Origin of the sequence: Geodermatophilus tzadiensis (genome assembly GCF_003002915.1) — a bacterium.
In the GTDB taxonomy this organism is placed as follows: Bacteria; Actinomycetota; Actinomycetes; order Mycobacteriales; family Geodermatophilaceae; genus Geodermatophilus; species Geodermatophilus tzadiensis.
The window spans coordinates 57413-167527 of record NZ_PVTG01000012.1 but is presented as its reverse complement, the minus strand read 5'-3'; the positions used below and the strand labels follow the sequence as shown (position 1 = coordinate 167527).

At 76.5% G+C, this 110115-nt stretch carries 113 protein-coding genes, 1 rRNA gene and 3 riboswitches (1 of these 117 running past the window's edge); of the genes, 67 read left to right on the top strand and 47 right to left on the bottom strand.

All coding sequences use genetic code 11. From position 1 onward, the window contains the following. The 3 genes from LY71_RS16150 to LY71_RS16140 all read right to left on the bottom strand — a co-directional run. Window positions 1-92, bottom strand: a 16S ribosomal RNA gene (locus LY71_RS16150); the annotation flags it as partial. A 368-nt stretch (window positions 93-460) separates the two neighbouring features. Next, a complete protein-coding gene (locus LY71_RS16145) occupies window positions 461-1090 on the bottom strand; it encodes an alpha-ketoglutarate-dependent dioxygenase AlkB (protein WP_106279462.1) in 630 nt (209 codons plus the stop codon). 38 nt (window positions 1091-1128) lie between these two features. Beyond that, window positions 1129-3348: a RecQ family ATP-dependent DNA helicase gene (locus LY71_RS16140; RefSeq protein ID WP_106279460.1), complete on the bottom strand. Its 2220-nt coding sequence runs from the start codon at window positions 3346-3348 to the stop codon at window positions 1129-1131. Between the two features lie 78 nt (window positions 3349-3426). Between LY71_RS16140 and LY71_RS16135 the strand changes: the two genes are divergently transcribed. Together LY71_RS16135 and LY71_RS16130 are read left to right on the top strand one after the other, a co-directional pair. After that, complete coding sequence (locus LY71_RS16135; RefSeq protein ID WP_106279457.1) at window positions 3427-4245, top strand: PHP domain-containing protein; 819 nt, start codon at window positions 3427-3429, stop codon at window positions 4243-4245. A 1-nt stretch (window position 4246) separates the two neighbouring features. Next, window positions 4247-4771 carry a GNAT family N-acetyltransferase gene (locus tag LY71_RS16130; RefSeq protein ID WP_106279455.1) on the top strand — a complete coding sequence of 175 codons (525 nt, stop codon included), beginning with the start codon at window positions 4247-4249 and terminating at the stop codon, window positions 4769-4771. Window position 4772: 1 nt separating this feature from the next. Here LY71_RS16130 and LY71_RS16125 read toward each other — a convergent pair whose 3' ends face one another. Then, window positions 4773-5213 carry an SRPBCC family protein gene (locus LY71_RS16125; protein WP_106279453.1) on the bottom strand — a complete coding sequence of 147 codons (441 nt, stop codon included), beginning with the start codon at window positions 5211-5213 and terminating at the stop codon, window positions 4773-4775. Between the two features lie 121 nt (window positions 5214-5334). On the opposite strand from LY71_RS16125, the gene LY71_RS16120 reads away from it, so the two are divergent. Both LY71_RS16120 and bar read left to right on the top strand, forming a co-directional pair. Then, a complete protein-coding gene (locus LY71_RS16120) occupies window positions 5335-6291 on the top strand; it encodes a carbamate kinase (protein WP_106279451.1) in 957 nt (318 codons plus the stop codon). 13 nt (window positions 6292-6304) lie between these two features. Further along, on the top strand, window positions 6305-7408 hold the full coding sequence (bar, locus tag LY71_RS16115) for a barbiturase (RefSeq protein ID WP_106279448.1): 1104 nt from the start codon (window positions 6305-6307) through the stop codon (window positions 7406-7408). Window positions 7409-7415: 7 nt separating this feature from the next. Here bar and LY71_RS16110 read toward each other — a convergent pair whose 3' ends face one another. After that, complete coding sequence (locus tag LY71_RS16110) at window positions 7416-7649, bottom strand: antibiotic biosynthesis monooxygenase family protein (protein WP_106279446.1); 234 nt, start codon at window positions 7647-7649, stop codon at window positions 7416-7418. Between the two features lie 84 nt (window positions 7650-7733). Here LY71_RS16110 and LY71_RS16105 point away from each other — a divergent pair, with 84 nt between their 5' ends. Continuing rightward, entirely contained in the window at window positions 7734-8813 is a 1080-nt protein-coding gene (locus LY71_RS16105) for a PP2C family protein-serine/threonine phosphatase (protein WP_106279444.1), read from the top strand. Here the strand turns inward: LY71_RS16105 and LY71_RS16100 are convergent, their stop codons facing one another. Next, window positions 8814-9410: an RNA 2'-phosphotransferase gene (locus LY71_RS16100; protein ID WP_245887939.1), complete on the bottom strand. Its 597-nt coding sequence runs from the start codon at window positions 9408-9410 to the stop codon at window positions 8814-8816. A gap of 43 nt (window positions 9411-9453) precedes the next feature. On the opposite strand from LY71_RS16100, the gene LY71_RS16095 reads away from it, so the two are divergent. Both LY71_RS16095 and LY71_RS16090 read left to right on the top strand, forming a co-directional pair. Continuing rightward, window positions 9454-10122: a 3-oxoacid CoA-transferase subunit A gene (locus tag LY71_RS16095; RefSeq protein WP_106279442.1), complete on the top strand. Its 669-nt coding sequence runs from the start codon at window positions 9454-9456 to the stop codon at window positions 10120-10122. Beyond that, a complete protein-coding gene (locus LY71_RS16090; RefSeq protein ID WP_245887938.1) occupies window positions 10119-10793 on the top strand; it encodes a 3-oxoacid CoA-transferase subunit B in 675 nt (224 codons plus the stop codon). The genes LY71_RS16095 and LY71_RS16090 overlap by 4 nt, the downstream gene beginning before the upstream one ends. A 79-nt stretch (window positions 10794-10872) precedes the next feature. Here LY71_RS16090 and LY71_RS16085 read toward each other — a convergent pair whose 3' ends face one another. Next, the gene (locus LY71_RS16085; RefSeq protein WP_106279440.1) at window positions 10873-12279 is read right to left on the bottom strand and encodes a YlbE family protein; all 1407 of its coding nucleotides are present in this window, start codon (window positions 12277-12279) and stop codon (window positions 10873-10875) included. Next, window positions 12276-13772 carry an AllF/FdrA family protein gene (locus LY71_RS24510; protein WP_281261616.1) on the bottom strand — a complete coding sequence of 499 codons (1497 nt, stop codon included), beginning with the start codon at window positions 13770-13772 and terminating at the stop codon, window positions 12276-12278. The genes LY71_RS16085 and LY71_RS24510 overlap by 4 nt, the downstream gene beginning before the upstream one ends. A gap of 170 nt (window positions 13773-13942) precedes the next feature. Here LY71_RS24510 and LY71_RS16075 point away from each other — a divergent pair, with 170 nt between their 5' ends. From LY71_RS16075 to LY71_RS16055, 5 genes are read left to right on the top strand one after another with little or no spacing between them, the layout of a single operon-like run. After that, the gene (locus tag LY71_RS16075; RefSeq protein ID WP_106279438.1) at window positions 13943-15445 is read left to right on the top strand and encodes a uracil-xanthine permease family protein; all 1503 of its coding nucleotides are present in this window, start codon (window positions 13943-13945) and stop codon (window positions 15443-15445) included. Beyond that, window positions 15442-16320: an FAD binding domain-containing protein gene (locus LY71_RS16070; protein WP_106279436.1), complete on the top strand. Its 879-nt coding sequence runs from the start codon at window positions 15442-15444 to the stop codon at window positions 16318-16320. The genes LY71_RS16075 and LY71_RS16070 overlap by 4 nt, the downstream gene beginning before the upstream one ends. Continuing rightward, window positions 16317-16835: a (2Fe-2S)-binding protein gene (locus LY71_RS16065; protein WP_106279434.1), complete on the top strand. Its 519-nt coding sequence runs from the start codon at window positions 16317-16319 to the stop codon at window positions 16833-16835. Before LY71_RS16070 ends, LY71_RS16065 begins: the two co-directional genes overlap by 4 nt. Then, window positions 16832-19246 (top strand): aerobic carbon-monoxide dehydrogenase large subunit, encoded by a 2415-nt coding sequence (cutA, locus tag LY71_RS16060; RefSeq protein WP_106279432.1) that lies wholly within the window; start codon window positions 16832-16834, stop codon window positions 19244-19246. Before LY71_RS16065 ends, cutA begins: the two co-directional genes overlap by 4 nt. Further along, window positions 19243-19899, top strand: coding sequence for an SRPBCC family protein (locus LY71_RS16055; RefSeq protein ID WP_106279430.1), 657 nt, complete (start codon window positions 19243-19245; stop codon window positions 19897-19899). The genes cutA and LY71_RS16055 overlap by 4 nt, the downstream gene beginning before the upstream one ends. A 66-nt stretch (window positions 19900-19965) precedes the next feature. Here LY71_RS16055 and LY71_RS16050 read toward each other — a convergent pair whose 3' ends face one another. Beyond that, a complete protein-coding gene (locus LY71_RS16050; RefSeq protein WP_106279428.1) occupies window positions 19966-20739 on the bottom strand; it encodes a hypothetical protein in 774 nt (257 codons plus the stop codon). Between the two features lie 68 nt (window positions 20740-20807). Beyond that, complete coding sequence (locus LY71_RS16045) at window positions 20808-21683, bottom strand: ATP-binding cassette domain-containing protein (protein ID WP_106279426.1); 876 nt, start codon at window positions 21681-21683, stop codon at window positions 20808-20810. 189 nt (window positions 21684-21872) lie between these two features. On the opposite strand from LY71_RS16045, the gene LY71_RS16040 reads away from it, so the two are divergent. Then, window positions 21873-23015 carry a sensor histidine kinase gene (locus LY71_RS16040; RefSeq protein ID WP_106279424.1) on the top strand — a complete coding sequence of 381 codons (1143 nt, stop codon included), beginning with the start codon at window positions 21873-21875 and terminating at the stop codon, window positions 23013-23015. Then, the gene (locus LY71_RS16035) at window positions 23012-23671 is read left to right on the top strand and encodes a response regulator transcription factor (RefSeq protein WP_211297373.1); all 660 of its coding nucleotides are present in this window, start codon (window positions 23012-23014) and stop codon (window positions 23669-23671) included. Before LY71_RS16040 ends, LY71_RS16035 begins: the two co-directional genes overlap by 4 nt. A 9-nt stretch (window positions 23672-23680) precedes the next feature. Here the strand turns inward: LY71_RS16035 and LY71_RS16030 are convergent, their stop codons facing one another. Next, window positions 23681-24613, bottom strand: coding sequence for an oxidoreductase (locus LY71_RS16030; RefSeq protein ID WP_106279422.1), 933 nt, complete (start codon window positions 24611-24613; stop codon window positions 23681-23683). A 9-nt stretch (window positions 24614-24622) separates the two neighbouring features. Further along, window positions 24623-25180 carry a hypothetical protein gene (locus LY71_RS16025; protein WP_106279420.1) on the bottom strand — a complete coding sequence of 186 codons (558 nt, stop codon included), beginning with the start codon at window positions 25178-25180 and terminating at the stop codon, window positions 24623-24625. Between the two features lie 302 nt (window positions 25181-25482). Here LY71_RS16025 and LY71_RS16020 point away from each other — a divergent pair, with 302 nt between their 5' ends. Then, window positions 25483-26685, top strand: a complete 1203-nt coding sequence (locus tag LY71_RS16020; protein ID WP_106279418.1) for an EAL domain-containing protein — start codon at window positions 25483-25485, stop codon at window positions 26683-26685. A 36-nt stretch (window positions 26686-26721) separates the two neighbouring features. Here LY71_RS16020 and LY71_RS16015 read toward each other — a convergent pair whose 3' ends face one another. Further along, complete coding sequence (locus tag LY71_RS16015; RefSeq protein WP_106279416.1) at window positions 26722-27798, bottom strand: alkene reductase; 1077 nt, start codon at window positions 27796-27798, stop codon at window positions 26722-26724. Window positions 27799-27870: 72 nt separating this feature from the next. Here LY71_RS16015 and LY71_RS16010 point away from each other — a divergent pair, with 72 nt between their 5' ends. Both LY71_RS16010 and LY71_RS16005 read left to right on the top strand, forming a co-directional pair. Next, window positions 27871-28737: an HTD2 family dehydratase gene (locus LY71_RS16010; RefSeq protein ID WP_106279414.1), complete on the top strand. Its 867-nt coding sequence runs from the start codon at window positions 27871-27873 to the stop codon at window positions 28735-28737. Then, window positions 28734-29888, top strand: coding sequence for an acyl-CoA dehydrogenase family protein (locus tag LY71_RS16005; protein ID WP_106279412.1), 1155 nt, complete (start codon window positions 28734-28736; stop codon window positions 29886-29888). Before LY71_RS16010 ends, LY71_RS16005 begins: the two co-directional genes overlap by 4 nt. Window positions 29889-29906: 18 nt before the next feature. Here LY71_RS16005 and LY71_RS16000 read toward each other — a convergent pair whose 3' ends face one another. From LY71_RS16000 to LY71_RS15990, 3 genes are all read right to left on the bottom strand, one after another. Further along, on the bottom strand, window positions 29907-30668 hold the full coding sequence (locus LY71_RS16000) for a thioesterase family protein (RefSeq protein WP_170121388.1): 762 nt from the start codon (window positions 30666-30668) through the stop codon (window positions 29907-29909). Between the two features lie 157 nt (window positions 30669-30825). Beyond that, complete coding sequence (locus LY71_RS15995; protein ID WP_245887937.1) at window positions 30826-31467, bottom strand: LuxR C-terminal-related transcriptional regulator; 642 nt, start codon at window positions 31465-31467, stop codon at window positions 30826-30828. 367 nt (window positions 31468-31834) lie between these two features. Further along, the gene (locus tag LY71_RS15990; RefSeq protein WP_106279405.1) at window positions 31835-32569 is read right to left on the bottom strand and encodes a LuxR C-terminal-related transcriptional regulator; all 735 of its coding nucleotides are present in this window, start codon (window positions 32567-32569) and stop codon (window positions 31835-31837) included. A 380-nt stretch (window positions 32570-32949) separates the two neighbouring features. On the opposite strand from LY71_RS15990, the gene LY71_RS15985 reads away from it, so the two are divergent. The 17 genes from LY71_RS15985 to LY71_RS15905 all read left to right on the top strand — a co-directional run bounded on the left by LY71_RS15985 (window position 32950) and on the right by LY71_RS15905 (window position 50053). Then, entirely contained in the window at window positions 32950-33276 is a 327-nt protein-coding gene (locus LY71_RS15985) for a TcmI family type II polyketide cyclase (protein ID WP_106279402.1), read from the top strand. Window positions 33277-33302: 26 nt separating this feature from the next. Beyond that, on the top strand, window positions 33303-35051 hold the full coding sequence (gene accA / locus LY71_RS15980; protein ID WP_106279400.1) for an acetyl-CoA carboxylase carboxyl transferase subunit alpha: 1749 nt from the start codon (window positions 33303-33305) through the stop codon (window positions 35049-35051). 3 nt (window positions 35052-35054) lie between these two features. Beyond that, entirely contained in the window at window positions 35055-35561 is a 507-nt protein-coding gene (gene accB, locus LY71_RS15975) for an acetyl-CoA carboxylase biotin carboxyl carrier protein (protein ID WP_106279398.1), read from the top strand. After that, window positions 35558-37066, top strand: a complete 1509-nt coding sequence (locus tag LY71_RS15970) for an acetyl-CoA carboxylase biotin carboxylase subunit (RefSeq protein WP_170121387.1) — start codon at window positions 35558-35560, stop codon at window positions 37064-37066. The genes accB and LY71_RS15970 overlap by 4 nt, the downstream gene beginning before the upstream one ends. After that, complete coding sequence (locus LY71_RS15965) at window positions 37033-37296, top strand: acyl carrier protein (protein ID WP_106279396.1); 264 nt, start codon at window positions 37033-37035, stop codon at window positions 37294-37296. Before LY71_RS15970 ends, LY71_RS15965 begins: the two co-directional genes overlap by 34 nt. Window positions 37297-37325: 29 nt before the next feature. Next, the gene (locus tag LY71_RS15960) at window positions 37326-37826 is read left to right on the top strand and encodes an SRPBCC family protein (RefSeq protein WP_106279394.1); all 501 of its coding nucleotides are present in this window, start codon (window positions 37326-37328) and stop codon (window positions 37824-37826) included. Then, window positions 37823-38782: an ACP S-malonyltransferase gene (locus tag LY71_RS15955; RefSeq protein ID WP_106279392.1), complete on the top strand. Its 960-nt coding sequence runs from the start codon at window positions 37823-37825 to the stop codon at window positions 38780-38782. Before LY71_RS15960 ends, LY71_RS15955 begins: the two co-directional genes overlap by 4 nt. Continuing rightward, window positions 38779-39201, top strand: a complete 423-nt coding sequence (locus LY71_RS15950; RefSeq protein WP_106279390.1) for a cupin domain-containing protein — start codon at window positions 38779-38781, stop codon at window positions 39199-39201. The genes LY71_RS15955 and LY71_RS15950 overlap by 4 nt, the downstream gene beginning before the upstream one ends. Then, window positions 39198-40493, top strand: a complete 1296-nt coding sequence (locus tag LY71_RS15945; protein ID WP_106279388.1) for a beta-ketoacyl-[acyl-carrier-protein] synthase family protein — start codon at window positions 39198-39200, stop codon at window positions 40491-40493. Before LY71_RS15950 ends, LY71_RS15945 begins: the two co-directional genes overlap by 4 nt. After that, complete coding sequence (locus LY71_RS15940) at window positions 40490-41728, top strand: beta-ketoacyl synthase N-terminal-like domain-containing protein (RefSeq protein ID WP_106279385.1); 1239 nt, start codon at window positions 40490-40492, stop codon at window positions 41726-41728. Before LY71_RS15945 ends, LY71_RS15940 begins: the two co-directional genes overlap by 4 nt. After that, on the top strand, window positions 41725-42072 hold the full coding sequence (locus LY71_RS15935) for a putative quinol monooxygenase (protein WP_245887936.1): 348 nt from the start codon (window positions 41725-41727) through the stop codon (window positions 42070-42072). Before LY71_RS15940 ends, LY71_RS15935 begins: the two co-directional genes overlap by 4 nt. Further along, window positions 42069-44903, top strand: a complete 2835-nt coding sequence (locus LY71_RS15930) for an FAD-dependent monooxygenase (protein WP_106279383.1) — start codon at window positions 42069-42071, stop codon at window positions 44901-44903. The genes LY71_RS15935 and LY71_RS15930 overlap by 4 nt, the downstream gene beginning before the upstream one ends. Window positions 44904-44926: 23 nt before the next feature. Next, a complete protein-coding gene (locus LY71_RS15925) occupies window positions 44927-46210 on the top strand; it encodes a cytochrome P450 family protein (RefSeq protein ID WP_106279381.1) in 1284 nt (427 codons plus the stop codon). Continuing rightward, window positions 46207-47094, top strand: a complete 888-nt coding sequence (locus LY71_RS15920) for a TcmI family type II polyketide cyclase (protein WP_106279379.1) — start codon at window positions 46207-46209, stop codon at window positions 47092-47094. The genes LY71_RS15925 and LY71_RS15920 overlap by 4 nt, the downstream gene beginning before the upstream one ends. Then, on the top strand, window positions 47085-47516 hold the full coding sequence (locus tag LY71_RS15915; protein WP_106279377.1) for a VOC family protein: 432 nt from the start codon (window positions 47085-47087) through the stop codon (window positions 47514-47516). Before LY71_RS15920 ends, LY71_RS15915 begins: the two co-directional genes overlap by 10 nt. 243 nt (window positions 47517-47759) lie before the next feature. Beyond that, window positions 47760-47913, top strand: a riboswitch (cyclic di-AMP (ydaO/yuaA leader). 224 nt (window positions 47914-48137) lie between these two features. Then, on the top strand, window positions 48138-48719 hold the full coding sequence (locus tag LY71_RS15910) for an aggregation-promoting factor C-terminal-like domain-containing protein (RefSeq protein WP_106279375.1): 582 nt from the start codon (window positions 48138-48140) through the stop codon (window positions 48717-48719). A 128-nt stretch (window positions 48720-48847) separates the two neighbouring features. Then, complete coding sequence (locus LY71_RS15905) at window positions 48848-50053, top strand: EAL domain-containing protein (protein ID WP_106279373.1); 1206 nt, start codon at window positions 48848-48850, stop codon at window positions 50051-50053. Window positions 50054-50056: 3 nt separating this feature from the next. On the opposite strand, the gene LY71_RS15900 is transcribed toward LY71_RS15905, so the two are convergent. Continuing rightward, window positions 50057-50611 (bottom strand): GNAT family N-acetyltransferase, encoded by a 555-nt coding sequence (locus tag LY71_RS15900; RefSeq protein ID WP_211297372.1) that lies wholly within the window; start codon window positions 50609-50611, stop codon window positions 50057-50059. A gap of 144 nt (window positions 50612-50755) precedes the next feature. On the opposite strand from LY71_RS15900, the gene LY71_RS15895 reads away from it, so the two are divergent. Continuing rightward, window positions 50756-51844: a winged helix DNA-binding domain-containing protein gene (locus LY71_RS15895; protein WP_106279371.1), complete on the top strand. Its 1089-nt coding sequence runs from the start codon at window positions 50756-50758 to the stop codon at window positions 51842-51844. 66 nt (window positions 51845-51910) lie between these two features. After that, window positions 51911-52348: a DUF1707 SHOCT-like domain-containing protein gene (locus LY71_RS15890; RefSeq protein ID WP_170121386.1), complete on the top strand. Its 438-nt coding sequence runs from the start codon at window positions 51911-51913 to the stop codon at window positions 52346-52348. 13 nt (window positions 52349-52361) lie between these two features. Here the strand turns inward: LY71_RS15890 and LY71_RS15885 are convergent, their stop codons facing one another. Next, window positions 52362-53222, bottom strand: a complete 861-nt coding sequence (locus LY71_RS15885; RefSeq protein ID WP_106279367.1) for a GGDEF domain-containing protein — start codon at window positions 53220-53222, stop codon at window positions 52362-52364. A 240-nt stretch (window positions 53223-53462) separates the two neighbouring features. Between LY71_RS15885 and LY71_RS15880 the strand changes: the two genes are divergently transcribed. From LY71_RS15880 to LY71_RS15870, 3 genes are read left to right on the top strand one after another with little or no spacing between them, the layout of a single operon-like run. Further along, a complete protein-coding gene (locus LY71_RS15880) occupies window positions 53463-53663 on the top strand; it encodes a hypothetical protein (protein WP_106279365.1) in 201 nt (66 codons plus the stop codon). A gap of 48 nt (window positions 53664-53711) precedes the next feature. Continuing rightward, window positions 53712-55787 carry a hydantoinase/oxoprolinase family protein gene (locus tag LY71_RS15875; protein ID WP_106279362.1) on the top strand — a complete coding sequence of 692 codons (2076 nt, stop codon included), beginning with the start codon at window positions 53712-53714 and terminating at the stop codon, window positions 55785-55787. Next, window positions 55784-57652 (top strand): hydantoinase B/oxoprolinase family protein, encoded by a 1869-nt coding sequence (locus LY71_RS15870; RefSeq protein WP_106279360.1) that lies wholly within the window; start codon window positions 55784-55786, stop codon window positions 57650-57652. The genes LY71_RS15875 and LY71_RS15870 overlap by 4 nt, the downstream gene beginning before the upstream one ends. A gap of 4 nt (window positions 57653-57656) precedes the next feature. Here LY71_RS15870 and LY71_RS15865 read toward each other — a convergent pair whose 3' ends face one another. Continuing rightward, window positions 57657-58310: a response regulator transcription factor gene (locus tag LY71_RS15865; RefSeq protein ID WP_106279357.1), complete on the bottom strand. Its 654-nt coding sequence runs from the start codon at window positions 58308-58310 to the stop codon at window positions 57657-57659. Next, window positions 58307-59443 (bottom strand): sensor histidine kinase, encoded by a 1137-nt coding sequence (locus LY71_RS15860; RefSeq protein ID WP_146146160.1) that lies wholly within the window; start codon window positions 59441-59443, stop codon window positions 58307-58309. Before LY71_RS15860 ends, LY71_RS15865 begins: the two co-directional genes overlap by 4 nt. Before the next feature lie 262 nt (window positions 59444-59705). Here LY71_RS15860 and LY71_RS15855 point away from each other — a divergent pair, with 262 nt between their 5' ends. Beyond that, window positions 59706-60098, top strand: coding sequence for a hypothetical protein (locus LY71_RS15855; RefSeq protein ID WP_106279353.1), 393 nt, complete (start codon window positions 59706-59708; stop codon window positions 60096-60098). Here LY71_RS15855 and LY71_RS23540 read toward each other — a convergent pair. The 3 genes from LY71_RS23540 to LY71_RS15850 all read right to left on the bottom strand — a co-directional run bounded on the left by LY71_RS23540 (window position 60091) and on the right by LY71_RS15850 (window position 61343). After that, window positions 60091-60258 (bottom strand): hypothetical protein, encoded by a 168-nt coding sequence (locus LY71_RS23540; RefSeq protein WP_170121385.1) that lies wholly within the window; start codon window positions 60256-60258, stop codon window positions 60091-60093. The two genes, LY71_RS15855 and LY71_RS23540, sit on opposite strands and share 8 nt — an antisense overlap. A gap of 84 nt (window positions 60259-60342) precedes the next feature. Then, on the bottom strand, window positions 60343-60510 hold the full coding sequence (locus LY71_RS23535) for a hypothetical protein (RefSeq protein WP_170121384.1): 168 nt from the start codon (window positions 60508-60510) through the stop codon (window positions 60343-60345). Beyond that, window positions 60507-61343, bottom strand: coding sequence for a helix-turn-helix domain-containing protein (locus LY71_RS15850; RefSeq protein ID WP_106279351.1), 837 nt, complete (start codon window positions 61341-61343; stop codon window positions 60507-60509). Before LY71_RS15850 ends, LY71_RS23535 begins: the two co-directional genes overlap by 4 nt. An 87-nt stretch (window positions 61344-61430) precedes the next feature. Here LY71_RS15850 and LY71_RS15845 point away from each other — a divergent pair, with 87 nt between their 5' ends. Then, window positions 61431-61829: a hypothetical protein gene (locus LY71_RS15845; protein ID WP_106279349.1), complete on the top strand. Its 399-nt coding sequence runs from the start codon at window positions 61431-61433 to the stop codon at window positions 61827-61829. 169 nt (window positions 61830-61998) lie between these two features. After that, window positions 61999-62127 carry a hypothetical protein gene (locus LY71_RS24505; protein ID WP_281261615.1) on the top strand — a complete coding sequence of 43 codons (129 nt, stop codon included), beginning with the start codon at window positions 61999-62001 and terminating at the stop codon, window positions 62125-62127. 17 nt (window positions 62128-62144) lie between these two features. Here LY71_RS24505 and LY71_RS15835 read toward each other — a convergent pair whose 3' ends face one another. Further along, window positions 62145-62633 carry a DnaJ family domain-containing protein gene (locus LY71_RS15835; RefSeq protein ID WP_170121383.1) on the bottom strand — a complete coding sequence of 163 codons (489 nt, stop codon included), beginning with the start codon at window positions 62631-62633 and terminating at the stop codon, window positions 62145-62147. A gap of 34 nt (window positions 62634-62667) precedes the next feature. On the opposite strand from LY71_RS15835, the gene LY71_RS15830 reads away from it, so the two are divergent. Next, a complete protein-coding gene (locus tag LY71_RS15830) occupies window positions 62668-63195 on the top strand; it encodes an NUDIX domain-containing protein (protein WP_106279345.1) in 528 nt (175 codons plus the stop codon). A 16-nt stretch (window positions 63196-63211) separates the two neighbouring features. On the opposite strand, the gene LY71_RS15825 is transcribed toward LY71_RS15830, so the two are convergent. Beyond that, window positions 63212-63787, bottom strand: coding sequence for an NADPH-dependent FMN reductase (locus tag LY71_RS15825; protein WP_106279343.1), 576 nt, complete (start codon window positions 63785-63787; stop codon window positions 63212-63214). A 234-nt stretch (window positions 63788-64021) separates the two neighbouring features. Between LY71_RS15825 and LY71_RS15820 the strand changes: the two genes are divergently transcribed. Continuing rightward, window positions 64022-65035, top strand: a complete 1014-nt coding sequence (locus LY71_RS15820; RefSeq protein ID WP_106279341.1) for an ATP-dependent DNA ligase — start codon at window positions 64022-64024, stop codon at window positions 65033-65035. Here LY71_RS15820 and LY71_RS15815 read toward each other — a convergent pair. The 4 genes from LY71_RS15815 to LY71_RS15800 form a co-directional block, all read right to left on the bottom strand. Beyond that, on the bottom strand, window positions 65032-65535 hold the full coding sequence (locus LY71_RS15815) for a MarR family winged helix-turn-helix transcriptional regulator (protein WP_106279339.1): 504 nt from the start codon (window positions 65533-65535) through the stop codon (window positions 65032-65034). The two genes, LY71_RS15820 and LY71_RS15815, sit on opposite strands and share 4 nt — an antisense overlap. 32 nt (window positions 65536-65567) lie before the next feature. After that, window positions 65568-66530 (bottom strand): sensor histidine kinase, encoded by a 963-nt coding sequence (locus tag LY71_RS15810; protein ID WP_170121382.1) that lies wholly within the window; start codon window positions 66528-66530, stop codon window positions 65568-65570. Between the two features lie 156 nt (window positions 66531-66686). Beyond that, window positions 66687-71789, bottom strand: coding sequence for a SpoIIE family protein phosphatase (locus LY71_RS15805; RefSeq protein ID WP_106279335.1), 5103 nt, complete (start codon window positions 71787-71789; stop codon window positions 66687-66689). Window positions 71790-71846: 57 nt separating this feature from the next. Further along, entirely contained in the window at window positions 71847-73046 is a 1200-nt protein-coding gene (locus tag LY71_RS15800) for a DUF6986 family protein (protein ID WP_106279333.1), read from the bottom strand. Window positions 73047-73086: 40 nt separating this feature from the next. Here LY71_RS15800 and uraD point away from each other — a divergent pair, with 40 nt between their 5' ends. The 3 genes from uraD to pucL are packed head-to-tail and all read left to right on the top strand — an operon-like array spanning window position 73087 to window position 74851. Next, window positions 73087-73584, top strand: a complete 498-nt coding sequence (gene uraD / locus LY71_RS15795) for a 2-oxo-4-hydroxy-4-carboxy-5-ureidoimidazoline decarboxylase (RefSeq protein WP_106279331.1) — start codon at window positions 73087-73089, stop codon at window positions 73582-73584. Next, entirely contained in the window at window positions 73581-73898 is a 318-nt protein-coding gene (gene uraH, locus LY71_RS15790) for a hydroxyisourate hydrolase (RefSeq protein ID WP_106279328.1), read from the top strand. The genes uraD and uraH overlap by 4 nt, the downstream gene beginning before the upstream one ends. Window positions 73899-73945: 47 nt before the next feature. Beyond that, window positions 73946-74851: a factor-independent urate hydroxylase gene (pucL, locus tag LY71_RS15785; RefSeq protein ID WP_106279325.1), complete on the top strand. Its 906-nt coding sequence runs from the start codon at window positions 73946-73948 to the stop codon at window positions 74849-74851. Window positions 74852-74863: 12 nt separating this feature from the next. Here pucL and LY71_RS15780 read toward each other — a convergent pair whose 3' ends face one another. From LY71_RS15780 to LY71_RS15760, 5 genes are all read right to left on the bottom strand, one after another. After that, window positions 74864-75343, bottom strand: coding sequence for a hypothetical protein (locus tag LY71_RS15780; RefSeq protein WP_106279323.1), 480 nt, complete (start codon window positions 75341-75343; stop codon window positions 74864-74866). 53 nt (window positions 75344-75396) lie between these two features. Beyond that, on the bottom strand, window positions 75397-76989 hold the full coding sequence (locus tag LY71_RS15775) for a methyl-accepting chemotaxis protein (protein WP_106279321.1): 1593 nt from the start codon (window positions 76987-76989) through the stop codon (window positions 75397-75399). Between the two features lie 211 nt (window positions 76990-77200). Continuing rightward, on the bottom strand, window positions 77201-78304 hold the full coding sequence (locus tag LY71_RS15770) for a class I SAM-dependent methyltransferase (protein ID WP_106279319.1): 1104 nt from the start codon (window positions 78302-78304) through the stop codon (window positions 77201-77203). Window positions 78305-78417: 113 nt separating this feature from the next. Beyond that, the gene (locus LY71_RS15765) at window positions 78418-79530 is read right to left on the bottom strand and encodes a class I SAM-dependent methyltransferase (protein ID WP_106279316.1); all 1113 of its coding nucleotides are present in this window, start codon (window positions 79528-79530) and stop codon (window positions 78418-78420) included. Beyond that, window positions 79527-80441 (bottom strand): haloalkane dehalogenase, encoded by a 915-nt coding sequence (locus tag LY71_RS15760; protein WP_106279314.1) that lies wholly within the window; start codon window positions 80439-80441, stop codon window positions 79527-79529. The genes LY71_RS15765 and LY71_RS15760 overlap by 4 nt, the downstream gene beginning before the upstream one ends. Window positions 80442-80723: 282 nt before the next feature. Here LY71_RS15760 and LY71_RS15755 point away from each other — a divergent pair, with 282 nt between their 5' ends. Further along, on the top strand, window positions 80724-82541 hold the full coding sequence (locus tag LY71_RS15755; protein ID WP_106279312.1) for a S8 family serine peptidase: 1818 nt from the start codon (window positions 80724-80726) through the stop codon (window positions 82539-82541). 4 nt (window positions 82542-82545) lie between these two features. After that, entirely contained in the window at window positions 82546-85164 is a 2619-nt protein-coding gene (locus tag LY71_RS15750; RefSeq protein WP_106279310.1) for a putative bifunctional diguanylate cyclase/phosphodiesterase, read from the top strand. 51 nt (window positions 85165-85215) lie between these two features. Here the strand turns inward: LY71_RS15750 and msrA are convergent, their stop codons facing one another. Further along, a complete protein-coding gene (gene msrA / locus LY71_RS15745) occupies window positions 85216-85869 on the bottom strand; it encodes a peptide-methionine (S)-S-oxide reductase MsrA (RefSeq protein ID WP_106279489.1) in 654 nt (217 codons plus the stop codon). A gap of 101 nt (window positions 85870-85970) precedes the next feature. Between msrA and LY71_RS15740 the strand changes: the two genes are divergently transcribed. From LY71_RS15740 to LY71_RS15720, 5 genes are read left to right on the top strand one after another with little or no spacing between them, the layout of a single operon-like run. Further along, the gene (locus LY71_RS15740) at window positions 85971-86993 is read left to right on the top strand and encodes an NADP-dependent oxidoreductase (RefSeq protein WP_106279308.1); all 1023 of its coding nucleotides are present in this window, start codon (window positions 85971-85973) and stop codon (window positions 86991-86993) included. A gap of 43 nt (window positions 86994-87036) precedes the next feature. Then, window positions 87037-87231: a hypothetical protein gene (locus LY71_RS15735; RefSeq protein ID WP_106279306.1), complete on the top strand. Its 195-nt coding sequence runs from the start codon at window positions 87037-87039 to the stop codon at window positions 87229-87231. Beyond that, window positions 87228-87926 carry an alpha/beta fold hydrolase gene (locus LY71_RS15730; protein WP_106279304.1) on the top strand — a complete coding sequence of 233 codons (699 nt, stop codon included), beginning with the start codon at window positions 87228-87230 and terminating at the stop codon, window positions 87924-87926. Before LY71_RS15735 ends, LY71_RS15730 begins: the two co-directional genes overlap by 4 nt. A 29-nt stretch (window positions 87927-87955) precedes the next feature. Further along, window positions 87956-88354, top strand: a complete 399-nt coding sequence (locus LY71_RS15725; RefSeq protein WP_106279302.1) for a DUF1622 domain-containing protein — start codon at window positions 87956-87958, stop codon at window positions 88352-88354. Beyond that, window positions 88351-88635, top strand: a complete 285-nt coding sequence (locus LY71_RS15720) for a DUF1622 domain-containing protein (protein ID WP_211297371.1) — start codon at window positions 88351-88353, stop codon at window positions 88633-88635. The genes LY71_RS15725 and LY71_RS15720 overlap by 4 nt, the downstream gene beginning before the upstream one ends. Before the next feature lie 25 nt (window positions 88636-88660). Here the strand turns inward: LY71_RS15720 and LY71_RS15715 are convergent, their stop codons facing one another. Continuing rightward, complete coding sequence (locus LY71_RS15715; RefSeq protein WP_106279300.1) at window positions 88661-89464, bottom strand: SDR family NAD(P)-dependent oxidoreductase; 804 nt, start codon at window positions 89462-89464, stop codon at window positions 88661-88663. Window positions 89465-89557: 93 nt separating this feature from the next. Between LY71_RS15715 and LY71_RS15710 the strand changes: the two genes are divergently transcribed. From LY71_RS15710 to LY71_RS15700, 3 genes are all read left to right on the top strand, one after another. Continuing rightward, window positions 89558-90304 carry a Mut7-C RNAse domain-containing protein gene (locus LY71_RS15710; RefSeq protein WP_106279298.1) on the top strand — a complete coding sequence of 249 codons (747 nt, stop codon included), beginning with the start codon at window positions 89558-89560 and terminating at the stop codon, window positions 90302-90304. Between the two features lie 94 nt (window positions 90305-90398). Beyond that, a complete protein-coding gene (locus tag LY71_RS15705; RefSeq protein WP_106279296.1) occupies window positions 90399-91028 on the top strand; it encodes a superoxide dismutase in 630 nt (209 codons plus the stop codon). 163 nt (window positions 91029-91191) lie between these two features. Further along, the gene (locus LY71_RS15700; RefSeq protein ID WP_106279293.1) at window positions 91192-92484 is read left to right on the top strand and encodes an Nramp family divalent metal transporter; all 1293 of its coding nucleotides are present in this window, start codon (window positions 91192-91194) and stop codon (window positions 92482-92484) included. 90 nt (window positions 92485-92574) lie between these two features. Here the strand turns inward: LY71_RS15700 and LY71_RS23530 are convergent, their stop codons facing one another. Then, the gene (locus tag LY71_RS23530) at window positions 92575-92745 is read right to left on the bottom strand and encodes a hypothetical protein (protein ID WP_170121381.1); all 171 of its coding nucleotides are present in this window, start codon (window positions 92743-92745) and stop codon (window positions 92575-92577) included. A gap of 25 nt (window positions 92746-92770) precedes the next feature. Beyond that, the gene (locus tag LY71_RS15695) at window positions 92771-93679 is read right to left on the bottom strand and encodes an alpha/beta fold hydrolase (protein ID WP_211297370.1); all 909 of its coding nucleotides are present in this window, start codon (window positions 93677-93679) and stop codon (window positions 92771-92773) included. A gap of 75 nt (window positions 93680-93754) precedes the next feature. On the opposite strand from LY71_RS15695, the gene LY71_RS15690 reads away from it, so the two are divergent. Further along, window positions 93755-94363: a TetR/AcrR family transcriptional regulator gene (locus LY71_RS15690; protein ID WP_106279291.1), complete on the top strand. Its 609-nt coding sequence runs from the start codon at window positions 93755-93757 to the stop codon at window positions 94361-94363. Between the two features lie 54 nt (window positions 94364-94417). On the opposite strand, the gene LY71_RS15685 is transcribed toward LY71_RS15690, so the two are convergent. Beyond that, the gene (locus LY71_RS15685) at window positions 94418-95047 is read right to left on the bottom strand and encodes a class I SAM-dependent methyltransferase (RefSeq protein ID WP_106279289.1); all 630 of its coding nucleotides are present in this window, start codon (window positions 95045-95047) and stop codon (window positions 94418-94420) included. Between the two features lie 43 nt (window positions 95048-95090). On the opposite strand from LY71_RS15685, the gene LY71_RS15680 reads away from it, so the two are divergent. Together LY71_RS15680 and LY71_RS15675 are read left to right on the top strand one after the other, a co-directional pair. Continuing rightward, window positions 95091-95366 (top strand): type II toxin-antitoxin system Phd/YefM family antitoxin, encoded by a 276-nt coding sequence (locus LY71_RS15680; protein ID WP_211297369.1) that lies wholly within the window; start codon window positions 95091-95093, stop codon window positions 95364-95366. Further along, the gene (locus LY71_RS15675) at window positions 95363-95761 is read left to right on the top strand and encodes a PIN domain-containing protein (RefSeq protein WP_106279287.1); all 399 of its coding nucleotides are present in this window, start codon (window positions 95363-95365) and stop codon (window positions 95759-95761) included. The genes LY71_RS15680 and LY71_RS15675 overlap by 4 nt, the downstream gene beginning before the upstream one ends. A 21-nt stretch (window positions 95762-95782) precedes the next feature. Here the strand turns inward: LY71_RS15675 and thiD are convergent, their stop codons facing one another. The 5 genes from thiD to LY71_RS15650 all read right to left on the bottom strand — a co-directional run bounded on the left by thiD (window position 95783) and on the right by LY71_RS15650 (window position 99332). After that, window positions 95783-96613, bottom strand: coding sequence for a bifunctional hydroxymethylpyrimidine kinase/phosphomethylpyrimidine kinase (thiD, locus tag LY71_RS15670; protein ID WP_106279285.1), 831 nt, complete (start codon window positions 96611-96613; stop codon window positions 95783-95785). Continuing rightward, on the bottom strand, window positions 96610-97251 hold the full coding sequence (gene thiE / locus LY71_RS15665) for a thiamine phosphate synthase (protein WP_106279283.1): 642 nt from the start codon (window positions 97249-97251) through the stop codon (window positions 96610-96612). The genes thiD and thiE overlap by 4 nt, the downstream gene beginning before the upstream one ends. Next, window positions 97248-98033: a hydroxyethylthiazole kinase gene (thiM, locus tag LY71_RS15660; RefSeq protein ID WP_106279281.1), complete on the bottom strand. Its 786-nt coding sequence runs from the start codon at window positions 98031-98033 to the stop codon at window positions 97248-97250. The genes thiE and thiM overlap by 4 nt, the downstream gene beginning before the upstream one ends. Continuing rightward, a riboswitch (TPP riboswitch) is annotated at window positions 98027-98123 on the bottom strand. (Overlaps the previous gene by 7 nt.) After that, a complete protein-coding gene (locus tag LY71_RS15655) occupies window positions 98116-98751 on the bottom strand; it encodes a TenA family protein (RefSeq protein WP_106279279.1) in 636 nt (211 codons plus the stop codon). It overlaps the preceding riboswitch by 8 nt. Next, window positions 98748-99332: a TenA family protein gene (locus LY71_RS15650; protein WP_106279277.1), complete on the bottom strand. Its 585-nt coding sequence runs from the start codon at window positions 99330-99332 to the stop codon at window positions 98748-98750. Before LY71_RS15650 ends, LY71_RS15655 begins: the two co-directional genes overlap by 4 nt. 33 nt (window positions 99333-99365) lie before the next feature. Next, a riboswitch (TPP riboswitch) is annotated at window positions 99366-99478 on the top strand. Between LY71_RS15650 and LY71_RS15645 the strand changes: the two genes are divergently transcribed. From LY71_RS15645 to LY71_RS15615, 6 genes are all read left to right on the top strand, one after another. After that, window positions 99468-100781, top strand: a complete 1314-nt coding sequence (locus LY71_RS15645; RefSeq protein ID WP_106279275.1) for a purine-cytosine permease family protein — start codon at window positions 99468-99470, stop codon at window positions 100779-100781. Its footprint overlaps the riboswitch before it by 11 nt. Beyond that, window positions 100778-101890 (top strand): glycine oxidase ThiO, encoded by a 1113-nt coding sequence (thiO, locus tag LY71_RS15640; protein WP_106279273.1) that lies wholly within the window; start codon window positions 100778-100780, stop codon window positions 101888-101890. The genes LY71_RS15645 and thiO overlap by 4 nt, the downstream gene beginning before the upstream one ends. A gap of 3 nt (window positions 101891-101893) precedes the next feature. Next, the gene (gene thiS, locus LY71_RS15635; protein ID WP_106279270.1) at window positions 101894-102094 is read left to right on the top strand and encodes a sulfur carrier protein ThiS; all 201 of its coding nucleotides are present in this window, start codon (window positions 101894-101896) and stop codon (window positions 102092-102094) included. A 2-nt stretch (window positions 102095-102096) separates the two neighbouring features. Continuing rightward, window positions 102097-102909, top strand: a complete 813-nt coding sequence (locus tag LY71_RS15630) for a thiazole synthase (protein WP_281261614.1) — start codon at window positions 102097-102099, stop codon at window positions 102907-102909. Next, entirely contained in the window at window positions 102906-103487 is a 582-nt protein-coding gene (locus LY71_RS15625) for a thiamine phosphate synthase (RefSeq protein ID WP_106279265.1), read from the top strand. The genes LY71_RS15630 and LY71_RS15625 overlap by 4 nt, the downstream gene beginning before the upstream one ends. Window positions 103488-103744: 257 nt before the next feature. Further along, the gene (locus LY71_RS15615; RefSeq protein ID WP_106279261.1) at window positions 103745-104170 is read left to right on the top strand and encodes an ATP-binding protein; all 426 of its coding nucleotides are present in this window, start codon (window positions 103745-103747) and stop codon (window positions 104168-104170) included. A 72-nt stretch (window positions 104171-104242) separates the two neighbouring features. Here the strand turns inward: LY71_RS15615 and LY71_RS15610 are convergent, their stop codons facing one another. Next, a complete protein-coding gene (locus LY71_RS15610; RefSeq protein WP_245887934.1) occupies window positions 104243-106327 on the bottom strand; it encodes a SpoIIE family protein phosphatase in 2085 nt (694 codons plus the stop codon). A gap of 758 nt (window positions 106328-107085) precedes the next feature. Further along, window positions 107086-107868: a hypothetical protein gene (locus LY71_RS15605; RefSeq protein ID WP_106279258.1), complete on the bottom strand. Its 783-nt coding sequence runs from the start codon at window positions 107866-107868 to the stop codon at window positions 107086-107088. A 316-nt stretch (window positions 107869-108184) separates the two neighbouring features. Here LY71_RS15605 and LY71_RS15600 point away from each other — a divergent pair, with 316 nt between their 5' ends. Then, window positions 108185-109540 carry an APC family permease gene (locus LY71_RS15600; RefSeq protein WP_106279256.1) on the top strand — a complete coding sequence of 452 codons (1356 nt, stop codon included), beginning with the start codon at window positions 108185-108187 and terminating at the stop codon, window positions 109538-109540. Here the strand turns inward: LY71_RS15600 and LY71_RS15595 are convergent. Continuing rightward, window positions 109482-110115, bottom strand: the 3' portion of a protein-coding gene (locus tag LY71_RS15595) for an ATP-grasp domain-containing protein (RefSeq protein ID WP_106279254.1). It continues 281 nt past the right edge of the window; the window shows 634 of its 915 coding nt (coding positions 282-915); its start codon lies off the right edge, out of view; its stop codon occupies window positions 109482-109484. The two genes, LY71_RS15600 and LY71_RS15595, sit on opposite strands and share 59 nt — an antisense overlap.

The window sequence follows — 110115 nt, the reverse complement described above, 5'->3', positions numbered from 1 at the left end:
CATCCCCCCGCAAGCGGGGTTCAGCGTTCGACTTGCATGTGTTAAGCACGCCGCCAGCGTTCGTCCTGAGCCAGGATCAAACTCTCCGTAGATGCATTCGATCCCTGGCGAGAACCCCGAGCTGACACTCGGGTCCATCAACCAAAGGAATCCCACCCAGACCACTCAAGGCCCGGGACGGGGTTACTACTTGGCACTGACTTTCGGCACGCTGTTGAGTTCTCAAGGAGCGGACGCGCTCGTACTCCGGCCTTTTCGGCCTTCGTTCGAGGCGGTGTCTCCACTGTACACCGGGCTCCGCAACCCCCGACCGCGGGGGTCTGAGAGGCGGTTGACCAGGCTGGCGGCCCGGTCCGTTCTCGCTCGGTGCAGAGAGGACCATACACGCCTCCGGAGGGGTCGTGCACGGGGGTCGGAGGTGCCGCCGGACACACCTCGGGACGAGGCGGCCGGTGGCCGCTCAGGCCACGCCGGCCGGGCGGAACTGCACGCTCACCCGGGGGCCCACCGGCCTGGTCGTCTTGGGGATGCAGTGCTCCCAGGTGCGCTGACAGGAGCCACCCATCACGACGAGGTCGCCGTGGCCCAGCGGGAAGCGGAGCGCCTCGCCGGCCCCGACCGGCCGCAGCAGCAGCGGTCGCGGCGAGCCGAAGGACACGATCGCCACCATCGTGTCGTGCGTGCGGCTGCGGCCCAGGCGGTCGCCGTGCCAGGCGACGCTGTCCCGTCCGTCCCGGTACAGGCACATGCCGGCGGAGACGAACGGCTCGCCGAGCTCGAGCGCGTAGTGCGCGTCGAGCGCCGTGCGGGCCTCCGTGAGCAGGGGGTGCGGCAGCTCCTCGCCCCGGCCGTACCAGCGCAGCAGGCGGGGGACGGCGACCTCGCGGTCGTACATCTGCCGCCGGTCGGCCCGCCAGCCGATGTCACCGAGCAGCACGTCGAGGACCGCGTCGGAGCCGGTCACCCAGCCCGGCAGGTGGTCGACCCACGCGCCGCGGCTGAGCCGGTGCCGCACGACCCGGCCGGCCAGGGGCGTGAGCGCGGCCTCCTCGGCGACGTCGAAGATCGACGGCTGGTGCACGAGCGACATGGCCGGAGGCTAGCGCCGATCGAACGCGTGTACGAGTCCTACGCGCTCAGCGCGAGCGCGAAGGGCAGCACCCGGGAGGCGCCGGCCAGCCGCAGCTCCCGGCCGGCGACCGTCATCGTCCAACGCGAGTCGGCGAGGTCGTCGACCAGCAGGACCGGTACCGGACCGAGCTCGTCGAGGCGGGCACGCAGCTCCGGGCCGACGACGAGCCGCTGCCACACCCCGGCCAGCCGGAAGGCGCTGTTGCCGCCCGGGCCGCCGGTCGGTCCCCCCTGTGCGAGCGACAGCTCTCCGAGGTAGGGCAGCCGGCCGAGCCGGGCCAGCCCCTGCGCCACCCCGGCCACCAGGCGGGGCCGGCGCCGCGAGGGCACCGCCACCACCGCTGCGGGCCGCTCGGCCCAGTCCCAGGCGCCCAGCACCCGGCCGCAGGCCCGCAGCAGCTCGTCGTCCGGGGGGACGTCGGAGGGCGCCCGCCGCACCGGCACGTCGAAGGCGGCGTCCGGGTCCTCCTCCAGGCCGGGGGCCTCGAGGTCCACCGTGCCGCCGACGCCGTCGTCGCCGAGCAGGGTGCGCAGCCGCTGACCCCAGCCCAGGTCGGTGAGCCGGGCGACGGCGCGGCCGGGGTCCACCTGCTCGGCGGGCGCGATCCTGCCCTTGACCGAGACGCCGAGCCGGTCGGCGCCGGTGGGCCACTGCGCGCGGGGCGCCAGCTCCACTCCGGGGCGGTCGAGCGCCGCGGAGGCGGCCTCGGCGGCCCCCGCGGGGACCTCGGTCGGGTACCAGGGGCCGGCGCAGACGTCGCAGCGGCCGCAGGGGGCGGCGGTCGGGTCGTCGAGCGCCTCCTGGAGGAAGGCCATCCGGCAGCGGGCCTCCTCGACCGGCCTCGCGTAGGCGATCATCGCCCGCTGCTCGGCCTCCCGGGTGCGGGCGACGCGGGCGTAGCGGTCGGCGTCGTAGACCCACGGCCGGCCGGTGGACCGCCAGCCGCCCTGCACCCGCTCCACCGCGCCGTCGACGGCGAGCACCTTGAGCAGCAGCTCGAGGCGGGACCGGCGGACGTCGGCCACCGTCTCCAGCCGCGCCACCGACCACGCCTTCCCGTCGGCCATCGCCGACAGGACGGCGGCGGCGTGGTCCTCCCGCGGCATGGAGGAGGTGGCGAACCACTGCCAGATGGCGAGGTCCTCGGGGCCGGGCAGGAGCAGCACGTCGGCGTGCTCGACGGCGCGGCCGGCACGGCCCACCTGCTGGTAGTAGCTGACCGGCGAGGACGGCGCCCCCAGGTGCACGACGAAGCCCAGGTCGGGCTTGTCGAAGCCCATGCCCAGCGCCGACGTGGCGACCAGCGCCTTGACCCGGTTCTCCCGCAGCGCCTCCTCGGCGTCCTTGCGGTCGGCGTCGTCGAGGCGGCCGGTGTAGGCGCGCACGTCGTGCCCGGCGTCGCGCAGCAGCGACGCCGTCTCCTCGGCCGCCGACACGGTGAGCGTGTAGACGATGCCGCTGCCCGGCAGGTCGCCGAGGTGGGCGGCCAGCCAGGCCAGCCGGGCGCGGTCGGTGGGCAGCCGCAGGACGCCCAGGCGCAGCGAGTCGCGGGCGAGCGGGCCGCGGACGGTGGTCACCCCGACCCCGCCGGCGCCGAGCTGCTCGGCGACGTCGGCGACGACGCGCTCGTTCGCGGTGGCCGTCGTCGCCAGGACCGGGGTGCCGGTCGGCAAGGTGCCCAGCAGGTCGCGGATGCGGCGGTAGTCGGGCCGGAAGTCGTGCCCCCAGTCGGAGACACAGTGCGCCTCGTCGACGACGAGCAGGCCGCAGCGGGCGACCAGGCCGGGCAGCTGCTCCTCCCGGAAGCGCGGGTTGGTCAGCCGCTCCGGGGAGACCAGCAGCACGTCGACGTCGTCGGCGGCCAGCGCCTGTGCGACGTCGTCCCACTCGGTGGCGTTGGCGCTGGAGATCTCCACGGCGCGGATGCCGGCCCGCGCGGCGGCGGCGACCTGGTCGCGCATCAGCGCCAGCAGCGGGCTGACCAGCAGCGTCGGGCCGGCGCCGCGGCGGCGCAGCAGCGCGGTGGAGACGAAGTACACCGCCGACTTGCCCCACCCGGTGCGCTGCACGACCAGCGCCCGCTCGGAGCGCTCGACCAGCGCGGCGACGGCGGCGTCCTGACCCTCGCGGAACGCCGCGTCGGGGCGGCCGGTCAGCTCCCGCAGGACCTCGAGGGCCTCGGTGGCGAGGTCGGACGTCGGCGCGGCGGTGCTCATGCCCCCGACACTAGGTGTGGACCCCGACGGACCGACCCCTGCGCGCGGGACCTGGGGACGACGGGCAGGATGGGGACGATGCGGCCACCGGACAACCACGTGCACACCGGGTGGTCCTGGGACACGCCCAGCTCCGTCACGATGGCACGGGCCTGCGAGAAGGCGGTGGCGCTGGGTCTCCCGGCGATCGCCTTCACCGAGCACCTCGACTTCACGGTGTGGGGTCCCGACGACCGGGCCACCACGCTCGGGCTGGTCGACCGGCACGCCTCGCGCCACCAGCCCATCGACACCGAGGGCTACTGGGCCGAGCTCGCCGAGGTGCGCGACCGCTACCCGGAGCTGCGCATCTGGTCCGGCGTCGAGGCCGGCGAGCCGCACCTGTTCTCCGCCAGCGTCGCCGCGCACCTGCGCGACGCGCCGGTCGACCGGGTGCTCGGCTCGCTGCACTCCCTGCATGACGGCGACCGCCTCTACGGGGTCGGGCAGCTGCTGTACCAGGACGCCGACGCCACGATGCGCCGCTACCTCGGCGAGGTCGTGGAGATGGTCGAGAGCAGCGACGTCTTCCAGGTGTTGGCGCACGTCGACTTCCCCCGGCGGTACTGGCCCGGCGGCCAGCACCGCTACGTGGAGAAGGACTACGAGGAGGAGTACCGGGCGGTGTTCCGCGCGCTCGCCGGCACCGGCCGGGCCCTGGAGGTCAACACCAGCAGCCCGCTCGCGTCGGCCGACCAGGTGCGCTGGTTCCGCGAGGAGGGCGGCGAGGCGGTGAGCTTCGGCAGCGACGCCCACCAGTCGGCCGCCGTGGGGCAGCGCTTCGACCTCGCCGTCGACGTCGTCGAGGCCGCCGGCTTCCGTCCCGGCCGGGACCGGTTCGACTTCTGGCGCCGCTGACGTGGCGGTCGTCGTCCGCGACGCCACGGACGGCGACGCCGCGGCCTGCGCGGCCGTCTACGCGCCCTACGTGACCGGCACCGCCGTCAGCTTCGAGGCCGAGCCGCCGTCGCCCGCCGAGATGGGCCGCCGGATCACCGCCGCGCAGGGGTCGCACGCCTGGCTGGTGCTGGAGGAGGACGGCCGCGTCGTCGGCTACGCCTACGGCGGCCCGTTCCGGACGCGGACGGCGTGGCAGTGGTCGTGCGAGGTGAGCGTCTACCTCGAGCCCGGACGGCGGCGCGGCGGCGGCGGGCGCGCGCTCTACGAGGCGCTGCTGCAGCGGCTGGCCGACCGCGGGTACCGCACGGCGGTCGCCGGGATGACGCTGCCCAACGAGGCCAGCGAGGCGTTCCACCGCGCCCTGGGGTTCCGGCCGGTGGGCACCTTCCCCCGGATCGGCTGGAAGGACGGCCGCTGGCACGACGTCGCCTTCGCCCAGCGACCGCTCGGCGACGGGGACGCGCCGCCTGCTCCGCTGCGCTGACTCAGGCGGCCAGGCGGTCCAGTGCGGCGCGCCACACCCGGGGCAGCGCGCGCGGGGCGACCAGACCCTGGACCAGCAGCACGGCCCGGCCCCGCAGTCCCCGGCCCCGGGAGTGGTGCATGGTGACGTCGACGTGGCTGCCGCCGTCGTCCCGCGGGCTGATCCGGATGTCCCCCGTCCCGCGGTCGCAGTGGTCGCTGTCGAGGAGCGTCCAGGTCACCCGGTCCGGCGTCGGCCACTCGTAGCGCAGCAGCACCCAGAACGGGACGCCGGCGCTGCCCTCGCGGACGACGGCCCACCCCTCGCCCGCGTCACGGACCTCGTACCTCGCCGGGTCCAGGCTCTTCGACCACACCTCGAGCCGCCGCTCGCCCACGTCGGTGAACGCCTCGCGGACCTGCGCCGGGGTGGCGCGGGTGTCGAAGTCGAAGTGGACGCGCACCGTCGTCTCCCTCCTGACGACCCCCGCTGTCCCGATCGTCCCGCAGCGGTGGGCCCGGTGGGGAGCGCCCCGTCCTGCCGGGTACTTCAGCGCTGAGAGATCTCCGGCTACGGTGCGCGGGGTGACCTCCCGCCGCGCCGTGATCGCCCTGGGCGGCAACGCGATGACCGGTCCCGACGGCTCGGCGACGCCGGCCGCGCAGCGGGCGGCGCTCGCGGTGGCGGCTGAGGCGGTGGCCGCGGTCGTGGCCGCGGGCGTCGAGGTGGTGCTCACCCACGGCAACGGTCCCCAGGTGGGGAACCTGCTGGTCAAGAACGAGATGGCCGCCGCGGTGGTGCCGCCCGTGCCGCTGGACTGGTGCGTGGCGCAGACCCAGGCCACGGTCGGCTTCACCCTCGCCGACGAGCTCGACGCCGCCCTGGCCGCGCGCGGGCTGGACCGGCGGACGGCGGCCCTGGTCACCCGCACCCTCGTCGACGCCGACGACCCGCACTTCGCCGCGCCGTCCAAGCCGGTGGGCCGCTACCTGCCCGCGGCCGAGGCCGCCCGCTTCACCGCGCTCGGCCAGCACTGGCAGGACCGCGGCCCGCGCGGCTGGCGGCGCGTGGTGGCCTCGCCCGAGCCGCGGTCGGTGGTCGACGCGCCCGCGATCGCGGCCCTCGTCGCCGCCGGGTTCGTCGTCGTGTGCGCCGGCGGCGGCGGGGTGCCGGTGGTCGAGGGCGCGCCGCTGCACGGGGTCGAGACCGTCGTCGACAAGGACCTCACCGCCGCGCTGCTGGCCCGCGAGCTCGGCGCGGACACCCTCGTCGTCGCCACCGACGTCCCGCACGTCGTCGTCGGCTGGGGCACCGACGCGGCCCGGCCGCTGGGCCGGGTCACCCCCGCCGAGCTGCGGGCGCACGCCGCCGCCGGCGAGTTCGACGGCGGCTCCATGGGCCCGAAGGTCGAGGCCGCCCTGCGCTTCGTGGAGGGTCCGGTCGACGGCCTCGCCCCGCCCCGACGCGCCGTCGTCACCTCGCTCGACACCATCGCCGACGCCGTCACCGGCGACGCCGTCGGCACCGTGCTCACCGCATAGGAATGAGGAACAGGTGCCCGCACCGATCGAGGTCCGCAAGGTCCCTCTGCACAACGTCAGCGACGCCTCCGAGCTGGCGAAGCTCATCGACGAGGGCGTCATGGAAGCCGACCGGGTCGTCGCCGTCATCGGCAAGACGGAGGGCAACGGCGGCGTCAACGACTACACCCGCATCATCGCCGACCGCGCCTTCCGCGAGGTGCTGCTCGAGAAGGGCAGCCGGTCGAAGGAGGAGGTCGGTGAGATCCCGATCGTGTGGTCCGGCGGCACCGACGGCGTCATCAGCCCGCACGCGACGGTCTTCGCCACGCTGCCCGAGGACGCCGTGGAGAAGACCGACGAGCCGCGGCTGACCGTGGGCTACGCGATGAGCGACGTGCTGCTGCCGGAGGACATCGGCCGCATCGCGATGGTGGAGAAGGTCGCCGAGGGCGTGCGCCGGGCGATGGCGGCCGCCGGGATCACCGACCCCGCCGACGTCCACTACGTGCAGACCAAGACCCCGCTGCTGACCATCGAGACCATCCGCGACGCCAAGGCCCGCGGCAAGGACACCTACTACGACGAGCCGCACGGCTCGATGGACCTGTCCAACGGGACGACGGCGCTGGGCATCGCGGTGGCGCTCGGCGAGATCGAGATGCCGACGCAGGAGCAGGTCATGCGCGACCTGTCGCTGTTCAGCGCGGTCGCGTCGTGCTCCTCGGGCGTGGAGCTCGACCGGGCGCAGATCGTCGTCGTCGGCAACGCCCGCGGGCACGGCGGGGACTACCGGATCGGCCACTCGGTGATGAGGGACGCCCTCGACCAGGACGGCATCTGGAACGCCATCCGCGACGCCGGCCTGGAGCTGCCCGAGCGGCCGCACCCCTCGGACCTCGGCGACCGGCTGGTCAACGTCTTCCTCAAGTGCGAGGCCGACCCGACCGGCTACGTCCGCGGCCGCCGCAACGCGATGCTCGACGACTCCGACGTCTTCTGGCACCGGCAGATCAAGGCGACCGTGGGCGGCGTGGCGGCGTCGGTGACCGGCGACCCGGCGGTGTTCGTCTCGGTGGCCGCGGTGCACCAGGGCCCCTCGGGCGGCGGCCCCGTCGCCGCGATCGTGAAGGCCTGACGCAGGCTCAGAGCACGAACTGCACGCGGGCGATCTGCTCGCAGAAGGGATCGAACAGCTCGCGGCGGACGCGGTCGTGCCGCTCGTCGAGGTCGTAGCCGCGGTAGGCCTCGGCGTCGGTCCAGTCGCTGGTGATGGCGAAGTCCCACCCACCGGCGCGCAGGCCGGCGTCGAGGCCGACGCGCACGCCGGCGCAGCCGGTCACCGGCAGGGCGACGACGGCGTCCAGGCCCGGGGGCACGCCGTGCGCCGGTGCGGGTGCGCCGACCGGCCCGGCCTACGCTCGGCACCGCCGCGCGCAGGGGACCACACGGAGGCCGTCGCAGTGGACAGGGCGATCCGGTCGAACGCGCTCCCCGCGGGGCTCCTCGTCGCCGTTCTGGTCCTCGACCTGGTCATCGGGCGCGAGGGTGTGCTGATCGGCCTGCTGGCGGCCCCGCCGCTGGTGGCCGCCACGGTCACCGGGCGGCGGGCGACCGCCGTCCACGGCGTGCTGGCCGTGCTGACCGCCGCGCTGCTGGGCGTCCACGACGAGCAGTACACCGGCGCCGCCGCGGCGGCCCAGGCGGTCCGGCTGCTCGCGGTGACCGGCACCGCCGCCCTCGCCGTGGCCGCGTGTGGGCTGCGGCTGCGGCGCGAGGCCGACCTCGCCCGGGTGACCGCCGAGGCGGCGACCGCGCAGGCGGAGCTGGACGCCGCGGCCGTCCTGCAACAGCACCTGCTCGGCCTCCCGCCCGCGGTGCCGGGCCTGCAGACCGCGGCCCGCTACCTGCCGGCCGTCCGCAGCGCCCGCATCGGCGGCGACTGGTACGACGCCTTCCCCGCAGGCGGCGGTGCCACCGTGCTGGTCGTCGGCGACGTCGCCGGCCACGACGCGCGGGCCGCGGCCGCCATGGCCGAGGTGCGGGGCATGCTGCGCGCGGTCGCCGCCACCGCGGGCCCGGCTCCCTCGCCCGCACGGGTGCTGGACACCCTGGACGACGTCCTGGCGCGGCTGGGGGCGCCCGCGCTGGTGACCGCCGTCGTCGCCGTGCTCACCCCCACCGCGGACGGCGTGGCGCTGTGCTGGTCCAACGCCGGGCACCCGCCCCCGGTGCTGGCCGGCGCGGACGGCACGGTGCGCCTCCTCGAGCGCCGGCCGGAGCGGCTGCTGGGCGTCGAGCCGGGCAGCCGCCGCAGCGACGACGACCTGCTGCTCCTGCCCGGCGACACCCTGCTGCTCTACACCGACGGCCTCGTCGAGCGGCGCGACCGGGACCTCGACGAGGGCACCGACTGGCTGCTGACCGGGCTGCGGCGCCGGGCGGCCGAGCCCCTCGACGCCGTCGTCGACGGCCTGCTCGCCGGGCTGGTCGGCACCCTGCACGACGACGTCGCGGTGCTCGCCGTCCGCCTGCCCGGCTGATCAGCCGTCGAGGACGGCGAGGAAGGCCGGGGGCACCGCGTCGACCAGCCACACCCCGTTGGCCGAGCGGGTGAACACCGCCCCGGTGGCGGCCAGCCCGGCGGCGTCGACGCGCAGGACGGCGGCGGGACCGCGGCGCGCCCCCACCGCCCGGGCGGTCGGTTCGTCGGCGCTCAGGTGCACCGCGTGCCGCCGGCCCGGCCGCAGCCCCTCGGCGAGCACCGCCGGCAGGGCGCGCCGGGGCGTGCCGTGGAAGAGCACGTCGGGCGGCTGCTCGGCGGCGTAGCCGAGCGCGACCGGGACACTGTGGCCCTGGCTGGCCCGGATCCGGCGGCCGCTGCCGTCGTAGGCGAACCGCCGCTTGTCGTTGCCCGCCACGACGCGGTCCAGCTCCGCCCGGGTGAGCGGCAGGCCGTGCGCGGCGAGGGCGGCCAGCAACGCGTCGACGTCGACCCAGCCGGCGTCGTCGAGGACCAGTCCCACGCTGTCGGGCCGGTGCCGGAGCACGGAGGACAGCCGCTTGCTGACGCGGACGACGTCGTCGCCCCCGCCCCGGCCCACCCCGGGAGCCTGCGGGTCGCACCGGCGGGACGCCACCCGGTTAGCGTGCGGGGACCAACCACGGGCGAGCGGGGTGCGGATGATCGACAAGCGGGTCGCGTCGCTGGCCGACGCCGTCGCGGGCATCGAGGACGGCGCGACCGTGCTGGTCGGCGGCTTCGGCGCGTCCGGCGTCCCGGTGGAGCTGGTGCACGCGCTGCTCGACCAGGGCACCACCGACCTCACCGTGGTGACCAACAACGCCGGCTCCGGCGAGACCGACGTCGCCGCGCTGCTGCGTGAGCGGCGGGTGCGCCGGATCGTCTGCTCGTACCCGAGGTCGACCGGGTCGGTCTGGTTCGAGGAGCGCTGGCGGGCCGGCGAGGTGGAGCTCGAGCTGGTGCCGCAGGGCACGCTCAGCGAGCGGATGCGGGCCGCCGCGGCCGGTCTGGGCGGGTTCTTCACCCCGACCGGCGCCGACTCCCGGCTCGCCGAGGGCAAGGAGGTGCGCGTGATCGGCGGACGTCGGCACGTGTTCGAGGAGCCCCTGCCCGGCGACGTCGCCCTGGTCAAGGCCGCGCGCGCCGACCGCTGGGGCAACCTGGTGTACCGGACGGCGGCCCGCAACTTCGGCCCGACGATGGCCGCGGCCGCGACGCTGACCGTCGTCCAGGTGGACGAGTTCGTCGAGCTCGGCGAGCTGGACCCCGAGGTGATCGTGACGCCGGGGATCTTCGTCGACCGCGTCGTGCGGGTGGGTGCGGCGTGAGGGGCCGGGAGCTGTGCCTCGACGTGCGGGCGGTCGCCCGGCGGATCGCCCGCGACATCCCCGACGGCGCCTACGTCAACCTCGGCATCGGCCTGCCCACGCTGGTGGCCGACTGCGTCGGGGACGACAAGGAGGTCGTCTACCACTCGGAGAACGGCATCCTCGGCATGGGCCCGGCGCCGGCGCCCGGCGAGGAGGACCCCGAGCTGATCAACGCCGGCAAGCAGCCGGTGACCCTGCTGCCCGGCGGGGCGTTCTTCCACCACACCGACGCCTTCCTGATGATGCGCGGCGGGCACGTGGACGTGACCGTGCTGGGCGCCTTCCAGGTGTCCGAGACCGGCGACCTGGCCAACTGGGCCACCGACGACGCCACGCACCCGCCGGCCGTGGGCGGGGCGATGGACCTCGCCGTCGGCGCGAAGCGGGTGCTGGTGATGACGACGCACACGACGAGGGCCGGGGAGCCCAAGCTGCTGCCGCGGTGCGGGTACCCGCTGACGGCGGCCGCCGTGGTCGACCGCGTCTACACCGACCTCGCCGTCCTCGACGTCACCGCCGAGGGGTTCCTGGTGCGGGAGATGGTGGCCGGGCTGACGCGGGAGGACCTGCAGGGCGCCACCGCGGCGCGGCTGTCCTTCGCCGACGACGTCGCCGTCCTCGAGCCCTGAGCCGCCCTGAGCGCGCGAGATCGGCGCTCTCGTGGCCATCAGCCGCCGATGACCACGAGACCGCCGATCTCGCGGGGTCTCAGGCCGCCGTGGCGGCGCGGGCCTCCTGCGCCAGCGCGGCCAGCGCCTGCTCGAAGCACTCCCGCGGCGGCTGCACCAGCCCGGCGCCGACCTGCCCGGTGCCGGCCACCCGCCCGGCCATGCCGGTGTTGATCTGCGGCAGCCACCCGGTGCGGGCCACGGCGAGGACGTCGATGCCGGTCGGGGCGCCGCGGAAGCCGAGCACCGGGATCGCCATCGCCGGGTTCTCCGCGAGGGTGAGCTGGTACATCCGCTCGGTGGTGGCCAGCGCGTCGGGCACGGTGCCGCCGACGAACCGCACGATCGCCGGCGCGGCCGCCATCGCGAACCCGCCCACGCCGTAGGTCTCCATGATCGCGGAGTCGCCGATGTCGGGGTTGGCGTCCTCCGGGCCGTAGTCGCCGAGGAACAGGCCCACCGGGGTCTGCGCGGGGCCGGTGAACCAGCGGTCGCCGGTGCCCGCCGTCTGCACGCCGAACTCGGTGCCGTTGCGACTCAGCACCGTGACCAGCGTGGAGCCGGGGACGTCGCGGGCGGCGTCCATCGCGAGCTTGGCCGTGGGCATGCCGAGGTTGAGGAAGAAGTGCTCGTTGCCGCCGATGAAGCGCAGCGCCGCGGCGACGTCGGCCGAGGGCGCGTCGAGGGCCACCAGCGCCGGTGCCAGCTCGCGCAGCGCCATGAGGGAGCCCGCGCGGTTGCGGTTGTGCCCCTCGTCGCCCATCTGCAGCATCTGCGCGAGCACGGCCTTGACGTCGAGCGGCTCGGCCATCGACCGCACCGCGCGCGCCAGCAGCGGGCCGAGGACGTCGCGCATCCAGGCCAGCCGGGTGAGCACCTCCTCGCCGAAGGCGCCCATCCGCAGCACCTTGCCGAGGCCCTCGTTGAGGTTGCAGTAGGCCCGGCCGCCGTTCACCGGGTCCTCCAGGCACCAGGTCCACATGGACGGGCTGGTCACCCCCGCCATCGGGCCGACGGCGGAGTGGTGGTGGCAGGGGTCGAGCGCGACGCCGCCCGACGCCAGCAGCGCCTCGGCGTCCTCGACCGTCGACGCCCAGCCCTCGAACAGGCAGGCTCCGATCAGCGCGCCCCGCATGGGTCCCGACGCCGCCTCCCAGGTCAGCGGCGGGCCGGAGTGCAGCAGCGTGCGGTCGGGGAGGCCCAGCGTCTCCCGCGCCGGCCGGACGTCGACCAGCCGCGACCCGGCGGCCAGCACCCGCTCGACCGCCGTCCGGTTGGCCGCGGCGCGGCGCGGGTCCAGGGCGAGCGCGGCGAGGTCGCCCGGGTCGCCGAAGGCGGGCGGCCGCCAGTCGACGTCGGTGACCTCGGCGCCCTGGGCGCGCAGGGCGGCGGAGAACACGTCCACCCCCGCGGCGACGACGGCCGGCGGGCCCTCGAGCAGGTTCACCGGGCGGCTCCCAGCAGGTCGAGCGCGTGCCGGGTGGCCTGCGCGTTGGAGGCGTACACGGCCGCGCCGGCCGCGGCGAGGGCGTCGGCCTGGCGGCTCCAGCGCTGGGGGTCGGCCTCGGTGCCGACGAGCGCGACGACCGCCGGCAGGCCGGCCGCCGTCAGCGCCGGGGCCAGCGCCGCGGCCGGGTCGGGGTCGGCGCCGTGGCCGAGGACGACGTCGAGCAGCAGCACCGCCGGCTCGCCGGACGCGGCCAGCCGCTCGATCGCCTCCAGCCGCAGCGTCGGGTCGATCATCGGGTGCGCGCGGCCCACGGTGAGCGCGTCGTCGCCGAAGTCGACGACCACGTGCCCGCGGGCGGACAGGTCTGGGGCGGATGGGTCGATGACGCAGTCGAGCTCCGGCCGCAGCGGGGTGTTGGACCGGACGTCGCCGAGCACCGGCGCGGCCAGCAGCATCGCCTCGTCGGCCAGCGTGCCGCCGGAGTAGAGGCCCTTGAGCACGGCGCCGGGCGGCGCGCTCCGGCTGCCCGGCCGGGACGGCCAGTCGGGGACGGCGACGCCGAGGTCGGCCAGCAGCGCCTCGACGACGGCGGTGAGGTCGGGCGTCCCGGACCCGAGCACCGCCGAGCGCACCGGCGTGGCCAGCGACGCCGCCGTCCGCGCCACCGCCTCGGCCACCGGCGGCGCCGGCGGCTTCGAGACGACGAGCACCCGCTCGGTGGCCGGGTCGGCGTCCAGGGCCGCCAACGCGTCGAGGGTGGCCAGCCCGCCGACGGCCGCGGACAGGTCGCGCCCGCCCACGCCGAGCACGTGGCTGACGCCGACGCCGGCCGCGTCGAGCAGGCAGGACACCTGCTGGGCGCCGGTGCCCGAGGCCGCCACCACCCCGACCGCGCCGCGGCGGACCACGTTGGCGAAGCCGAGCGCCACCCCGGAGACGATCGCCGTCCCGCAGTCGGGGCCCATGACGAGCACCCCGGCCTGCCGGGCGGCCCGCTTGAGCGCGACCTCCTGCTCGACCGGGACGCCGTCGGAGAACACCAGCACGCTGCGGCGCGCGGCGACGGCGTCGGCGGCCTCCAGCGCGGCGTAGGGACCGGGCACGCTCACGACGGCCAGCGCGGAGGGGCCGTCGAGGTCGTGCAGGGCGGCGCCGACGGTGCGGGCCGGCTGGGCGTCGGCGGCCGCCCGGGAGCGCTCGCGCTCGGCGAGGGCGGTGTCGACGGCGGCCACGGCGGCGGCCAGCGCGTCGTCGTCGGTGGCGGCGATGCCGACGAGCAGCTGCTCGGGCGAGGCCGGCTCTCCGGGCGCGAGCCCCATCCCCGCGGCGAGCTCCACGTTGAGCGGGGTGGCCATGGCCACGAGGACGGCGGTCACCCCGTCACGCGCCCCGACGTCCCGGCTGACCTGCATGAGCCGCACGGAGTCGGCGTAGACGCCGCCGCGCAGGGAGACGTGCCGGACGCCCGGTCCGGGTGCGGGTGCACTCACCCCGCCGACCGTAGCGGGCGGTTCCTCAGCGGTGAGAGACCCGGTACGGCAACGACACGACCATTTAGCGCTGAGGCACTTCCACCCGTCGGTACCCCGTGACAGATTGACGGCCTCCCGGGGGCGTCCGCACCTCCCGGGCCGCTGGTCAGCCCCTCGAGGAGGTCCCGATGGCGTTCGGGTGGAAGCTCTACGCGGGCGGCAAGACGCCGCCGCTCGGCGAGGCCGTCGCCCCCGACGAGCGCCTGTCGTGGCCGCGGACGATCGGGATCGGCGCCCAGCACGTCGTCGCGATGTTCGGGGCGACCTTCGTCTTCCCGCTGATCATGGGGCTCGACGCGAACCTCGCGATCATGATGAGCGGCGTCGCGACCATCATCTTCCTGCTCATCGTGCAGGGGCGGGTGCCGAGCTACCTGGGCACCAGCGCCGCCTTCGTCGGTGGCGTCGTGGCCATCCGTGCCAACGGCGGGGACTCCGGCGACGTCGTCGGCTCGATCCTCGTCGCCGGCGTCGTCCTCGCGCTGGTCGGTGTGGCCATCCACGTCGTCGGGGCCCGGGCCATCAACGCCGCGCTGCCGCCGGCCGTGACCGGCGCGGTCGTCATGCTCATCGGCTTCAACCTCGCCCCGGTCGTGGCCGGGGTCTACTGGCCGCAGGACCAGTGGGTCGCGCTGGCGACCATGGTCTTCGTCATCGTCGCCTCGCTGCTGCTGCGCGGGTTCTGGGCCCGCATCTCCATCCTGCTGGGCCTGGTGTTCGGCTACCTGCTGTCGATCCTGCTCGACGTCACCGTCGGCCAGATCACCTCGCCCGACGGCACCGGGGAGATCGTCACCCGCGACCGGATCAACTTCGACGCCGTCGGCCAGGCCGACTGGATCGGCTTCCCCCAGCTCACCACGCCGAGCTTCTCGGTGAACTTCAGCCTGCTCGTGCTGCCGGCGGTCATCGCGCTCGTCGCCGAGAACGCCGGTCACGTCAAGGCCGTGGCCGCGATGACCAAGCGCGACCTCGACCCGGTGATGGGGCGGGCGATCTTCGCCGACGGCGTCGGCACCGTCGTCGCGACCTCGGTCGGCGGGTCCCCGACCACCACCTACGCCGAGAACATCGGCGTCATGGCCGCCACCCGGGTCTACTCGACCGCGGCCTACTACGTCGCGGCGGTCGTGGCGATCCTGCTCGGCCTGTGCCCGAAGTTCGGCGCGTTGATCAACATCATCCCGGGTGGGGTGCTCGGCGGGATCACCGTCGTGCTCTACGGGATGATCGGCCTGCTCGGCGCCAAGATCTGGAAGGAGAACCGGGTCGACTTCGCCAACCCGATCAACCTGGTGCCGCTCGCCGCCGGGATCATCATCGCGATCGGCAACGTGACCCTCCAGATCACCGACACCTTCCCGCTCAGCGGCATCGCGTTCGGCACCATCGTCGTCGTGGTCGGCTGGCACGTCGCCCGGGCGGTCGCCCCCGCGGAGATGAAGGCCGCCCTGGTGGAGGAGCGCGGGTTCGCCGAGGGCACCGGACCGGCACTGGGGTCCACCGGGCGGCACGCCGTCACCGCCGACCCGTCGTCGGTCGACCAGGTGGGCCGGCCCGGCGTCGAGACCCGTCCCGGCGTGGACACCCGGCCCGGGGTCGACACCACCAAGGGGACGCGCGAGCGGTGAAGCCCCCGCCCTTCCGGTACGCGGACCCCGGGTCGGTCGACGAGGCGCTCGACGTCCTCGCCGCGGAGGGCGACGGCGCCAAGGTGCTCGCCGGCGGGCAGTCGCTGCTGCCGCTGCTGGCGATGCGGCTGGCCGCACCCGCCACGCTGGTCGACGTCAACCGGGTGCCCGGGCTCGACCGGGTGGAGGCGAGCGCCGGCGGCGTCCGCGTGGGTGCCCTGGTGCGGCACGCCGGGCTGCTGCGCGACACCGCCGCGGCCGAGGTCCAGCCGCTGCTGGCGCGGGCGACGGCGGACGTGGCGCACCCGGCCATCCGCAACCGGGGGACGACGGTCGGCTCCATCGCGCACGCCGACCCCTCGGGCGAGCTCACCGCGGTGCTGGCGCTGACCGGCGGGTCGGTGACCGTGGCCCGGCCATCGGGGCGTGCGGAGGTCGGCTGGCGGGACCTGTTCGTCGGGCCGCTGGAGACCTCGCTGAGCGGCCCGGCGGTCGTCGTCGACGCCTTCTTCCCCGCGCTGGCGGAGCGGTCGGGGACGGCGTTCGCCGAGATCGCCCGGCGCAAGGGCGACTACGCCGTCTGCGGGGCCGCGGTCGTCGTCACGCTCGACGAGGACCGCCGGGTCGCCGCCGTCCGCGCCGCCTACCTGTCGGTCGGGCCGGTGCCCGAGGTGCACGACCTCACCGAGGCGGTGGCCGGCAAGCCGGTCGACAGCGCCGACTGGGCCGCCGCCGGCGCGCTGGCCCGCACCCTCGTCGACCCCGACACCGACCTGCACGCCACCGCCGACTACCGGCGGCTGCTGGTCGGGGTCCTGACCGAACGCACGCTCGCCGAGGCCGCCGCGGAGGCGGCCGGGAGGACCGCCGCATGACCTCGATCGACACCGAGCGGACCGTATCGCTGACGGTCAACGGTGTGCCCCGGGAGGCGCGGGTCCCGGTGCGCCGGGTGCTCGCCGACGCGCTGCGCGACGACCTGGGGCTGACCGGCACGCACGTCGGCTGCGCGCACGGCGTCTGCGGCTCGTGCACGGTACTGGTGGACGGCGAGCCGGTGCGCTCCTGCCTGGTGCTCGCCGTGCAGGTGCAGGGCGCGGCGGTGACCACCGTGGAGGGGCTGGCCCGCGACGACCACCGGGGCGGCCAGGTGCTGCACCCGGTGCAGGAGGCCTTCCGCGAGTGCCACGCACTGCAGTGCGGCTTCTGCACCCCGGGGTTCCTGGTGACCATCGCCGCGGGGCTCGAGGCCCGGGACGCGGCGGAGGAGATCACCGAGGAGGAGGTCGACGAGCTCGTCGGCGGCAACCTCTGCCGGTGCACCGGCTACACGAACATCAAGAAGGCCGTCCGGCACGCCGCCGCGACGATGCGGGAGGACGCCCGGTGACGACGAAGCTGTTCGGGGAGCCGGTCCGCCGGCGCGAGGACGCCCGGCTGATCACCGGGCGGGGCCGCTACCTCGACGACATCGGCGCCGGCGCGCTGGCCGCGGCCTTCGTGCGCAGCCCGCACGCGCACGCGCGCATCACCGACATCGACGTCGAGGCCGCCCTCGACGTCGAGGGCCTGGTCGCGATCTACACCTACGAGGACCTCACCGGCCCGATGGCCGAGCCGCTGCCGGTGCTCATCCCGCACCCGCAGCTGCACGCGCCGCGCACCGGGTACCCGCTGGCCGACGGCGTGGTGCACCACGTCGGCGAGCCGGTGGTGATGGTCGTGGCCACCGACCGGTACGTGGCCGAGGACGCCGCCGAGCGGATCGTCGTGGGCTACGAGGAGCTGCCGGTCGTCGTCGGCATCGACACCGCCCGCGCCGCCGAGCACGCCGTGCACCCCGACGTCCCGGACAACGTCGCCGCCCGGCACCACCAAGAGACCGGCGACGTCGAGCCCGCGCTGGCCGCCTCGCCGCACACGCTGACCTTCACCCAGACCATCGAGCGCAGCGCGTGCACGCCGCTGGAGGGCAAGGGCGTGCACGCGCGCTGGGACCCCGACGACGGCAGCCTGCGCGTCTACTCCAGCACCCAGGCCTCGACGTCGGTGCGCGCGGCGATCGCGGCGAAGCTGGAGCTGTCGCTGGACCGGGTCGAGGTCATCGCGCCCGACGTCGGCGGCGGCTTCGGCGTCAAGATCGTGCACCCGTGGCCCGAGGAGCTGCTGGTGCCGATGGCGGCCATGCGGCTGGGCCGCGAGGTGAAGTGGGCCGAGGACCGCCGCGAGCACTTCGTCTCCAGCGCGCACGAGCGCGGGCAGCGGCAGGAGGTCACCGTCGGGTTCGACGACGACGGCCGGCTCACCGCGCTCGACGTGCACGTCTGGCACGACAACGGCGCCTACACGCCCTACGGGATCATCGTGCCGATCATCACGGCCACCCAGCTGGTCGGCCCGTACGTGGTCCCGGTGTACCGGGTGGTGGTCGAGAGCCTCTACACCAACACCGTCATCGTCACGCCCTACCGCGGCGCCGGGCGGCCGCAGGCCTGCTTCGCGATGGAGCGGACGATGGACCGCATCGCCGACGCGCTCGGCCTCGACCGCGCCGAGGTCCGCCGGCGGAACCTGATCACGCCCGACCAGTTCCCCTACGACCACCACCTGACGTTCCAGGACGGCCGGCCGGTGGTCTACGACTCCGGCGACTACCCGGGGCTGCTGGAGAAGCTGACCGCGCTGGTGGGCTGGGAGTCGGTGGAGGAGCGCCGGGCGGAGGCGGCCGGCCGCGGGAAGCTGCTCGGCGCCGGGATGGCGCTGTACGTGGAGGGCACCGGGCCCGGCCCCTACGAGGGCGGGCACGTGCAGGTGCTCGGCAGCGGCAAGGTGCTGGTCTCCACCGGGCTGACCTCGCAGGGCCAGGGACACGAGACGGTGTTCGCGCAGATCGTCGCCTCCGAGCTCGGCGTGCCGATGGAGGACGTCGAGGTGCACACCGGCGACACCCGCCGCTTCGGCTACGCCGTGGGCACCTTCGCCTCCCGGGCCGCGGTGATGAGCGGCAACGCGGTGGCCCTGGCCGCGCGCGGCGTGCGGGAGAAGGCGCTGCGGATCGCCGCCGACGTCCTCGAGGCCGACCCGTCGGACCTGGAGATCGACGAGGGCCTGGTGCAGGTCAGGGGGACGCCGGGGGCGTCGATCCCGCTGCGGACGGTCGCCGTCCTGTCCAACCCGCTGCGCTACGCCTTCGACGAGGCGGCCAAGCAGGCGACGCAGTTCGCCACCCACGACGACACCAAGCCCCCGGTGGCCCCGGGTGACGCGCCGGGCCTGGAGCACCGCGACTACTACTCACCGCTGCGCTCGACGTTCGCCTCCGGCGCCCACGCCGCGGTGGTCGAGATCGACCCGCAGACGTGGGAGATCGACGTCGTCCAGTACGCCGTGGTGCACGACTGCGGCAACGTGGTGAACCCGATGATCGTCGAGGGGCAGGTGCACGGCGGCGTCGCGCAGGGCGTGGGCGGGGCACTGTACGAGCGGATGGCCTACGACGCCGACGGGCAGCTGCAGAACGCCTCCTTCATGGACTTCCTCGTGCCCTACGCCTCCGAGGTGCCCGACGTGGTCATCGACCACCAGCAGACGCCCTCGCCGCTCAACCCGCTGGGCATCAAGGGCGCCGGCGAGGCCGGGGTGATCCCGGGGTCGGCGGCGCTGGCGTCGGCGATCGAGGACGCGGTGGGACGGCGGGTCGCGGCGATGCCGATCTCGCCGTCGGAGCTCTACGACCTGGTGCGGGACGACACGGCGGAGCGGACGGCGGCGTCCACCCGCAGGACGGGAGCGACGGCGTGAACCTCGACGGCTCGGCGGTGCTGCACGGGAGCCAGGAGGACGTCTGGCGGGTGCTCACCGACCCGGAGGTGCTCGCCCGGACGATCCCGGGGTGTCTGTCCCTGTCGCGGGTCGGCGAGGACTCCTACCGCATGGACGTCGCGGTGGGCGTCGGGGCGGTCAAGGGCACCTACGCCGGCGAGGTGCGGCTGTCCGACCAGCAGCCGCCCCGGTCCTACGTCATGCACGCGTCCGGGGCCGGGGCGCCGGGCAACGTGCGGGCGACCGTGACGATCGAGCTGGCGCCGTCCGACGAGGGCACCACGCTCACCTGGTCCGCCGACGCGGTGGTCGGCGGGCCGGTCGCCGGGGTGGGCCAGCGGATGATCACCGGCGTCGCCAAGCGGATGGCCGGTCAGTTCTTCACCGCCGTCGACGCCGAGCTGACCGGTGCGGCCGCGCCGCGCCCCTCGGCCGCCGCGGTGAGCTCGACGGGCGCCGCGGCACCGGCTCCGGCCGCCGCTCCGGTGCCGACGCCGCAGGTGGCCGGCGGCACCGCGGCCGCCGCGCCGTCCGCCGACCTGCAGACCCTGGCCGTCGGCGCGCTCGGCGGGGCCGGCCTCACCCTGCTCGGCGTCCTCGTCGGCTGGCTCCTCGGCCGCCGCCGGGACTGACGAGGACGCGCCGAGGGGCCCCTCGACCCAGTCGAGGGGCCCCTCAGCGTGGAGTGGTCGTGCGGGTCAGGCGACCGAGCGGCGGCGGGTGACCAGCACCCCGGCGACCGTGGCGGCGACCACCCAGCCGGCGATCACCGCGATCGGCGTGGTCGCCGCCCCGTGCTGCGCGAGCGTCACGACCGCGCCGGCCGGGTCGAGCTTGGCGGCGATCTCCGGCTCCACCGAGTTCAGCACCGGCAGGATGCCGAGCACGGTCAGGTAGGTCCCGGTCATCGCGGCGGCCGAGTTGCCCACCGCCGCACCGATCCCGGCGCCGATGACCGCGAACGCCGCCCCGGAGGCGATCACCGCGACCACGGCCTGGCCGGCCGCGAACCACGTCACGCCGGTCGTGAAGGCGGCGAGCGTCCCCACGGCCAACCCGACGCCCACCGAGGAGAGCACCAGGCCGAGCAGCGCCATGGCGGCGGCCTTGGCGGCCAGCACCCGTCCCCGCTGGGGGACGAGCAGGTAGGTCGTCTGGACGCTGCGGTGCGTCCACTCCCCCGCGGTCGAGAGCACCCCGAGGGCGAGCAGGACCAGGGCGATGAGCATGCCCATGATCCCGAGGGCCATCGCGGCGGCGACCCCGCCGCCGCTGGTCATGGTGGCCAGCAGGACGCCGAGCGGGCCGACCAGCACGGCCAGCGCGGCCACCGACCGGCCGGAGCGGGTGGACAGGGACTTGCGGATCTCCAGGCCGGTCAACGCCGGGAAGGAGGGGCCGGTCCGCCGGGCGGTCGGCCCGGGGGTCGGCACGACGGCGGTGGCGGTGGCCGGGGCGGTGGTGGTGCTCATGTCAGGTGCCTCTCGTGGCGGGGTGGTCGGGTGCGGGGTGGTCGGGGGCGCGGTGGTCGTGGTGGCGGTCATGACGCGTCGGTGAGCTGGAAGAACAGCTCCTCCAGGCCCTGCTCGGAGGGCCGCAGGTCGATCAGGGCGTGGCCGCCGGCCGCCGCCAGCACGCCGATCCGGTCGGGGCTCGCGCCCGGGACGACGAGGACGCCGCCGTCGCGGTGCTGGACCTCGAACCCGGCGGCCGCGAGCGCCGTCCCGAAGGACGCGGGGTCGGCCGCCCGCACCGCGGTCCCGTCCCGGCCGAGCAGCGTGCCGATGGGGTCGTCGGCGACGATCCGGCCGGAGCCGATGACCAGCAGTCGGTCGACGGTGTGCTCGACCTCGCCGAGCAGGTGGCTCGACAGCAGCACGGTCCCGCCGCGGGCCGCGTGGCCGCGCAGGAGGTCGCGCATCCAGCGGATGCCCTCCGGGTCCAGGCCGTTGGCCGGCTCGTCGAACATGAGCACCGGCGGGTCGGCCAGCAGCGCCGCCGCGATCCCGAGCCGCTGCCGCATGCCCAGCGAGTAGCCGCCGATCCGGCGTCCGCCCGCGGCGGTGAGGTCGACCATCTCCAGCACCTCGTCGACCCGCGTGGCCGGGACGCCGATGGTCGAGGCCAGCAGCCGCAGGTGCGTCCGCCCGGTGCGTCCGGGGTGCACCGCGGCGGCGTCGAGCAGGGTGCCCATCACCGCGCCCGGGTTGGGCAGCGCCGGGTAGGGGCGGCCGGCGACCGTCGCGGTGCCGGATGACGCGGGCACCAGCCCGGTGATCATCCGCATCGTGGTGCTCTTGCCGGCGCCGTTGGGACCGAGGAACCCGGTCACCGTGCCGGGCTCCAGCTCGAACGACACCTCGTCGACGACCCTCCGGCCGCCGTAGTCCTTGGTCAGTCCGCTGACCGTGATCATCGGGAGCTCCTCGCCTCGTCCTGCTGTGGTGGTGACGCACAGAGAACCGCCGCGGGCCCGTCGTCCGCGTCAGCCGGGAGCCTCGAACGTGCTGGTCGGAGGTCTCGTCCCGGTCATCCGAAAGGTGACGTCGGCGGTCACCTCGCGGGCGACCCGGGCGGGCGGACCGCCGTCCTACGCTGCTGCCCCATGGGGCTCCGCGCGCGTCTGTGGCCGGGCCTGTCCGCGCGCGGCGTCTGGTTCGAGGTGCTCCTCGCCGTCCTCGGCGCGTTCAGCGTCGGCGCGGTCCAGTGGACGTCCGGCCCCGCCCCCGTGCCCCTCTCCGTCACGGCCACGACGTCGGCCGCTGTGGGCCTGCTGCTGCTCCTCCTGCGCCGGCGGGCACCGCTGGTCCCCTTCCTCGCGGCCGCCGCGGTGGGCGCCGTCGCCCCCGCCATCGGCGGCGCGATCCCGCTCGGTGCCTACGCGGTGGGCCGCTACACCGGCGGGTGGCCCGCCCGGGCCGTCGCCGGGGTCGCCGGGTCGGTCGCGGTCAGCCAGCTGTGGACCGGCGGCTCGCTCGGCGACGTCGTCAGCGGGCTGGCGGCGGCGGCGTTCGTCGTCCTGCTGCCCGGCACGATCGGCGCCTGGGTGCGCGCCCGCGCCGACCTGATGACGGCACTCACCGAGCGCGCCGAGCGGGCCGAGGCCGAGCGGGAGCTGCTCGCGCGCGAGGCCATCGCCACCGAGCGCGCGCGCATCGCCCGGGAGATGCACGACGCGGTGGGGCACCGGGTGAGCCTCATGGTGCTGCAGGCGGGAGCGATCGAGATGGCCGCCGCCGACCGCGAGCGGGTCGAGCAGCTCGCCTGCCACGTGCAGCTGGCCGGCCGGCAGGCGCTCGACGAGCTGCGGCAGGCGGTCGGCGTCCTGCGCGACGGGGAGGACGACGGCGCGCCGCTCACCCCGCAGCCCGGCCTCGACGACCTCGAGCGGCTGGTGCAGGAGTGCCGCGCCGCCGGGATGGTGGTCGAGCTGACCGGTCCCCCGCCCGACGCCGCCCCGGTCGAACCCGCCGTCTCCCGGGCCGCCTACCGCATCGTGCAGGAGGCGCTGACCAACGCGGGCAAGCACGCGCCCGGCGCCCCGGTGCACGTCGACGTCTCCCGGGAGCCCGGCCGGCTCGTCGTCCGGGTGGTCAACGGGACACCGACCGAGCCCGCCGGCCCCGGCTCCGGCGGGGGCTTCGGCCTCGTCGGGCTCAGCGAGCGGGTGCGCACGCTGGACGGCCGGCTGCGCGCCGAGCGCCGCCTGGACGGCGGCTTCGGGGTGGAGGCGGTGATCCCGGCGTGACGATCGCCGTCCTGCTCGTCGACGACGAGGAGCTGGTGCGGTTCGGGTTGCGGACCGTGCTCGAGGCGGCCGGCGACTTCACCGTGGTCGGGGAGGCCGGCGACGGGCTCGCCGCGGTGCGCGCCGTGCAGGAGCTGCGGCCCGACGTCGTCCTCATGGACATCCGGATGCCGCGCAAGGACGGGCTGGCGGCCACGCGCGAGATCCTCGCGCTGCCCCACCCGCCGCAGGTCGCCGTCCTCACCACCTTCCACGCCGACGAGTACGTGTACGCGGCGCTGGCCGCCGGCGCCGCCGGCTTCCTGCTCAAGGACACCCCGCCGCGGGAGATCGCCGCCGCCGTCCGCGCGGTGGCCGACGGCACCGCGACGCTGTCGCCGAAGGTCACCGCCACCCTCATCGAGTCCTACGTCGACCGGCGGGCCGCGCCGCGCAGGGCGCAGGCGCTGCGGCGGATCCAGGGCCTGTCCGACCGCGAGCGGGAGGTGCTGCAGCTGCTGGGCAGCGGGGAGTCCAACGCCGAGCTGGCCCGGCGGCTGTTCGTCAGCGAGGCGACGGTGAAGACCTACGTCTCGCGGCTGCTGGCCAAGCTCGACCTGGCCAACCGGACGCAGGCCGCCATCCTCGCCCACGAGGCGGGCCTGCTGGAGGAGTGAGCCGCCGGGTCACCGGGCCGGCCCGACCTCGAGGGGGATGCCGGTCTCGCGCTCGGACACCCGCCACAGGACGTCGATCTGCTCCTGCAGCCCCCGGCGCCGCAGCACCGGCCGCCGGACGGCGGGGCCGCGCGAGCCGTACCGCGGCGCGTAGAGCTCCCCGCCCCGGGCCCGCGGGTCGGTCGCCGCCCGCAGCTGCGGCCGCACGCCCTCGAACGGCGACATCCCCGATCGCGCGGTCAGCAGCTCGAACACCGGCCCGAGCCGGCCGGCGCCGCCCTCGCGCACGGCGCGCGCCTGCAGGTCGGTGTCCGTCAGACCCGGGTGGGCGAGCAGGCTGGCCGCCGCCACGCCGGCCGCGGCGAACCGCTGCTGCAGGCCCAGGCCGAAGTGCAGGTTGGCCATCTTCGACCGCGCGTAGGCGCTCCACGCCCCGTAGCCGCGCTCGAGGTGGACGTCGGCCGGGTCCAGCCGCCGGGCCCGGTGCCGCGCCGTGCTGGTCACCGTCACCACCCGCGCGGCGGGACTGCGCAGCAGCGCCGGCAGCAGGTGCGCGGTGAGCGCCCAGTGCCCGAGGTGGTTGACGCCGAACTGCTCCTCGAACCCGTCGGCCGTCGTCCGCCGCGGCACCGCCATCACCCCGGCGTTGGCCACCAGCAGGTCCACCCGCTCGTGCCGGTCCAGCACCGAGCGCCCGGCGGCCGCCACAGAGGAGAGGTCGCCGAGGTCCAGCGGGACGACCTCCAGCGACGCCGACGGCGCGCTGAGCCGGATCCGCGCCTCCGCGGCCGCCGTCTTCCCCGGGTCCCGCGCGGCCAGCACCACGTGCGCGCCGGCACCGGCCAGCGCCAGCGCCGTCTGCAGGCCCAGCCCGCCGTTCGCGCCGGTCACCACCGCCGTCCGGCCGGTGAGGTCGGGGACGTCGCGCTCGGTCCAGGGCACGCGGGGTCCCTACCCGGCGCGCGCCTCCGCCCGCGTGGCGACGGCGGTGAGCAGCTCCCACCGGATCGCCGAGCTGCCCGGCCGGACGGCGAGCCAGTAGAGGCCGAAGCGCCGCCGCGTCCCCGCGTCGGTGGCGACCACCCGCGTCTCGCAGCTCAGCCGGGTCCCCCCGAGCGCCGGCGTCAGCCGGAACTCCATGCCGACCTTCACCCAGCCCGGTTCCGACCACTCCCGGACGCCGTCCGCGTCGAGCACCGGCGGGCGCCGGCCGCCGGTCAGCCGCCAGGCCTGCAGCACGCCCCCGAAGACGACGTGCGACGGCGGGTCGGACATCAGCTCGGGGATGGGCACCACGTCGAGGAGCGTCCGGTCGAGACCGCCCCGCCGGCGTCCCCTGCCCGTCAGGAGCACCGGCAGGGCCCGCGCGGCGCTGAGCAGGAGCGTCACCGGCAGCGAGGAGAGCCGCAGCCGGTGCAGCTCCTCCCACACCACGGACGGCGGCGCGTCGATCACCCGCGACTGCCGGGTGACGTGGTCGGGCACCGGCACGACGTCGTCGAGGTCCATGCCACACCTCCCCCGCGCCCAGGATGCCCGCCGCCGCGCGTCTCCGGCGGACGCGGGCACGCCCCCCTCGAGGGCACGAGGGGGCGCTGCGCGGGTGTCCGGTCCCGCGGGTCGCGGGGGTGGCCCCGGCGTGGCGCGGCCGCGGCGCGCCGGGCGGACGAGACAGGACGCCGCCAATACCGCAGAGTGAGTTCCGCATCACCCCTCGTGGATGTCGGGCGGAATGAGTCCGCCCGCAGGGGTGGCCCCGGCGGCTCGCGGTGCCGGTCGGGGGACGGGGACGTCCACGGGGGAGGACGCGCGTGCAGCTGGAGTGCTCGGAGGCCGGGCGGCAGGTGGAACGGCTGCTGCGGACGGCGCGCAGCAAGCTCGACCTCAGCGTCGCGTTCCTCAGCCGGATCGACGACACCGCGCGGACCGTGCAGGTCGCCGACTCGGCGGTGCCGGAGTTCCGCGCCGGCTACTCGGGCCCCCGCGACAGCGGCTTCTGCCTGGCCGTGGTCGAGGGGCGCCTGCCGCGCGTCATCCCCGACGTCCGCAGCGTCCCGGAGGCGGTGCGCCTGCACCCGGCCGACCTGCCGCAGATCCGCGCGCACGTCAGCGCGCCGGTCGTGCTCAGCGACGGCGCGGTCTACGGCACCTTCTGCGCCTTCGGCCTGGCCACCGACCCGGAGGTCTCCCCGCGCGACCAGGCCCTGGTCGAGGTGCTCGCCGACGCCGCGGCGCTGGTCATCGAGCCGGAGGTCCGCCGGGCCGAGCGGCAGTCCGAGATCAGCGACCGGCTCGCCGCGGTCGTGGCCGACGGCGGCCCCCGGGTGCTGCTGCAGCCGATCGTCGACCTGCGCACCGGTGCCCGCGTGGGCGCCGAGGCCCTCAGCCGGTTCCCCGCCGAGTGGGGCCGCGGACCCGACGTCGTCTTCGAGGAGGCGCACAGCGTCGGCGAGGGCGACCGCCTCGAGCTGCTCGCCCTGACCCGCGCCGCCGCGCTGCTCGACCGGGTGTCGGGGTACGTGTCGGTGAACGTCTCGCCGCAGACCCTGCTGACGCCGGCCTGCGGCGACCTGCTCGCCCGGCTGCCGCTGGACCGCGTCGTCCTGGAGCTCTCCGAGCACGACCCGGTCGAGGACTACGCCGCCCTCGAGGCCGCCCTGGCCCCGCTGCGCGCGGCCGGCATGCGGCTGGCCGTCGACGACGTCGGCGCCGGCTTCGCCAGCCTGCGGCACATCGTGGTGACCGCCCCCGACGTGCTGAAGATGGACCGCAGCATCGTCAGCGGCGTCGACACCGACCCGGTGCTGGCCCGGCTCGCCCGCTCGCTGGTCGACTTCGCCCACGGCGTCGGCGTGGTCGTCGTCGCGGAGGGGGTGGAGACGCCGGCCGAGCGCGCCGTCCTGCAGTCGCTCGGGGTGGACGACGGCCAGGGCTGGCTGTTCGGCCGCCCGGTGCCCGCGGACGCCCTCGCCGACGCCGGCACGGTGCTCACCGCGGCGTCCCTCGCCTCCTGACGGGGCGAGGGACGCCGTCCGCGATCGGGCGGCGGGTCAGCCGGCGCGCAGCGTCGGGTAGTCGGTGTAGCCCTCGGCGCCCGGCGCGTAGAACAGGTGCGCCTTCGGCTCGTTCTCCGGGTGCTGTCCGGCCCAGCGCTCCACCAGGTCGGGGTTGGCGATGACCGCCCGGCCGACGGCGACGACGTCGGCGTGCGCGGAGTCGATGAGCGCCACGGCCTCGTCGCGGGTGGTCACCGAGCCGAAGCCGCTGTTGACCATCAGCGGCCCGTCGAAGCGCCGCCGCAGCTCCTGCACCAGGTCGCCGGCCGGCTCGCGGTGCAGCACCGAGAGGTAGGCCAGCCCCAGCGGGCGCAGCTGGTCGAGGAGGGCGCCGTAGGTGGCGAGGACGTCGTCGCGGTCGGTCTCCAGGACGTCCTGGATGTCGTGCTCGGGCGAGATCCGCAGGCCGACGCGGCCGGCGCCGATCGCCTCGGCCACCGCGGTGACGACCTCGACGACGGCCCGGGCGCGGTTCTCCGGGGAGCCGCCGTACTCGTCGTCGCGCACGTTGGACGTCGGCGACAGGAACTCGTGCAGCAGGTAGCCGTTGGCGCCGTGGATCTCCACGCCGTCCAGGCCGGCCTCGACGGCGCGCTGCGAGGCGCGCACGAAGTCCTGCACGGTCGCGCGCACCTCGTCGGCGGTCAGCGCGTGGGGCACCGGGTAGGGCTGCTTGCCCTTCTCCGTGTGGCCGGCGCCGTCGATCGCGAGGGCGCTCGGCGCGACGACGCGGTGGCCGCCGTTGACGTCGGGGTGGGTGACCCGGCCGCCGTGCATGACCTGCGCGAACAGCCTGCCACCGCGGGCGTGGACGGCGTCGGCGACCCGGCGCCAGCCCTCGACCTGCTCGTCGGTGACGAGGCCGGGCTGCCCGACGAACGCCTGGCCCTCGATGTGCGGGTAGGTGCCCTCGGTGACGATCAGGCCGAGCGAGGCGCGCTGCGCGTAGTAGTCGACGACGAGGTCGCCGGGGACGCCGGACCGGCCCGAACGCATGCGGGTCAGCGGCGCCATCGCGACGCGGTTGGCGAGCTCGACGTCGCCGAGGGTCACGGGGGAGAAGAGGTCCACGGGGGTTGCGACACCGGCCGGGCTCGCCCCATTCCCCGGTGCGGCCCGGCTCACAGGCGGCAGGATGGCCCGGTGACGCTGCTCGCCTCCGCCGTCGAGGGCTGGTCGCCCGGGCCGGTGACCGCCACCGCCCGCATCGGGGCCGGCCCGGCCGCCGCGTTCGCCGCGCTGCTCGACCAGCCCGCCCCGCCGCTGGCCGACGGGGACCCGCTGCCCCCGGGCTGGCACTGGTTCGCCTTCCTCGACCACCCGGCCACCGCCGACCTCGGCGAGGACGGCCACCCCCGCGCCGGCGCCTTCCTGCCGCCGGTCCCGCAGCGGCGCCGGATGATCGCCGGCGGGCGGCTGGAGGTCACCGCGCCGCTGCGGGTCGGCAGCACCGTCACCCGCACCTCCGCGCTGGCCCGGTGCGAGCCCCGCAGCGGGCGCAGCGGCCCGATGCTGCTGGTCACCGTGCGCAGCGAGTACCGGGAGGACGGCCGGTTGCTGCTCAGCGAGGAGCAGGACGTCGTCTACCGGTCCCAGGAGGCCGGCTCCTCCCCCGCACCGGCCGGGACGGGGACGCCCGCGCCCGCCGGCGACGGCCCGGCGGTGGAGCTGCGGCCCGACGAGACGGTGCTCTTCCGCTTCAGCGCGCTGACCTACAACGCGCACCGCATCCACTACGACCACCCCTACGCGACGCAGGTCGAGGGGCACCCCGGGCTCGTGGTGCACGGCCCGCTGCTCGCGCTGCTGCTGCTCGAGGTCCCGCGGCGGCACTCCCCCGACCGCGCCGTCGTCTCCTTCGCCCACCGGCTGACCCGGCCGGCGTACGCGGGGACGCCGGTGCGCGCCGTGGGCCGGGCCGACGGCGACCGGCTCGAGCTGTCCGCCGCCGCCGCGGGGGCGCCGTCCTCGGTCACCGGCACCGCACTGCTCACGGGAGGAGCCCGATGACCGCGCTGAGCACCGAGGAGCAGGCCGTCGTCGACACGGTGCGCACCTTCGTCGACCGCGAGGTCCGGCCGGTGGTCCGCGAGCTCGAGCACTCCGACACCTACCCGGAGGCGCTGGTCGAGCGGATGAAGGAGCTCGGCGTCTTCGGCCTGGCGGTCCCCGAGCCGTGGGGGGAGGCGCCGGTGTCCATGCCCTGCTACGCGCAGGTCACCGCCGAGCTGGCCCGCGGGTGGATGTCGCTGGCCGGCGCCATGGGCGGGCACACCGTCGTCGCCAAGCTGCTGGTCGCCTTCGGCACCCGCGCGCAGCAGGACCGCTGGCTGCCCGCGATGGCCACCGGCGAGGTGCGGGCCACGATGGCGCTCACCGAGCCCGGCGGCGGGTCGGACCTGCAGGCGATGCGGACCGTCGCGCGGCGGGACGGCGGGCAGTGGGTGGTCGACGGCGCGAAGACCTGGATCACCAACTCGCGCCGGTCGCAGCTGATCGCGCTGCTGTGCAGGACCGACCCGGACGCGCAGCCCCGGCACCGCGGTGTCTCGGTGCTGCTGGTCGAGCACGGCCCGGGGCTGACCGTGTCGAAGGACCTGCCCAAGCTCGGCTACAAGGGCGTGGAGAGCTGCGAGCTCGTCTTCGACGGGTTCCGCGCACCGGCCGACGCCGTCCTCGGGGGCGAGGAGGGCCGCGGCTTCGCGCAGATGATGACCGGCCTGGAGACCGGCCGGATCCAGGTGGCCGCCCGCGCGGTCGGCGTCGCGCAGGCCGCCTTCGACGATGCGCTGCGCTACGCCCAGGAGCGGGAGAGCTTCGGCCGGCCCATCTGGCAGCACCAGTCGGTGGGCAACCTGCTCGCCGACATGGCCACCTCGCTCACCGCCGCCCGCCAGCTGGTGCTGTACGCCGCCGAGCGGTACGAGACCGGCCGGCGGTGCGACCTGGAGGCCGGCATGGCCAAGCTGTTCGCCTCCGAGACGGCGATGAGGGTCGCGCTCGACGCCATCCGCGTGCACGGCGGCCACGGCTACTCCACCGAGTTCGACGTCGAGCGCTACTTCCGCGACGCGCCGCTGATGATCGTCGGTGAGGGCACCAACGAGATCCAGCGCGACGTCATCGCCCGCCAGCTCGTCGCGCGGGGCGGCCTCGGCTGAGCAGCCCGCGGGGCCGCGTCAGCGGGCGGGCAGGCGGCGGGTCTGGCGCACCCGGGCCACCAGGGCGCCGTCCACGTCGCGCAGCTCGGTGTCGTCCACCGCGACGTCGGCGTCGGCCCAGGCCAGGCGTTGGTCGACGCGCACCCACGCGCCGGTCGCCGGTGGCGGGCCGGCGAGGTGCGCGGTCAGCTCGACGGTCGGCATCACCGCCGGGGTGGTGCGGACGGCGAACAGCGCCGGCGGCAGCGCGTCGGCGAGCACGCCGAGCTGCACCAGCGGCTCGAGGTCGCCGTCGACCCGGACCCACGCGTGCAGCCGCGGCTCGGGACCCCCGGCCAGCGGGCGGGAGGCGCCCAGCGCCCGGATCTCGGTGTGGTCGGCGATCGGCACGAACTCACGCGGCAGCGCGAACGGCACGCCCTCCCGGACGGTCGGTCCCGCGACCGGCAGCACCGCCTCGCTGACCGCGGAGGCCGGGCGCGCGAGCGTGAGCACCTGGGCGACCGCGCGCACCCGGCCCTCCTGGCTCACCGTGGCCCGCACGCTGCCGGTGGTGCCGGCCCGGTCGGGGGCCACCTCGACGGCGGCCTCGGTGTCGGCCGCCACCCCGGCGAGCAGGTGCGCCGTCACCGCCCGGGGCGCCGACCCGGTCGCCGCCGCGGCGGCGGCCAGCAGGTGTCCCACCACGAGCCCGCCCTGGGTGTCGGTGAACGACCGCCAGGTCGGGTCGAACGAGAGCAGTCGGGCGGGCGGGTCGAGCACGGTACCGGCGGCGTCCACGGGTCCTCCCCAGATCCTCGGTTGGGATGTCCAACCGACGATCCAGGACGGTAGCGCAGTCGGTACGAGAACCCAACCGAAAACGGCCGGCCACGACCTCCGGAGGAAGCGGGTGCGACCTCCGGAGGAACCGTCCGAGGTCCGGTGGAGCCCGTCCTCAGGCGGCGGGCGAGGAGTCGCGGTTGACCAGGATGGCCAGCTGCGTGCGGGTGCGGACGTCCAGGCGCCGCATCGAGGCGGTCAGGTGGCTCTTGACCGTCGCCAGGCTGAGGAACAGCCGGGAGGCGATCTCCTCGTTGCTCAGCCCCTGCGCGACCAGCTCGGCGACCTCGCGCTGGCGCTCCGTGAGCCGGTCCAGCGGGCGCACCGCCGGTGCCGGGCGGGCCTGCGGGTCGGTCAGGTACTGCACCAGCTGGTCGGTGGCCGCCGGGTCCAGCGCGGCCTCGTGCCGGGCCAGCGCCCGCACCCCGTCGACCAGCCGCTGGGCGTCCGACCGGCGGGGCAGGTAGCCGCGGACACCGGCCTGCAGGATCTCCACGACCTCGGGCTCGGACTCCGTCCCCGGCTCGGCGAGCACGAGCACCGCGGTGTCCCGCCGGCACAGCGTGCGCAGCAGCGGCAGCGCCGCGCCGGCCACCAGCCCCTGCCGGACGACGACCACCTGCGTGCGGCACCCGTCGGCCGCCTCGAGCGCCTCGGGCAGGTGGGTGGTCTCGGCGACCACCGCCATGTCCGGCTGCGCCTCCAGCACCTCGCGCATGCCGATCCGGAAGACCTCCTGGTCCTCGCAGAGCAGCACGCACACCAGGCTCGTCGGCGGCCGGCCCGCATGGGGCCGGATCGGCGCGGGCCGCACCGACCCCCTCGGTGCCGGCGGCCGGGCCACCTCGTTGGGTGTGGAGCGCCCACCCGTCTGGCCGGGGCCGCGCTGGCGCAGTCCAGCGATCGTCGCGTCCGGTGCGAGTCCTTCGTGGTCCATGTCGTCCCCCCGACGGCTCGACGCTCCCCCGCGCCCCGAGGCCGACCCCTCCGACTCCCGTCCGTCTTCTCCGGACTCCACCGAGGGTAACGGTGCACGACCATGTCGTGCGCAGTTTTCTCCCAGCATTCATCCAGGATCCGCCAAGGAAGCCCTTCACCACCAGGGATGTCGGCGCGCGAGCTGCTCAGCCCTCCGCGGGGAGGAAGCTCCCGCCACCACCGCGTCGTGACGCTCTGTGCACGTGGATGGCGAGTTGCGTACGGTCGCGCAGGGCGAGTCGGCGCAGCGCCACGGTGATGTGACCCTTCACCGTCGCCCTGCTCACCCGCAGCCGGTCGGCGATCTCGGCGTTGGTCAGCCCCTCGGCGACCAGTTCGGCGACCGCCTGCTGCCGCGCGGTGAGCGGGTTGTGGGCCGGACCGTCCTCCGGCCGCTGGTCGCCGTCGAGCCGGTGCAGCAGCTCGCCGGCGACGCACGCGTCGAGCACGGTCTCCCCGCGGGCCACCGCCCGCACGGCCTCGACCAGGCGCAGGGAGCTCACCGCCGCGTGCACGTAGCCCCGCGCGCCGGCCCTGAGCACCTCGACCACGTCGCTGCCGGCGGCGGCCTCACCCATCAACACGACCCGGTTGCCCGTGCGGCTCAGCGTCCGCACCAGCTCCTGCACCGCGGTCCGCCGGGTGTCCAGGCCCAGCAGGGTGACGTCCGGCGCGACGCCGGCGGCCAGGGTGAGCGCCTCGTCGACGTCGGCCGCCTCACCCACCACCACGAGGTCGGGCGCCCGCCGCAGCACGGTGCGCAGCCCCCGCCGCAGGACGTCGTGGCCGTCGCAGACCAGCACCCGGACGGGCGAGCCGTCCGCGGGCGCGCCGGAGCCGGTCACGACGGCACCGGGGACGTCGCGCTCCGGTCCACCCATCCGCTCCGCTCCCCTCCGGCGCCCGAGGCGCGAGCTTGCAGGTCAGGAGGCGAAAGCTAGGCGGTTCCCGGAGCGCTGACCACCCGAACGGCGCTGAGCGGTCCGCTCACCGGCGAGTTCATACCCGGGTCGTGCCTGCGACCCCTCCCCGGAGCGGGACCCGTCGCCCTGCAGGTCGGGGTTGCCCCTCCCCGGAGGGGATCCGACCAGGCCGTCCGGACGGTGCCGGCGCCCTCCCGCCGTCCGGGGTCGTGGTGCCCTCCCCCGCCGGGTGGGCGCCGGATCCCGACGCCTGGCCGATGTGGCGAGCCTCACGTCGTTCCTAGCGTCGGTGCCATCCCGCCCGGGCTCCCCGGGAGGTGGACGACGGAGGAGGTCCCGTGGACCAGACGATGATCATCGCGCGGATGGCGCCGGAGCACGCCGAGGACGTGGCCGCCGCCTTCGGCCGCCACGACGCGACGTCGGCACCGCACGAGATCGGGGTGCTCCGCCGCTCGCTCTACCAGTTCCACGGCATCTACGTGCACCTGGTCGACTTCGACCGGCCCGCCGCCGAGGCGATGCGCATCGCCCAGTCGCTGCCGGCCTTCCGCGCCGTCAGCGAGGACCTCAAGCCCTACATCGAGGCCTACGACCCCGGCTGGCGGTCGCCGCAGGACGCGATGGCCCGCCGCTTCTACCACTGGACGTCGTCCCCCGAGTGATCGCGCGGGTGGCGAGGAGGCAACTGATGACACGTTCGGCGACCCCGGTCCCACCGGTCCCCGCGCCGCAGCCCGCGGGCGGGTGGGTCTCCTGTCCCGCCTGCGGCTGGCTGCTCTACCGCAAGCGACTCGACCGGGACCTGCACGTCTGCCCCGAGTGCGACCACCACCTGCGGCTGAGCGCCCGCGCCCGCATCGACCTGCTCGCCGACGCCGGCAGCTGGACCGAGGCGCACTTCGCCCCGAGCACCCCCGACCCGCTGGCCTTCACCGACCTGCGCGACTACCCCGACCGGCTGGCCGAGGCCGAGCGCCGCTCCGGCGAGTCCGAGGCCGTCGTCGTCGGCACCGCCCGCATCGGCGGCGCCGAGGTGGTCCTCGCCGTCATGGACTTCGGCTTCCTCGGCGGCTCGATGGGCGTCGAGGTCGGCCGCCGAGTCAGCGGCGCCGCCGAGCTGGCCCTCGAGCGCAGCCTGCCGCTGGTCACCGTGTGCGCCAGCGGCGGCGCGCGGATGCAGGAGGGCGTGTTCTCGCTGCTGCAGATGGCACGGGTCAGCTGCGCCTTCGGCCGGCTGCGCGAGGCCGGCCTGCTGTCGGTGTGCGTGCTCACCGACCCCACCTACGGCGGCGTCTCGGCCTCCTTCGCCACCCTCGCCTCGGTCCTGGTCGGCGAGCGCGGCGCGCACGTCGGCTTCGCCGGGCCGCGGGTGGTGCAGGAGACGATCCGCGCCGAGCTCCCCCGCGACTTCCAGACCGCCGAGTTCCTCATGAGCCACGGCCTGGTCGACCGCGTCGAGAGCCGCGCGGAGCTCCGGCCGCTGCTGGTCCGGCTGCTCGCCCTGCACGGCGCCGGTCCCGTGCCCGGCGCCCCGGCCGGTGACGGGTCGGCCGACGAGGGCCCCTCGGCCGACCGCGCGGAGGACGCCGACGAGGACGCCGAGGCCGACGACACCGACGCCGACCCGTGGGACGTCGTCCAGCGGGCGCGGGTGACCGAGCGGCCCACGACGCTGGACTACCTGCACACCGCCTTCGACGACTTCGTCGAGCTGCACGGGGACCGGGTCTTCGCCGACGACCCCGCCGTCGTGGGCGGGGTGGCCGCCATCGGCGGGCGCCGCGTCGTCGTCCTGGGCCACGAGAAGGGGCACACCGTCCGCGAGCGGGTGGCCCGGAACTTCGGGATGCCGCACCCGGAGGGCTACCGCAAGGCGCTGCGGCTGCTCGACCACGCCGAGTCCTTCGGCCTGCCGGTGGTCACGCTGGTCGACACCCCCGGCGCGCACCCGGGACCCGAGGCCGAGGAGCGCGGGCAGTCGCACGCGATCGCCGAGGCGATCCTGCGCAGCAGCCGGCTGCGGGTGCCGGTGGTCTCGGTGGTCACCGGCGAGGGCGGCAGCGGCGGCGCGCTGGCGCTGTGCACCTCCGACCGGCTGCTGGTCATGGAGAACGCCTTCCTCTCGGTGATCAGCCCGGAGGGGTGCGCGGCGATCCTGTGGCGGACGGCGGTGGCCGCCCCGACCGCGGCCCGCGCGATGCGGCTCGGCGCGGCCCACCTGCGCTCGGCCGGGATCGCCACCGCCGTCGTCCCCGAACCACCGGGCGGGGCGCACACCGACCCGCTGGCCGCGGCCGGCCTGCTGCGCCGGGCCCTGGTGCGCGAGCTCGACGACGTCTGCCGGCTCGACCCGGCCACCCTGCTCGACACCCGCGCCCGTCGGCTGGCCCGCATCAGCGGCGACGACGGCCGCCCGCTGCAGACCGTGGGGAGCTGACCGATGACCGCCAGCGAGCTCTCGGCCCGGAGTGCGGGGCCCGACCCCGACGACACGGTGCGCGACCTGCACGACGAGGTCGTCGCCCTGGCCCGCGACCTGCCCGCGGGGCTGCGGAGGCTGACCGTCCGCGACGGCGACCGCGCCGTCGAGGTCGAGTGGGCCACCGGTCCCGCGGAGACGGCGACCGTGGCGGTCGCACCGGTCGCCGCGGTGGTGGCGGCGCCCGCCGCCGCGGTCGCCCCGGCCGAGCCGGAGGGCACCCCGGTCCGGTCCCCCCTGGTTGGCACGTTCTACTCGGCGCCCTCGCCCGGCGCGGACCCCTTCGTGCGGGTCGGCGACGAGGTCGAGCCCGGGCAGACCGTCGGCATCGTCGAGGCGATGAAGCTGATGAACCCGATCGTCGTCGACGAGGCGGGCGTGGTGGCCGACGTCCTGGTCGGCGACGCCGAGTCCGTCGAGTACGACCAGGTGCTCATGCTCCTGCGGCCGGCCGGCGGTGCGCGGTGATCGACCGGCTGCTCATCGCCAACCGCGGTGAGATCGCCGTCCGGATCGCCCGGGCCTGCCGGGAGCTGGGCATCGAGGTGGTCGCCGTCCACTCGACCTCCGACCGCCACTCGGCCGTGGTGGCCATGGCCGACGAGGCCGTGCACATCGGCCCGCCGGCGCCCCGGCGCAGCTACCTGCACGTGCCCAACATCGTCGAGGCGGCGCTGCGCGCCGGCGCCGACGCCGTCCACCCCGGCTACGGCTTCCTCTCCGAGGACCCGGACTTCGCCGAGATCTGCGCCGCCGAGGGGCTGACCTTCGTCGGCCCGCCCCCGGCGGTCATGCAGCAGATGGGCAACAAGGCGACGGCGCGGCGGCTGATGGCCGAGGCCGGCCTGCCGCTGCTGCCCGGCGTGGTCGAGCCGGTGCGCACCGCCGAGGAGGGCCGGGCGATCGCCGACGAGATCGGTTACCCGGTCATCGTCAAGGCCGCCGCCGGCGGTGGCGGCCGCGGGATGACCGTCGTCCGGGCGCCGGAGGACTTCGACGAGGCGTTCGCCACGACCCGGGCGGTGGCCCGCGCGGTCTTCCGCGACCCCACCGTCTACGTCGAGCGCTTCCTGTCCGGCGCGCGGCACGTCGAGGTGCAGGTCCTGTGCGACGCCCACGGCAACGGCGTCTCCCTCGGCGAGCGCGACTGCTCCCTGCAGCGGCGGCACCAGAAGCTGCTCGAGGAGGGCCCGGCCGGCCACCTCACGCCCGAGCAGCGCACCGAGCTCGGCCGCCTCGCGGTGCACGGCGCGCTCTCGGTCGGCTACACCGGCGCGGGCACGATGGAGTTCCTCGTCGACGGCTCGGGCGCGGCGTACTTCATGGAGATGAACGCCCGGATCCAGGTCGAGCACCCGGTCACCGAGCTGCTCACCGGCGTCGACCTGGTGCGCGAGCAGATCCTCGTCGCCGCCGGCCGGCGGCTGGCCTTCCGGCAGGAGGACGTCGTCCCGCGCGGCGCGGCGATCGAGTGCCGGATCAACGCCGAGGACCCCACCCGGGGCTTCGCGCCGGCACCCGGTCGGCTCGAGGTGCTGCAGGTGCCCGACGGCCCGTGGACCCGCTTCGACACCGGCTACCGCCAGGGCGACACCGTCAGCCCCGACTACGACTCGCTGCTGGGCAAGCTCGTCGTGTGGGCGCCCGACCGCGACCAGGCCATCCGCCGGATGGACCGGGCGCTGGCCGAGATGCGGGTCGAGGGTCCCGGCGTGCACACCACGATCGCGCTGCACCGCGCGCTGCTGCGCGACCCCGACGTCGTCGCCGACCGCCACGACGTGCAGTTCCTCGACCGGTGCCTGCCCGCGGTGCTCGCCCGCGCCGCCTCCCTCGACGACGCCGCCCCCGGCCTCCCCGCCGCCCGCGGCGGACTCCAGCTCGTCCCGACCCCGACCGCGGACCCGCGGCCGGACCGCTCCACCGAAGGAGAGATCCCGTGTCCGCCACGACCTTCACTCTCGACGACCTGATGGCGCTGCTGTCCGAGAAGGCCGGCCTGCCCGCCAGCGCGCACACCACCGACCGCGACGCGCACTTCGCCGACATCGGCCTGGACTCGCTGGCCTTCCTGTCGATGCAGACCGCGCTGCAGGACCGCTACGGCACCGAGATGCCCGAGGAGAACCCGGAGCTCTACACGCTCGGCGAGATCGTCGACACGGTGAACGCGACCGCGTCGAACTCGGCCGGCATGGCCTGAGCCGACCCGACCCCCAGGAGGAACCGCTCATGAGCAGCACCGTGGAGCCGGGCACCGAGACCGCCGGCCACACCGACAACTCGATCGTCATCGACGCCGACCTCGAGCACGTGTGGCGGATGACCAACGACCTCGCCTCGTGGCCGGACCTGTTCACCGAGTACGCCTCGATCGAGATCCTCGAGCAGACCGAGACCTACTTCCGGTTCCGGCTCTCCATGCACCCCGACGAGAACGGCACGGTGTGGAGCTGGGTGTCCGAGCGGACCCTCGACCCGGCCACCCACACGGTCCGCGCCCGCCGCGTGGAGCCCGGGCCCTTCGAGTTCATGGACATCTTCTGGAGCTACGAACGGGAGGGGACCGGCACCCGCATGCGGTGGGTGCAGGACTTCCGGATGCGGCCCCAGGCCCCGATCGACACCGAGGGGATGACCCGCCGGATCGACGGCAACTCCAAGATCCAGATGGGGATCATCAAGGAGAAGGTCGAAGCGGCCGCCGGACGGGCCCCGGAGGCGGCGACGTGACCCGGGCCGCGGTCGTCCTCGCCGGGGAGGGCGGCGCGCGCGCCGGCACGCTCGACGCCTGGCTCGGCGAGGAGCCCGCACGACAGGTGGCCGAGGAGGCCTCCGCGCTGGTCGGGCGGGACGTCGCCGAGTGGTGGCGCGACCCGCTCAACCTGAGCGACCCCGTGGCCGCGCACGTCGAGGTCGTGGTCACCGGCGTCGCCGGCTACCGCAGCCTGGTCGCCCGCGGCCTGCAGCCGGTCGCCGTCGCCGGGCACGGCATCGGCGAGTACGCCGCGCTGGTGGCCTCCGGGGCGCTGCCGCTCGACCAGGTGGTCGAGCTGGTGCACTGGCGGGCCGAGCTGCTGTCCCTCTCGCCGCGCCCGTCCTGCGCCGGCATGGCCGCGGTCGTCGGCCCGGGCGCCGGCGAGGTGGCCCGCGCGGCGGTCGCCGAGGTCGGCGGCTGGGGCACGCTGACGATCGCCGAGTTCGACGGGCCGGCCCAGGTGGTCCTCGCGGGCACCTGCGAGGAGCTGGCCCGGGCGCGGCAGACCGTGCTCGCCGCCGGCCTGGACCTGGTCCGCCTCCCCGGGCGGGCCGCCTGCCACGGGCCGCTCATGGAACCCGTCGCGCGGCACCTGGGTCCGGCACTGGCCGACCTCGACTGGTCGGCGCCCGAGGTGCCCGTGGTGCCCAACGCCGACGGCCGCCCCACCCAGGACCCCCACCAGCTGGCCCGGTGCCTGCGTGCCCACCTCACCTCGCCGGTGCAGTGGGAGGCCACCTGCCGGGCGCTGGCCACCAGCGGCGCCACGGCGGTGGTCGAGGTGGCCGCCGTCCCGCTGCTCGGCCCGCTCGTCCGCCAGGTCGCCCCCGACGTCCCGGTGCAGCACGCCGCCGGGCCCGAGCTCCCGATCCCGACCGCCCGGCCGGAACCCGCCATCGCGGGCCCGACCCCCACCGGAGGACAGTCATGACCACCATCCAGCACGCCAAGAGCGTCGTGCGCTGCGGGCCCACCGTGTCCCGCGCCGACACCCCGCCCAACCGACGCCGCGGCGGCGACATCCGCGTCCTGCTCTCGCCGGCCAGCGTCGGCTCCACCGCCGGCTTCATGGGCACGCTCACCCTCGAGCCGGGGGAGGTCGTCACCGAGCACTGGCACCCGTACTCCGAGGAGTTCCTCTACTGCCAGACCGGTGACGTCTCGGTCACCCTCGACGGCGAGGAGCGGCGGCTGACCGCGGAGACGGCGGTGCACATCCCGATCGGGGTGAAGCACCGGATCGTCAACGACACCTCGACCACGGCGTTCTTCGTCTTCCTCTGCGGGCCCCTGGCGCCGCGGCCCGAGCTGGGCCACGTCGACACCGAGCTCCCCCCGGGCGTGCGGTGAGCACCGAGCGCCGGCGGGTCGTCGTCACGGGGATCGGGGTGGTCGCCCCCGGGTCGATGGGCCGTGAGGGCTTCTGGGACATGATCACCGCGGGCCGGACGGCGACCCGCCGGATCACCTTCTTCGACCCGGCGCGGTTCCGCTCGCAGGTGGCCGCGGAGGTCGACTTCGACGGGCGGGCCCTCGGCCTGTCCGCGCAGGAGATCCACCGCAACGACCGGTTCGTGCAGATGGCGATGGTCGCCGCCGACGAGGCGGTGGCCGACAGCGGCCTGCGCTTCGGCGCGGGCGGCGCCGACGACGCGCCCGACCCCGACCGGGTCGGCGTCACCCTCGGCACCGCCGTCGGCGCGACCATGCGGCTGGAGCAGGAGTACGTGTCGGTGAGCGACGCCGGCGCGCACTGGCTGGTCGACCCCCGCTACGCCTCCCGCTTCCTCGCCCACGCGCTGGTGCCCAGCTGCGGCGCGACCGAGCTCGCGGTGCGCTTCGGCGCCCACGGCCCGGCCACCGTGGTCTCCACCGGCTGCACCTCGGGCATCGACGCGGTGGGCTACGGCAGCCAGCTGGTGGAGGACGGCGACGCCGACGTCGTGATCGCCGGCGCCAGCGACGCGCCGATCTCGCCGATCTCGATGGCCTGCTTCGACACCATCCGGGCGACCACCGACAGCAACGACGACCCCGAGCACGCCTCCAAGCCGTTCGACGCGCGGCGCAACGGGTTCGTCATGGGCGAGGGCTCGGCGGTGCTGGTGCTCGAGGAGCTCGAGCACGCGCGCCGGCGCGGGGCGGAGGTGTACTGCGAGGTCACCGGCTACGCCAGCCGGTGCAACGCCTTCCACATGACCGGGCTCAAGCCCGACGGCACCGAGATGGCCGAGGCGATCCGCGAGGCGCTCGGCCAGGGCCGCATCGACCCCGCCGAGGTCGGCTACGTCAACGCGCACGGCTCGGGCACCAAGCAGAACGACCGGCACGAGACCGCGGCGGTGCACAAGAGCCTCGGCCCGGCGGCCGAGCGGGTGGCGATGAGCTCGATCAAGTCGATGGTCGGCCACTCGCTGGGCGCCATCGGTTCCATCGAGATCGCCGCCACGGCGCTGGCCGTGCAGCGCGGGGTGCTGCCGCCCACGGCGAACTACGAGGTGCCCGACCCCGAGTGCGACCTCGACTACGTGCCCAAGGTCGCCCGCGAGCAGAAGGTCGACGTCGCCCTCTCCGTCGGCAGCGGCTTCGGCGGATTCCAGTCGGCCATCGTGCTGGCCAGCCCCTCCCGGAGGACCGAATGAGCCTGCTCGTGACCGGCCTCGGCGTCGTCGCCCCCACGGGGGTCGGCGTCGAGGCCCACTGGGAGTCGCTGCTGCGGGGGGAGCACGCGATCGGCCCGATCGAGGGCTTCGACCCCACGCAGTACGGCATCTCGCTGGCCGGGCAGGTGCGCGGCTTCGACCCCGACGAGCACGTGGCGCCCCAGCTGAAGGTGCAGACCGACCGCTGGACCTGGATGTCGCTGGCCGCGGCCACCCTCGCGGCGGAGGACGCCGGCTACACCGCGCCGGAGGACGTCTACGCCACCTCGGTGTTCCTCGCCTCCGGCTCCGGCGGCAACGAGTTCAGCCAGCACGAGATCCAGGGGCTGTGGGCACGCGGGCCCAAGGCGGTGGGCGCCTACCAGTCGATCGCCTGGTTCTACGCCGCCAGCACCGGCCAGGTGTCGATCCGCGACGGCTACAAGGGGCCCTCCGGCGTGGTGGTCAGCGAGGGCGCCGGCGGGCTGGACAGCATCGGCTGGGCCCGGCGCGTGGCGCGCCGCGGGACGCCGGCGGTGCTGGTGGGCGGCACGGAGGCGGGCATGTGCCCGTACGCGCTGCTGTGCCAGGCCACCAGCGGCCGGCTGTCGACGGCGACCCGGCCCGAGGAGGCCTACCTGCCCTTCGACCGGCGGGCCAACGGGCACGTCGTGGGCGAGGGCGGCGCCATCCTGCTGGTCGAGGAGCCCGGCGCGGCGCGGGCCCGCGGCGCACAGCGGGTGTGGGGCGAGGTGGCCGGCTACGGCGCCACGCACGACGCGCACCACCACGAGGACCCCGCACCCGACGCGACGCAGTACGCCCGGGCCATCCGGCTCGCGCTCGCCGACGCCGGCGTCTCGCCGGACGAGGTGGACCTCGTGGTCGCCGACGGCGCCGGCACGCCGGAGCTCGACGCGCTGGAGCTGGCGGCGATCGGGGCGGTGTTCGGCAGCCGCAGCACCCCGGTGCCGGTGACCGCGCCGTCGTCGTGGACCGGGCGGCTGATGGCCGGCGGGTCGGCGCTCAACGTGGCCACCGCGCTGCTGGCGATGCGCGACGGCATCGTGCCCGGCACCGCCCACCTGCAGCAGCCGGTCGAGGCACCCGGCGTCGACCTCGTGCAGGCCACCCGCGTGCAGGAGCTGCGGACCGTCGTCGTCCTGGCCCGGGGCGCCGGCGGGTTCAACAGCAGCCTGGTGCTGCGCCGCGACCCGGTCGGGGCGGCGGCGTGAGCGCGCCGGAGGAGCGGGCCGCGATCCGGACGATGCTCCGGATGCGGACGCGGGAGGGGTGCGAGGCCGCCTTCGAGGCGGCCTGGCACCGGGCCGCGGCCGAGATCGCCCGGGTGCCGGGCAACCTCCGCCAGGAGCTGGTGCGCGACGCCGACGACCCGCGCACGTTCGTCATCACCAGCGACTGGACCGACCGCGCCGCCGTCGACGCGTTCGGCCGCAGCGCCGCCCGGGAGACGCTCACCGAGGCGCTGCGCGACCTGCGCGAGGACGCCGCCCGCAACACCTACGAGGTGCTGGCCGTCGTCCCCGGCGCGGGGCGGCCGGTGGAGACCCCGGCATGACGGCACCGGGCACCGGGAGGGACGCCGCCGCCGCCGGGGTGCGGACGGTGCTGCGGGTGCGCGCGCGGGAGGGCTGCGAGGACGCGTTCGCGGCGGCCTGGCAGCAGGCCGCCGCGGAGGTCGCCCGGGTGCCGGGCAACCTGCGCCAGGAGCTGGTGCGCGACGCCGACGACCCGCGCTGGTTCGGCTTCGTCAGCGACTGGACCGACCGGGCGGCGGTGGACGCCTTCGGGCGCAGCGCCGCGGGCGAGCGGCTCACCGCGGCGCTGCGCGACCTGCGCGAGGACACCGCCCGCGAGACGTTCACCGTGCTGGCCACGCGGGAGGCCGAGCCGCGGCGGCCGGTGCGCATCGACTTCTCCACCAGCGTCGCGCCCGGCGAGCGGGTGGCCTTCGAGCGCGCGTACACCACGGTCACCCAGCGGATCGGCGACTCCCGCGGCTACGTGCGGGAGGAGCTGCTGCGCGACGCGAGCGGCCTGCGGTACCACATCTTCGCCGAGTGGCGGTCCGAGCAGGACTTCGTGGACTGGGTCGAGGACCCCTCGCACATGGCGGCCGGCGCCCCGCTGGCCCGCTGGCACTCGGTGGAGTTCCGGCGCGAGGTGCTCGAGATCCGGCAGCGGCCCGACGCGGACGCGGACTTCCCGCCGCTGCTCCCGCCCGGCGGGGACGTCGAGGTGGCGCGGGTGCGCGTCGACTCCGCCGTCGCCGTCGAGCCCTGGGAGCAGGAGGCCTTCGAGCTGGCCTACCTCGCCGCCGCGCAGCTCGCGCGCAGCGCCCCGGGCCACGCCCGCGAGGAGCTGCTGCGCGAGACCGACGGCGGGCGCTACCACGTCGTCGCGGAGTGGGAGTCCGAGCAGCACTTCACCGACTGGACGGCCGAGCCGGCCAACTGGACCGCCGGGCCGCTGGGCCGCTGGCTGGCCCGCGGCGAGGACCGCCGGGTGTTCGCGCTGCGGGTCCGCCCCGAGCCGCCCTCGGCCACCGCTGTCCCCGAGACCGTCCCCGCCGCGGTGCCGGTGACCCCGGAGCCGGACCTGGAGGTGGTCGCCGGGACGCCGGTCAGCACGGTGCCCAGCGCCAGCGTGCAGGAGTTCGTGGAGAAGCCCGACGACGAGCACGCGGCCGCCGCGGCGGCGCTGCCCGTCCCGGCCGGCCTCGAGGGCACCTCCCGCACCACCGGACGCGCGGTCGAGGTGCTGGTCGTCGGCGCCGGCCCGGCCGGCCTGACCCACGCCATCGAGCTGGCCCGCCGCGGCGTCGCCGTCCGCGTCGTGGACAAGCGCCCCGAGGCCTCCACCCAGGCCGACAAGGCCATCGGCATCCACTGCCGGACGATGGAGATCTGGGAGGACCAGGGCATCGTCACCGAGGCGATGGACGCCGGGATCTGGCTGCACGGCCAGACGGTGTTCGTCAACGGCGAGCAGACCCACCAGGTCGACTGGTCCGGCCTCGACGAGCTGCCCTACGCCCACCTCGGCCTGCCGCAGTACGAGACCGAGCGCCTGCTCGGCGCCCGGCTGACCTCCCTCGGGGTGGTCGTCGAGCGCGGCGTCGAGCTGGCCGGCTTCACCCAGGACGACGAGGGCGTCACCGCGCAGCTGCGGCACGCCTCCGGCGAGGTGGAGACCGCCCGGGCGCAGTACCTGGTCGGCTGCGACGGGGCGCACAGCGCCGTCCGCTCCGGGCTGGGGCTCCGCTTCGAGGGCGGGCTGTCGATGTTCCCGCAGCTGTTCATGCTCGGGGACGTCGACGTCGACTGGGACCTGCCCGCCGGGCACCTGGTGCGCTTCGTCCGCATCGAGAACGAGGACGACTTCACCGGCATGCTCGTCTGCGTCCCGCTCAAGGGCCGCAACCGCTACCGGATCGCCACCCTGGCCCCGCAGCGGTGGCAGGACGCGGTCGGCTCCGGCGTCGTCCCGCCCGGGTTCTGGCAGGAGTACGAGCCGCCGACGCTGGCCGACATGCAGGCCGCCATCGACGACCTGGGCCCGCCCGGGACGACGGCGAGCAACCTGCGCTGGTCGTCGATCTTCCGGATCAAGCACGGCATCGTCGACCGCTACCGCGAGGGGCGGGTCTTCGTCGCCGGCGACGCCGCGCACCTGCACCCGCCGGCCGGCGGGCAGGGCATGAACACCGGCATCCAGGACGCCTGGAACCTCGGCTGGAAGCTCGCCCTCGCCGTCCGCGGGCTGGCCGCCCCCGGGCTGCTCGACAGCTACGAGGCCGAGCGCCGTCCCGCCGGGAAGATGATCGTCGACCGGGCCGTGGCCATCGCGTTCACCGACGAGATGGACATGGAGGACGAGAAGGCGCAGTTCCTGCTCGAGATGCAGATGACCATGAACTACGCCGGCAGCCCGCTGGTCGGCGAGGCGGCCCCCGACGGCTTCCCCGCCGGGCCCGAGCCCGGGCACCGCGCGCCGGACGTGCACGGGCTGCGGCGCTTCGGCGTCGCGCACCCGCTGCGGCTGTTCGACCTCACCCGCGGCACCCGCTCCACGCTGCTGCTGTCGGCCGACGCCGGCGCGTCGGAGGAGCAGGTGTCGGGCCTGGAGAAGCTGGCCGTCGCGGTACGGCAGCAGACCCGCGGCGAGGTGGCGGCCTACCTGGTCGCCGCCCCCGACGCCCGGGTGCCGTTCCTCGTCGACCTGCCCGTCGTCCGCGACGCCGAGGGGACCTTCGCGGCCGCCTACGGCACCGCGGGCGCGGGGACGGCGGCCCACCTGGTCCGGCCCGACGGCCACGTCGGCTTCCGCAGCCGCCCGCTGGACGAGGACGCCCTGCTCGACCACCTCGCCGGCGTCTTCGCCCCCTGACCCCCACCCCCTCAGGAGCCGACATGACCCAGACCGCCCCAGCGACCCCCGCGGCGCCCCCGGACGACGTCGTCCCCGGCCAGGAGATCTACACGCCGGAGTTCCGCGCCGACCCCTATCCCGTCTACGCCCGGCTGCGCGCCGAGCGCCCGGTGGTCAAGGTGCGCACGCCGCGCTTCGACTCCTTCCTGGTCACCCGCTACGCCGACGCCCGCCAGGCGCTGTCGGACCCGCGGCTGTCCAAGGACCTGTACCGGGCCGGCGACACCTACCTCGCGGTCTTCGGCGAGAAGGCCCGGCAGATCAACACCAACATGCTCAACTCCGACCCGCCGGAGCACACCCGGCTGCGCCGGCTGGTGACGCAGGCGTTCACCCCCAAGCGGATCGAGGCGATGCGCCCCCGGGTGGAGGAGATCGTCGCCGGCCTGCTCGACCGGATGGCGCCGCGCGGGGGATGCGAGTTCGTCGACGACTTCGCGCTGCGGCTGCCGCTCGCGGTGATCGGCGACCTGCTCGGCATCCCGGAGGCCGACCACGAGGAGATCCTCGCCGGCACCCAGGTGATCCGGACCGTGGGCACCGGCGGGCGCAGTCCCCAGGAGGACCGGGCGGCCATCGGGCAGGCCCAGGAGCGGCTGCACGCCTACTTCACCGGCCTGGTCGCGGCCAAGCGCGCCCACCCCGGCGAGGACCTGGTCAGCGCGCTGATCACCGCCCGCGACGGCGACGGCCGGCTGTCGGAGGCCGAGCTGGTCTCCACCTGCTTCCTGCTGCTGTTCGCCGGCTACCAGACGACGTCGGACTTCCTCGGCAACGCCGTCGTCGCGCTGCTGACCCACCCCGAGGAGATGGCCCACCTCCTCGCCGACCTCGACCGGGTGCCCGAGGCCGTCGAGGAGCTGCTGCGCTTCGACGGGTCGGTGCCGGTGTCGAGCTTCCGGTTCGCCACCGAGGACCTCGAGATCGGCGGCGTGGCCATCCCGGCGGGGTCGATCGTCACCGTCGTGCTCAGCGCGGCCGACCACGACCCCGAGCTCACCGCCGAGCCCGACCGGCTGGACCTCGACCGCGGTCCGACGCAGCACCTCGCCTTCGGGCACGGCGTCCACTACTGCCTGGGCACCGCACTGGCCCGGCTGGAGGCGACGACGGCGCTGCGGCAGGTGCTGCTGCGGTTGCCCGACCTGCGCCTCGACGTCCCCGTGGAGGAGCTGCAGTGGCTGCCCGCCGCCTCGGCCTTCCGCGGTCTGCTCGCCCTACCCCTCCGTTTCACCCCCACCCCTGTCCCCGGAGGAACCCCGTGACCCAGACCGAGTCCCAGACGACGCCCCCGACCCCACGATCCGCCGACCCCGCGGCCGACGCCTCGACCACCCCGACCGAGCAGCCGTGGGCGAACGACACCGTCGAGTTCGCGAACACCGCCTCGGCACCGGCGAGCTGGTACTCCAGCGACTGGCGCCCCTTCCGCAACGTCATCGTCTGCCGGATGGTCCCCGGCAGCGAGGACAAGGTCGGGCCGGTGTTCGCGTACTACGACCGGACCACCCGGCCGCAGGACCTCGGCGTCGTCGGCCGGATCCTGCTCTCCTACGAGGGCCTGTACCTGCACGTCATCGAGCGCAAGCAGGACCCGGAGATCTCCGGTCAGCGCCGCGGCCTGCCGGCGTTCCAGATCATCTCCGAGGTGATCGCCCCGTACGTCACCCCGTACGCGAGCTACTGGCAGAACCCGTCGCACTCCGTGGCGAAGCACTTCTACTCCTGGGTGCCCGAGGGCCCGGTGTCCCCGGACCGGGAGATGACCGTGATCGTCCAGCGGATGGTCCCGGGCAGCGAGGAGGACATCGCCCGCGTGTTCGCCGAGTCCGACGCCGGGGGGCTGCCGACGGAGACCGGCGTGACCGGCCGCTGGCTGTACTCGATGGAGGACGTCTTCGTGCACATCCTCGAGCAGGACCGGGTCAAGGCCGCGGCCGTGCGGGAGAACCACGAGTCCATGCGGCCGGCCTTCGCCAAGGTCATGGCGGACCTCGCCCCGTACGTGAGCCCGTACAACCCGGAGACGTGGCAGAGCCCGCGCGACTCGGTGGCCCGGGTGTTCCACCGCTGGACGGCGCCGGACTGGCAGCCCGGGGACCCCGAGCCGGTGCTGGCGGAGGAGGAGGCCCCCTCGTCATGGACGTGACCCTGCGCGGGATCGCATCGCTCACCTACTGGGCCGACGACGTGGCCGCGGCCGCGGCCTGGTACACGGAGCTCCTGGGGTCGGGCCCCGTCTTCACCCGGCCCGGCCCCGGCGGGCAGCTGGGCTATGCCGCGTTCGCCGTCGGCGAGTCGACCCGGCTGGCGATCGCCGGCCGCACCACCGCTCCCGCCGGGGCGGCACTGGAGCCCGGCGGGGCGGTCGGGGCCTGGCGGGTCGATGACCTCGACGCCGTGCTCGAGCGGATGACGTCGATGGGTGCCAAGGAGTGGATCCCGCTCACGCCGCACGGGCCGGTGGTCAGCGTCGCCGTCCTCGACCCGTTCGGCAACGTCGTCGGCCTCATCTCCGACAACCACCCGGCGGCCGACTTCCGCCCGGGCGGCGGGCAGCGGCCCAGCTGACACCGGGCGCCGGACACCGGGCGCCCTCCGACGCGGCCGCCGGGACCCCACGGGGACCCGGCGGCCGCGTCGCGTCCGGCCCTCACCGTCGCGGGGGGTGACCGGTCCAGCGCGGTCCGGTTGGCGACGTCGGCCTGTCGCGTGCCTCGGCCGCCGGTTCAGGTCACGGGATTGTCACGGACCGGTCCCGTCCCTAGCGTTTCGGCGTCCGGTCGGACGTCTCGCTCCCTCCCGGGGGCCCCGCACCGGATGCCGCCGAGTCGCGCTCCCCCGAGTGCGAGCCGGGGACCCACCAGCACCACCGGGGTGAGTCCCGCTGTCGGCGATCCCGGCAGCGGGTAGGGCACTCCCAGCCCGAACCCGTCAGCTCACCCGGTAGGCGGCCAGGGGAGAAACGGAGAACAACCGCGCCCGGGGCCTCCCGCCCCCGCGCCCGCAGGCCTGGGACCGTCGCGCTCCCGCCTGTCCACCCAGCACGCACAGCCGTCGCACGGCGCCCTCAGCCGGACCCCCGTGTCCGGCCGGTGCCGCACGCCCGGCTGACGACCCCTGCCCCGCCCGACCGCTGCAGCGCCGTCCGACGACGGTGCCGCACGTCCGCGCCTCCAGGAGGACGACTCCATGCACGCACGCACCGCGATCCAGCACGCCCACACCCGCCCGCGCCGCCGGGCCCTGCACCTGCTCACCGCCACCGGGGCCATGGCCCTGGCGCTCACCTTCGCCGGGCAGTCGACCGCCCAGGCCGACGAGTGGGGCCGCGGCGGCTCCGGCCCGTCCGGCGGGTGGAGCGACGGCGGCGGGCGCGACGGCGCTGCCGCACCCGAGGCAGCGCCGGCCCCCGCGCCGGCTCCCGCTCCCGCGCCGGCCCCGGCGCCCGCCCCGGCTCCGGCGCCCGCCCCGGCCGCCACCGGCGAGCAGGCCTACAAGGACTACGCGGCCGGCAAGCTCGGCGACGCCACCCAGTTCGGCTGCCTCGAGCAGCTCTGGGAGGCCGAGAGCGGGTGGAACCCGAACGCGCAGAACCCGACGAGCACCGCGTACGGCATCGCGCAGTTCCTCGACTCGACGTGGGCGAGCACCGGCATCGCGAAGACGTCGGACCCCTACCGGCAGATCGACGCCGGGCTGATCTACGTCGAGAACCGGTACGGCAGCGCCTGTGCGGCCTGGGCCCACTTCCAGGCCAACAACTGGTACTGAGCCCGACGCGTACCGGACCACCCGCCCGCCGGGTCCCCACCCCTCGGGGTGAGGCCCGGCGGGCGCCGGTCCAGCGGCGCACCGCCGGTGTCGAAGGGAGGGGGACAGCCACCGGACGGGAGCACACCATGGGCAAGACGCGCACCGACGCCGAGCAGCAGGTGGCCGAGCTGCTGCACACGGCGAGGAAGTCGCTGCACATGCCGGTGGCGTTCCTGACCCGGATGGACGGCACCACCCAGCACCTCGAGGTGGTCGACACCCGGGTGCCGGTGCTGGTCCAGGAGGGCGCGAAGGTCGTCCAGGAGACGTCGTTCTGCCAGGCGATCCTCGACGGCAGGCTGCCGCCGGTCATCGACGACGTGAAGAAGTACCCGCTGGCGATGTCGCTGCCCTCGGCGCGCATCCCGCGCATCCGCAGCTACGTGTCGACGCCGGTCACGCTGTCCGACGGCAGCCTCTACGGCACCTTCTGCGCGTTCGGCTTCACCTCCGACAAGGAGCTGACCACCCGCGACGAGGCCCTGATGAAGGTCCTCGCGTCGGCCGCCGCGGTGGTCATCGAGCCGGAGCTGCGCGAGCAGCAGCGGCGCGACGACATCGACGGCCGGCTCGGGCCCCTGGTCGCCGCCGGCGGGCCGAGCGTCGTCCTGCAGCCGATCGTCTCCCTGGACACCGGCGCCCGCGTCGGCGCCGAGGCGCTCAGCCGCTTCCCCGCCGACTGGGGCAAGGCCCCCGACGTCGTCTTCGAGGAGGCGCACAGCATCGGCCGCGGGCACGAGGTGGAGCTGCTCGCGCTGCGGCGGGCCGCCGAGCACCTGTCCCGTGTGGACGGCTACGTGGCCATGAACGTCTCGCCGGAGACACTGCTCACGCCGGAGTTCTCCGCGCTGATGCACACCCTGCCGCTGCCCCGCATCCTCCTCGAGCTCTCCGAGCACGACCCCGTCGAGGACTACGACGCCCTCACCACCGCCCTGGTCCCGTTCCGCGCCGCCGGGATGCGGCTGGCCATCGACGACGTCGGCGCCGGCTTCTCCAGCCTGCGGCACATCGTGGTGACCTCGCCCGACGTCATCAAGATGGACCGCAGCATCGTCAGCGGCCTGCACACCGACCCGGTACTGGCCAAGCTGGTCGAGTCGCTGGTCACCTTCGGCCACGGCTGCGGGGTCACCGTGGTCGCCGAGGGCATCGAGACCGGCGAGGAGGCCGCTGCGCTGCACGAGCTGGGCGTCGACCTGGGGCAGGGCTGGTACTTCGGCCGTCCCGGCCCGCCGGAGGCGCTGGTCCCCGCCGCGCTGCCGCGGCCCCGGCTGGAGCAGCCGGCCTGACCCTCACGCGCCGGGCGGCCGGCGCAGCAGGGAGACGACGTGGTCGGGCGGGTCGACCGGGTTGTCCGGCGTGAGCGGTCCCTCCGCGACCCGGGTGAAGCCGGCCTTCTCCAGCGCCTTCCACGACGCGACGTTGCCCGCGGCCACCGGCACCAGGACGGCGTCGGCATCCGGGTACGCCGTCCAGCAGTCGGCGACGAGGGCCCGCAGCATCGCCGTCCCCGCTCCCCCGCCGCGCACGTCGGGCTCGCCGATCAGGTAGTCGATCGACAGCGCCCGCGGAGGCACGTCGACCACCGCCGACAGCTCGGCGACGTACTCCGGGAAGTCGGCGATGCGGTAGCGCTGCACCAGCCCGAACGGGCGGCCGCCGGCGAGCGCGAGCAGCACCTCGGCCGGGTCCGTGCCGTCGATGCACGGGCCGAAGTCGGCCTCGACCGCCTCGGGCGTCGTCCGGTGCGCCCACCAGCGGGCGACCAGCGGCTCCGCCAGCCACCGCGCCAGCAGGCCGAGGTCGGCGCGCGTCAGCGGTCGGAAGGTCACCGCCCCGTCGAGCACCGCGCCAGGCTAGGCGCCCCGGACCCCGGACGGCCCACCCCTGCACGACCCGGAACCGGGCGACTGTGCCCCTGCCGGGCCCACCGCGGTCCCCGAGGGCCCGGCAGGGGCACACTCGTCGGCCGCTCCCCCTACCGTGCCCGCGTGCCCTCCTCCGCGACCGCCCGGGACGTGCTGGCCCTCCGCGTCGCCACGCAGCAGCTGGACCGCGACACCGGCACGGTCGCCGACACCGCCGTCCTCGACCTCGGGGTGCAGGACACCGGGCCCGACGGTGGGCTGTGGGCGTTGGCCAACCGCGGCGCCGTCCCGGGACCCGGGGAGCTGGCGACCGTCTGGACCCTGCGCGGCGCCCCGCACCTGTACCGCCGCGCCGACCTGCCCGCCGTGGCCACCGCGACCGCGCCGTTCTCCGAGGCCGACGCGGCCAAGCGGGTGTTCGACGCGGCCCGGCCGCTGAAGGCCGCGGGCATCCCGGTGCTGACCGCGCTGGACCGGATCGCCGGGCAGATGCGGGAGATCGTGACCGCGCCGACGGTCAAGGGCGAGATGTCGCGGCGGCTGTCCGACGCGATGGAGGCTCCCTACAACCGGTACTGCCGCCCCTGTGACGCGGTGCACCTGTACGAGCAGCCGTTCCGGCTGGCGGCGCTGCGCGCGGGGCTGGAGCTGCAGCCGGGCACCTCGCCGCCGGTGCTCCAGCCGATCCTGGGGTTCGCACCGGCGGACACCGTGCCGGAGCGGCTCGACGTCGTCCGCGCGTACCTGCACCTGCTCGGCCCGGCCACCCCGCAGCACGTGGCCGGCTACCTCGACGCGCCGGTGAGCGAGGTCCGGGCCCACTGGCCCCAGGACGTCGTCGAGGTCGACGTGGACGGCGAGCGGCGCTGGCTGCTCGCCGCGGACGCCGAGCGGCCGGGCGCGCCCGCGCCGGCGGTCACCCGGCTGCTCGGCCCGTTCGACCTCCTCCTGCAGGCCCGCGACCGCGAGACGCTGGTCGCCGACCCCGCGCGGCGGAAGGCCACCTGGCCCACGCTCGGCCGGCCCGGCGCGGTGCTGCACGACGGCGAGCTGGCCGGGCTGTGGCGGCCGCGGAAGTCCGGGGCGTCGCTGACCGTGGCCGTCGACCCCTGGGTGCCGGTGTCCTCCGCGCTCCGGGCGGCGGTCGGCGAGCAGGCCGAGCGGCTGGCCGCCGCCCGCGGCGCCCGGCTGAAGGCCGTCGAGCTCAGCTGACCGCTACCCCGCCGTCCACCGGACGACGGACCCCGGGAGGCGGCCGCCGGTGCCACGATGCCGGGCATGGGTGAACCGGTCCGTGCCGAGGAACTGCGGGTCTCCGACGTCGAGCGCAGCGCCGTGCAGGAGCGGCTGCGCCGGGCGGTGGGGCACGGCCAGCTCGACCTGGCCGAGTTCGACGAGCGGGCGCGCGCGGTCTGGGCGGCCCGCACCCGCGGCGAGCTCGACCGCATCACCCGGGACCTGCCCGAGCCGCCGCCCCCGCCGCCGCCGGCCCCGCGGCACCGGGTGTTCTCCGACACCGCCGGCGGCACCGCCATGCGGGTGCTCAGCACGATCTGGCTCAGCCTCGTCGCGGTGAACGTGGTGGCCTGGACGCTCGTCTCGTTCCTCGCCGACGGCGCCGTCCACCCGTGGTTCGTCTGGTTCGCGCCCTCCGGGGCGGTCCTCGCCGTCCTCTACGCCACCGGCATCGGCCGGCCCCGCCGCCCAGCGCCGTGACCGGCCCTGCAGATCAGCGCCGTGACCGGCGGCGCTGCCGCGTCTTGGCCCCGTACATCGACCGGTCCGCGCGGGCGATGACCTCGTCGGGCGTCTCCCCGGGACGTCCGACGGCGCTGCCGACGCTCATGCCGACCACCAGCGGGCCCGCGGCCGTGGGCAGGGGGACGTCGGCCTGCGCCCCGACGCGCTCGGCGATCCGGGCCAGTTCCTCGTCCTCGCAGCCGGGACAGAGCACCACGAACTCGTCACCGCCGAACCGCGCGACGACGTCCCCGGACCCGCCCAGGCCGCGCAGCCGCGCCGCGACCTCGACCAGGACGGCGTCGCCCACCGCGTGACCGTGGTCGTCGTTGACCTTCTTGAACCCGTCGAGGTCGCAGAACAGCACGCCGCAGACCTCGTGCCGGTCGGGTGCGAGGTGGCGCTGGAGCTCCTCGAAGAACGTGCCGCGGTTCGGGATGCCGGTGAGCCGGTCGGTGCGGGCGCGCTCGCTGAGCAGCTCCTCGCGGCGCTGCCGGTCGGTGACGTCGATGCCGACGCAGGCCACCGCGTAGGGCCGGCCGGCGTCGTCGACGAGGACGTTGTTCTGCATGGAGACCAGCCGCCGGCCGCCGTCGGCGGTCAGCCAGTCGCCCTCCTGCGGAAAGGCGCGGCCGGTGAGGATGGCGCGCTCCACGGCGTCGAGGGCCAGCTCGCGGTGCTCGGGGACGACGAAGACGTCGACGAACAGCCGACCGAGGAGCTCCGCGGGCGCCCGCCCCGTGAACCGCTGCAGCGCGGGGTTGGCCAGCAGGAGCCGCCCCTCGGCGTCGACGACGCAGACGAGGGCGTCGGTGCCCTCGACGAACTCGCGGGCGAGTCGGCCGTCCACTCAGCCCGGGGCGCCGGGGTGGCCGCCCCCCGCGGGACGGGGCGCCGCCCGGCCGGCCGTGCACCTGTTCGCCATGTCGCCTCCTCGCGAGCTCGCGCCCCGGGAGGCACGCTGCTGGGCATGACACCACGGGAGACCCGCCCCGTCGATCCCGCACGGGGTGCGTGTCGTGAGGTCACGCGCGTGTGCCGTGCCCGCGGGGTACGCACCGGGGACGCCCGCCCGACCGAGGGAGAGACCATGACCGGCCCCGACGACGCCTTCCTGGCGCCCGACGACGCGCTGCGCGACTTCGACGAGGTCACCGACCTCGGCCCCGGCACGGACGGCGCCGGGCGTCCCGGCGCGGACGACGCGGCGCGCCCGAACCCGGCCGGGGGCGCGGTCGAGGACGCCGGCCGCTCGACCGCCTCCCCGGAGGACGCGCCCGCGGAGCGCTGACGTCCGGCGCTTCCCCGGCGAGGTGTCTCAGCCCTAAGGTAACCAGCCATGGCAGGGGGTCGCCGGGTCCGGATCGGCATCGACACCGGCGGCACCTTCACCGACGTGGTCGCCGTCGACGAGGACACCGGGGCGACGACCACCACCAAGACGCCCTCCACCCCGGCCGACCCCGCCGAGGGCTTCCTCGCCGGCGTGCGCAAGGTGCTCGACCTCATGGGCCTCGACGGCGGCGCGGTGACCGCGGTCAGCCACGGGACGACGGTGGCCACCAACCAGCTGCTCGAGGGCAGGCTGGACCGCATCGGGTTCATCACCACCGAGGGCTACGAGTCGGTGCTCGAGATCGCCCGCCAGTCGGTGCCCGACGGCTACGGCAACAGCTACTTCTGGGTCAAGCCGCCGCGGATCGTCCCCGCCGACCTGGTGCGCACCGTCGGGGGCCGGCTCGACCCCACGGGCGCCGAGGTCCGCCCGTTCCGCCGCGAGGACGCCGTCGCGGCGGCGCGGTTCTTCCGGGACGCCGGGGTGACCACGATCGGCGTCTGCCTGCTGCACTCCTACGCCGACGACGCCCACGAGCGGGCCGTGCTCGACGTGCTCCACGGGGAACACCCCGACGCCGTCGTCAGCATCTCCAGCCAGGTGCTGCGCGAGTACCGCGAGTACGAGCGGTCGGTGACCACCCTGGTCGACGCCGCGGTCAAGCCCCGGGTGGCCGCCTACGTGCGCGGCATCCGCGAGCGGCTCGACGCGCTGGCGCCCGGCGTGCCGTTCCACGTGATGAAGAGCAACGGCGGGGTGCTCTCGGCCGAGGAGGTGGTGCACCAGCCGATCACCACGATGCTGTCCGGCCCGGCCGCCGGGGCGCTGGGCGCGGCGCTGGTCGCGGGCCACGCCGGCTTCGACCGGGTGCTCACCTGCGACGGCGGCGGCACCTCCACCGACGTCACGGTGGTCGTCGACGGTGAGCCGGCGCTGACCACCGAGGGCTCGGTGGGCGCCTATCCGTCGAAGGTCCCGATGGTCGACGTCGTCACCGTCGGCGCCGGGGGCGGCTCGATCGCCTGGCTCTCGCCCGAGGGCACGCTCAAGGTCGGCCCGCGCTCGGCCGGCGCCGACCCCGGGCCCCTGTGCTACGCGTCGGGCGGCACCGAGCCCACGGTCACCGACGCGCACGTCGTCCTCGGCCGGATCCCGCCGCACCTGCTCGGCGGGGAGATCCCGCTGTCGGCCGACGCCGCCCGCGCCGGGCTGACCTCGCTCGGCGAGCGGCTCGGGCTGTCGCTGGAGCGCACGGCGCTGGGCATCCTGGAGATCTCGGCGTGGAACCAGGCCAACGCGCTGCGCCAGGTGACCGTCGCCCGCGGCCTCGACGTCCGCGACTTCACGCTCACCACCTTCGGCGGGTCCGGCTCGCTGCTGGCCTGCCGGCTGATGGACGTCCTGGGCCTGCCCCGCACGCTCGTGCCGCCCGACCCGGGCAACCTCAGCGCGTTCGGGCTGCTGACCGTCGACGTCCGCAACGACCACGTGCAGACGGCGATCAGCCGGCACGCCGACCTCGACCTCGACCGGGTCCGCGCGGCGTTCGCCGCCCTGGAGGACCGCGCGCGGGCCTCGCTGGACGGCGAGGGCTTCGCGCGCGACGTGCAGGTGGTGCAGCGGACGGCGGACCTGCGCTACGTGGGGCAGGCCTTCGAGGTGCGGGTGCCGGTGGCCGACGGCGAGCTCGACGCCGCGGCCGCCGACGACGTGGCCGCCGCCTTCCACGCCGCGCACCGGCAGCTCTACGGCTACGACCTCCGCGACGACCCGCGGCAGGCCGTGGAGTGGGTGAACCTGCGGGTCACCGGGATCGGGCCGATCCGCCGTCCCGACCTCGTGACGCTGCCCGCCCGCAGCGGGGGACCCGAGCGCGCCGTCACCGGCACCCGGCCGGTGCTCTTCGACGAGGACTGGGCGCCCACACCCACCTACGACCGCACGCTGCTGGCCCCCGGCGACGTCGTCCGCGGCCCGGCGGTCGTGGAGGAGTTCGGCTCGACCGTGCCGCTGCACCCCGGCTTCGCCGCGACCGTGGACGCGTCCGGGAACCTGCTGATCGAGAGGGCCGCCCGATGAGCCTCACCGACGGGGCACCCGCCGACCCGGTGCTCGTGGAGATCGTCGCCGGCACGCTGGCCGCGATCGAGAAGGAGGTCGAGACCTCCATCGGGCGGACGTCGCGGTCGCCGATGATCCGCGACGCGCACGACTTCCGCGCCGGCATCCACGACCGGCAGCTGCGCAAGCTCACCGGCCGCTCGTACTCCGCGCTGGTGCACCCCGTGGTCCGCGACCACCCGGTGGCGACCATGCACCCCGGCGACGTCTTCTTCCACAACGACGTCTACCTCTCCGAGGGCGGGATCGGGCACCTGCCCGACCTGTGCGTGACCGTGCCGGTCTTCGCCGACGTCGACGGCGTGCCGACCGTGGTCGCGTTCGTGCAGGCGTTCGGCCACCACGACGACATCGGCGGGGCCGTCCCCGGGTCGATGCCGAGCGCGGCGACCAGCGTGTTCGAGGAGGGGCTGATGGTCCCGCCGATCAAGCTGTGGGACCGCGGCGTCCGCAACGAGGCGGCGCTGGCGATCATGACCCGCAACTCGCGGATGCCCGACTCGCTGGCCGCCGACCTCGACGCCGAGTGCTCCGCCTGCCTGGCCGGCGCGCGCCGCCTGGGCGAGCTGTTCGACCGCTACGGCGTGGCCGCCGTCGAGGCCTGCTTCGACGCAGTCCTGGCCAACTCCACCGAGGTCTACCGGCGGGAGATCCTGTCGCAGATCCCCGACGGCACCTACGTCTGGGAGGACTACGCCGAGCACGACGGCGTCGACCCGCCGATGCTGCACCGCCAGCGGATCACGCTGACCATGGACTCCAGCCGCGAGACCCCGTTGGTCATCGACTTCACCGGCACCGGCCCGCAGGCCAAGGGGCCGATCAACCACTGCGGCGACTACGCCGACGGCAACTTCCTCAAGAAGTGGCTGGCGCCGATCCTGCGCAACCTCGCCGCGACGCCGGAGCGGATGGCCGAGCTCGACGTCAACGAGGGCGTCGTCCCGCTCATCGAGATGCGCTTCCCGGAGAAGGGCACGCTGCTCACACCGGTGTTCCCGGCGCCCACCAACGCGCGCACCTTCGTCATCCTCCGGCTGCTCGGCGTGCTGGCCGGCGTGCTGGCCAAGGCCACCGGCGGCCGCATGCCCGCCGACCAGGAGACGATCCGCTACACCGGCGTCTACGGAACCGACTCCGACGGCACCCCCTACCTCATGCGCGAGGTGCTCGGCGGCGGCTCGGGCGGGCGCTGGTACGCCGACGGCGAGGACACCATCCACGTCGTCCCCGACTCGCGGAACCTGCCCACCGAGTTCACCGAGAGCCGGTTCCCGCTGCGGGTGGAGCGCCTCGGCCTGGCGCTGGACTCCGGCGGCCCCGGCCGCTACCGCGGCGGCTGCGGCTACGAGAAGCACGTCCGGGTGCTGCGCGACGCGCACTTCATGTCGATCGCCGACCGCTCGATCCTGTCCTGCTGGGGCGTCAACGGCGGGCGGGCGGGACGGCCGTTCCAGGTCACCGTCGACCCCGGCGGCCCGGACGAGCACGACGTCGACGCGCTCGCCGACGCCGAGCCGCTGCCGGCCGGCACCGTCGTCCGCATCCGGACGACGGGCGGCGGCGGGTGGGGCGACCCGCTCGAGCGCCCGGTGGAGGAGGTGCTGCGCGACGTCGCGTGGCGCAAGGTCTCCGTGACCGGCGCCCGCGAGGACTACGGCATGGTGCTCCGCAGCGACGGCACGTGCGACGAGGCGGCCACCGACGCGCTGCGGGCGGAGCGGCGGTCGGCCCGCAGCGGCGACGAGCCGTTCTTCGACCGCGGCCCCGGGTACGCGCTGCTCTCCGGCGGCGCGACCAGCAACGAGTTCGACGTCCTCTGAGCGCTCAGCGGCCCAGCCCGGCGTCGTAGGCCGCCACGATCGCCGCGGCGCGGTCGCGGACGCCGAGCTTGGCGAGGATCGCCGAGACGTGCGACTTCACCGTCCGCTCCCCCATCCGCAGCGCGCCGGCGATCTCGGCGTTGCTCGCCCCCCGGCAGACCAGGCGCAGCACGTCGGCCTCGCGGGGCGTGAGCCGGTCGAGCACCGCCGTCCCCGCACCCGGTGCCGGGCGGCGGCGGGCCCGGTCGAGCACCCGGGGCAGCACCCGCGGGTCGAGCCAGGCGCCGCCGGCGGCGACCGCGCGGACGGCCTCGACGAGCACCTCGGCCGGGCTGTCCTTGAGCACGAAGCCCGCGGCCCCGGCGTCGAGCGCGGCCCAGAGGACCTCGTCGTCGTCGAACGTCGTCAGCGTCAGGACCGGGGGCGCGCCCGGCTCGGCCCGCAGCCGGCGGGTGGCCTCGGGGCCGTCCACGCGGGGCATGCGCACGTCCACCAGCACCAGGTCGGGCCGGTGCGCCCGGACGGCGGGCAGCACCCCGGCGCCGTCCTCGCACTGCGCGACCACGGTGAAGCCGTCCTCGGAGCCCAGCACCATCGCCAGCCCGGCGCGGACCAGCGCCTGGTCGTCGGCCAGCACGATCCGGACCGCGGCGCTCACGCCTGCCCTCCCGCCGCCGCGGCGGGCACGGCCCGGTCCCCGGCGTGCCGCGGCAGGACGCACCGGACCCCCCAGGCGCCGTCCTCCGGGCCCCAGGTCAGCTCGCCGCCCAGCGAGGCCACCCGCTCGCGCAACCCCACCAGCCCGAAGCCGCCGTGCCCGCCGCCGGCGGGGCCCGTCCCGGGCGGGTCCGTGTCGGGCAGGTCGTTGCGCACCCGGGCCTCCACCCCGCCGTCGTCGACCGCGACGCGGACCTGCACCGGGGCGCCGTCCGCGTGCCGCGCCGCGTTGGCCAGCGCCTCCTGCACCACCCGGTGCAGGGTCACCCGCACCACCAGCGGCAGCGCCTCCGTCGACCCGGTGGTGTGCAGGCCGACCGGCAGGCCGGCCGCCCGGTAGCCGTCCACCAGCTCGGCGAGGTCCAGGGATACCACCGGGCGCTCGTCCTGCCCCGACCGCAGCAGGCCCACCACGCCGCGGATGCCGTCCAGGCTCTCCCGGCACACCCGCTCGGCCTCCTCCAGCGCCCCCTCCGCCGCCCCCGGGTCGCGGCGCAGCACCCGGCGCGCGCCGCCCACGTGCAGGACGACGACGGTCAGCGAGTGCGCGACGAGGTCGTGCACGTCGCGGGCGATCCGCTGCCGCTCCTGCCGCGCGGCCGCCTCGGCCAGGCGCTCCTGGGCGACCCGCAGGTCGTCGGTGAGCACGGCGGCGCGGTGCAGCAGCACGCCGACCAGCACGCCCAGGACGGTGCCGAACGCGAAGTACAGCGACCCCGCGCCGCGCTCGGCCTCGCCCGTCCCGGGCGGCAGCAGGCCGGCGAACGGGGTGAACGGCACCGCGACGGCCGCGGCGGTGGTCGCCGCCAGCAGCCCGCGCCGGTCGGTGCGGGTGGCCACCCGCGCGGCGGCGGCGACGGTGAGGAACAGCGCGCTGCCGACCCCCGACCAGGCCACCACGGGCACGACCGGGGCCACGGCCAGGACGGCGAACAGGGCGAGCGGCAGGTCGGCGCCAGCGGCCACGAGCAGCCAGGGGACCAGCGCGAGGACGAGACAGACCAGCACCGGCAGGACGGGCGGCCCCTCGAGCGCGGCCGCGCCGGTCGACACCACGGCGATCAGCGCGTACACCGGGTCCGACGGTGCGCGGACCCCCGTGGACCCCTCCATCGCGATCGCTCCTCGCCCGGGCGCACCCCGCGGAGGAGCCCGCGACCGTGGGTGCCCGGCCCTGCGGAGACTAGTGACCGCGCCGCCCCGGCCGGATCGTCCCGCAGGCCGGTGCGGTCTCGTCCCCGGGGACGAGGCGGGACCGGGCCGCGGGACCGGTGACAGCCGGCCCGCGGCTCGCCACCATGGCGGCACCCGGCACCCGCGACGGAAGGACGGTCCCGTGACGACCGCGACGACCCCCCGCCCCCTCGCCGCCCTCCCCTGGGCCTGGCTGGCCTCGGCGGGGCTGGTGGGGGCGCTCGGCTACCTGCTGTTCGCGATCTCCGACCACGGGCACGAGCGCACCGCCGGGGGGCTGCTCCTCGGCGTCGCCGTCCTCGCCCTGGTCGCCGGGGCGCTGACCCGGCGGGACGCCCCGGACCCCCGCCGGTCCTCGCTGACGGCGAGCGCCGCGGCGGCCGTGGGCGGCCTGGCCGCCGGGCTGGTGGCGGCCGGCGGGCCCGCGGGCGCCGGCGACCTGTGGCTGGTCGCCGGGGTGCCGCTGGCCTGCGCGGCCGGGACGGCGCTGCTCGCCCTCCTCGCGGGCGGGCGGGGGCGTCGCCGGGTCAGGTGACGGGGTCGGTGCTCCCGGCGCCCGGCTTGGCCGAGTCGCCGGTCTGGCCCTCGTCGCCGCTGGTGGAGGTGTCCTCCTCGATGCCCTCCGGGCGGATCGGCGTCTCCGCCAGCACGTTCTCCTCCGCCTGCTCGCGGTCGGTGCCCGGCACCTCGGTCATGGTGGCCTCCTCTGCCTCGGGGGACGCCTACCCGGCGACCTCGCCGCCGCAACCCGGTTGTGCTGACGGCGGGCCGCGGGCCGCTCAGGCCCCGGGGGTCCGGGCCGCCTCCTCGGCGCCGCCCTCCTCGTTGTCCCGGTGGACCTCGCGGGCGGTGCCGTGCAGGTCCTCGCCCTCGCTGCCGGCGGTGCCGCTCGGCGTCGACCGGACGCCCTGGGCGTCGCTCCCGCCGGGCCCGGTGCTCTCGGTCATGGCCGTCCTCCTCCGTCGACGGGACGCATGCTTCCACTGTGCTCGCCGGAGGCCCCGGCCGCGACGTGGCGGACGGCCTCGGCGGTGGCGGCGTCGGCGGGGAGGAACGCCTCCACCGACAGCTCCGCGGCGGTGAGGTCGACGGCGGTGCCGAAGGTGGTCACCGTGCTGAGGAAGGACAGCACCCCGGCGCCGGTGCGCACCCGCAGCGGCACCGCGATGCCGTCGGGCGTGGAGCGGTCTGTGCCGCCGGGCAGCGCGGTCAGCTCCCGGTGCAGCGCGGCCAGTCCCGGGTCGCCGGTGAGGTGCGCCTCCCGGCCGAGGCGGTGCAGCACGTGCGCCCGCCACTGCGGCAGGTTGGCGATCCGCGGCGCCAGGCCCTCGGGGTGCAGGCTCACCCGCAGCACGTTGGCCGGCGGCTCCAGCAGGTGCGGCGCGACGCCGTCGGTGAGCAGCGCCAGGCCGGCGTTGGCCGTCACCAGCTCCCAGGAGCGGTCGACCACCAGCGCCGGGAACGGCTCGTACGCGGCGAGCACCAGGTGCAGCGCCCGGGTGACGGCGGCCATGTCCGGCGCGTCGAGGCCGCGGCGGCCGTAGGCGGGTGCGAAGCCGGCGGCCAGCAGCAGGTCGTTGCGCTCGCGCAGCGGGACGTCGAGCTGCTCGGCCAGGCGGAGCACCATCTCCCGGCTCGGGCGGGCCCGGCCGGTCTCCAGGAAGCTCAGGTGCCGCGCGGAGACCCCGGCGTCGGTGGCCAGGTCGAGCTGGGAGAGCCGGCGGCGCTGCCGCCAGCCGCGCAGCAGCGCGCCCACCGGCGGCCGCAGGGTGGTGGTCACCGGGCGGACGCTAGCGACGGCGAGAGCCGCCGTCGCCTACCTGCGAGGTAGTCGACGCCCTTCCCGGCCGGGGCCACGGTTCCCGGCATGACGCACACCACCGCCCCCACCCGGCCCCTCGACCTCCTCCGCCTGGCGCTGCGGCTCGACGCCGCCGTCACCGGCGTCAACGGCCTGGCCTACCTCGCCGCCGCCCCGCTGCTGACCGGCCCGCTCGGCGTCCCCGCGGGCGCCCTGCGCGGGATCGGCGCCTTCCTCGTCGTCTTCGCCGCCGCGGTCGCCGTGGTCGCCGCCCGGCGCCCGGTGTCGGCGGTCGCCACCGAGGCCGTCGTCGTCGCGAACCTGCTGTGGACGGCGGCCAGCGTCGCCGCCGTCCTCACCGGGCGCTTCGACCTCACCGCCGTCGGCACCGCCTGGGCCCTGCTCCAGGCCGCCGTCGTCGCGGGGTTCGCCGCCCTGCAGCTCACCGCCCTGCGCACCCGCTGACGGCCCCGTTGCAGGGCCCGCCGCGAGCTCGCGAGCGGTGGGGGGCAGCGGGGTCCCGAGACCGACCCCGCCGCCCGCCGGGCACTGGTGGACGAGCTGTTCACTGCAGGAACAGTTCCCCGGGTTCGTCCACCGGCCCGCCGGGCCGGTGGACGCCCACCACGACCAGGTGCGCTTCACGTGGCACCTCGGCCCCGAGGGCGCCGAGCCCCCGGTGACCGGCTTCGACGTCGCCGTCACCGACGGGGACGGCCGCATCCGCACCGTGCTCGGCTTTCTCGACCGCGTGCCCGGGTGACCGCCGGAGGGAAGCCCTCACCCGCGCCGCCGCTGCCACCAGCGGCGGCGCGGTGGCGCGTCCGGCACCCGGGCGGCCGGCGGCTCGGGCGGCGGGGGCGGCCGGTCCGCGCGCCAGCCCTCGACCAGCGCCTCGACGTCGGCCAGGCCGGGCACCGGCGACCAGCGGCTCTCCTGCGGGCGGCGCCAGAACGCCTCGACGCGGGCGTTGTAGTCCTCGGCGACGGCGCGGACCGCGCCCTCCGAGGGCAGGCCGGCCACCCGCTCGGGCAGCTCGTCGCGCTCCCGGCGCAGCCGCAGGCCCGGCGGCAGCATCTCGGCGGGCCGGATGCCCTCGCGGCGGGCCTTGGCGATCGCCCAGTCGTACACGGTCTCGTCGGGGTCCCACGCCGGCAGCGGCTCGCCGGCACCGCGCAGGCCGGTGAAGTCGCCGCGCTGCTGCGCCTGGCCGATCTGCCGCTCGACCCAGGTCTCGAAGGACACCCCGGGCGGCTTGCGGTCGGTCACGCCCCCATGCTCCGCCTCTGCCAGGCTCACGTGCATGCGGACGACGGGCAGCCGGGAGGTCTACCGCAACCCCTGGATCCGGTTGCGCGAGGACACCGTCGAGCGGGCCGACGGCTCCACCGGCGTCTACTCGGTCGTGGAGAAGCCGGACTTCGCCCTCGTGGTCGCCGCCGAGCGGGACGGGTTCTGGCTGGTCGAGCAGTTCCGCCACCCGGTCGGCCGCCGGGCGCACGAGTTCCCGCAGGGCACCTGGACGGCGGGCAGCAGCGGGACGCCGGAGGAGCTGGCCCGCGCCGAGCTCGCCGAGGAGACCGGGCTGCGGGCCGGCCGGCTGGAGCACCTGGGCCACCTCGACCTGGCGCCGGGGCTGTCGACGCAGGAGTTCGACGTCTGGCTGGCCACCGACCTGACGCCCGGCCCGACCGCCCGCGAGGTGACCGAGGCCGACATGGTCGCGGTCTTCGTCCCCGAGGCGGAACTGCGGGCGATGGTCCGCGACGGCCGGTTCACCGACGGCCCGTCACTCGCCGCCTACGCCCTCCTGCTCCTGCACGGCCTCTGACGAGCCCCGGGCCGGGTCACGCAGCGGCGCGGAGGGCGCGCAGGGCCGGGGTCAGCCGGGCCAGCTCGTCGAGCATCGCCTTGCCGCCGGCCTCCAGCTCGGGGTTCGGGACGAAGCGGTCGTCCTCGCCGATGAACCGGGTGAAGAAGGGCACCGACACCGCCTCGACCACGGGCAGCACGCGCAGCGCGCCGAGCACCGGCTTGAGCGCCGACGACGCCCGCAGGCCCGCCGAGACGCCGCCGTAGGTCACCAGCCCGGCCGCCTTGTCGGCCCACTCGGCCGACAGGTAGTCCAGGGCGTTCTTCAGCGAGGCCGGGAACGAGTGGTTGTACTCGGGGGTGACGAAGACGAACGCGTCGGCGCGGGACACCGTCGCGCTCCAGTCCCTCGTGTGCTGGTGGGTGTAGCGCTGCAGCCGCGGGTGGTCGGGCTCGTCGAACACCGGCAGCCCGACGGCGGCGAGGTCGACCAGCTCGACGTCGAACCCCCCGTGCTCCCGGGCCAGCTGCGCCACCCACTCGGCGACGGCGAGGCCACGGCGGCCGGGGCGGGTGCTGGCGGCGACCACCTGCAGGACGGGACGGGACACCGGGACCTCCGGGGACGGCGGGACGACTCGTCGACCCCAACCGCCGACGGGGCGCGGTGCGTCCCGCACGCCGCGTGACGTCGGCCGCAGCCCGGAACCCGATCGTGCCTGGACACCGGCACCCCGGCCGCGCCGCCCGCCGGATCCGTCGCGCTGGGTGGCGACGTGCCCTGAAGGGGTGATCCGGCAGCTCAGGGGCCTGCGCAGCCGCCGGGGAGCCCCGAGGCTGTCCCGGTGCCGCTCTCCGTCCCCGGGTTGCCGGGCCTGCCGCCGGACCTCGCCGGGCCGGTCGCGGTGCAGCTGGCCAAGCCGGTGCGGGACCTGCCCCGGGCCGACGCGCTCCCCGGCGGCTGCCGGTACGAGCCCAAGTGGGACGGCTACCGCCTCGTCGTGGTCCGCGACGGCGGCGGCACCCGGCTGTGGTCCAAGCAGGGCCGCGACCTCACCGACCGCTTCCCCGACGTCGCCGCGGCCGCCCGCGCGCAGCTGCCGGCCGGCACCGTCCTCGACGGCGAGGTGGTCGTCTGGAACGGCGAGCGCCTCGACTTCGGCCTGCTGCAGCGCCGCATGGTCACCCCCGTGTCGCGCATGGCCGCCCAGGCCGCCGCGCACCCCGCCTCCTACGTCGCCTTCGACCTGCTGGCCGCCGGCGGGGAGGACACCCGCACCCGGCCGCTGCGCACCCGCCGGGCCCGGCTGGAGGAGCTGGCCTCCCGCTGGGTGCCGCCGCTGCAGCTCTCGCCGGTCACCGCCGACCCGGAGGAGGCCCGCGGCTGGGCCGCCGACCTGCGCCCGCTCGGCGTCGAGGGCCTGGTCGCCAAGGGCGCGGCCACCCGGTACGCCGGCGGGCGGCGGGAGTGGCTCAAGGTCAAGTCCTGGGAGACGACGGAGGTGCTCGCCGGCGGGGTGATCGGCACGCTCGAGCGGCCCGGCCAGCTGGTGGCCGGGCGCTACCGGGACGGCGAGCTGGTGGTCGTGGGCCGCACCAGCCCGCTCTCCCCCGCCGCCGCGGCCGAGCTGGCCGCCGTCCTCGCCCCCGCCGGGCCGGACCACCCGTGGCCCGACCGGATCGGCACCGGCCGCTTCGGCGGCGGGCGGCTCTCGGTGCCGCTGACCCGGGTCGCGCCCGGCGTCGTCGTCGAGGTGAGCGCCGACGCCGCGCTGCAGGCCGGCGTCTTCCGCCACCCCCTGCGCTTCGTCCGCGTGCGCCCGGACCTGCGCCCCGAGGACGTGCCGCCCGCGGACTAGGGACGCTGGGGCAGCCGTCCCAGGGTCACCAGGAACCGGCGCAGCAGCCCGGCCAGCTGGTCGAGCTCGGCCGGGGAGAGCCCGGCCAGCAGGCCGCGCTCGGTCTCCAGGTGGTCGGGCAGCGCCGCGTCGAGCGCGGCCCGGCCGGCCGCGGTGAGCGTGACCACGACGGCCCGCCCGTCGGCCTCGCTGCGCGTGCGGGTGATCAGCCCCTTGTCCTCCAGCCGGTCCAGCCGCTGGGTGATCGCCCCGGAGGTCACCAGCGCCGTGCGCATGAGCGCGGTGGGGGTCAGCTGGTAGGGCGCGCCCGCCCGGCGCAGCGCGGCCAGCACGTCGAAGGCCGGGGCGTCGAGGCCGTGCCGGGCGAAGGTCGCGCGCTGGGCGAGGTGGACCTCCCGCTGCAGCTGGGTGATCCGGCCGATGACCCCCATCGGGGAGCAGTCCAGGTCGGGACGCTCCCGCGCCCACTGCTCGAGGATGAGGTCGACGGCATCCTCCACCCGGATACCTCAGCAGTGAGCGATCGGCAGCGTCAAGCCGCCGCGGGCCGGACCAGCGCGGTGCCGAGCCGCACCGTCAGGCCGGCCGGGCCGGGCACCAGGTCGACGGAGTCCCAGAGCTTGCGGGCCAGCCACAGGCCCATCCCGCCGGCGGCCAGGTCGTCGCCGTGGGCGGGGAGGAACCCCGCGAGCGGGTCGTCGAAGGAGCGGCCGGAGTCGGTGACGGTGCACACGACCCGGGTGTCGTCGGCCCACACCCGCGCCGACACCGGCCGCCGCCCGTGCCGGAAGGCGTTCGCCGCCACCTCGCTCACCGCCAGGTGCAGGTCGGCGCGCTGGTCCTCGTCGGGCACCCGCTCGGCCAGGACGCGCCGGAGGGCGCCGCGCAGGGCCGGCAGGGTGGGCACGCCGTCGACGGCGAACACCGGCCGGCCCTCCTCGACCGGCTCCCGGACCCGGGCGAGCTCGCGCAGGTAGAGCTCGGGCCGGTGGTAGTCGCTGCTGGCGACGCGGATGCCGCCCATGAGCAGCTCGGGGTGGGTGTGCCGCGCCGCGGTGACGACCGCGGCGGGCAACCGCTCGCGGTCGTAGAGGCACAGCGCCGTCACCGGCGCCCGGGCCATCAGCGCGTTGGACACCGACTCGTAGCGCCGCACCTCGCGCCAGCGCAGCGGGTCGGTCCCCCACTGCGGCTCGGCGACGACGCGCAACCGGCCCGAGCCGCTGGTGCGGGCCCGCTCGAGCAGCCGCCGGAGGACGACCAGGGCGTCGGGTGCCCGGACCCCCCGCAGGCAGATGCGCTCGTCGTCCGCCACCTGCCCGGCGCGCGCGCCGATCGTGCGGCGCACCGCCTCGGCGACCTCCGGGGGGAGGGCGAGGACCGGCAGGTCGCCCTGGCGCAACCCCTCCTCGACGGCGGCGGCGGCCACCGCGACCAGCTCGTCGGGGGAGTGGACCGCCGCCGCGGTGTGCGAGAAGGACGCGTGCGCGCGCACGGGACGTCCCGGCTCCGCCTGCGTGGCGGAGCCCCCAGCGAGTGGATCCACTGGCCCCTCGACCGTTCCGGGCCGGTGGGTCCCAGCCGTCCACACACCATTGTGGAACACCGGCGGGGACGATTCCTGTCGGGGTGCCACCGGCACCCCACCGGGCTACCGGCGCCCCAGCTGCCCGCCGAGCACCAGCACCCGCTCGGCCGCCGAGCCCGGCTCGGTCCGCACGTCCAGGACGGCCCTCCGGGCGGCCGCCGCCGAGCGCAGCTCGAGGACCAGGTGCACGCCGGCGCTGGCCAGGTAGGTGACCGGCCGCAGGTCGAGCACCGCCCGCGCGCCCGGCGTCAGGTCCCCGAGGGCCCGCAGCGCCTCCGCCCGCATCGCGGGGGTCACCGCGAGGTCGACCTCGCCGGTGACCTCGAGGCGCAGCCCGTCGCCGTCCCGGTGCACCGACAGCCGCGCCGGCTCGACCGCCGACGGCGCGACGGCGCGGCGCACCGGCGGGTCGGCGGGTCCCGGCCCGGCCGGGACGAACCGGAACCGCACCGTCGTCCCGGCGCCGTCGGCGCCGGAGCCGTCGGGCGTGCGGGCCACCTCGACGTCGCGGGCGAGAGCGGAGATCAGCTCGAGCCCGCGGCCACGGTGGCCGGGGTCGGCCGGCACCGGCCGCCAGATCCCCTCGTCGCGGACGCAGACGTCGACGCAGCCGTCCGCGGTCCGCTCCAGGCGGTACTCGCACCGGCCCTCGCCGCCCGTGGCGGCGTAGGCGTGCTCGACGGCGTTGGCCAGGGCCTCCCCCAGGGCCAGCTGCAGGTCGTCGAGGCTGTCCTCGGGAAGCCCGGCGGCCAGCGCCCAGGAGGTCACCGTGCGGCGGACGCGGCTGAGCCGGGCGGGGTCGGCCGGCAGCGTCTCGTGCACCGGCGGGGGCGTGAGCCGGGCGGCGATGACGGCGACGTCGTCGGGCGGGGTGGAGTCGTCGAGCACCTCGGCGAGCAGCGCGCGGGTCAGCCGGGCCGGGTCCGCGGCGGCCAGTCCGGCCGCAGTCGTGGTGAGCCGCTCCAGGCCGGCGTCGAGGGACTCGCCGCGCCGCTCGACCAGACCGTCGGTGTAGAGCAGCAGCGTCGCCCCGGGCGCGACGGTGGCGCTGCCCTCGGTGTAGGGCCGCCGCCCGGGGGCGCCGAGCACCGCGCCCGCGCCGTCCTCGAGCAGCGTGGCCGTCCCGCCGGCGAGCAGCAGCGGCGGCAGGTGGCCGGCGCGGGCCCACCGCACCTCGCCGGTCTCGCAGTCGAGGACGAGGCAGGCCGCCGTGGAGGCCCGGGCGCCGGGCAGCCGCGCGGCGAACCGGTCGAGCAGCTCCAGCGCCGCGGCCGGCGGGGTGCCCTGCAGCAGCGCCGTGGACAGCGCGCTGCGCAGCTGCCCCATGACGGCGGCCGCCGCGGGTCCCTGGCCGACGACGTCGCCGACGGCGACGGCGACCCGCCCGCGGTCGAGCTCGACGACGTCGTACCAGTCGCCGCCGGCGGAGCTGCCGGCGGCGCCGGGCAGGTACTCGGCGGCCAGGGCCAGGCGGTCGAGCCGCGGCAGCTGCTGCGGGAGCAGGTCGCGCTGCAGCGTGGAGGCGATGTCCTGCTGGGCGCGGTAGAGGCGGGCGCGGTCGAGCGCCTGCGCGCACTGCTCGGCGACGGCCAGCAGCATGCCGCGCTCGGGCGCGGCGAGGCGGCGGACCTCGGGGAAGCCGATGCCCACCACGCCGACCGCCCGGCCGGCCACCACCAGTGGCAGCGCGACGACCGAGGCCAGGCCGAACGCGGCCAGCGCCGCCGCCTGCCCGTCAGCGAGCCCGCCGCGGGCACCGGGCCAGTCCGCCGGGTCCTCGATCCACACCGGCCGCCGCTCGCTGACCGCGGTGGTGACCGCCAGCGGCGCCGACAGCGGGATGCGCGCCCACTCCTGCTCGGCCTCGGGGGCCGAGCCGGTCAGTGCGAGGAGGCGCAGGTCGCGGCCGGAGTCGTCGAGCTCGAACAGGCCGACCCGGCTGCCGTGGCCGGTCAGCGTCCCCACCTGGCCGACCGTGGCCCGGGCGACGTCGACCGGCGCGGTGGCCGCCGACAGCTCCGCGGTGACCCGCTGCAGCAGGCCCAGCCGGCGGGCGGCGGCCCGCTCCTCGGCGAGCAGCAGCGCGTTGTCCAGGGCGAGCGCGGCGCGGGCGGCGATCTCCTCGGCGAGCGCCCGGTCGTCCTCGTGGAAGGCGGGGGCGTCGTCGTGGCGGCCCAGCGCCAGCACCGCGCGGACCTCCCCGCGCACCGTCAGCGGCACCACCAGCGCCGAGCTGAGGTCCAGCCGGACGCCGGAGTCGCCGGGCCCCGCCAGCCGCGGCCGCAGCTGCGACTCGCCGGTGTCGAGGACGGTCCGGCCCAGCCCGGCGTGCGGGTCGAGGCCGGCCAGCAGCTCCGCGGTGTCGTCGTGGACGCTGGCCCGGCCCACGTAGCGCAGCCGGCCGTCGTCGCCCACCACGCGGACGGTGCAGACGTCGGCCAGCCGGCGCTCGACCACCAGCCGGGCGAGCCCGGCGAGCTGGCCCTCCACCTCGGTCTCCCGGTCGAGCGCGGTGCCGACCTCGGCGAGCAGCGTCTGCCGCTCGGTCTCCCGGTAGCGGGCGTTGATGTCGGTGCAGCTGCCCACCGCACCCTGCCGGGGGTCCCCGCCGATCGGCACGCCGCGCTCGAGCAGCCAGTGGTGGGCGCCGTCGGCGCGGCGCAGCCGGAACTCGACCTCCCAGCCCTCGCCGCGCTCCAGCGCCGCGGCCACCGTCCGCGCGTAGCGGTCGCGGTCCTGGGGGTGCAGGCCCTCGCGCCAGCCCGCGTCGAGCTCGTCCTCGGCGGGACGGCCGGTGTAGGCGCTCCAGCCCGCGTTGAGGAACACCCGGCGGCCGTCGCCGTCGGCCACCCAGATGAGCGCCGGCGCGAGGTCGGCCATGGCGGTGAACCGCTCCTCGGCCGCGCGGCGCGCCCGGCCCAGCTGCAGGTGGGCGTCGACGCGGGCCAGCAGCTCCTGCGCGGAGAACGGCTTGACCAGGTAGTCGTCGGCGCCGGCGGCCAGGCCCTCGACCGCCGCCTCCTGCCCGGCGCGGGCCGACAGCAGGAGGACGGGCACGCGGGCGGTGCGCGGGTCGGCGCGCAGCGCGGCCAGCAGCGCGACGCCGTCCAGGCGCGGCATCATCACGTCGCTGACGACGAGGTCCGGCGGGTCGGCCTGCGCCGCCTCCAGGGCGGCCTGCCCGTCGCCGACGGCCTGCACCCGGTGCACGGGGGCCAGCAGCCGGACGACGTAGTCGCGCATGTCGGCGTTGTCGTCGGCCACCAGCACCCGGCCGGCGCGGGCCGGGACGGTCTCCGGCGCGCCCGCCCGGACGGACTCGCCGCCGGGCAGCCAGCGCAGTGCCTCGGTGACGTAGGAGCCGGCCGCCGCGGAGACGGCCGGGACCTCCGGGACGGCCGGGGCGATCCGCTCGGCGGGCAGGTGGCCGGTGCCCGTGGGCAGCGCGACGGTGAAGGTGGTGCCGACGTCGGGCGTGCTGTCGACGTCGATCGTGCCGCCGTGCAGGCCGACCAGCTCGCGGACCATCGCCAGGCCGATGCCGCTGCCCTCGCCCGACCGCGCGCGGGCGCCGGTCACCCGGGTGAACCGCTCGAACAGCCGGGGCAGCTCCGCGGCCGGGATGCCGGTGCCGGTGTCGGCCACGGTGAGCACGGCGGCGCCGCCGTCCTCGGCGTCGTCCCCGCCCTCCTGCCGCAGCCGCACGGTGACCCCGCCGGTGAAGGTGTACTTCAGCGCGTTGGAGAGCAGGTTGAGGACGACCTTCTCCCACATGTCCCGGTCGACGTGCACCGGCTGCGCCAGCGGCGGGCAGTCGACGGTGAGGGTGAGGCCGGCCCGGTCGAAGGCCGAGCGGAAGACGCTGGCCAGCTCGGCGGTGACCGCGGCGAGGTCGACCGGCTCGAAGCGCGCCTCGATCCGGCCGGCCTGCAGCCGGGAGAAGTCGAGCAGGGTGTTGACCAGCTTCTGCAGCCGCAGGGCGTTGCGCTCGACGACCTCGAGCTCCTCGGCCACCCGGGCGTCGGCGGCGGCCACCGGGGAGGACCGCAGCTCGGCGACCGGACCCATGATCAGCGTCAGTGGGGTGCGGAACTCGTGGCTGACGTTGCTGAAGAAGTCGGTCTTGGCCCGGTCGAGCTCGGCCAGCGCCTCCGCGCGGCGCCGCTCGGCCTCGTGGCTCCCGGCGTTGAGCAGCCCGGAGGCGATCTGGCCGGCGACCAGCTCGAGGAAGCCGCGGTAGGTGTCGTCGAGCCGCCGGTGCGGGTTCAGGCCGACGACGAGGAAGCCGGCCACCGCGGCGGTGCCCGGGGCGGAGGAGGCCACCGGCACCACGAGGGCCTGCTCGGGCGGGCGCTGCCAGGCGCCGGTGGGCAGGCCCGGGAGCCGGCGACCGACGTCCTCGACCAGGACCTGCTCACCGGCGCGCAGCCGCCCGACCGGCCAGACGGGGTCGGCGTTCCCGGCGGCGATGCGCTCCGGGGCGGCCGGCGAGCCAGGCGCGAGGCCGGTCGTGGCGCCCAGCCGGGCGGTGCCGTCGTCGTCGAGCAGGTAGGTGGCGCTGAAGGGCAGGTCGGCGCCGTTGCGGCCGAGCTGCGCGCTGACGGCGGCCAGCACGTCGGCCTCGGTCCGGGTGGCGGCGACCGCCGTCGCCAGGTCGCGCAGGCAGGCCATCCGGCGCTCGGAGAGGACCCGCTCGGTGTTCTCCGTGACGACGCAGAGCATCCCGGCGGTGCGGCTCGCGTCGTCGTGGACCGGGCTGTAGGAGAAGGTGTGGTAGGTCTCCTCCGGGTAGCCGCTGCGCCGCAGGAACAGCAGCAGGTCCTCGTCCCAGGTGGCGATCCCGGTCTCGAGGACCGACTCGACGCGCGGGCCCACCTCGTCCCAGATCTCCGACCACACCTCGGCGGCCGGACGGCCCAGCGCCCACGGGTGCTTGCCCTGCAGCGTGTCGTGCCGGTAGGCGTCGTTGTAGAAGAACGACAGCTCGGGACCCCACGCGGCCCACATCGAGAAGCGCGAGGTCAGAACGATCCGCACGAGGTTGCGCAGCGCGGAGGGCCACTGCCCGGGCGGGCCGACCGGGGTGGCGGCCCAGTCGCGGGCGGCCATCTCCCGGCCCACCTCGCCGCCGTCGGCGAACAGCGCGGCGGACGCGTCCTGACTCACCGCGCCACCACGCCCAGCAGACTAGGCGCTGCCCCCGGCCCCCCGCCGGGGCGGGCGTCAGCGCCGCCCGGCGAGCGACTCCAGCGTCGCCCGACCGGGTGCACCGGCCGCCGTCACCTCGGCGTCGTCGAACGCGCCGCAGTCCAGGCCGCGCAGGACCACCCCGGCCAGGGCGCGGGCGGTGGCCGGCTCGTCGAGGACGCCGCCGTCGACCCGCTCGACGTAGGCGGCCAGCCGGGCGGCCGCGGCCGGCAGCGCCCCGCGGAAGAACGCGTAGGTGGCGACGTACCGGGTGACCAGCTGCGCCGGGTGCAGGTCCCAGCCCTGGTGGAGGCCGCGCTCCAGCGCCCGGCGGACCAGGCCGGCGTGCACCCGCCACCCGGCGTGCACCTGCTCCCGCGACCCGACGGGCAGCACGTTGGTGGACCCGTCGACGGCGTGCGCCCCGGTGCCCGCCACCGCGACCTGCATCAGCTGCTTGGCCAGGTCGGCGGCGGGGTGGTCGGAGGCCTGGTGCGCCGCGGCGATGCCCAGGGAGGCGCTGTAGTCGTAGGTGCCGAAGTGCAGGCCGGTCAGCCGCGGGCCGGCGGCGTGCACCATCCGCGCCAGCGTCACCGCGCCGTCGGCGCCGAGCACCGCCTGCGGCGTCTCCACCTGCAGCTCCAGGTCGAGCGCGACGCCGTGGGCGGCCTCCAGCGCGTCGAGCACCGGCAGGAAGGCGCGCACCTGCTCGACGTCGGTGACCTTGGGCAGGGTGACGGTCGGCCGCGGAGCGCCGGCGGCGGCGAGGAACAGGTCCAGGGAGCGGACGCCGCGGCGGCGGGTCGGGCCCTCCAGCGACCTGGCGCGGATGCCCACCGACGGCGGCGCGGTGCCGGCGGCGAGGTCCGCGGCGACGGCGGCCGCGGCGCGCCGCACGTCGTCGTCCTCGTCCTCCGGCCGGCCGCGGTAGCCGTCCTCGGCGTCGACCCGGAGGTCCTCGACCGGCTCGGCGGCGAGCTTGGCCCGCACCCGCGGCAGCACCTCGTCCAGCAGCGCGGCCGGGTAGCCGAGGTCGGGCAGGCCGTGCTCGTCGAGGGCGGCCAGGGCGGCGGCGCCCCACGCGGCGGCCACGCCGGGGACGACGGCGTCGGCCGGCACGTAGCAGGTGTGCACCGGCTGGCGGCGGGGCCGCTCCCCCGGCCAGGCGGCCCGGCGCGCGGCGTCGACCGGGGCCAGCCGACGGTCGAGCTCCGCGTAGACGGCGTCGTCCAGCAACGCACCCTCCCTCGGCCGGCCGGGCTGCCATCCTGTCACCGTGTCCCGCCTCGACGAGTTCAACAGCCGGCCCGCCGACGCCGCCGTCGAGGCCCTGCGCGCCTGCAACGCCGCGCCGCGGTTCGCCGCCGGGCTGGTCGCCGGCCGGCCCTTCCCCGACGTCGACACCCTCGTCCGCCGCGCCGGCGAGGTCGCCCGCGCGCTGCCGTGGGACGAGGTGGAGCTCGCGCTGGCCACGCACCCGCGGATCGGCGACCGGGTCGAGGGCGGCTCGGCCGAGGCGGCGGCCTCCCGCCGCGAGCAGGCGTCGATGGGCGGGGCCGACGACGACACCCGCGCCGCGCTGGTCGAGGGCAACCGGGCCTACGAGGAGCGCTTCGGCCACGTCTACCTGATCCGCGCGGCCGGCCGGTCGCCCGAGGAGGTGCTCGCCGAGCTGCGCCGCCGGCTGGACAACGACGCCGAGGCCGAGCGGGCCGAGGTGGTCGAGCAGCTGGCCCAAATCTCCGAGGCACGGGTGCGGGAGCTGGTCTCGTGAGCGTCTCCACGCACGTGCTCGACGCGGTCGCGGGGCGGCCGGCCACGGGGATCGCCGTCCGGCTGTACGCGGGTGAGCAGCTGCTCGCCCAGGGGGTGACCGACGCCGACGGCCGCTGCCGGCTCACCGAGGAGGCCACCGTCGCCGGCCCGCACCGGCTGGTCCTCGCCACCGGGCCGTGGTTCGACGGACACGGGGTGGCCGCGTTCTGGCCGGAGGTGACGCTGACGTTCACCGTCACCGCGCCGGCCGAGCACCACCACGTGCCGCTGCTGCTCTCGCCGTTCGCGTACTCGACGTACCGCGGGAGCTGACGGCGCGCGTTCCACGTGCAACACCGGCGTCGGGCAGGCTGCGCGGCATGGCGATCGTGCTCGGACCCAACCAGTACGGGAAGGCGGAGGTCCGCGTGGTCGCGGTCGACCGCAGCTCCCCCCGCCACGAGCTGGTCGACCTGGACGTGAGCACCAGCCTGCGGGGTGACTTCGCGGCCGCGCACACCCGGGGCGACAACGCGCACGTGCTGACCACCGACGCGCAGAAGAACACCGTCTTCGCCTTCGCCCGCGACGGCGTCGGCTCCCCCGAGGCGTTCGGCCTGCGGCTGGCCCGCCACCTCGCCGGCTCCTACGACTGGATCACCGGCGCCCGCGTGGCGGTGGAGTCCTACGGCTGGGAGCGGATCCCCGTCGGCGGGCGGCCGCACGACCACGCCTTCCGGCGGCCCGGCGGGGAGGTGCGGACCGCGGTGGTCACCGTGGACGGTGGCGAGGCGCACGTGCTGGCCGGCCTGGCCGACCTCGTCGTCCTCAAGACCACCGGCTCGGAGTTCTGGGGCTTCCCGCGCGACCGCTACACCACCCTGGCCGAGACCCGGGACCGCGTCCTGGCCACCGCGGTCACCGCCCGCTGGCGCTACACGTCGGCGGACCAGGACTGGGACCCCGTCTTCCACACGGTCCGGACGACGCTGCTCGAGACCTTCGCCGCCACCCACTCCCTCGCGCTGCAGCAGACGCTGTACGCGATGGGCGAGGCGGTGCTCGAGGCGGTGCCGGAGGTCGCCGAGGTGCGGATGTCGATGCCCAACCGGCACCACTTCCTGCAGGACCTGTCGGCGTACGGCCTGTCCAACACCCCCGGCGAGGACGACGTGCTCGTCTACCACGCCGACGACCGGCCCTACGGCCTCATCGAGGGGACCGTGCTGCGCGACGACGTCCCGCCGGCCGAGGTCGCCTGGCTGGGCACCCCCGGCTTCTGCTGAGGACGGCGGCGGTCAGGGCGGGGTCTCGACCCCGATGCCGCCCATCACGGCCCACCCGTGCAGCCGCAGGTCGGCGCCGCGCGGGTCGTCGGTGCGCTGCACCCCCGGCACGAGCCCGACCCCGCCGGCGAGGGCGCGCGCCCCGGACCACACCCGCCACCCCGGCGGCACCCGCACCGCCGCGCCGCCCATCACCGCGCGGACGGTGACGTCGACGCCCCCGGGCACCGGCGCCAGCCCGGTCAGGTCGACGTCGCCGCCGGCCATGACCACGTCCAGCCCGACCCGGGAGAGCGCCGGGTTGCGCGGCCGCAGCTGGGCGCCGCCCATCACCCGCACCCGCCGGACCACGGTGCTGCCGTCGTCCCCCTCGTCCGCGAGCAGGGACCACACCAGGCCCGCCACGGCGACGGCGCCCTGCACCACGAACGCCAGGCCGATCCACGGCCGGGCACGGCGCAGGCGGGACGGGGTCCGGGACGTCGTCGGCACGGGCCCAGGGTGCCCGCACGGGGCACTCCGGGGCCAGCCCTCCCGGCGCCCGCTCAGTAGCGGAAGTGGGCCACCGAGGACTGCAGGCCGGAGGCCAGCCGGGCCACCTCGTCGATCGCCGCCCGGGCGTCCTCCATGGCCCGCGTGGTCGAGGTGCTCGCCCCCGCCACCGCCTGGATGTTCTCGGCGATCTGACCGGCCGAGAGCGCGGCCTCGGCGACGTTGCGGTTCATCTCCGTCGTCGTGGCCGTCTGCTCCTCCACCGCCGCGGCGATGGTGCCCTGGGAGTCGTTGATCAGGCCGATGATCGAGGAGATCTCGCCGATCGCGGTGACCGCGCCCTCGGTGTCGGCCTGGATGGCCTGCACCCGGGCGGTGATGTCCTGGGTGGCCTTGGCCGTCTCCTGGGCCAGCTCCTTGACCTCGTTGGCGACGACGGCGAAGCCCTTGCCGGCCTCACCGGCGCGGGCGGCCTCGATGGTGGCGTTGAGCGCGAGCAGGTTCGTCTGCTCGGCGATGTTGGTGATCACCTTGACGACGCTGGCGATCTCCAGCGACGACTCGCCCAGCTTGGCGACGGTGGAGGTGGTCGAGTCGGCGACGGCGACGGCGTGCGAGGCGACTCGGGCGACCTCGCTGGCGTTCTGGGCGATCTCGCGGATGGAGACCCCCATCTCCTCCGAGCCGGCGGACACGGTCTGCACGTTCTGCGACACCTGCTCGGCCGCGCCGGCGACGACGCCCGACTGGTCGGCGGACTCCACGGCCAGCCGGGCCAGGTCCTGCGCCGAGGCCGACAGCTCCTCGGTGGCCGAGGCCAGCGTGGTGGAGCTGTCGCCGATCGTGGCCAGCACGGTCCGCATGGTCCCCATCGAGGCCTCGAGCGCGACGGCCATCCGGCCCACCTCGTCGCGGCTGTCGATCCCGGTGGAGCCGCGCAGGTCGCCCTCGGCCATCGCGGCGACGACCGCCCCGACCCGGCGCAGCGGGCCGACGACCGAGCGGGTCACGGCCCAGCCGAGCAGGCCGAGCACGAGGACGGCGGCCGCGGCGACGGCGAGCACCAGCGGTCCCGCCGAGCCGAGCTGGCCGGTGGTCTCCTCCGCGGCCGCCTCGGCCTGCCGGCCGACCGCGTCGCCGACCGTGGGCAGCTCCTCCTCGAGCCGGGTGAAGGCCGCGAGGAACTGCGGGTAGCCGTTCTGCGCCAGCCGGACGTCCTGCGCCGCCGTCGTGACGACCTGGGCGGCCGCGGCGAGGTACCCGTCCACCGCCGGTGTCACGGCGGCGACGGCCGCGTCGACGTCGTCCCCCACGCCCACGGCGACGACCGCGTCGAGGTGCTCCCGCAGGGCGGTCGAGTGCTCCTCGAGGTCGGCCTGCGCGGCCCGGTGGTCCTCGACACGGCCGGCCTGGGCGGCCTGCAGCGCCTGGAGCACGTCGGCGCGGATGGCGTCGTGCATCATGTCCGCCTCGAGCCCCTCCGCGGTGGCGCGGGTGGTGTCGAGCAGGACCGCGGTGCGGTCGCTCGCCCCGGCGAACTCCTGCACGGCGATGAGCGTCACGGCACCGAGGGCGAGCGCCCCGGCACCGACCAGCGCGGACAGCTTGACGCCCAGCGGGCGGTCGGACCAGGTGTTGCGCGACATGGGGCTCTCCCGGAGCGCGGTGGACGGCGCAGCGGTGCGCCGGTGCCCTGTCCATCGGCGGCGACCCGGGGAAGTCCAACCGAATCGCGCACACCCGGGGTCCTTCGCGGTTCCGGTACGCGCGGGGGCGCCACTGCGGGCGTTCCCCGTGCGGTGCCGGCGCCGCAGGACCGGCACCGCGCCAGGAACACCCGCGATGCGGTGGGCCGGCTCAGCCGGTGCGCAGCCGGTAGAAGCGGAAGAGGTCGTGCGCGACGGAGAGCACGTCGACGCCGGTGAACCCGGCGGCGCGGGCGTAGCCGGCCAGCGTCTCGGGCCGCATCACCGTCCCGGTCCCGGCCGACGGCCGGGTGGAGAGCCCGTCGGGCAGGCAGCAGGTGAGGCTGTAGCCGTACATCAGCCGCTCGACGCCGTCGCCGGGCGCGGTGAACCGCTCGGCCACCGGCTCGTCGACGACGAGCACGGTGCCGTCCGGGCGCACCATCCGGCGCATCGCGGCGAGCACCGCGACGGGGTCGGCGAGGTCGTGCACGCACTCGAAGGCGGTGACCAGGTCGTAGCCGCCCGGCTCGCCGGCCTGCGCGGCGTCCGCCGTGGTGAACCGCACCCGGTCGGCGACGCCGTGCTCCTCGGCGTTGCGCCGGGCCTGCTCCACCGAGGGCTCGTCGACGTCGAACCCGTCGACCCGGGCCGCCGGGTACGCGCGGGCGATGCCGATGGCCGACCAGCCCATGCCGCAGCCGACGTCGGCCACCCGCCCGCCGGCCCGCAGCGCCTCGTCCACGCCCGGGACGGCCGGGAGGTCCTGCGCGGCCATCGGGCCGAGGAAGTAGGCGCGGTTGGCGGCGGCCTGGGCGTCGCGGGCGTCGCCCATCTCGGCCCAGGAGAGCCCGCCGCCGCTGCGGTAGACCTCCAGCAGCCGGGGCACCTGGCGGGTGAAGACCAGCGCGGCGTGCACGAACGGCGGTGTGTAGGCGAGGTCGTCGCGGTCGACGAGCACGGGCCGGTGCGCCTCGGGCAGCGCGTACCGCCGCTCGTCCGGCGCGGCGGCGACGTCGTCGACCGTGAGGATCCCGGTCACCGCCTGCTGCTCGAGCCACTCGCGGGCGTAGCGGGCGTCGGTGCCGGTGCGGGCGGCCAGCTCCGGGGCGGTCGCCGGGGCGTCGGCCAGCGCGCGGTACCAGCCGAGCTCGCTGCCGAGGTGGACGGCGGCCAGCTCGAGGCCGGCGGTGACGGCCTCGAGGAGGCGGTCGGCCAGGGCGGTGGTGGCGTCGGCGGTCGGGGTCTCGGTCGGGGTCTCGGTCGTCGTCGTCATGCCCCCCGACCGTGGCCCCCCGCTCGGAGCACGACCAGGGACCTCGGTCCTCGTCCCGTGGCCCCTGCAGGGACCCGCCCCGAGCGTGCGAGGGATGAGGGGCAGGGGGTCCTTCACCACCGCCGGGTGGAGACGCTGACGGTGTAGCGCCGGTCGTGCGCTGCGGCCCGGGTCGGCCCGACCAGCCGGCGCAGCGCCGCCCGGTGCGGCAGCCGGTTGTTCCAGACCGCCCACAGCTCGCCGCCGGGCCGCAGCAGCCGCGCGGCGGCGGCGAAGAGCCGGTCGGCCGCGGCGGTGACCAGGGCCGCGCCGACGTGGAAGGGCGGGTTGCAGACGACGAGGTCCACGCTGCCGTCGGGGAGGGACCCCGCGGCGTCGTCCCGGAGGACCGCCACCCGGTCGAGCCCGGCGCGGGCGAGGGTGGCCCGCGCGGAGGCGACGGCGGCGGCGGACTGGTCGGTGGCGGTGACGGCGAGGTCCGACCGCGCGCGGGCGAGGGCGGCGGCCAGCACGCCGGTGCCGCAGCCGAGGTCCAGCGCCGTCCGGGCGCCCGGTGCCGCGCCGGGCAGGGCGGCCAGCAGCAGCCGGGTGCCCTCGTCGACCCGCGTGCCGGCGAAGGCGGCGCCGTGCGCGCAGACGTCGAGGTCCAGGGCGGCGTCGTGCCGGCAGCGGGGGAAGGTCGAACGCACCCCCGGACGCGGCCCGCGGGCGACCAGCACCCGCGACTTCTGCCGGGCCAGCGTCGCCGACACCTCGGTGAAGCCGGCGCGCAGGACGTCGTTCATGCCGAGCGTCATGTGCTTGACCCGCCCGCCCACGAGCAGGACGACGTCCGGGCCGGCCGCCGCGGCGGTGAGCTCGGTGAGCTCGCGCAGTGCGTCGAGGCCCTTGGGCGCCCGGGCCAGCACCAGCGTGGCGCCGTCGAGCAGTCCGGCGTCCAGGCCCCCTGGCCGGTAGCTGCCGGCGAGGCCGGTGCGCCCGGCGTTGAGCGCCAGCGCCCGCTCGCCGACCAGCAGGTCCTGGTGCACCCGGACGTCGGTGGCGCCGGCCGCGACCGCCCCGAGCGTGAGCGCGCCGTAGGCGTCGTCGACGACGACCACCCGCTGCCCGGCCAGGTCCGGCACGGTGTCGAGCAGCAGCCGGTCGGTGGCGTCGACGGCGACCAGGTCGGGCGCGTCGACGTCGGGCTCGCGGCGCAGCCGGTCGAGGACCTCCGCGGGGGTCACCGCGGCGTCGCGGCGACGAACCCGGCGACCACCCGGCCGAGCTCGGCGCCGACGTCCTCCTGCAGGAAGTGCCCGCCGCCGCGCAGCGTCGTGTGCGGCAGGCCCCGAGCGCCGGGGACCAACCGCTGGAAGACCCGGTCGCCGCCGCCGGTGATGGGGTCGGCGTCGGAGAACGCGGTGAGGAACGGCTTCTCCCAGCGGGTGAGCACCTCCCACGCCGCCCGGTTGGCCGCCGACGCCGGGTCGTCGGGCGCCGTGGGGACCAGCGCCGGGAAGACGCGGGCGCCGGCCTTGGACGCCTCGTCGGGAAAGGGCGCGTCGTAGGCGGCGACCACCTCCGGCGGCAGCGGCGTCACCGTGCCGTTGGCCACCACCCGGCCGACGTCGAACCGCCGGGCCGTGGTGGCGAAGCGCTGCCAGGCGAGGAACGCCTCGCTCATCGGGGTGTCGCCGGTGGGCAGCCCGGTGTTGCTGACGACGACCCGCGCGAACCGGTCGGGGTGCTCGGCCACCAGGCGCAGGCCGACCAGCCCGCCCCAGTCCTGGCCGACCAGCGTGACGTCGACCAGCGCCAGCCCCTCGAACAGCGTCTGGCGCATCCACTCCACGTGCGCGGCGTAGCTGTAGGCGGCGGGGTCGGTGGGCTTGTCGGAGCGGCCGAAGCCGACCAGGTCGGGCGCGACGACGCGCAGCCCGGCGGCGGTGAGCTCCGGGATCACGGAGCGCCAGAGGAAGGACCAGGACGGCTCGCCGTGCAGCAGGACGACGACCTCGCCGCCGGCCGGGCCGACGTCGACCACCGCGACGCGCAGCGGTGTGCCGTCGCCGGCGTCGAAGGTGACGTAGGTGGGCGGGTACGGGAAGTCCGGCAGCGCGGTGAACCGCTCCTCCGGCGTGCGGACGACGTCCATCCCGGCCCTCCCGAGGCTTAGGAAGCGATCCCCACGTCCGGCGGCCCGCGGACGTGCGTAGAGCTTCCTATGCCGCGTCCCCGGCGGCTGCGTCTGCCCCGGAGGGATGAGGGCCGGCGCGCTCGCCGTACTCCCCGACCCCCGGGTGCCGATCACATCCCGTGCACCACCAGGCACAGGGATGTGCACCGACACCAGGAGGTATCGCGGAGTGAGCACGAGAGCAGGGGTCCGGCCCGACGGGGTCCGGGCCGCACGAGGCGTGTCGTGGGGTGATCCCGCATGAACGCGCGCCGGTGGGCGACGCTCACGGTCGTCGCCGCACTGGGCGGCGGACTGGCCGGCCCCGCCACCGCGGCGGCGGCCACGGCGGGTTCCGCCGCGCCCGTCGACGTCATCGTCCGGGAGCTGCCGGGCACCGGGGACGGTCCGGAACGGGCCGTCGAGTCCTTCGGCGGCACGGTCGGGCGCGGGCTGGGCATCATCGACGCCTTCAGCGCCCGCGTCCCGGCCGACCGGCTGGGCGCGCTGCGCGGCGTGCCCGGCGTCGACTCGGTCACCGAGAACGCGCCGGTGCACCTGACCAGCACCGAGGTCGAGGCGGCCAACGCGCTGCCGGGGTCGCTGGACGTCATCACCCGCGACGTCATCGGTGCGGCCGGCATGTGGGACCGCGGCTTCACCGGCCGGGGCGTCGACGTCGCCGTCATCGACTCCGGCGTCGTGCCGGTCGACGGGCTGTCGGCACCGGGCAAGGTCGTGCACGGACCGGACCTCTCCTTCGAGGCCTCGTCCTGCTCGGGCAACCGGTGCTCCGCCAGCCCGGCGCGGTACCTGGACACCTACGGGCACGGCACGCACATGGCCGGCATCATCGCCGGCCGGGACGCCGCCACGCCCAGCCCGGTGACCGGCGCCGAGAACTCGACCTTCACCGGGGTCGCCCCCGACGCCCGCATCGTGAGCGTCAAGGTGGCCGACTCCCGGGGCGCGACGGACGTCTCGCAGGTCATCGCGGCGATCGACTGGGTCGTGCAGAACAAGAACCGCAACGGGCTGAACATCCGCGTGCTGAACCTGTCCTTCGGGACCGACGGCGTGCAGGACTACCGGCTCGACCCGCTCGCCTACGCCGCCGAGGTGGCCTGGCACAGCGGGATCGCGGTCGTCGTCGCGGCCGGCAACGGCGGCTACGGCAGCGAGAAGCTCAACGACCCGGCCTACGACCCGTTCGTCATCGCCGTCGGCGGTGTCGACGGCCGGGGCACCCACGGCACCGGGGACGACGTCGTCCCGTCGTGGTCGAGCACCGGGGACGGCACCCGCAACCCCGACCTCGTCGCGCCCGGCGCGTCGGTGGTCGGCCTGCGGGCGCCCGGCTCCTTCCTCGACGCCCAGTTCCCGACGGCGCGCACCGGTGAGCGGTTCTTCCGCGGCAGCGGCACCTCGCAGGCCGCCGCGGTGGTCTCCGGGGCGGCGGCGCTGCTGGTGCAGCAGCGGCCGGACATCACCCCCGACCAGCTCAAGGCGCTGCTGCGCGGCACGGCCAAGGCCCTCCCGGCCGCGGACCCGGTCGCGCAGGGCCGCGGGATGGTGGACCTGAAGACGGCCTGGACGGCGGCGACCCCGTCGGCGTCCTCGGCGGCCCAGACCTGGCCGCGGTCCACGGGCCGGGGCAGCCTCGAGGCGGCCCGCGGGTCGGTGAACCTCGTCCGCGACGGGGGGACCCTGGAGGGCGAGGTCGACGTCACCGGGCGGGCCTGGGACCCCGCGCTGGTGACCGCGGCGTCGGCGTCGCGCACCGCGTGGAGCGGCGGCTCGGCGACCGCCTCCGGCTGGACCGGCGGTGCCTGGAACGGCCGCGAGTGGTACCCCAGCGGAACCGCCGGGCAGCCGCTCGGCATGTCCTGGTCGGGCATGAGCTGGTCCGGCATGTCGTGGTCCGGCATGAGCTGGTCCGGCATGTCGTGGTCCGGCATGTCGTGGTCGGGCATGTCGTGGTCGGGGATGTCCTGGTCCGGGATGAGCTGGTCCGGCATGAGCTGGTCCGGGATGTCCTGGTCGGGCATGTCCTGGTCCGGCGCCGGCTGGGGCGGGTAGCACCGTGACGACGACGGCGAACGGCGCTCCCGCCGCGGGCAGCCGCAGGCTCCGGCTGGGTCCCGCCCAGCGGATCCTGCTGCTCACGGCGGCGCTGACCGTGGTCGCGACGGTGCTGTTCGCCGTCGTCGTCCGCTCGCTGCCCACCCCCGCCGCGGCGCTGCCGCTGCCGTGGGTGGCGTGGGCGCTGGCCTTCGCGCTGACCGAGACCCTCGTGGTGCACGTGAAGTGGCAGCGCGAGGCGCACACCTTCTCGATGGGCGACCTCGTGCTGGCCGCCGGTCTCTTCCTCGCCCCGCCGGGCGACCTGGTCCTGGCGCAGCTCGCCGGCGCGACGGCCGCGTTCGTCCTGCACCGGCGCCAGCGCGGCGTGAAGCTGGCGTTCAACGTCGCGCTCTACGCCCTGGGCGGCGCCCTGGGCACCGCGGTGTTCGCCGCGCTCGGCGGCCCGGCGAACGGGCCGTGGGCGTGGGCGGCGGCGCTGGGCGCCGTCCTGGTCACCACGGTGCACGCCGACCTGGCCATCTTCGCCGCGATCAGCCTGTCCGAGGGCCGGGTCGACCCGCGCCCGCTGCTCGGCATGCTCGGCCTGTCGCTGCCCTTCACCGTCGGGTCGGCCGCGCTCGGGGTGATCGTCGCCCGCACCGGGGTCCAGGACCCCGCGTCCCTGGCCCTGTTCGCCCTGCCCACCGTGCTGATCCTCGCCGCCTACCGGGCCTACACCGGCGCCCGCCAGCAGCAGGACCAGCTGCGCCTCCTGCACGAGGTCACCTCGCTGCTGCACCAGAGCTCCGACCTCGACTCCGCGCTGACCGACTTCCTCGACTCCGTCCGCGGCGCCTTCCGCGCCGGGTCGGCCGAGCTGGTGCTGCTCGGGCACGGCGAGGACGACGAGGTCACCGTCACCCGCACCGCGCACGACGCCGACCCGCTGGTCATGGCACCGCTGGAGGACGTCGGTCCGGTGCGCGAGCTGCTGGCGGCCGGCCTGGCCTCCGGCGTCACCCCCGCCCGCGGCGGCCGGCCCGGCGGCACGGCGCTGGACGCCTACGCCCGCGGCCGCGGCATCGGCGAGGCGATGGTCTCGGTGCTGCGCACCGAGGACCGGGTGCACGGGCTGCTGCTGGTCGCCGAGCACGTCGGCGACGTCGGCACCTTCGGCCGCCAGGACCTCGCGGTGCTGGAGACCTTCGCCCGGCACGTGGCCACCTCGCTGGAGCGCGGCCGCCTCGAGCAGAGCCTGCACCACGTGACCGAGCTCAAGGAGCGGCTGCGCCGGCAGGCGCTGCACGACGGCCTGACCGGGCTGCCCAACCGCACGCTGTTCCTCGACCGGGCCCGGCACGCGGTGGCCGTGGCCGCCCGCACCGGCACCTGGCCGGCGGTGCTCTACCTCGACCTCGACGGCTTCAAGCCGGTGAACGACACCCACGGGCACGAGGCCGGCGACCAGCTGCTGCGCATCGTCGCCGCCCGGCTCACCCGGTGCCTGCGGGCCGACGACACCGTCGCGCGCCTGGGCGGCGACGAGTTCGCCGTCCTGGTCGAGGGCCCCGTCGCCGAGGACTACCTCCGCGAGGTGGTCGACCGGATCGAGGCCGCCGTGGGCGAGCCGGTGGACCTCGGGAACGGCCGCCTGGTCTCGATCGGCGTCAGCGTCGGCGTGGCGCTCGGCGACGGCGGGACCGCGGACGCCGACGCCCTCGTCCGCTCCGCCGACGACGCGATGTACCGGGTCAAGCGCAGCCAGGAGCCCCGCGGGGCCCGCGTGCCGGTGCCCGCGGAGGCCGACCCGACCGCCGAGCTGGCCCGCGCGATCCGCGACGGCGAGATGCGGGTGGTCTACCAGCCGCTGGTCGACCTGCGCACCGGCCGCCCCACCGGCGCCGAGGCGCTGGTCCGCTGGGAGCACCCCGTCGACGGCCTGCGCACGCCCGACCGGTTCATCGGGCTGGCCGAGCGGACCGGCCTGGTCGTCGAGATCGGCGCGCTGGTGCTGCGGGAGGCCTGCGGCCAGGCCGCCCGCTGGACCGCGGCCCGTCCCGACGCGGCCGGCCTGACGGTGACGGTCAACGTGTCCGCCCGGCAGCTGTCCGCACCGGGGTTCACCGACGACGTCGCCGCCGTGCTGGCCGACACCGGCCTGGCCGCCCGGCACCTGGTGCTCGAGGTCACCGAGACCGCGCTCATGGAGGACCAGGAGACCGCCGCGGCCACGCTGCGGCGGCTGCGGTCCCTCGGCGTGCGCATCGCCGTCGACGACTTCGGCACCGGCTACTCGTCGCTGGCCTACCTCAGCCGCTTCCCCGTGGACCTGCTCAAGGTGGCCCGCGAGTTCGTCAGCCGGGCCGGCGAGGACGGCGACGCCGACGCGATCACCCGGGCGATCGTCGACCTCGCCGGCACGCTGGGGCTGCTCACCGTCGCCGAGGGCGTGGAGACCGGCCGGCAGTACGAGTTCGTGACCGCGCTGGGCTGCGACCTGGCGCAGGGCTTCCTGTTCGCCCGGCCGGTGCCCGCCGAGGTGGTGCACGCGATCCTCGCCGGGGTCGAGAGCACGCAGCCGGCCGCGCCGGCGCCGTCCCCCGCCCTCACCGGGACGCTGCTGGCCGCCTCGCTCTGAGCGACCGCCCTCCCCCTCGCCGTGCCCGCGAGGGGGAGGGGTGGTCCTTCCTCAGACGCCGGGCAGGCCGACCGGGCAGGAGACGCCGGTCGAGTGCACCGGGCAGTAGCCGTTCGGCACCTTGTACAGGTACTGCTGGTGGTAGTCCTCGGCGTAGAAGAAGTCGCCGAGCGGGGCGATCTCGGTGGTGATCTCGCCGTAGCCGGCCGCCGTCAGCCGCTCCTGGTACTGGTCGCGGCTGGCGCGGGCGGCGGCCTCCTGCTCCGGCGTGGCGTAGTAGACCGCCGAGCGGTACTGCGTGCCGACGTCGTTGCCCTGGCGCATGCCCTGGGTGGGGTCGTGGTCCTCCCAGAACACCTTGAGCAGCTCGCCGTAGCTGACGACGGCGGGGTCGAAGACGACGAGGACGACCTCGGTGTGCCCGGTGCGCGCCGAGCAGACCTCCTCGTAGGTCGGGTTGGGCGTGTAGCCGCCCGCGTAGCCGGCGGCGGTGGAGTAGACGCCCGGCACCTGCCAGAACACCTTCTCCACGCCCCAGAAGCAGCCCGCGCCGAAGACGGCGGTCTGCATGCCCTCGGGGAACGGCGGCTGGATGCGGTTGCCGTTCACCGCGTGGGTCTCCGGGACGTGCGGCAGGGGCTCGGGGCGACCCGGCAGCGCGTCGTCCTGCGTCACCGGCTGGGTCTTGTACCGGGAGAACAACATGATCCGAGCGTAGGACGGCCGCGCCACCCGGTGGCGCGCGATCGACCCGGCGGCGGCAGGATCGGCCGCGGACCCCGACCCGAGCCCCCAGGAGGCGTCCCGTGCCGATCCCCGCCCGCGAGTGGCACCTCGCCGCCCGGCCCCACGGCGAGCCGACCCCCGACGACTTCGCGCTGGTCGAGGTCGAGCACCCCGACCCGGCCGAGGGCCAGGTGGTGGTGCGCATGGTGGCCATGTCGGTGGACCCCTACATGCGCGGGCGGATGCGGCTCGGGCCCTCCTACGCCGCGCCGTGGGAGGTCGGCGAGGTGATGAAGGGCGGTGCCGTCGGTCGGGTGGTCGAGTCCCGCTCTCCCGACGTCCCCGAGGGCGCGCTGGTGCTCACCGACGCCGCCTGGCGCGACGTCGCCGTCCTCGACGCCCGGCACGTCCGGCAGCTGCCGGCCACCGAGGACCTGCCGCTCACCTACTCCCTCGGCGTCCTCGGCATGCCGGGCCTGACCGCGTACGCCGGGCTGTTCCGGGTGGCCGCCTTCCGCGCGGGCGACGCCGTCTTCGTGTCGGGAGCGGCCGGGGCGGTGGGCAGCGCGGTGGGCCAGTTCGCGAAGCTGCGCGGCGCCTCCGCCGTGATCGGCAGTGCCGGCACCCCGGAGAAGGTGGCCTGGCTGCGCGACATCGGCTTCACCGCGGCGTTCGACTACCACGACGGGCCGGTGCGCGACCTGCTCGCGCAGGCCGCACCCGACGGCATCGACGTGTTCTTCGACAACGTCGGCGGCGAGCACCTCGACGCCGCCCTCGGGGCGATGCACCTGCACGGCCGGACGACCATCTGCGGCGCCATCTCGTCCTACAACGCGACCGAGACGGTGCCCGGGCCGCGGAACTTCAGCTCGCTGCTGATAGCGAAGCGGCTGGCCGTCACCGGGCTGCTCGTCAGCGACCACACCGACCTGCAGGGGGAGTTCACCGAGGCGGTGTCGGGGTGGGTCCGGTCCGGGGAGCTCGTCGTCCGGGAGACCGTCTACGAGGGGCTGGAGAACGCCGTCCCCGCCTTCCTCGACCTCCTGAAGGGGGCCAACACCGGGAAGATGGTCGTCCGGCTGGCGCCCGACCCCGACTGACCCGGCGGTTGCACCGGCCCGGCCCCGGGCACACGCCCCGACCATGTGGCTCTTCCTCACCCGCCGGCTGCGGGTCTGGCTGATCGTGACCGTGCTGGTGCCGCTGGCCACCGGGGTGCTGCGCCGCGCCGGGCTGGCGCTGGAGCGGCGCCGCGGGCCGAACCCGGTGAGCCGGGCCCTGCTGCAGGCCGGTGACCTGGGCGACCGGGCGCGTGCCCGGCTGCGCGGCCGCCGTTGACGACCGCCGCCCGGGTCCCGGCCCTCGACCACACCGCGGCCACCGTCCCCACCCGCGCGGTGGCCGTCTTCGCCCACGGCGGCACCGTCGCCAGCGTGGAGCCGCCGCGGGAGCGGGCGCTGTCGCTGATCCGGATGCGCGCCATCCAGGAGGCGGTGTCGCGGGCCGGGGCCGGGCGCGGGGTGGACACCTACCTGGTGCGCTACCGGGTGGCGGGCTGGAACGGCGCGGCCGCCGACGCGCACGCCGACGTCCGCTGGGCGCTCGACCGGGTCCGCGAGCGGCACGGCGACGTCCCGGTCGTGCTGGTCGGGCACTCGATGGGCGGGCGTGCGGTGCTGCGCGCCGGCGACGACCCCTCGGTCGCGGCGGTGTGCGGGCTGGCCCCGTGGACGCCCCCCGGTGAGCCGGTCGACCACCTGCGCGGGCGCACCGTCGTGCTCGCCCACGGCCGCGGCGACCGGTGGGTGCCGGCCCGGCTGTCGGCCGACTTCGCCGTCCGGGCGCACCGGGCCGGGGTGCGGGTCGCCCGGTTCACCCTGCCCGGCGGGCACGGGATGGTGCGCGCGGTCGGCCGGTGGCACGCGCTGGTGCGCGACGTCGTCCTCGCGGGGGCCGGGCTGGCACCCGGGCGCCCCGACGTCCGGGCCGCCCTGGACGCGCCGCCGCCGGAGGGCCTCGCCGTCCCGCTGTGACCGCGCCCCGGCCCGGGTAGGGGGGCGGTGTGGAGGAGCTGCTCGCCGAGGTCGTCGGCGTCCTGGTCACCGTCGTCGAGGCCTGCGGGGCCGTCGTCATCCTGGTCGGGGCGGTGTGGGCGTTCGCCCGCTTCGTCTGGGTCGGCGTGCGCGGCCACGGGTCGCGGGCGTTCGTCCCGGTGCGGCTGACCCTCGGCCGGTTCCTCGCGCTCGGCCTGGAGTTCCAGCTGGCCGGCGACGTGCTCCGGACGGCGGTGGCGCCCAGCTTCCGCGAGCTCGGCCAGCTGGCCGCGGTGGCGGCGATCCGGACGGCGCTGAACTACTTCCTGTCCAAGGAGATCGCCGAGGAGCGGCGGCAGGTGGCCGAGGAGGCCCGGGAGGCGACCCCCGACCCCGCCGCGCCGGAGTCCCCCGGACGGACCGTGTGACCGGCCTGGGCGCGCTGCCCGGCGTCCTCGCCCTCGGCGTGAGCGGCCTGGCACTGGTGGCCGGCGCCCTGGCCCTGGTGGCCACCCGGCGGCCGGCCCTGGCGCTGGGCGTGCTGCTCGACCTGCTCCTGGCCGCCGGGCTGCTGCGCCTGGCCACCGAGCCGACCTGGACCTCGATCGCCACCGCGGCCGCCGTCGTCGCACTGCGCCGGCTGATCGGCGCCGGGCTGCGCGCGGGCGGCCGGGTGCTGGCCGATCCCTCTCCCCCGGCCCGCCGGTGACCGCGGCCGTCCCCGCGACCGCGCCTCAGCCGTCCGCGGAGCCCGGCTCGGTCATCACCCGGTTGAGCTTGGCGGCCACGTTGCCCGGGGTCACCGCCGACAGCCGGCCCATCGCCTTGCTGGCCAGCGACCCGGCGAACACCGACGCCTCGCCCTTCATCAGGCCCTCGTAGCCCTGGCGCGCGACCTGCGCCGGGTCGTCCTTGGCGTCGGTCGCCCCCATCCGGGTGTCGGTGAGGTCGCCGCGGTCGAAGAACTCGGTGTCGGTGGGCCCCGGCAGCAGCGCGGTGACGCTGACTCCCGTGTCGGAGAGCTCCTCGCGCAGCGCCAGTGCCAGGTGCTGCACGAACGCCTTGCTCGCGCCGTAGACGGCCTGGAACGGCTGCGGCGCCTGCGAGGCCACCGACGAGGTGAACAGGATCCGGCCCTCGCCCCGGGCGGCCATGTCCTGGGCCACCCGCTTGGCGACGTGCACGGTCGACCCGCAGTTGAGCGCCACGATGCCCAGCTCGGCGTCGAGGTCGGTGTCGACGAAGGCCCCGCCCACGCCCACGCCGGCGTTGATCGCCGCGGCGGCCAGCGGGCGGCCCGACCCGCGGACGGCGGTCACCAGCAGCTCCCGGTCCTCGTAGCGGGTGAGGTCGCCGCGCACCGGGGAGACGTGCGCGCCCATCGCGCGCAGCGTCTCGGCGGCGGCGTCGAGCTCGTCGTCCTCGGCGGCGACGACGAGGTCGAAGCCGTGCTCGGCGAACTGCTTGGCCAGCTCCAGGCCGATGCCGCTGGAGGCGCCGGTGACGAGGGCGAGGGGGCGGTCGGTGGGCAGGGTCACGGGGACTCCCTGGGGTCGCGGGTGCGGTCCGGTCCCCGACCCATGCCCGCTGCGGCGGGGTCCGACCCATCCGCGTCCGGGTAGGGGTCGGCCGTGGCCCGCACACCCGGCGCCGCCGCCGTCACGGTCGCGGTCGACGACGCGCTGCGGCCGCTGCTGCCCGCCCGCGACCGCGCGGCCGGCCGGCGGCTGCTCGCGGCCGATCCCGACGCGACCGTCGGCCACCTCGTGCAGGCCGCTGGGGTGCCGCTCACCGAGGTGGGCGCGCTGCTCGTCGACGGCGTCCCCGTCCCCCGGGACGCGCGGCCGCCGGCCGGCGCGACGGTCGCCGTCCGTCCCGTCCCCCGGCCGCAGCCGGTGCCACCCGGCGGCTTCCTGCTCGACGTCGGGCTCGGTGCGCTGGCCCGGCGGATGCGGCTGCTCGGCCTGGACACCGCCTGGTCGCCGGAGGCCCGCGCCCCGGACGCCGACGACGCCGAGCTGGTCGCGGCCGCCGTCGCCGGGGACCGGGTGCTGCTCACCCAGGACCGCGGGCTGCTGATGCGCCGCGCGCTGCCGGCCGGGGCGTGGGTGCGCGGCGCGACGCCGGACGAGCAGCTCGCCGACGTCCTCGACCGCTTCCGCCCGCCCCTGGCGCCGCTCACCCGCTGTTCCACGTGCAACGGGCTGCTGGCCGCTGTCGACCGGGCCGCGGTCGAGGCCGCCCTCGAGCCGGGCACCCGGCGCACCGCGACGGACTTCTCCCGCTGCGCGGACTGCGGGCGGGTCTACTGGCGCGGCGCGCACGCCCGCCGCATCGACGCCCTGGTCGACCGGGCGCGCGCCCTTCCCGGCGGCTGACGGGCTGGCCCACGGGGGCCACCGGTCGGCCCCGCCGTGTCACCCCGGGCGGGCAGGACGACGGGCGTCCAGCCGGCCCGACGGAGGGAACCCCGTGCCCGAGTACGTGCTCCCCGACCTGCCCTGCGACTACGGGGCCCTGGAGCCGCACATCTCCGGCGAGATCATGCAGCTGCACCACGACAAGCACCACCAGACCTACGTCACCGGGGCGAACACCGCGCTGGAGAAGCTCGCGGAGGCGCGGGAGAACGACGCGCTGGGCACGGCGAACCTGCACGAGAAGAACCTGGCGTTCAACCTGGGCGGGCACGTCAACCACTCGGTGTTCTGGCCGAACACGAGCCCCGACGGCGGCGAGCGCCCCGACGGCGAGCTGGCCGCGGCCATCGACGACCAGTTCGGCTCCTTCGAGGCCTTCCAGGCCCACTTCACCGCCGTCGCCGGCGGCGTGCAGGGCTCGGGCTGGTCGATCCTGGCCTGGGACTCGGTGGGCCAGAAGCTGCTCATCTGCCAGCTCTACGACCACCAGGGCAACCTCGCCGTCGGCCTGGTGCCGCTGCTGGTGCTCGACATGTGGAAGCACGCGTTCTACCTGCAGTACCGCAACGTGAAGAACGACTACATCGCCGCGTGGTGGAACGTCGTCAACTGGGCCGACGTCACCACCCGCTTCACGACGGCGCGCACGGCCACGGCCGGGCTGATCGTCCCGGCGGCCTGAGCGGGTCCCGGGGCCGCCGGCGTGCGCGGCCCCGGGCCCGCTGAGGCCAGGCTCACCTCGGCCCGCGCGGGCCACGGCCTGGCCCGACCGTGACACCCCCGGCGGGCAGACCAGGAGCGGAACCCCTCCCCCGTCCCCCGCCGCGTCGCCCTGTGAGGCCCCCGTGTACCTGTCGAAGACCGAGGCCGCCGTCCTGCCGACGACGCTCGTCGGCACCCCCCGCCCGTCGCCCGCCCCGACCGGACGGCGGCGGATCTGGCCGCTGCTGGGCCCGGCGTTCGTCGCCGCGGTCGCCTACGTCGACCCCGGCAACTTCGCCACCAACTTCTCCGGCGGCGCCTCCTTCGGCTACACGCTGCTGTGGGTGATCGTCGCGGCCAACCTCATGGCGATGCTCATCCAGAGCCTGACCGCCAAGCTCGGCCTGGCCACCGGCCGCGACCTGGCCACGCTGTGCCGCGAGAAGCTGCCCCGCCCGGTGACGTGGGGCCTGTGGGTGCAGGCCGAGGCGGTCGCCATCGCCACCGACCTCGCCGAGATCGTCGGCGGCGCGGTGGCGCTCCACCTGCTGTTCGGGGTGCCGCTGCCGATCGGCGGGCTGATCACCGCCGTCGTCGCGTTCGTGCTGCTGGGGGCGCAGTCGCGCGGGCACCGGCCCTTCGAGCGGGTCATCACCGGGCTGCTGCTGGTCATCGGCGCCGGGTTCGCCTACACGCTGCTCGGCGCCGGGGTCGACGTCGGCGGGCTGGCCGGCGGCATGGTGCCCTCCTTTGAGGGCCCGGAGAGCCTGGTGCTGGCCACCGGCATCCTCGGCGCCACGGTCATGCCGCACGTCATCTACGTGCACTCCGCGCTCACCCCGGGCCGCTACGGCGACGTCGTCACCGCCGGCCGCACGCACGCCGGACGGCGCCGGCTGCTGCGGGCCCAGCGCCTCGACGTGCTGCTGGCGATGGGCGTGGCCGGGCTGGTCAACGCCGCGATGCTGGTCATCGCCGCGCAGCTGTTCACCGGCAGCGCCGAGGAGGTGACCTCGCTGGAGGGCGTGCACGCGGGCCTCGGCCAGCAGCTGGGCACCGGTGCCGCGCTGGCCTTCGCCGTCGCGCTGCTGGCCTCCGGGTTCGCCTCGTCGTCGGTGGGCACGCACGCCGGCCAGGTGGTGATGGCCGGGTTCCTCAAGCGGCACATCCCGGTGCTCACCCGGCGGCTGATCACCCTCGCCCCGGCGCTGGCGGTGCTGGTCCTCGGCGGCGACCCGACCACCGCGCTGGTGTGGTCGCAGGTGGTGCTCAGCTTCGGCATCCCGTTCGCGCTGGTGCCGCTGCTGTGGCTGACCAGCCGCCGCGACCTGATGGGCGGATGGGTCAACCGGCGGGTGACCACGCTGGTCGGCGCGGTGGTGGCCGCGCTGATCATCGGCCTGAACGCCCACCTGCTGCTCGGCTTCGTGCTCTGAGGGCCGCGCCCGCCCGACGGTGTGCGCCGGTGTGCAGTCCTGGCGGCAAGACCTGCACGTCCGCGCACACCGTCCCCCGTCGAGCCGCCGTCAGGCGGGTTCCGGGACGCCGCCCGGGTCCCCGCCGGGGTCGTCGGGCGTCGGCTCGATCGGCGGGGGCGGCAGGGGCTCCGGGGCGTCCGGCAGCAGCTCGCCCGGGTCGTCGGGCACCGGCTCGGTCGGGTCGATGACGGGTTCCGGCTCCGGGATCGGCGAGACCATCCGCCGAGTCAACCAGCGCGTCCCGTCAGGCGCGACGGGCGGCGGCGAGGTCGGCGGTGGCGCGGACGTCGTCGGCGATCACCGGCCACAGCGCGCGGGGCAGCTCGTGGCCCATGCCCGGGTGGACGACGAGCCGCGCGCCGGGCACCGCGGCCGCCGTGGCCTCGCCGCCCTCCGGCCGGATCACCACGTCACCGTCTCCGTGGACCACCAGGGTCGGCACCCGGACGGCGGCCAGCTCGGCGCGCAGGTCGCGGGCGACCCGCTCCGCCGCCTGCTGCCGCTTGGCCCCCGGCCCGCTCAGTCCCTGGTCGTCGCGGGCCATGGCCACCCGCAGCACCTCGAGGTGGTCCTCGCGGGAGGCGGGGTGACCGGGAGAGCCGGTGACCTCCTGCATGGCCAGCAGGAAGTCGGCCATCGCCTCGGGCGTCGTCGGCCGGCCCCGCTCCTTCGCGAGTCGCCGCGCCCTGCGGACCAGCGCCAGCGTCGTCCGGGCCCGCATCCGTCCGATCCGCGGCGCGGGCCTCGACATGATCGAGGTCAGCGACCGCACCCGGCCCGGGTGCTCGACGGCGAGCAGCTGGGCGATCATCCCGCCCAGCGAGGCGCCGACGACGTGCGCGGACGGCCAGCCGACGGCGTCCAGCACGGCGACGGCGTCGGCGGCCATGTCCGACAGCGTGTAGGCGACCGGCACCCGCGACCACGCCCGCGCCGGCACCGGGCCGTCGAGGTGGGTGGACAGGCCGACGTCGCGGTTGTCGAACCGGACCACCCGGAAGCCGCGGGCGACCAGCTCGGCACAGAAGCCGTCGGGCCAGCCGACCATCTGCGCACCCAGGCCCATGACGAGCAGCAGCGGCTCGCCATCGGGCTCCCCGAGCACCTCGTAGGCGATCTCCAGGTCTCCGGAACGGGCGGTCAGGACGGCCACGGCTGCCTCCTCGGTCGACGTTAGGATACAGTCGTACCACAGGATCGGGTACAGGTGTATCCCCGAGGAGGAGCGGTGCCCCGGCGGGTCGACCACGACGAGCGGCGGCGGGAGCTGACCGCCGCCCTGCTGCGCATCGCGAGCACCCGCGGGCTGCAGGCGGTGTCCATGCGCGAGGTGGCCGCGGAGGCCGGGGTGTCGCTGCGGGTGGTGCAGTACTACTTCACCGACAAGCGCACGCTCATGGCCTCGGGGATCGCCGAGCTGGCCGGGCGCCTCGACCGGCGGGTGCGGGAGCGCGCCGCGGCCCTCGGGACGGAGCTCGAGCCGCGGGCGGTCCTCGAGGTGGTCCTCGGCGCGATCCTGCCCACGGACGACGACAGCCGCGCCGACCAGCTCGCCTGGACGGCGTACTACGCCGCCGGACTGACCACCCCCGCGGACGCCGTCGACGGCCGGTACGCCCCCGACGCGCTGGAGCGGTGGCTGACCGGGGTCGTCGCCCGCGCCGTCGAGGAGGGACGGGTGGTCGCCGACGCGGACCCGCGGATCGAGGTGGTCAGCCTGCTCGCGCTCACGAACGGTCTGGTGAGCAGCGTGCTGGGGCAGCAGCGCACCGTCGACGACGCCCAGGCCGTCGTCCGCTACCGGCTCGACCGGCTCTTCCGCCCGGCAGCCGGCTGACGTCCCCACGCGGCCGCCTGGTCGTGCACCGGCGCACACCCTCGCCGGGCCGGGTCAGGTCGCCGCGACGCCGAGCACGTGCGGGCTGGCCGGCACGCGGACGCGCGCCGGCTGGAAGTCGAAGCGCCGGACCCGCCGCACGGTGAAGCCCGCGGCCTCGATGGCGCCGACCTGGTCGGTGGCGGTGTGGCAGCCGCCCGCCAGCAGCGGCCAGACGGTGGCGTCCACGAGGTGCTGCACCCGTCGCAGCCGCCGGTCCTCGGCCACGGTGTGCTCGAGGAAGCGCAGCTCACCGCCGGGACGCAGCACCCGCCGCAGCTCGGCCAGCGCCGCCGGCTGGTCCGGGATGCTGCACAGCACCAGGCAGAGGACGGCGACGTCGGCCGACGCGTCCGGCAGCGGCAGCTCCTCGGCGACACCCGCCACCACCTCGACGTCGACGCCGGCCGCCCGCGCGGCCCGCTGCGCCGCGGCGCGCAACCGCGGCTCGGGCTCGACCGCCACCACGCGGCTGACCGTGTCCGGGTAGTGGGCGAAGGTCAGCCCGTTGCCGCAGCCGACCTCGACCACCACGCCGGCCGCCCCGTCGACGAGCTCGCGGCGCAGCTCCGCCATCCCGGCGTCCTCGAGGCGCCTGCTCACCCGCTCGTAGACGCGGCTGAACACCGGGCGGGAGGTCGCCATGCGGCACGGTCGCGGTGCCGCGGCGGTGGCGTCAAGGAGGCGGGTGACGACGACCTCCGGTGCTGCGCTGTCGCACATGGACGTCGGGGTCCGCGACCTCCGCAACCACACCGCACGCATCATCGATGCCGTGCGAGCCGGGGAACGCGTCACCCTGACCGTGCGGGGGGAGCCGATCGCGGACATCGTCCCCCACGGGGCACGCACCCGGTGGCTGTCCGGGGCGGCCCTGCAGGAACAGCTCGAGCACCGCTCGGCCGACCCCACGCTGCGCGACGACCTCGACGAGCTCGCCGGCCAGACCCTGGCCGACCTGTGACGTCGGGACTCCTCGACACCTCGGTGTTCATCGCCCGGGAGACGGCGCGGCCGCTGGGGCGCCTGCCCGAGCGGGTGGCGGTGTCCGTCGTGACGATCGGCGAGCTGGAGCTGGGTGTCCTCGCTGCCGCCGACGAGACGGCCCGGGCCCGCAGGGGCGACACGCTCGCGCTGGCGCGCGAGGCCGATCCGGTCCCTGTGAGCGAGGCCGTGATGAGCGGATGGGCGCGGCTGGTCGCCGACTGCCGGCGGGCAGGCGTGCACCGCACGGTCAAGCTCACCGATGCACTGATAGCGGCCACCGCGGTCGTGCACGGGCTGCCGGTCGTGACGCAGGACGGGCACTTCGACCGGATCGCGGCCGCGCACTCCCCGCTCCGCGTCCTCAGGGTCTGACGGGCCGCCGGACGACGAGGGTCAGGCGGGCCAGACGCCGGCGAAGTGGTGCACCGGCCCGTGGCCCGAGCCGATGCCCAGCGACTCCCCGGCCTGCAGGGCCCGGTGCAGGTAGTCGCGGGCCTGCTCGACCACCGGCTCCCACCGGCCCGGCCCGCCGACGCCGCGGGCGGTCAGCGCGGCGATGGCCGAGGACAGCGTGCAGCCGGTGCCGTGCGTCGCGGTGGTGTCCACCCGCGGACGCCGGGTGACGACGACGCCGTCGGCGGTGGCCAGCACGTCGACGCTCTCGGCCCCGCCCAGGTGACCGCCCTTGAGCAGCACCGCCCCGGGCCCGAGCTCCAGCAGCGCCTCGGCCTGCGCGGGCAGCTCGTCGACCGTGGTCGCGGCCGGCACCCCGAGCAGCGCGGCCGCCTCGGGCACGTTCGGCGTCACCAGCTCCACCACCGGCAGCAGCTCGGACCGGACGGCGGCGATCGCGTCGTCGTCGACCAGCCGGTCGCCGCTGGTGGCCACCATGACCGGGTCGCACACCACCGGCCCGGCGACCCGGTCGGCCAGCACGGCGGCGACCTCCCGGACGACGTCGGCGGTGCCGAGCATCCCGGTCTTGGTGGCGTGCACCGTGACGTCGGCGAGCAGCGTGGCCACCTGCTCGCCCACGAACGCCGCCGGCACCGGGTGCACGCCGGTCACGCCGCGGGTGTTCTGCGCGGTCAGCGCGGTGAGCACGGCGGTGCCGTAGACGCCGAGCGCGCTGAAGGTCTTGAGGTCGGCCTGGACGCCCGCCCCGCCGCTGGGGTCGCTCCCGGCGACGGTGAGCGCGACCGGCACCCCCGCCCGCCCGGTCACCGGGTCGTCACCTCCCGCAGCGCCCGGGCCGCGGCGGCGGGGTCGTCGGCCGCGCAGATCGCCGACACCACGCAGATGCCGTCCACGCCGGTGACCAGCGCCGCCCGCTCGGGAGAGATCCCGCCGATCGCCACCGACCGCAGCCCGCCGGCCGCCGCCCGCGCGGCCAGCGCGGCGACGCCCTCCGGGCCGAGCCCGGCACCGGCGTCGGGCTTCGTCGGCGTGGTCCACACCGGCCCGATGCCGACGACGTCGACCGTGCCGGAGGGGAGCGCCAGCGCGACGTCGAGCTCGTCGTCGGACCCGGTGGACAGCCCGAGCAGCCGGTCGGGACCGATCCGCTCCCGGACCTCGGCCGCGGGCAGGTCGTCCTGGCCCACGTGCACGCCGTCGGCGCCGGCCATCAGCGCGACCTCGACGTCGTCGTTGACGAACAGCGCCACGCCCGTGCCGGCCAGCACCTCCTTCACCGAGAGCGTCAGCGCGTACAGCTGCCGGCACGACGCGTCCTTGTCGCGCACCTGCACCGCCGTGACCCCGCCGGCCACCGCGGCGCGGACGACGTCGGGCACGCCGCGCGGGCCGGCCAGCGCGGTGTCGGTGACCAGGTAGAGCGTCGGGTCGAACGGCGGCCTCACGCGGTCACCCGCGCGGCGGAGAGGTCGGTCACCGCGTCGAGCGCGTCGAGCCAGAGCGGGGCGAAGGTGCCCGGCCCGGCGGCGACGGCGGCCGCGGCCTCGGCGGCCAGCGCCACGTGCGCGTGGGCGGCGACCGCGCCGGTGAGCGGGTCGCCGGTGGCGGCGACGTAGGCGGCGACCAGCGCGCCGAGCGCGCAGCCGGCACCGGTGGTGCGGGTGAGCAGCGGCGAGCCGCCGCCCACGCGGACGGTGCGGGTCCCGTCGGTCACGACGTCGACCGCGCCGCTGACGGCCACCACGCCCCCGGTCCGCCCGGCCAGCGCGACCGCGGCCTCCCGGGCGTCGTCGGCGGCCGCGGTCGAGTCCACCCCGCGCCCGCCGGCGCCGGCGCCGGCCAGCGCCATCACCTCGCTCGCGTTGCCGCGCACCACCGCGGGCCGCGACCCGAGCAGCTCGCCGGCCAGCTCCGTGCGGAAGGCCAGCCCGCCGACGGCGACCGGGTCGAGCACCCACGGCGTCCCCGCCGCCGCGGCCGACCGGGCGGCCAGCCGCATCGCCTCGGCCGTGCGCCGGCTGACCGTGCCGACGTTGACCAGCACCGCGGAGGCCACGGCGGCGAAACCCTCGGCCTCGGCCGGCTCGTCGACCATCGCCGGCGCCGCGCCGACGGCGAGCAGCGCGTTGGCGGTGAGCGTCTGCACGACGGTGTTGGTCAGGCAGTGCACGAGCGGCGCGCTCCTCGTGAGCGCGGATCGGGCACCGGTCAACGCAGCGGCGTCCATCGCCGTGACATCCCTTCGCCAGCATGACCTGGACAGGTTCGGCGGGTGTGTTCTCAGCCCGCCGGACGGCGGACACCCCGAGTCACTGCCCGCCGACGCTACCCCCGCCGCGCCAGGCCGCGTCGAAGAAGCCCAGCTCGAGCTCCATCGCCCGCCGGTGGGCCCGGCGGACGGCGGGGGTGCCGGCGGCCAGCCGGTCGAGCAGCGCCTCCAGCGTGGCGGCCAGCTCCTCGAAGGCCGGGTCGGCGTAGGTGTCCACCCACTCGCGGTAGGGCCCGGTCGCACGCGGGACGAGGGCCTGGCCGAGGTGGGCGTAGAGCCGCATGCACGGAGTCATCGCCGCGCACGTCTCGCCGACGTCACCCAGCGCCGCGGTGGCCAGCAGGAACTCGGTGTACGCGGACGTCGCGGGCACGGGCGCGACACCGGCCAGGTCGATGCCCCAGCGCGCGGCGTAGCCGTCGTGCAGCCGCAGCTCCTCGCGGACGCCGGCCAGCAGGTCGGCGAAGATCTCCAGCGTGGCCCGGTCGCGGCTGTGCGCGACCCCGAGCGCGTACGCGCGGGCGAAGGCCTCGAGGAAGAACGCGTCCTGGGCGACGTACCCGGCGAACCGCTCCCGCGGCAGCGTGCCGTCGGCGATCCCGGTGACGAACGGGTGCGCCAGCGCGGCGGCGGCCAGGTCGGCGCTGTCCGCCCAGAGCTCCGCGGACAGGCTCACCGCGCCATCCTCCAGAACTCCGCCTCCGCGGCGGCCACCTCCAGGAACACCGCCTCGTCGGGCGGGCCGGCGTCGTCGGCCGCCGCCGCCAGCCCGGCCACGTAGGACGCGAACCCGGGCACCGTCCAGTGCTCGACGAACTCCCGGTACTCCGGCGCACCCGGCAGTGCCCCCGACCAGGCGTCGAGGTAGGCCCGCTCGACCGCCCACAGCGCGGTCAGCGCGGTCGCGACGTCGGCCGCGTCGAGCCGGTACAGCAGGTCGCCGTAGGCGATGGTGGCCGGCAGCCGCGGCGCCGCGAGGTCCAGGCCGCGTCCCTCGGCGACCCGGCCGAACCAGTCCAGCTCCGCCACCAGCGCGACGCACCCCCCGGCCAGCACGGCCTGCGCCGGCCGCGGCGCCCGGGCCAGCAGGCGGGCCTGGAAGCGCAGCAGGTCGGCGAGGAAGTGCGCGTCCTGCACCAGCCAGGTGTCGAAGGCCCCGGCGGGCAGGGTGCCGTCGCGGACGGCCTCGAGGAAGGGGGCACGGGTGGCCCGCCGCCACGCGTCGGGGTGGCGGGAGAGCAGCTCGGCGACCGGCACGGCGGAGCACCCTACGGCGTGCGTATGGTGGCCTGCGCCATGTGCGGGAGCTCGGGGCGACCGGGCTGAGAGGGCGGCTGCAGGCGCCGCCGACCGCTGGAACCTGACCGGGTAATGCCGGCGTAGGGAGCAGCCATGAGCACCGACGTCCAGCGCACCTCCGACGCGCCGCTCACCCTCGACCAGGCGCCGCCGCGCACCCTCGGCCTCGGCGCCAACCTGGGCCTCTGGGCCAACCTCGGCGTCAGCGTGCTGCTGCCGGTGGCCGCCGTCTTCGTCGTGCTGCCCGGCCGTCCCCTCGCCGTCACGGTCGCGGCGATCGTCGTCGGCGCGGTGGTCGGCGCGACGCTGCTCGGCCTGGTCGCCGCGGCGGGCGCGCGGGAGGGCGTCCCCGGGATGGTGCTGCTGCGGGGGCTGCTCGGCCGGCGCACCTCGTGGCTGCCGACGGCGTTCAACCTCGTGCAGTGCGTCGGCTGGGCGACCTTCGAGATCGTGGTCATCGCCGAGGCCGCCTCCCGGGTGCTCGACGCGCCGCGCTGGCCGTTCGTCGTCGCCGCCGGGGTGCTGGCGACGGCGATGGCGCTGCGGCCCCTCGGCGTCGTCCGGGTGCTGGCCCGGTACGCGGTGTGGGCGGCACTGGCCGCCGTCGTCTACCTGTTCGTCGGGGTGCTGCGCGAGCCGCTGCCACCGATCCAGGGCGGCGGGGCGACGTCGTTCTGGACCGCGGCCGACATCGTCATCGCGCTGCCGGTGTCCTGGCTGCCGCTGGCCGCCGACTACACCCGCCACGCGCGCAGCGCGCGGGCCGCCGGCGTCGGCTCGGCGGTCGGCTACGGCCTGGCCACCGTGGGGATGTTCGTGCTCGGCGTGCTGGCGCTGGCCGCCTACGGCAGCGCCGGGTTCGACGTCATCGACGCGCTGCTGGCCGTCCCGCTGGGCGCGGTCGCGGTGCTCGTGCTGGTGACGGTGGAACTCGACGAGGCCTTCGCCAACCTCTACTCCACGGCGGTGTCGGCGCAGAACGTCGTCGCCCGGCTCGACCGGCGGGTGCTCGTGCTCGGGGTCGGCGCGGTGGCCACGCTGCTGGCGCTGAGCGTCGACGTCGCCGCCTACGAGCCGTTCCTCTTCCTCATCGGCGCGGTGTTCGTGCCGCTGGCCGGCGTGCTGATCGCGGCCTACTGGACCAGCCCGCGCGGACGCTGGGACACCTCCGGCACCGCCCCGGCCCGCCCGCTGCTGCTCCTGCCGTGGGCCGCCGGGTTCGTCGCCTACCAGCTGACCCTGCCCACGTTGTTCCCCGGCCCGGGCGCCGGCTGGACGGCGTGGTGGACGGCGCGGCAGGCCGACCTCGGCATCGACCCGGCCAACGGCTGGTCGGCCTCGCTCGTCGGGCTCGGCGTCGCGGTCGCGCTCACCCTGCCGGTCGTGCTGCGGGGCCGTCGGCGGTGACCGACGTCGCCGTGGCCGGGGGCGGGCTGGTCGGGCTGGCGGTCGCCTGGCGGGCCGCCCGCCGCGGGCTGTCGGTGACCGTGGTCGACGACGCCCCGGGCGCCGGCGCCTCGGCCGCCGCCGCCGGGATGCTCGCCCCGGTCACCGAGGCCGGCTACGGCGAGCAGCCGCTGCTGCGCCTGGGCCTGGCCTCGCTGGAGCGCTGGCCGTCCTTCGCCGCCGAGCTGGAGGCGGCCTCCGGCCGGCCGGTGGGGCTGCGCACGGTGGGCACGCTGGTGGTCGGCTTCGATGACGACGACGTCCGCGAGCTCGACGCGCTGCACGCCTTCCAGCTCGAGCTCGGCCTGGCCGCCGAGCGGCTCACCCCGCGGGCCGCCCGGCGCCGGGAGCCCTCGCTCACCCCGCGGGTGCGCGGCGGGCTGCTCGTCTCCGGTGACCACTCCGTCGACGGCCGGGCCGTGCACGCCGCGCTGCTCGCCGCCGCCGCGGCCGAGGGCGTGGAGCTGGTGCGCGACCGGGTGGCGGAGGTCGTCGTCGACGGCGGGCGCGCGGCCGGGCTGCGGCTGGCCGGCGGGACGGCGGTGCCGGCCGGGCAGGTGGTGCTCGCGCTGGGCGCCCGCAGCGGGCAGCTGCCCGGCGTCCCACCGCTGCCCGTGCGGCCGGTCAAGGGGCAGGTCCTGCGGCTGGGCGGCGCCGACGGGCTGCTCGAGGGCACCGTGCGCGCGCTGGTGCGCGGCCGGCCCGTCTACCTGGTGCCCCACGGCCACGACGGGCTGGTCGTCGGTGCCACCGTCGAGGACCGCGGCTTCGACCCCACCGTCACCGCCGGCGGCGTGCACGACCTGCTGCACGACGCCATCGACGTCGTCCCCGGGATCACCGAGCTGGAGCTGGTGGAGACGCTGGCCCGCTGGCGCCCGGGGACGCCGGACAACGCCCCGCTGCTGGGACCGGCGTCCCTGCCCGGGCTGGTGCTGGCCACCGGCCACCACCGCAACGGCGTGCTGCTCACCCCCGTCACCGCCGACGCCGTCGCCGACCTGCTGGCCGGCGGCGCGCTGCCCCCGGTGGCCGCCCCGTTCACCGCCGACCGGTTCCGGAGGGACTGACCGATGCAGCTGACCGTCAACGGCGACGCGGCCGAGCTGGCCGACGACGCCACCGTGGCCGACCTGGTGGCCCAGCGCGCGCCCGGCCACGACCGGGTGGCCGTCGCGCGCAACGGCGACGTCGTCCCGCGCAGCAGCTGGGCGCGGACCCCGCTGGCCCCCGGCGACGCCGTCGAGGTGCTCGCCCCGACCGCAGGAGGATGACCGTGTCGACCCAGGACCTGGCACCGGCGCTGGCGCGGGAGGAGGCCGGCGACCCGTTCGTGCTCGGCGGGGAGACGTTCCGCTCGCGGCTGCTGCTGGGCACCGGCGGGGTGCCCAGCCTGGAGGCGCTGGAGGCCGCCGTCCGCGCCTCGGGCACCCAGCTGGTCACCGTCGCGCTGCGCCGCGTCGAGGCCTCCGCGACCGGCTCGATGATGACGGTCCTCGACCGCGCCGGCGTCCGGCTGCTGCCCAACACCGCCGGCTGCCGGACCGCCCGCGAGGCGGTGCGCACTGCCCGGCTGGCCCGCGAGGCGTTCGGCACCGACTGGGTCAAGCTCGAGGTGATCGGCGACGAGCGCACGCTGCTGCCCGACGCGGTGGAGCTGCTCGACGCCGCGGAGCAGTTGGTGGCCGAGGGCTTCACCGTGCTCGCCTACACCACCGATGACCCGGTGCTCGGCCGCCGGCTGGCCGACGCCGGCTGCGCGGCGGTGATGCCGCTGGGCTCCCCGATCGGCAGCGGGCTGGGCATCCGCAACCCGCACAACGTGGCGCTGCTGCGGGAGGCCGTCGACGTGCCGGTGGTGCTCGACGCCGGCATCGGCACCGCCTCGGACGCGGCGCTGGCCATGGAGCTCGGCTGCGACGCCGTCCTGCTGGCCTCGGCGGTGACCCGCGCCCGCGACCCCGAGAGGATGGCGCTGGCCATGCGGCAGGCGGTGGAGGGCGGCCGTCTGGCGCGGCTGGCCGGCCGCATCCCGCGGCGCTGGCACGCCGAGGCCTCGACGTCCTCCGAGGGCCTGCCGGCGCTGTGACCGTCCCGCGCCTGCTCGTCGTCACCGACCGGACGCAGGCGGCCGGCCCGCTCCCGGGGGTGGTCGCCGCGGCGGTGGCCGCCGGCGCCCGGGCGGTCTGGTTGCGCGACCGCGACCTGCCCCTCGCCCAGCGCAGGGCGCTGGCCGCCGAGCTGCGCGCGGTGCTCGAGCCGGTGGGCGGGCTGCTGGTGTGGGGCGGCGCCGCCGGGGCGCCGGAGGGCACCGCGGTGCACCTGACGGCCGCCGACCCGTTCCCGGCCGTCCGCCCGCCGCTGGTGGGCCGGTCCTGCCACTCGGCCGCCGAGCTGGCACGGGCGGACGCCGAGGGCTGCGACTGGGTCACGCTGTCGCCGTACGCGCCGACCGCGTCCAAGCCCGGGTACGGCCCGGCGCTGGGCACCGCGGGGCTGGCCGCGCTCACACCGGACGCGCCGCCGGTGCTGGCGCTGGGCGGCGTGCGCCCCGGCGACGTGGCGGGCTGCCTCGCCGCCGGGGCGTCCGGCGTGGCGGTGATGGGGACGGCGATGCGCAACCCCGCCGTCGTCGCCGACTACTGCGCCGCGCTGGCCGCCGCCTGACGCGCCCTCGGCCGCCCGGGGAGCACCAGGTCGAACACCACCGCGACGACGGCCGCCACCACGATGCCGGAGTCGAACAGCGCGCCCGGTGTTCCCGGGGCCGTGTCGGCGCGGTGACGACGTCGTCGCGCCCCGTCCCGCGGCTCCCGCACCTGTGACACCGGTCCCATCCGGGTTTGAGGCGGGTCCCGCTGAGCCATACGCAGGTGTTCGACATCCAGCCCGGGACGGGGGCTCGACGCGCGAGGAGACACCGGGTGGGACGCGGATCGGCCGGCGCCGGCTGGCCGGCGGCGTCCCCTCCACCGGCGTGCGACGGGCTGCAGTGGCGGCTGTCCGACGTCGCCGAGCTCCCCCTGGTGCGCGAGGAGCTGCGGCGGCGCATCGACGCCCAGGAGCCGGCCGACCTGCGCGACCGGCTGCTGCTGGTCCTCGACGAGATGGCCTCCAACGCCCTGCGCCACGGCGGCGGCCGCGTGGAGGCCTCCGTCCGCCGCACCGGGAACGCGTTCCTCGTCGCGGTCTCCGACGGCGACGCCCGCACCCCGCCGACGCCCGCCGTCGATCGCGACCCCAGCGAGGGCGGCCTGGGCCTGCACCTGATCGCCGAGCTGTCGACCGCGCACGGCTGGTACGTCGAGGGCGACGCCAAGACCGTCTGGGCGGTCCTCCCCCGCACGTGAGGTGCCGGGACGGCCTCCCTCAGGGGCCCGCGCCGAGCGGAGCGAGGCGTGGGGAGGAGGGAGGTCCTCCTCCTACTGGGGGTGCAGGCGGATGGCGACCAGCGCGACGTCGTCCTGGAGGCCCTCGGGGCGCAGCCGGGTGACCAGCGCGTCGCACAGCCGCTCCAGCGGCAGGTCGGCGAGCTGGACCAGCGCCGTCCGCAGCAGCTCGATGCCGTCGTCGAGCAGCAGGTCGCGGCCCTCGACCAGCCCGTCGGTGTAGAGCAGCAGCGTGGAGCCGCGGGAGACCTCCACCGCCGAGGACGACCGCCGTGCCCCCGGGTCGACGCCGAGCATCAGCTCCCCGCGCTCGGTGCCCAGCGTCCGCACCTCCCCCGACGGCGTGAGCAGCAGCGGCGGCGGGTGGCCGGCGTTCGACCAGCGCAGCGTGGTGCGGCCGGCGGCGCGCTGCTCCGGCGTCTGCTCCACCCGGGCGACCACCGCGGTGGCCATCGTGTGCAGGCCGAGCCCCTCGACGGCGGCGTCGAGCTCACAGAGCACCGCGTCGGGCGGGTGGTCGCCGCGGTGGGCGATCCCGCGCAGCATCCCGCGCAGCTGGCCCATCGTGGCGGCGGCCTCGGTGTCGTGGCCGACGACGTCGCCGATCACCAGCACGGTCGCGCCGTCGGGCTGGAGGAACGCGTCGTACCAGTCACCGCCGACCTGGGCCGCCTGCACGGCCGGCTGGTAGCGGACGACGATCTCGGCATGGTCGGGCTGCGGCGGCGCGGTGAGCATGCTGCGCTGCAGCGCCTCGGCCAGCCGGCGCTGCTGGTCGAACAGCCGCGCGTTGTCCAGCGCGAGCGCGACGCGGTCGGCGACCTCGCGGGCGGCGCGGACGTCCTCGGCGCCGGCGGCCGGGCGGTCCGGGCCGCGGTAGAGGCTCAGCGCGCCCAGCGTCCGCCCGCGGGCCAGCAGCGGCAGCGTCACGGCCGAGCGGGGCGCCAGCACGTCGAAGACCTCGCGCACCTCGCCCTCGGGCAGCGTCGGGCGGATGACCGCCTGCACGTCGGGCACGGTGAGCAGCCGGCCGGACCCCAGGGCCTCCAGCACCGGCGCGTCGGGAGCGATCGAGGCCAGCCGCAGGCCGGCATAGGTGGCGGTGGCCCCCCGCAGCGCCGGGTCCCGGTGCCAGGAGGCGACGTCGCGCATCCGGCCGCCGCCGGCGTCGGCGAGGGTGAGGACCACCCAGTCGCCGAGCACCGGGACCACCGCCGCGGCGACCCGCTGCAGGGCCCGCTCCTCGGCGACGGCCGAGCCGAGGGCGGTCGACATGAGCGCGCTGACCTCGGCCAGCAGCGCCAGGCGCGCGGCGCCGTCCCGGGCCTGCTGCTCGGCGGCCCGCCGCTCGGTGACGTCGAGGAAGTACACCGACAGCCCGTCGGGGCCCGGCCACGCGCGCACCTCGTACCAGGCGTCCAGCGGCGGCGGGTAGTAGGCCTCGAAGACCCGCTCCTCGCCGGTCTCGACCGCGCCGCGGTAGTGGGTCTCGAAGTCGCTGCCGACGGCGGCCGGGAACAGCTCCCACACGACGCCGCCGAGCAGCTCCTCGCGCGAGCGGTGCAGCACCCGCTCGGCCTCGGCGTTGACGTAGGTGAACCGCCACTCGCGGTCGAGGGCGAAGAACGCCGACCGCATGGTCTCCAGCACCCGGGAGACCCGCGCCTCGCCCTCGCGGACCTGCGTGGTGTCGATGCCGGCGCCCAGGAGCCGCACGGCGACGCCGGAGGCGTCGGCCAGCGCTCGCCCGCGGCCCTCGACCCACCGGATCTCGCCCGAGGGCAGCACCGCGCGGAACTCCGCGACGTAGTCGCCGCAGGTGTCGATGGCGCCCTGCAGCGCCTGGAGGGTGCGCTCGCGGTCGTCGGGGTGCAGCCGGGCGGCGAAGGTGTCGATCGTCTCGTCGAACTCGCCCTCGGCGAAGCCGAACAGGGCCTGCAGCTGCTCGTCCCAGGTCAGCCGACCGCTGAGCAGGTCCCAGTCGAAGCTGCCGATGCCCGCCGCGTCGATCGCCAGCTCGAAGCGCAGCCGGCTGACCTCGGGGTCGTCGGGCAGCGGGGACAGCGGCCGGGGCGGCGCCTCGCCCGGGGACCCCGGACGCTGCTCGGGCAGGGTCACAGGGGCGGTTCCATTCGGTGCGGTTCGGCGGGCGGTCCGCCGTCCTTTCTCTCACGTCCGGGGGCGCCCCTCCAACCGGTGTGGGCGGAACGACACCCGCCCGGAGGCGCGCGAGCCCCGGTCCGGGGTAGGGACCGGAGCCCTCCGCGCCGGGGCCGGGACGCCGGACGGGCGCCCTCCCCCTGGTCCGGCGGCGGTGCCGGAGCAGGTGGGGAGGGCGCCCGCCGGGGGTCGTGACGCGCGGCGCCCGCGGGGCGGGAGCACCGTCCTGGCCGCTGGTCGACGGCGCCGGGCCTGGCGGACCGCGGCCGGTCGGCTGCACGTCTCCTCCGGCCCGGCCCGCGAGAGGGGCCGGTGCCGGCCGTCGGGCGCCCGTCCCGGCCAGGACCGGCCGGTCAGAGACCCGGGGGACGGGGGGACGTCCGCCCGGGCACCGGCGGGTGCCTGGGGATCGCCTCCTGCGCGGTGTCGCGCCGGCGGGCCGCGGTGCCGGTCGTCTGCGCCTCCCGGGAGGGTCCGCGCGCTGTCCTCGGAGGGAGCAGTCGGCGGGGGGTCGAGGCGAGAGCGGTCGTGCGGTGCGGTCTGTCGGCGGCCAGTGCCGCGGAGGAGGGCCGAGGGGCGGCCACGGGGGCCGGGGGGGAGTCGTGCGCGACCGGGCCGGCGGTCCCGGCCACCCAGGGGGGAAGTGGTGGCCGGGCCCGTCGTCCTCGTCGGGCGAGGGCTTCGGACGGCGTCCCCGGGAGGGGGCGCGCTGCGGGTCAGTCGGGAGCGGGAGGCGGCGGCCGGGGCGAGCCCCGGGCCTGGACGGGCACCGGGTCGCCCCGGGCCCGCGCCGAGCCGGACCTGCCGGGAGGGCCGGTCGCGCCCCGCGGGACCGCCGGGCGGGCGGGCCAGCCGGCCGGGGCGAGCCGGGGGCCGGACCCGCCGGGGCGGGGCGGGGGGACCGGCCGGGCTGCCCCGGCCGGAGGGAGCGCCGCGGCGGGGGAAGACGCCGCGGGCTGGACCGTGGGGGTGCTGGGCAGCTCGGTGAGCACCACCGGGCCGGAGGCGGCCGGGCGGGCCGGGGCGGGCCGGCCCCAGGCCAGGTGCGCGCCGCCGGGGCCGGCGCCCCACAGCGACAGGCGGCGCAGCGGGTTCGGCCGCGGCGGGGGCAGCACGACCGGCGCGGTCGGCCACGCCGCGTGCGCCGCACCGGGGCCGGCGCCCCACAGCGCCAGGCGCCGGATCGCCGCCCGCAGCCGGGCGCGCAGCCGCGAGCCGGCCGGCACCGGCGCCGGCGCCGGGGTGGGCACGGCGGGTGCGGTCGGCACGGCGGCCGCCGCGGGGCGCGGCCGCGGCACCGGCACCGGGCGGGCCGACGGCAGCGGCCGCAGCGCGCGCGGAGCGCCGGGCGAGCGGGTGGCCACGGCCCGGCGCGGGCGCGGCCGGCGAGGCAGCGCGTCGGCCCGCTCGAGCAGGTCGAGCAGGCCGGCCAGGCCGGTCGCCGTCAGGTCGTCCGGCAGGGTCGCCGACGACGGAGCAACTGCCCTGTCGATCGCCATGCCGTCCTCCTGGGGGTCTGTGTCCGCGGCCGGGGAAGGTGCCGCGGACGAGGAGAACGGTAGGGACGACGGCGTCCCGGCACGGCCCTTCGCGACACCTCCCGCCGGCCCCGTGACGCAACCGTTGTGCGCCTCTGACCTGCGGTTCGGCGACCCGGCGCTGCCGCCGAGCACTTGTCGACAAGCTGGTGGCCCGCACGCTCGCGAGCCGCCGGGAGGGGGTGCGGTCACCTCGGGACACGGCCCGGCGCGCCCGCGTGTCGCACGTCCGGGGTCCCGGTTGGCGGGGCGTTCCGGGCCCGCCGAGACTCGATGGGTGACCACCCCGCCCGCGGACACCGCCCCGGCCGAGTCCGACACCAAGCTGCGCCGCGCCGTCACCGGCCCGCTGCTCTACCTGTTCATCCTCGGCGACGTCCTGGGCGCGGGGGTCTACGCGCTCGTCGGCGCGGTGGCCGGGGAGGTCGGCGGCGCCATCTGGGTGCCGCTGCTGGGGGCGCTGGTGCTGGCCCTGCTGACGGCGGGCAGCTACGCGGAGCTGGTCACCAAGTACCCGCGGGCGGGCGGCTCGGCGGTGTTCGCCGAGCGGGCCTTCGGCTCCCCGGTGGTCGCCTTCCTGGTGGGTTTCTGCATGCTCGCCGCGGGGGTGACCAGCGCCGCGGGCCTCGCGCTGGCCTTCGCCGGCGACTACCTCGGCGTGTTCCTCGACGTGCCCGCCGCCCCGGCCGCGCTGGTCTTCCTGCTGGCCGTGGCGCTGCTCAACGCCCGCGGCATCCAGGAGTCGCTGCGCGCCAACCTGGTCATGACGGTGGTGGAGACCTCGGGGCTGGTGCTCGTCGTCGTCCTCGGGGCCGTGGTGCTGGGCCGCGGCGACGGGGACGCGGGCCGGGCGCTGGAGTTCCCGCCCGGGGTGTCGGCGGCGACGGCGGTGCTCTCGGCGGCGCTGCTGGCCTACTACTCCTTCGTCGGGTTCGAGACCTCGGCCAACGTCGCCGAGGAGGTCCGCGACGTGCGGCGGGTCTACCCGCGGGCGCTGTTCGGCGCGCTGCTCACCGCGGGCGCGGTGTACGTGCTGGTGGGGCTGGCCGCGGCCGTCGTCCTGCCGCCCGAGGAGCTGGCCGGGTCCACCGGCCCGCTGCTGGAGGTGGTGCGGGCGGCCGACGCCGGCATCCCCGACGGGCTGTTCAGCCTGGTGGCGCTGATCGCCGTCGCCAACGGCGCGCTGCTCACCATGATCATGGCCAGCCGGATGGCGTACGGGCTGGCCGAGCAGCACCTGCTGCCCGCCGTCCTCGGCCGGGTGCTGCCGCGGCGGCGCACGCCGTGGGTGGCCATCGCGGTGACCACGCTGGTGGCGATGGCGCTCACCCTGGTCGGCGACCTGGCCACGCTGGCCAGCACGGTGGTGCTCCTGCTGCTGTTCGTCTTCCTCAGCACCAACACCGCGGTCCTGGTGCTGCGCCGCGACCGGGTCGAGGCCGACCACTTCCGCGTGCCGGCCGTGGTGCCGGTGCTCGGCACCGCCTCGTGCCTGCTGCTGCTGTGGCAGCAGGAGGCCCGCACCTGGGCCCTCGCCGGGGTGCTGCTCGCCGCCGGCGTGCTGCTCTACCTGGTCACCGCGCTCCCCCGGCGGCGGGCCGAGGCGCGCGCGGAGCACGGAGCCGGGCGCTGACCGCGGCGGCCAGCCGCGCGGCCGCGCCGTCGTCGGTGGTGAGGAAGAGGCTGGGCTCGGTGAGCTCCACCTCGATGACCTGCGGGGCGCCGTCGGCCCCGGGCACGAGGTCCACCCGGGCGTAGAGCGGGGCCGCGCCGGTGCGCGCGGCCACCCAGCCGAGCACCCGGTCGCCGAGCGCCCGCTGCCCGGGCGTCGCGGTGCGGCGGGTGATCTCCTCCTCCGCGTAGAGCCCCGGGCCCAGCGCTCCCCCGGCCAGCAGCGCGCCCTTGCCGAAGGCGTGGCCGAACTCCCCGTCGACGTACACCAGGCCGGTCTCGCCCTCGGCGTCGAGCCGGTCGAGGTAGGGCTGCACCATCACCGCCCGCCCGCCGGCCAGCACCCGTTCCGCCAGCGCGGTGGCCTCCGCCCGCTCGGCCGGCCCGAAGCGGGCGGTGTCCCGGGCGCCGGCCGAGACCACCGGCTTGACCACCACGTCGCGGGGCCAGGGCTCCAGCGCGGCGGCCACCTCCCCGGGGTGCTCCGCCCACGCCGTGGGGACGACGGGCACCCCGTCGGCGGCCAGCTCCCGGAGG

Bases quoted from the DNA above. Each gene is read 5' to 3' on its own strand.
- LY71_RS16145 (WP_106279462.1), bottom strand. From the start codon at position 1,090: ATGTCGCTCGTGCACCAGCCGTCGATCTTCGACGTCGCCGAGGAGGCC.
- LY71_RS16140 (WP_106279460.1), bottom strand. From the start codon at position 3,348: ATGAGCACCGCCGCGCCGACGTCCGACCTCGCCACCGAGGCCCTCGAG.
- LY71_RS16135 (WP_106279457.1), top strand. From the start codon at position 3,427: ATGCGGCCACCGGACAACCACGTGCACACCGGGTGGTCCTGGGACACG.
- LY71_RS16095 (WP_106279442.1), top strand. From the start codon at position 9,454: ATGATCGACAAGCGGGTCGCGTCGCTGGCCGACGCCGTCGCGGGCATC.
- LY71_RS16075 (WP_106279438.1), top strand. From the start codon at position 13,943: ATGGCGTTCGGGTGGAAGCTCTACGCGGGCGGCAAGACGCCGCCGCTC.
- LY71_RS16065 (WP_106279434.1), top strand. From the start codon at position 16,317: ATGACCTCGATCGACACCGAGCGGACCGTATCGCTGACGGTCAACGGT.
- LY71_RS16050 (WP_106279428.1), bottom strand. From the start codon at position 20,739: ATGAGCACCACCACCGCCCCGGCCACCGCCACCGCCGTCGTGCCGACC.
- LY71_RS16045 (WP_106279426.1), bottom strand. From the start codon at position 21,683: ATGATCACGGTCAGCGGACTGACCAAGGACTACGGCGGCCGGAGGGTC.
- LY71_RS16040 (WP_106279424.1), top strand. From the start codon at position 21,873: ATGGGGCTCCGCGCGCGTCTGTGGCCGGGCCTGTCCGCGCGCGGCGTC.
- LY71_RS16025 (WP_106279420.1), bottom strand. From the start codon at position 25,180: ATGGACCTCGACGACGTCGTGCCGGTGCCCGACCACGTCACCCGGCAG.
- LY71_RS16005 (WP_106279412.1), top strand. From the start codon at position 28,734: ATGACCGCGCTGAGCACCGAGGAGCAGGCCGTCGTCGACACGGTGCGC.
- LY71_RS15990 (WP_106279405.1), bottom strand. From the start codon at position 32,569: ATGGGTGGACCGGAGCGCGACGTCCCCGGTGCCGTCGTGACCGGCTCC.
- accA (WP_106279400.1), top strand. From the start codon at position 33,303: ATGACACGTTCGGCGACCCCGGTCCCACCGGTCCCCGCGCCGCAGCCC.
- accB (WP_106279398.1), top strand. From the start codon at position 35,055: ATGACCGCCAGCGAGCTCTCGGCCCGGAGTGCGGGGCCCGACCCCGAC.
- LY71_RS15960 (WP_106279394.1), top strand. From the start codon at position 37,326: ATGAGCAGCACCGTGGAGCCGGGCACCGAGACCGCCGGCCACACCGAC.
- LY71_RS15950 (WP_106279390.1), top strand. From the start codon at position 38,779: ATGACCACCATCCAGCACGCCAAGAGCGTCGTGCGCTGCGGGCCCACC.
- LY71_RS15940 (WP_106279385.1), top strand. From the start codon at position 40,490: ATGAGCCTGCTCGTGACCGGCCTCGGCGTCGTCGCCCCCACGGGGGTC.
- LY71_RS15930 (WP_106279383.1), top strand. From the start codon at position 42,069: ATGACGGCACCGGGCACCGGGAGGGACGCCGCCGCCGCCGGGGTGCGG.
- LY71_RS15925 (WP_106279381.1), top strand. From the start codon at position 44,927: ATGACCCAGACCGCCCCAGCGACCCCCGCGGCGCCCCCGGACGACGTC.
- LY71_RS15915 (WP_106279377.1), top strand. From the start codon at position 47,085: ATGGACGTGACCCTGCGCGGGATCGCATCGCTCACCTACTGGGCCGAC.
- LY71_RS15910 (WP_106279375.1), top strand. From the start codon at position 48,138: ATGCACGCACGCACCGCGATCCAGCACGCCCACACCCGCCCGCGCCGC.
- LY71_RS15905 (WP_106279373.1), top strand. From the start codon at position 48,848: ATGGGCAAGACGCGCACCGACGCCGAGCAGCAGGTGGCCGAGCTGCTG.
- LY71_RS15890 (WP_170121386.1), top strand. From the start codon at position 51,911: ATGGGTGAACCGGTCCGTGCCGAGGAACTGCGGGTCTCCGACGTCGAG.
- LY71_RS15880 (WP_106279365.1), top strand. From the start codon at position 53,463: ATGACCGGCCCCGACGACGCCTTCCTGGCGCCCGACGACGCGCTGCGC.
- LY71_RS15875 (WP_106279362.1), top strand. From the start codon at position 53,712: ATGGCAGGGGGTCGCCGGGTCCGGATCGGCATCGACACCGGCGGCACC.
- LY71_RS15870 (WP_106279360.1), top strand. From the start codon at position 55,784: ATGAGCCTCACCGACGGGGCACCCGCCGACCCGGTGCTCGTGGAGATC.
- LY71_RS23540 (WP_170121385.1), bottom strand. From the start codon at position 60,258: ATGACCGAGGTGCCGGGCACCGACCGCGAGCAGGCGGAGGAGAACGTG.
- LY71_RS23535 (WP_170121384.1), bottom strand. From the start codon at position 60,510: ATGACCGAGAGCACCGGGCCCGGCGGGAGCGACGCCCAGGGCGTCCGG.
- LY71_RS15845 (WP_106279349.1), top strand. From the start codon at position 61,431: ATGACGCACACCACCGCCCCCACCCGGCCCCTCGACCTCCTCCGCCTG.
- LY71_RS15830 (WP_106279345.1), top strand. From the start codon at position 62,668: ATGCGGACGACGGGCAGCCGGGAGGTCTACCGCAACCCCTGGATCCGG.
- pucL (WP_106279325.1), top strand. From the start codon at position 73,946: ATGGCGATCGTGCTCGGACCCAACCAGTACGGGAAGGCGGAGGTCCGC.
- LY71_RS15775 (WP_106279321.1), bottom strand. From the start codon at position 76,989: ATGTCGCGCAACACCTGGTCCGACCGCCCGCTGGGCGTCAAGCTGTCC.
- LY71_RS15770 (WP_106279319.1), bottom strand. From the start codon at position 78,304: ATGACGACGACGACCGAGACCCCGACCGAGACCCCGACCGCCGACGCC.
- LY71_RS15760 (WP_106279314.1), bottom strand. From the start codon at position 80,441: ATGGACGTCGTCCGCACGCCGGAGGAGCGGTTCACCGCGCTGCCGGAC.
- LY71_RS15755 (WP_106279312.1), top strand. From the start codon at position 80,724: ATGAACGCGCGCCGGTGGGCGACGCTCACGGTCGTCGCCGCACTGGGC.
- msrA (WP_106279489.1), bottom strand. From the start codon at position 85,869: ATGTTGTTCTCCCGGTACAAGACCCAGCCGGTGACGCAGGACGACGCG.
- LY71_RS15735 (WP_106279306.1), top strand. From the start codon at position 87,037: ATGTGGCTCTTCCTCACCCGCCGGCTGCGGGTCTGGCTGATCGTGACC.
- LY71_RS23530 (WP_170121381.1), bottom strand. From the start codon at position 92,745: ATGGTCTCGCCGATCCCGGAGCCGGAACCCGTCATCGACCCGACCGAG.
- LY71_RS15685 (WP_106279289.1), bottom strand. From the start codon at position 95,047: ATGGCGACCTCCCGCCCGGTGTTCAGCCGCGTCTACGAGCGGGTGAGC.
- thiM (WP_106279281.1), bottom strand. From the start codon at position 98,033: ATGGACGCCGCTGCGTTGACCGGTGCCCGATCCGCGCTCACGAGGAGC.
- LY71_RS15645 (WP_106279275.1), top strand. From the start codon at position 99,468: ATGAGCACCGACGTCCAGCGCACCTCCGACGCGCCGCTCACCCTCGAC.
- thiS (WP_106279270.1), top strand. From the start codon at position 101,894: ATGCAGCTGACCGTCAACGGCGACGCGGCCGAGCTGGCCGACGACGCC.
- LY71_RS15605 (WP_106279258.1), bottom strand. From the start codon at position 107,868: ATGGCGATCGACAGGGCAGTTGCTCCGTCGTCGGCGACCCTGCCGGAC.